This is a genomic window from Tardiphaga sp. 866_E4_N1_4, from assembly GCF_052076075.1.
Taxonomy (GTDB): domain Bacteria; phylum Pseudomonadota; class Alphaproteobacteria; order Rhizobiales; family Xanthobacteraceae; genus Tardiphaga; species Tardiphaga robiniae.
Genome location: NZ_CP197242.1, coordinates 4,199,819 through 4,311,457, shown reverse-complemented (window position 1 = coordinate 4,311,457; position 111,639 = coordinate 4,199,819). Strand labels below are relative to the sequence as shown.

Sequence of the window (111,639 nt, the reverse complement as noted above, 5' to 3'; positions counted from 1 at the left end):
GCTTGATGGGCTTCGGCTTGGCGACCTTCTTCGCAGGCGCCTTTACCGCTTTCGCTACAACCTTCTTTGCAGGACTGGACTTTGCGCTGGCGGCGAGCTTGCGGGTGATTTTCGGCATCAAAGGGATATACTGAGGGACCATGACATCAGGCAACGACTTTGACGTCCCGCAGGAACCGATGCTGTTCAGCGCGCTGCTGCGTCCGCATCACGCGCTGGGTCGCAAGGGCTTCCTCGTGCTCATGGGTTTCATCAGCATGGTCTCGTTCGGCGCGGGGATGGCCTTCCTGCTGATGGGCGCCTGGCCGGTGCTCGGCTTTTTCGGCCTCGACCTGCTGGCGATCTATATCGCCTTCAAGGTCTACGACAGACGCGCCAGGGCCACCGAAGAGATCACGGTCACGCCGTCGGAAATCCGTGTGCGCCGGGTCAGCCCATCAGGCGACGTCGTGGAATGGGCATTCAATCCACTCTGGGTGCAGATCGATCAGGTGTGCCACGCCGAATTCGGCATCGAGCAGCTTTTTCTGGTGTCGCGCGGCCGTCGGGTGTCGATCGCACGGTTCCTCGGCGCGGAGGAAAAGGCGAGCTTCATCAAAGCCTTGATGGAAGCGCTCCAGGCCGCCAAACGCGGCCCGACCTATAATCCGGTGAACTGATGATCCATCGGGAAACGGGTGGTTTGCGCGTCGGGGCAGGCCTACATCGATATCATGATGAATCTTGCCAGAGACCTAGCGATGACTGAGCATCGCCCGATCAAGCCGGGCCAGCGCGACGCGGCCCTGCGCGATTACGATTCCGTACGCCGTGCCATCGGCTTCATGCACTCGCAGTGGCGGGACCAGCCGAACATCGAGGCCGTGGCGGATGCCGCGAGCGTGACGCCGGACGAGTTGCATCACCTGTTCCGCCGCTGGGCGGGACTGACACCGAAAGCGTTCATGCAGGCGCTGACGCTCGACCACGCCAAGCACCTGCTGCGCGATTCCGCCAGCGTCCTCGACGCCGCGCTCGACTCAGGCCTTTCCGGCCCGGGCCGGCTGCACGATCTCTTCGTAACCCATGAAGCGATGTCACCCGGAGAATGGAAAACCGGCGGCGCCGGCATGGAGCTGCGTTATGGCTTCCATTCCTCGCCGTTCGGCACTGCCATCGTGATCGCCAGCGACCGCGGCCTTGCGGGTCTCGCTTTCTCCGATCCCGGCGACGAACAGCGCGCTTTCGCCGACATGAGTCGGCGCTGGCCGGCGGCCACATTGATTGAGGACACTCCTGGCACGGCCGGACTGGCGCAGCGAATTTTCGACAGCAAGCTGTGGCGCCCGGACCAGCCGTTGCGGGTGGTGCTGATCGGCACCGACTTCGAAGTCCGTGTCTGGGAAACGCTGCTGAAAATCCCGATGGGCCGCGCCGTCAGCTATTCGGATATCGCCTGTAAGATCGACAACCCGAAGGCCGCACGCGCCGTCGGCGCCGCCGTCGGCAGGAATCCGATTTCCTTCGTGGTGCCCTGCCACCGTGCGATCGGTAAATCCGGCGCGCTGACGGGTTATCATTGGGGCATTACACGGAAGCAGGCCATGATCGGCTGGGAAGCCGGACAGGTGGGAGCGAATTAGCAGCAATGGGCCGCAGTTTCCTGCGGCCCATTGGACTGAATGACTAGGACGCTTCCTTCAGCACGGGCGCTGAGGATTCGTCGGTCTTCATTTCTTCAAGGCTGCGGTTCCGTGGCTCAATGCCGAACGCCCACACCGTGATGATCTGCAGCACCAGCAATCCGATCATCAGCGCCATTACGCCCGCAACGCCGCGCGCCTCGAACAGGGTCACCACCAAGAACGGCGTCACAATGGTTGCGCCGCGCCCCAGCGTGTTGACGATCCCCGACGCCCGCAAGCGCACTTCGGTGGGGAACAGTTCGGGGATATAGATGCCGAACAGCAACGCAACCAGCACATAGATCGGGATCGTGAGCGCGAAACCGACCGCTGGCAGCAGAAGCGGATCGGAAATCATCGGATAGATGATGCCCAACACCACCGCGATCAGCGACGAACCGATGATGGTCGGCTTGCGGCCCCAACGGTCGGCCGTCAGCGCGCCAATAGCCGAGCCGACCGGAGCGCCCAACGCCATCAGCAGCGAGTAACTGAACGACGTCGCGACGCTCAATCCCTGCTTGATGAAGAACACCGGCAGCCAGGTCACGAAGCCATACAGCAATGTGTTGATGGTGATCAGGCAGATCGAACCGACGATCATGCGCGACAGCAGTGGCGGCGCGAATAGCGACGACAGTTGGCCGGACGCCTGCACGGTCGGGACCGTGGTCACCGGCGGCAGCGGCTTGCCTTGGGCGGCCTCACTCTCGATCTTCTGCATGAGCGCCTCTGCCTCCTCGCGGCGGCCGACGGCCTCGAGCCAGCGCGGCGACTCCGGCAGGTTCTTGCGCATGTACCAGACCACCAGCGCACCGATGCCGCCGAGCACGAACATGGCGCGCCATCCGAACATCGGCACCACGAACGAGGCCACCAGCAGCGCCACCGGCAGGCCACTGACGACGCAGACGGCCATCAGCCCCAGATACTTGCCCCGCGAACGCGCGGGAACGAACTCGGTCATCGTCGAGTAGCCGACCACGTTTTCGGCACCGAGTCCGAGGCCCATCACGAAGCGGCACAGGATCAGGATGGTCATGTTTGGTGCGAATGCCGCCGCGAGCGATGCCACGCCGAACAGCAGCAGATTGAACTGATAGGAGAACCGACGGCCGTAGCGATCACCGAGAAAGCCGGTGCCGAACGAGCCGAGCATCATTCCGAAGAACGTCGCCGAAATGAACAGCGCATTCTCGGCGAGCGTCGAGAAGCCGCTCTTGAGCGTCACGCCCAGCACTGTTCCTGCGATATAGATGTCAAAGCCGTCGAAGAACATTCCAATCCCGATCAACGTCATGATGCGGTAGTGGAACGGTCCGATCGGCAGCCGGTCCAACCGGCCGCCCGCATTTACTGATGTCGGCATCGTCGTCTCTCCCTGTTTGTTTCCATATCGATTAGCGCCGTCCCTCTGTGGGGGATCTGTTGGCGATCGCTTTGCTCTAGTTCAGTCGCTTCTGCCCCGCCGTGTCGCGATACCAGTCGAACGGGCCATCGCCCGTCGCCACCATCACGCTCTTGGTGTTGAAGTGATCATCGAAGCTTTCGGTGCCGCATTCACGGCCGATGCCACTGTCGTCCACGCCGCCCCAGGGCGATGCGGGATCGAGGCGATGATGATCGTTGATCCAGACGATACCCGCCTTGACGCGGCCGGCCACGCGATGTGCGCGCGCGACGTCACGGGTGCGGATCGCCGCTGCAAGTCCGAACGGGGAATCATTGGCCAGACGCAACGCATCGGCCTCGTCCTTGAACGGCGTGACAGAGGTGAACGGGCCGAACACCTCTTCCTGGAAGATGCGCATGTCCGACCGAACATCGGCGAACACCGTGGGCTCCACGAAGAACCCGTTTTCGTGACCGGCAACCTTTGCCGCAACGCCACCAGCAACCAGCCGGGCACCGTCTTCGTGACCGAAACGCGCATAGGAAAGCACGCGGTCACGCTGGCGCGCCGAGATCACCGGGCCGAGCTGCGTGTTGGGATCGAACGGATCGCCGATACGGATAGACTTCGTCTTGGCCTGCAACTTCGCGACGAACTCGTCGTAGATCGAGGCCTGCACGATATGCCTGGAAGCGCAGACGCAAGTCTGGCCGGCACCGATGAAGGCACCGAAGGCAGCGTAGTTCACTGCCTGATCGACATCGAAATCGTCGAACACCATGACAGGCGTCTTGCCGCCGAGCTCCATGGTCTGATGCGCGAACACTTTCGCCGCGGATGATCCGGCGATGCGCCCGGCTTCGGTGCCGCCGGTCAGCACCAGCTTGTTGATGTCAGGGTGTTCGGACAACATCTTGCCGGCACTTGGGCCGTAGCCCAGCACGATATTGAACACACCCGGCGGCAGGCCGGCTTCGGTGAAGATCTGCGCGAGCTTCAGCGTGGTCAGGGGTGTGTATTCCGAGGGCTTCACGACCGTCACGCAGCCGGTGGCCAGAACGGCAGCCAGCGACTTGCACAGGATCATCAGCGGATGATTGAACGGCGTACAGTTCGCCACGATCCCGATCGGCGTGCGCAATGTGTAGTTGAGATACGCGCCTTCGACCGGGATGACCGAATCACGCCGCGCCAGGGCAACGCCGGCGAAATAGCGGAAGAAATCAGGAAGACGCGCAAGCTGCGCACGGGTCTCGTTGACAGGACGGCCGTTGTTCAACGTCTCCAGCCGGTATAGCGTGTCGAGATTGGCCTCGAAGGCATCGGCAAGCTTGTTGATGAGGCGGGCGCGGGCGCGCGTATCCATGCCGCCCCATGCGCGTCCTTCGAACGCCGCACGCGCGCTCTTCATCGCATGATCGATATCGGCCGTGGTCGAATTGGGGATTCGCGCGATGACGTCGCCCGTAGCCGGGTTCCGCACATCAATCATCTCGCCGTTGCCGGCTTCGATTTCGCGGCCATCGACGAAATTGCCGTGGATCTCGACATCGATGGAGCCTGTTTTTGTTGGAATGTTCATAGATCTCTCGCTTCGACGATGATCGCGTTACGCGCCAAGGCAGGCAGCACGCGCTTTTCTGTTTTCTCGATGTGAGCCTTGATGATGCGCGCGGCGCCGCGCTGGTCGCGGCGCTGCATCGCGTCGATCAGGCTGACGTGCTCGCCCACGAGCTGCATGTGATCGCGGCCCTTGACGTTGGCGATGCTGATACGCACCAGCCGGTCGGCCTGTTCGATCAGATCGCGCGCGGCCGACGCCATGCGCCGGTTGCCGGACGCCTGTGCCAGCGCGATGTGGAAGGCGCGGTTGTAATCGATGAAATCTTCCGCCGAGCCGTCGAACGACCTGTATTGGTCCAATCCGCGCAGGATGTTGTCCGAGGCGTGCTCGATCGCTTCCGACACACAGGCCGGCTCGACCGCATAGCGAAACCGCAACAGGTCCCGGGCGTCCGAGATCGAGATCGGATTGACCCGATAACCCTGGCGCGGCTGCACCGTCACGAGATGCTCGCGCTCGAGCCGCAGCAAAGCCTCACGTACGGGCTGGCGGCTGACCGCATAGCGCTCCGCCAGCTCCTGCTCCCGCATATCATCGCCTGGCAAAAAGCGACACATCAGGATATCAGACCTGAGGCTGTTGTAGACATTATCTCGAAGAAGCACGGATATTTCCTCTGATTCTCCGACAAAGATGCATCTCGTGAAATATCACGTCAAGTCAGATTTGCGCGATCGAGGACTTGCTTTTAGGCTCCGGTCCGGGACACAACAGGACAGGCGGATGCGACAGCCGACCAGGCTGCGGGCTGCAAGCTTTTGACGAGAGAGGCAAAAATGGCAGATCGGCGCTTGGCAAACGGCACCGTCAATGCAGCGCAATTCGGCGAAGGACCGGCCATCGTGCTGCTTCACTCGCTGCTGTCTGACCGGGCAAGCTTCGACAGCATCGTGCCGTCGCTGGCCAAGACCCACCGTGTCATCGTTCCCGAATTGCCGGGTTTTGGGGGATCAGACGCCGTAAGCGGCGGACTGGCGGCCGTAGCGGACCGCGTGGCGGAGGCCGTCAGGGACTGCGGCGACGGCGCGGACGCGATCGTGCTCGGTAACGGCTATGGCGGTTTCGTTGCCTTGCAGATGGCGATCCGCCATCCGGGCATTGCAGGCCGTCTGGTTCTCGCCGATTGCGGCGCAGCGTTTTCCGAACCTGGCCGCGAGGCGTTCCGCAACATGGCGACGGCAGCATCGACCAAGGGATTGCCGGCGGTTACCGATGTCGCGATGCGACGCTTGTTCGCCGCTGAATTTCAGGAGCAGAACCCGGAGCTGATGCGCGATCGCCGCGAGGCCTTTTTGCGCACGGATCCCGGCGTGTTTCAGAGTGCCTGCGAGTCCCTGGCGACGCTGGACCTGCGCCCCGAGATCGGGACCGTCAAAGTGCCGGTGCTGGTGCTGGTCGGCGAGCACGATGAAGCGACGCCACCACCGATGTCCAGAGAGCTTGCTGCCGGACTACCTGATGCACGGCTGATCGTGCTTCCGGGCTGCGCGCATGTCCCGCAATTGCAAAAGCCCGACGTCTTTCTCGATGCGATCTCGGATTTCGTGTCGGCTGCGATGGCGCGCTAGCCGCGCCACGCAACCGAGCGCGTCGATCAACCCGCCAGATCGAGTTTCGACGCCACCGTCGCATCGGCATTGAGCCGATAGATCACCGGCACGCCGGTCGCGAGCTCCCGCGCCAGAATGCCTTCCGGCGTCAGCTTCTCCAGCACCATGATCAGGGCACGCAGCGAATTGCCGTGCGCGGCGACCAGCGTGCGTTCGCCGCGCAGCACGCAAGGCAGGATTTCCTGCACGAAATACGGCAGCGTACGCGCCAGCGTATCCTTCAGGCTTTCGCCGCCGGGCGGCGGCACGTCATAGGAACGGCGCCAGACATGGACCTGCTCCTCGCCCCATTTAGCGCGGGCGTCGTCCTTATTGAGGCCGGAGAGATCACCGTAATCGCGCTCGTTCAGCGCCAGATGTTTCGTGATCGGCAGGCCGGTCTGGCCCATCTCTTCCAGTGCGAGATTGAGCGTGTGCTGCGCGCGGGTCAGCGCCGAGGTGAACGCGACATCGAAGGTCAGACCCTGCGCCTTCAGCTTGCGGCCGGCTTCCTTGGCTTCTGCGACGCCCTTCTCGGTGAGATCAGGATCTTTCCAGCCGGTGAAAAGGTTCTTCAGATTCCATTCGCTCTGTCCATGACGGACGAGGACGAGAAGACGTTCGTTCATCGAGAATTCCGTTTCGTTCTTCTTACATTTCACCAAGGCCGAGCACGTCAGCCATCGAGTACAAACCTGGCTTTTTTCCATGCGCCCACATCGCCGCCTTCAGCGCACCATGGGCGAAGATCATGCGATCCTCGGCCTTGTGCGACAGCTCGATGCGTTCATGGGGACCAGCGAAGATCACCGTATGATCGCCAGCGACAGTACCGCCGCGCAACGAGGCAAAGCCGATATCGCCGGTTTTGCGCGTGCCGGTGAGCCCGTCGCGGCCACGCGCCGAATGTTGCTCGAGCGGAATCTTGCGACCCTCGGCAGCAGCCTGACCCAGCATGAAAGCCGTGCCCGAGGGCGCGTCGATCTTGGCCTTGTGATGCATCTCCAGCACTTCGATGTCGAAGCCGTCATCGAGCGACTGCGCAACGCGCTTCACCAGCGCGGCGAGCAGATTGACGCCGAGGCTCATATTGCCCGACTGCACGACGATGGCCTGACCGGTCACGCTCTTGATCACCGCGTTGTCCGACGACGACAGGCCGGTGGTGCCGATCACGTGAACGAGGCCGCGCTGGGCTGCGATCGCAACATTGGCGATGGTCGCCGCAGGCACCGTGAAATCAAGGATACCATCGGCATCCTTCGACAACGTCCAGAGGTCGGCCGAGAGTTTGACGCCGTTCTCGGGCAGGCCGGCGAGCACGCCGGCATCCTGTCCGAGCAGCTCCGAGCCGGGCGCCTCGAGCGCACCGGAAACGACAGCGCCGGGGGTTTCGGAGATGGTGCGGATCAGCGCGCGGCCCATTCGGCCGCCGGCGCCAGCAACGATCAGTCTCATATCGGACATTGAACGATCCTCAGTATCTCAAGGCGGTATAGCGGCGCGTTGCCACGGCGGCAACACGCCCACGGTACCTAAAGTCCTTAGATACCAATCAGATCAAACACATGCTTAAGGCCCTGCCGCTCAAGGCTGCGGACCGTCATACCCCTCGATGATCACGAGATCGCTCTCGCCGTGCGGGCTGCGCATCGCGACCAACCGCTGGTATTCCGGCGAATTGTAACAGGCTAGCGCGGTCGCGTAGTCCTTGAATTCGAGCACAACATTGCGCGAGCGCGACGTGCCTTCCTTGGCCTCGAACTGACCACCGCGCACCAGGAATTTGGCCCCGAATTTATTGAAGACCGGGCCGTTCTCGGCCACGTATTGCTTGTAGCCGTCCATATTGTGCACGTCGACGCGTGCAATCCAGTAAGCCTTGGCCATCTGTCTCTCTCCCTGTCCCGTTCTTACTTGTTCGCCAGTGCCTGCGTAATTTCGGCGACGATCGCCTCGGCCGCAGCCTTCGGATCGGCAGCTTCCATTACCGGACGGCCGACCACCAGATAGTCCGAACCTTCGGCAATCGCGCGTGCCGGGGTCATGATCCGCTTCTGATCGCCCACGTCACTGCCCGCAGGGCGCACACCGGGCGTGACCAGACACATCTCAGGCTTGATATGCTTGCGCAGGTTCGCCGCCTCTTCCGGCGAGCAGACGAGGCCATCGATACCGAGCGCCTGCGCCTGCTGCGCGCGCGCGGCGACGAGATCGCTGACACCGAGTTGATAGCCCGCGGCCTTCAGATCCTCGTTGTCGTACGAGGTCAGTACTGTCACCGCGAGGATCTTCAGGCCGGAGCCCTTGCTGGCATTGGCCGCCGCCTGCATGGTCTGCGGATAGCCATGCACGGTGAGGAAGGTCGCGCCGAGCTTCGCCACGCTTTCCACACCGCGCGCGACGGTGTTGCCGATGTCGTGCATCTTCAGATCGGCGAACACCTTCTTTCCGGTATCGGCGAGCTTGCGCACCAGCGGCAGACCACCAGCATAGCCGAGCTGATAGCCGATCTTGTAGAAAGTTACGCTGTCGCCGAGCCGGGCGATCATCGCTTCGGCAGCGTCAACATCCGGCAAATCGAGCGCGACGATCAGGCGGTCGCGGGGATCAATGGTCTGCAACGTCATCTCGTCTCACTTCATCTGCTGCGCGACATCGATAAGCTGGCGCACCATCGCCGTCATCGCATCCTTGTCGGCGGCGTGTTTCAGCCGGTCCATATCGTCATAGGCCTCACCGGCGAACGCCAGCGTGAGCTGATTCGGGATCACCATCGCGCGACACGCCGACAGCACCAGCCGCAAGGCCTGCAAACAGCGCGCACCGCCAAGCCGCCCATTCGAAGCCGCCGCAATCGCAAACGGCCGCTCGCGAAACACCTGGCCCTTGCTCTCATGCGTGTCTTCCACGCGCGAGATCCAGTCGATCGTATTCTTCACCAGCGGCGGCAGCGACGCGTTGTATTCAGGCGTCACGATCAGCACACCATGATGCGCCGATATCATACGCTTCAGATCGAGCGCATGTTTCGGTACGCCGGAATTGCTCTCGAGGTCGCCGTCATAGATCGGCAGCGGAAAGTCGCCGAGCGAAATCCTGGTGGCATCGACATCGGCGCGAACCAGCGCGTCAATGGCGACAGCCGCGAGTTTCGCATTCAGCGACCCTGTACGCAGCGAGCCTGGAATAACGAGGATCTTGATCGCAGCCATGATTCCGATCGTCGGGGCGAAGCCACCGCGCGATCGCGGCCGGCACTAGCGTTTGCGATACACCCAGACGCGCGCCGGCGGAAGGTTCATCCAGATCCGCTCGGAGGCCTCTGTGGACACGCCGGGCAGCGATTTGGGGATCGGCGGCGCCACCGAATAGGTGAACTGCACGAAGGGCGCGTTCGGCGACATCGCCGCGAAGGCATCGCGGATCAGCTTGAGGCGCGTCAGCATCGGCTTGGTGACCAGCGGCAGGCCGGAGACGACGGCGGAGGCGGGCTCTTTCAGCACATCCCACAGGGTATCGCGCAATGTGTAGGCGTCGCCCTGAACGATCGTCGCCTGCGGGTAGCGCTCACGCAGCAGTGCGCAAAAGGTGGGATTGAATTCGACGAGCACCAGACGCTTCTGGTCCACCCCATGCGCGACGAGCGCAGAGGTGATCGCGCCGGTGCCTGGTCCAAGTTCGATGACCGGACCGGTCGCGTCATTGTCGACATATTGCGCCATCGTGCGGGCAAGAGCTTTGCCCGACGGCATCACGGCACCCATATGCAGCGGCTTATCGATCCATGAACGGAGGAAGCGAACCTCGTCGTCGAGACGGAGCGGCTTCTTCAACGTACGCGCGGACGAGTGCAGAGGCATGTCGCTTCCAGGCAGACCGCGGAACGTGCGGAACGTCAGAATTTCGTCATAAAGAGGTATAGGCAACAATAGAAACGGTCAAGCTTCCAACGTCAGGAGCCTGTCCGCGTTCCGAAGAAGTCCTTGACCTTAGTGAAGAAACCCGCGGCTTCAGGTTGCGTTGCACCCGAAGATAGTTTCTCGAATTCGGCCAGCAGCTCCTGCTGCTTTTTCGTCAGGTTCTGCGGCGTTTCCACGACGACCTGGACATACATGTCGCCGGTCTGGCGCGAGCGCAGCACCGGCATGCCCTTCGACGAAACGCGGAAGCGGCGCCCGGACTGGGTGCCCGAGGGAACCTTGACCTTGTTGCGTCCGCCTTCGATGGTCGGCACTTCGAATTCACCGCCCAGCGCCGCGGTCACCATCGAGATCGGCACGCGGCAATGCAGGTCCGCGCCATCGCGCTGGAAGAAGTCGTGCGAGGCCAGCGACAGGAAAATATAGAGATCGCCCGACGGACCACCGCGCGCGCCGGCTTCGCCTTCATTGGCAAGACGAATGCGGGTGCCGTCCTCGACGCCCGCCGGAATGTTGACCGAGAGCGTGCGCTCACGCTCGACGCGGCCGGCGCCGGAGCAGCTCGGGCACGGATCCTCGATCATCTGACCCCGGCCCTGACAGCTCGGGCAGGTCCTTTCCAGCGTGAAGAAGCCCTGGGCCTGACGGACGCGGCCAGCACCGCCGCAGGTCGAACAGGCCTTCGGCTTGGTTCCTGCCTTGGCGCCGGTGCCGGAGCAGGCTTCGCAGGTCACCGCGACCGGAATCTCGATCTGTGCGGTTTTGCCGGAGTAAGCCTCCTCCAGCGTGATTTCCATGTTGTAGCGAAGATCTGCCCCGCGCTCGCGGCCGCCGCTGCGGCCACCGCCGCGCTGTCCGGCCATGCCGAACAGGTCTTCGAAAATGTCGGAGAAGGAGGAGGCGAAGCCGGATCCGAAGCCCGGACCACCGCCGCCACCATTGCCCTGTTCGAAGGCCGCATGGCCATAACGGTCATAGGCCGCGCGCTTGTCGCCGTCCTTGAGGACGTCGTAGGCCTCGGCAATTTCCTTGAACTTCACTTCAGCGGCGGCATCGCCTGGATTCTTGTCCGGATGCCATTTCATCGCAAGCTTGCGAAACGACGTCTTCAGGGTCGCATCATTCGCGCCGCGCTCGACTTCCAACGTCTCGTAATAACATTGCTTGGTGGACATCAGTCAGATCCGCCCGAAATTGGTCCTCATCCCGAGGAGCATCCCAGAAGAACGCATCGATGAAGATGCTACTCCCGCACTAACAAAACTTGCCTAACAAGGCCCGCCTGACAAAAAACAACCCTCATCCTTCGAGACGCGCACCGCGCTACTCAGGATGAGGGTCATTGTTCCGCTCGCCTATCAGGCCGACTTCTTCGGCTTGTCGTCATCGACTTCCGTGAATTCGGCGTCGACCACGTCATCCTTCTCGGCATCGCGCTTGGCGTCAGCTTCGGCCTGCTGGGTGTACATCGCTTCGCCGAGCTTCATCGAAGCCTGCGCCAGCGTGTTGGTCTTGGCCTTGATCGCCTCGGCATCATCACCCTTCAGAGCTTCCTTCAGGTCGCTCATGGCCTCCTCGATGGCGCGGCGCTCGGTCTCACCGACCTTGTCACCATGCTCGCTGAGAGCCTTCTCAGTCGAATGCACGAGGGCATCGCCGTGGTTCTTGGCATCGACAGCTTCACGACGCTTCTTGTCCTCGGCAGCGTTGGCCTCGGCGTCCTTGACCATCTTCTGGATGTCGGACTCGGACAGACCGCCGGATGCCTGGATCCGGATCTGCTGTTCCTTGTTGGTCGCCTTGTCCTTCGCGGACACATTGACGATGCCGTTGGCGTCGATGTCGAAGGTCACCTCGACCTGCGGCATGCCGCGCGGAGCCGGCGGAATGCCCATCAGGTCGAACTGGCCGAGCGGCTTGTTGTCGGCCGCCATTTCGCGCTCACCCTGGAAGACCCGGATGGTGACGGCGTTCTGGTTGTCCTCGGCCGTCGAGAACACCTGGCTCTTCTTGGTCGGGATCGTGGTGTTGCGCTCGATGATGCGGGTGAACACGCCACCCAGCGTCTCGATGCCCAGCGATAGCGGGGTCACGTCGAGCAGCAGTACGTCTTTGACGTCGCCCTGCAGCACGCCGGCCTGAATGGCGGCGCCGATGGCCACGACTTCATCCGGGTTGACGCCCTTGTGGGGCTCCTTGCCGAAGAACTGCTTCACGACTTCCTGGATCTTCGGCATGCGGATCATGCCGCCGACCAGAACCACCTCGCCGATTTCACCGGCGGTGAGGCCGGCATCCTTGAGCGCCTTGCGGCAAGGCTCGATGGTCTTCTGCACGAGATCGTCGACCAGCGCCTCGAACTTGGCGCGGGTCAGCTTCAGCGTCAGATGCTTCGGACCTGAGGCATCCGCCGTGATGAACGGCAGGTTGATTTCGGTCTGGGTCGTCGACGACAGCTCGATCTTCGCCTTTTCAGCAGCTTCCTTCAGACGCTGCAGGGCCAGCTTGTCGTTGCGCAGGTCGATGCCCTGCTCTTTCTTGAACTCGTCGGCGAGGTAACCGACCAGACGCATGTCGAAGTCTTCACCGCCGAGGAACGTATCGCCGTTGGTGGACTTCACTTCGAACACGCCGTCGCCGATCTCGAGGATCGAGACGTCGAAGGTGCCGCCGCCGAGGTCGTACACCGCGATGGTGCCGGACTTCGACTTGTCGAGGCCGTAAGCGAGCGCAGCTGCCGTCGGCTCGTTGATGATGCGCAGCACTTCGAGGCCGGCGATCTTGCCGGCATCCTTGGTGGCCTGACGCTGGGCGTCGTTGAAGTAAGCGGGCACGGTGATGACGGCCTGCTCGACCTTCTGGCCGAGATGAGCCTCCGCGGTCTCCTTCATCTTCTGCAGCGTGAAGGCGGAGATCTGCGAGGGCGAATAGGTTTTACCGTCGACTTCGACCCAGGCGTCGCCATTGCCACCCTTGGCAATCTTGTAGGGGACGAGCTTCTTGTCCTTCTCGACGGTCGGATCGTCATAGCGGCGGCCGATCAGACGCTTCACCGCGAAAATGGTGCGCTCGGGATTGGTAACTGCCTGGCGCTTGGCCGGCTGGCCGACGAGGCGCTCGCCATCATCGGTAAAAGCCACGATGGACGGCGTGGTCCGCATGCCTTCTGCGTTCTCGATGACCTTCGGCGTTTTGCCATCCATGACGGCGACGCAGGAATTCGTCGTACCGAGGTCGATACCGATGACCTTTCCCATGCTCTCATATCCTTTTTCTGCGGCAGGTTGGCTGGGCCCTGACGGCACCCCGCTCCCAACCCCCAAACATCAACTATTCGCGATATTGCGACGGTAGGCCTCATATAGGAGGGGGGGTGGTGGCCGCAAGGCATCCGGCACGCTCCAGACCCATGAAAACACGACCAGTGCGCGAAATTAATATTTGGTGAAACAGACCCTTGGCGGTTGTTTCGCCAATACGCGACGGATGGGCGCGGACGGCGCCGGGAACGGATTTATGGCTTGATCTGTTGGCGGAACAGGGCAACCGTGAACGCCCTTTCCGGCCGGTCGCGTGACGGCCAAGGCCGGAGCCCCGCACCATCGAACAGCCTCAATACAAACCCAGTAGATTTTTCATGAAACATGCTGCGCCCCTGTTCGCCTTGACCATGCTGACGGCCATTTCGGTCGCCCACCGCCCCGCTTTGGCGGCCGATCCGATTTTCCCGCCGGGGGTCCGCGTGGGCCTGGCCCCGCTGGTCGGCCTCGCCCCGGCAAAGACCTTTGTCGGCTTCGAGACCTCCGATCAGGGCGTCAAGGTGCTCGTGACCGAGCTGCCAGCCGCCGCCTTCAACGAGGTCGAGACTGCGTTCAAGGCCAATCCGGCGGGCATGGTCGCGAAGCCGGAAAGCATAGAGACCACAGCCGGAAAGGCCTTCTACACGATCGAGAATGCCAAGGACGCGACCGGCAATGTCAGGCGCTATTCGATGATCGTCGGCGGCGGGACCTTCTCCGGCTATGTCGCCGTGCAAGTCCCTGAAAACGCCCAGAAAATCTACACCGACGACGCGGTGCGCCAGATGCTCTCATCCGCCGTGGTCCGCAAGGAAGTCCCGCTGGCCGAGCAGCTCGGCCTGATGCCGTTCAAGGTCGCCGAAATGAGCGACTTTAAGACCGTCCGCACGCTGGCGCCGGGCGCCGCGCTATTGCTGGCCGACTCGAGCGACGAGAACAGCATCGAAACAAGTCCTTTTATGGTGATCGGCAGCCTGGCCTCCGCGCCGGAAAAGGCTGAAGATCGCGGCCGCTTTGCCCAGCAGGCCGCAGGCACGATTCCCGGCCTGCGCGAAGGCCGCATCACCATGTCGGAGCCGCAGCGGATCGACGGCATGGCAGGCTGGGAGACCCGTATCGACGCCGTCAGCGGCAAGAACAACACGCCGGTCAGCGTTGTGCAGTGGCTGCGCTTCGGCGGAGGCAAGGTCACCATGCGCATTATCGCAAGCGCCCCACGTGACGATTGGGCCAAGGCGTTTCCGCGCTTCCGCGCCGTGCGCGACGGTATCGAGCCGCGCTAACGCAGCGCGTAACACAACATCGGCTTCAGGGCTCACGGCTTCGCGTAAGAAACGTCACCTTGTTGATGGCGGCCACGACGTGAAAATCCTTTAACAGATCAGCGACGTCGGGATGCGCTTTTAGCCATTCCGAGCCGCTGCCGGTGAGATCATCCACCAGCACCAGGGTCGGTGGTCTTTTCTTGATATCCTCGATCAGCATCGTGCGCTCACGCGCGGCATAGGCCTCGAGCAGTCGATCTTGTGCAGGACTGACTCCGCCCCTGCTGCGCAGGACCGCGTGATAGGCGGCGACCCACAGGCCTTGCTGTCGCGAAACCCATGTGCCGCCGACCGCGCGCACAAGAGGATGCCCAATACCCGGCTCGGCGGAGATAGCAAGAATGACAGGACGCGGTCCCAGTTGCGCGATTTTCTCCTGCAGTGGGCGCGCATCAAAGGCGGTGTCGAACCATAACATGGAGCGCATGAACAGCAGCGCCAGCAGGACGACCGCGCCGACGCCGAACAGACGATCCGTCCCGGTGACCGGCAGATAGGTCATACGCGCATAGCCAAAAGCAAGCAGTGCGAGCGCAATCATTGGGTATGAATGGTAAGGCCAGCCTTTGCCCTGCAAAACAAAACCAGCGGCAAAGCCGGCCGAGGTCACCAGTAGCAAAACGAACGGACCATCGACGCCGACGCGCCGTTTGAGCACCACAGCCGCGAGCAGCGCGGTGGCCCACAGTGCCACTGCCGGCTTTTCCAGCAGCATCATGACCGGCTGCTGCACCTGAAGATAGACATCGCGGACCATCGGCCCGATTACCGTTAGGAATTCCGGAAACAGCACAATGACGACGGCGGCGTAGAGCGCCAGCGCGACGGCGAGCGCCAGATATTCCGGCCGCAGCAGGACGCGCCACGATAACCGCGTGGAGACAGCCTCCGCGACCAGCGCGCCGAGCAGGGCGATCGCGAAATAGGGCTTGAACGACAGCGCAATCGCCGCGCCGATGCCGGCTGCGATGGCCGTGGGCCATAATGGTGCGCTGTGCTTCATGCGGCCCGCCAATACAGCCAGCATCGGCAGCATGGCGATCAGCGCAATATGTTCGCGCTGACCGAACGTCTGCGTCGGCAGCACGGCCAGCAGTGCAACTGCCAGCAGCGCCAGCGGCCAGCCTTGCGCGACACCGAGAACCGACGCGCGCGACAGAATGCGGGCGCAGAGCAGCAGCGACACGGCGACGCCGATGAAGACCAACGCATCGGTCACGTGCTCCGCAGCCAGCCCGAGTGCGCGGGCGATGGCGATCCCCGGCAGATAGGCCAGGACGGCCATCGGCGGATTGGTCTCGATGATATCGATATAGAGGCGCTGACCGTCGAGTACGCGCTCGCCGACAGTCAGAAGCCAGCTTACATCCGTATTGGCCGCGAGAATGTGACGCAGTACAATCGCCACGATCAGCAGTGCGACGACGGCGAGCCACGGAAGGATACGGCTTCGCTGCAGCGTCCGCCCGGGCAGAACAGTATTTGCGGTTTCGCCCGGCGTGGTGGCGCGCATCACGGCATCCTCTTCAGGATGTCGATGCCGTCGATGGTCTGCACCAGGGCATAGGACTTCAGGAGCTGCGCCAGCTCCGGATCAGCTTGCGCCCAAGCGCTCCAGTCGGCTTCGCGATCGTCAATCAGCACCACATCCGGCGGCAGCTTGCGAATATCATCGACCAACCCATTTCGCTCAGCCGCCAGATACTCATCGAAACGTGCTGATGTTGCAGCGTCGATCGTCCGCTCCAGACGAGCGCGGCGGACGATCTCCCGGATCGACAGCGCCTCCTGACGTGACACCCAGACACCGCCAACATTGCGCACGAGCGGATGTGCAATCGTCGCCGCCCCACCCAACATGATGATCTTCGGACGCTGCAGTCCAAGCTTTACCACAGCATCTTGAAGTGCACGCACATCGACGCTGGCCTTGAACCAGAAGCAGGCACTCACGAGGAGCGCCACAGCGGCGACCGACGAACCGACCTGCAAGCGTGGCCCATGCTGTCGTGCGCGATCGATCGTTGCGACGGCATAACCAAACGCCATCAGCGCCAGCGCCACCATCGGATAGGCGTGATAGTTATAACCCCTGCTTTGAACGAAATAGGACATCGCAAAGCCAAGCGAGCTAGCCAGGAGCACGACAAGAGCCGGGTCTGCTGAACGCCGACTCTGTAACAGCAGTGTGGCGAATACGGCGACCAGCCATAACGTCGTCGCACCGCCCAGCGCGAGCGCCAGCCACGACAACGTCAGCAGCCGATACACGTCGCTGGCAACAGGATAGATCACGGTGAAATAGGCGGGGAAGGCCACGTAGACCCACAGTGCATAGGCCACCACCAGTGCGCTGGCGATCCAGTTCTCCGGCGCGAAAACAATCCTCCACTGCCGTGCATTGGTCGCCGCCGCGATAACGGCTGTACCGACGCCGAACGCGAAATACGGTTTGAAGCACATAGTGATAGCAGCACTGATGCCGGCGATGACGACCACGCCAGGCGGGATTATCTCGCCATCGGCGCGGCGGATCAGGACCGCCAGCGCGGGCAACAAAAACAGCAAGGCGAGATGTTCGCGCTGGCCGAAGTCGTACATTGGCAGGATGCCGAGCAACGCGATCGCACAAACCGCCAGCGGAGCAGCGGCGGCGCGCCCGGGGATGCGCGAGTTGCGCAGCAGCCGCCATGTCACCACCATCGACCCTGCGATGAGGCCGAATACCAGCACGAGCGTCATGAGCTCGGCGCGCAATCCCAGAAGCCGTCCCAGTACCACGGCGATAATATTGACCGCCCCGGCCATCGGGGGGTTGATCTCAAGAATATCGAGATAAAGACGCTGACCATCGAGCACGCGTTCGCAGACGATCAACAACCAGCTGACATCGACATTAAACGGCAGCACCGCGCGCAGCCCGACGGCCACCGCGCAGACGAGAGCGCCGGCGATCAGCCAGATGGCCGCAAGCCGCGTCCGAGGCGTGGTCGCGCCGCCGAGTTGCAAACCGGCATCGATCATCATGCACTTACTCTTTCGAGCCAATACCATCGCTACGCTAGGAGAGCCGCGTTAAAAAGCCATTGCGCTGGTCTGCGAGACACCGCCGCACCATCCATATCGAGCCGCCTTTACGGAAGCGCCTGGACCTGATTTGCTGCAGAAATTCTGACAGGAGATGTTGCGATGTTCGATAGACGTCAGCTTCTTGTGGGACTTGGTGCGCTAACAGCGGCCGGCATGGCGCCCAAGGCGCTCGAAGCGGCAGGCAAGGTCAGCCTCGATCGCACATCCGTCCTGCTGGTGATCGACGTGCAGAATTGCTTCCTGCCCGGTGGCAGCCTTGCGGTGAAGGACGGCGACAAGGTCGTCCCGGTCATCAACGCCATCGCGAAGAAATTCGCCGATGTGGTGATGACGCAGGACTGGCACACGCCGGGCCATATCTCCTTCGCATCCAGCCACAGCGGCAAGAAGCCGTTTGAGACCCTTGAGGTGAAATACGGCAAGCAGGTGCTGTGGCCGGATCACTGCGTGCAGGGCACTGAAGGGGCTGCGCTCTCGAAGGATCTCGCCATCCCGCATACCGAGCTGATCCTGCGCAAGGGCTTCAACAACGACGTCGACAGCTATTCGGCATTTACCGAGGCTGACGGAAAGACCACCACCGGTCTTGCCTCCTATCTGAAAGCCCGCAAATTGCAGCGCGTATTTATCGCCGGCCTCGCCACCGACTTCTGTGTCGCGTGGTCCGCGCTCGATGCGCGAAAAGCAGGTTTCGATGTCTATGTAGTCGAAGACGCCTGCCGCGGCATCGACACGCAGGGCTCGCTGGCCAAAGCCTGGGCCGACATGAACAAGGCCGGCGTGAAACGGATTCAGTCAGGCGATCTGGCGACTTGACCCATACTCTCATTGTCATCGCCCGACCTGGCACGCAATTGCGCGCTGGGATCGGGCGGCCCAGTAATCACCGGCGCTTGTGATCACTCACTAAGACCGGCGTGTACTGGATCACCCGCTTTCGCTGGTGATGACAGCCAGAGGCTCTGTTACTCCGAAACAGGTGCAGCCTTGGCGCCGCCCTTCGAGACACCGACCAGCGCCGGGCGCAGCACGCGCTCGCCAATGGTGTAGCCGGCCTGCACAACCTGAACAACGGTGCCCGCAGGCACGGAAGCATCGGGCACTTCGTACATCGCCTGCTGGAAATTCGGATCGAACTTCTCGCCCGACGGGTCGAACTTCTTCACGCCGTTCTTTTCCAGCGTGTTGAGCAGCGAACGCTCGGTGAGCTCGACGCCTTCGAGGAGCGCCTTCAGGCCCGGATCGGCCGCGGCCTTGGTGTCGGCAGGCACGGCATCCAGCGCACGCTGCAGGCTGTCGGCGATATCGAGCACTTCGCGCGCGAAATTGGCGATCGCATAGGTGCGGCCGTCCGCGACTTCCTTCTGGGTCCGCTTCCGCAGGTTTTCCATCTCCGCCAGCGTGCGCAGCATCCTGTCGCGCGATTCCGCTGCTTCCTTGGTCAGGGCCTCGACCGAATTCGGTTCCGGATCGTCCGGCATGATGTAGGGCTTGGAGACCACCGGATCGGCGGCCTGCGCCGTCTTGTCCTGATTGTCGTTCTGCCCATTGGAATCAGTCATCACGCTGCCTTCTCAAAAACACGCCAAAATGGTGGGATTGCTGAGCGGGATATCGGGGTTTGAGCGCCGAAAATCAAGCGCAACCGGCCGGATTCGGCCGATCTGTCAGCCCCCGAGCATGCGGCTGACGATACGCGCCGCGTAATCTACCATCGGGATCACCCGCGCATAGTTCAGCCGGGTCGGCCCGATGACACCGAGAACGCCGACAATATGGCCGGCGCCATCGCTGTAGGGCGCAATGATCGTGGACGAGCCGGACAGCGAGAAGAGTTTATTTTCCGAGCCGATGAAGATGCGGACACCTTCGGCCGTCTCCGCCCGACCGAGAAGGTCGATCACCTCGCGCTTGGCTTCGAGATCGTCGAACAGGAGGCGAACGCGTTCAAGATCCTCCAGCGCATGAAGATCCTCAAGCAGATTGGCCTGGCCGCGCACGATCAGCTGCCGATCGTCCTTCTCGCCACCCGACCAGCTGGCAATGCCGGCGGCAATGACCTTCTGGGTCAGCTGATCGAGCTCGATCTGGTTCTGGGTCAGTGCCGTTTCCAGTTCCAACCGGGCCTCAGCCAGCGTACGGCCGCGAATCCGGGCATTGAGGAAGTTAGACGCCTCGTTCAGCGCCGACGACGGCACGCCCGGCGGCAGGGTCAGCACGCGGTTTTCGACCTGGCCATCCTCGGCGACCAGCACGACCAGCGCCTTTTCGGGCTCCAGACGGACGAATTCGATGTGTTTCAGCCGCACATTGGACTTGGCGGTCAAAACCACCGCCGCCGCGCGGGTCAGCCCGGACAGCTGCGTCAGCGCCTCGCCGAGCGCCGCTTCCACCGTCTGCGAGCGTCCCACCGAAGACAGTTGCTGCTGGATCGACTGCCGCTCCGGCTCGGTGAGGTCACCGACCTGCATCAAGGCATCGACGAAGAACCGCAGCCCGAGTTCGGTTGGCAGCCGGCCGGCAGACGTGTGTGGCGCATAGATCAGGCCGAGCTGCTCAAGGTCCGACATCACGTTACGGACCGACGCTGGCGACAGCGGAACCGTAATCAGGCGTGAAATATTGCGCGAACCGACAGGTTCGCCGGTGGCGAGATAGCTCTCGACGATCTGCCGGAAGATCTCACGCGATCGCTCATTGAGCTGGGCGAGCCCGGCATGCGGCGAAATCAGGCCGATCGGATCGTGGTGGGCCACAGGGTACTCCTTGAGGACCTAATCTGTCGCCCCGAGCCCCCGGATACAAGCACCATTGCGGTTGTGGAACCTGCCCCGCCCTTGCCGCTGCGGTCTGTGGCCCCTAAAAGCACCGCGAACAGGCTTCTCTGGACATTTGGAAGGATTTTCTCATGCGGCCAAGCCGTCGTGCGCCCGATGAACTGCGCGCCGTGTCGCTGGAACGCGGCGTGGTCAAATATGCCGAAGGTTCCTGCATGGTGAAGTTCGGCGACACTCATGTGCTGGTGACCGCCACGCTGGAAGAGCGCCTGCCGCCATGGCTCAAGGGCCAAGGCCGCGGCTGGGTCACCGCCGAATACGGCATGCTGCCACGCGCCACGCTGGAACGTACCCGCCGCGAAGCCGCATCCGGCAAGCAGGGCGGCCGCACCGTCGAGATCCAGCGCCTGATCGGCCGCTCGCTGCGCGCTGCCGTCGACCTCGAAGCGCTCGGCGAACGCCAGATCACCATCGACTGCGACGTGATCCAGGCCGATGGCGGCACCCGCACGGCGTCGATCACCGGCGCATGGGTTGCGCTGGCCGACTGCATCTCGTGGATGAAGAACCGCAACATGTTCAAGAACGGCGGCGGCAACGTGCTGCGCGACAATATCGCGGCGATTTCCTGCGGCATCTATCAGGGCACCCCGGTGCTCGATCTCGATTATGCCGAAGATTCCGAAGCCGATACCGACGCCAATTTCGTGATGACCGGCGACGGGCGCATCATCGAGGTGCAGGGCACCGCCGAGAAGACGCCGTTCACGCAGGACGAGTTCCTGAAGCTGATGGCCCTGGCGCAAAAGGGCGTCGGACGACTCGTCGAGCTGCAGAAAATGGCCATCGCGTGATTCCGCAAGTCATCAAGCAGGCGTAGACTCCCACCATGCATCGTCGAATCACCGGGAAGCTCGTCATCGCCACCCACAATCCCGGCAAGCTTGCCGAGATGCGCGATCTCCTGGCCCCCTACGGCATCGAAGCAGTGTCGGCCGGCGAGCTCGGTCTCGCCGAACCCGACGAGACCGGCGACACCTTCAAGGCCAATGCCGCCATCAAGGCGATTGCCGCGGCCAATGTCGCGCAATTGCCGGCCTTCGCGGATGATTCAGGCCTCGTCGTCGATGCCCTCGACGGCGCACCCGGCATCTTCTCAGCACGCTGGGCCGGCGAGTCCAAGGACTTCACCGGCGCGATGACGCGGATCGAACGCCTGTTGCAGGAGCGCGGCGCGACCACACCCGACAAGCGAACCGCGCATTTCGTCTCGGCGCTGTGCGTGGCCTGGCCCGACGGTCATCTCGAGGAAGTCGAAGCGCACGCCCATGGCACGCTGGTCTGGCCGCCGCGCGGCACTGCCGGCTTCGGCTACGATCCGACATTCCTGCCCGATGGTCACACCCGCACCTATGGCGAAATGACCGCGGTCGAGAAGCACGGGTTGCCGCCACTCGGCGAGGGCTTGTCGCATCGCGCCAGGGCGTTCGTGAAACTCGCGGAGATCTGCCTTGAATCCCGCTGACGCACAGCAAGACGCTTTCGGCGTCTATGTGCACTGGCCGTTCTGCCTGTCGAAGTGCCCGTATTGCGACTTCAACAGCCACGTCCGTCATCACGCCATCGACGAAGTACGTTTCGCGCGGGCCTTCGCACGGGAGATCGAAACCACGGCTGCCCGCACGCCAGGCCGCACCGTGACGTCGATCTTTCTCGGCGGCGGCACGCCGTCGCTGATGCAGCCGCAGACCGTCGGCGCAATTCTGGATTCGATCGGCAAGTACTGGAATGTCGCCTCCAACGTCGAAGTCTCCCTCGAAGCCAATCCGACCTCCGTCGAAGCGACGCGCTTTCGCGGCTATCGCGAGGCGGGCGTCAACCGCGTGTCACTTGGCGTACAGGCACTCGACGATGCGTCGCTGAAGTCGCTCGGACGTTTGCATACGGCGCGCGAGGCACTCGATGCCGTGGCCATCGCGCGCAGCGCGTTCGATCGATATTCGTTCGATCTGATCTATGCACGTCCAGATCAGACCCCGCAGATGTGGACCGACGAACTCAAGCTCGCCATCTCGGAAGCCGCCGAACATCTCTCGCTGTATCAGCTGACCATCGAGGAAGGCACGCCGTTTTTTGGGCTGCACGCTGCCGGGAAACTCAAGACGCCGGACGAAGGCCTCGCGCGCACGCTTTATGACGTGACGCAGGAGGTTTGCGCACAGCAGGGCCTGCCATTTTACGAGATTTCCAACCACGCTCGCCCCGGTGCGGAGTGCAAGCACAACCTCGTCTACTGGCGCGGTCAGGAATATGCCGGCATCGGGCCTGGCGCCCATGGCCGCCTCGACATCGACGGTGTCAGACATGCCATTGCCACCGAGAAGCGTCCGGAAGCCTGGGTGATGCGTGTGGAAGACAACGGCCACGGCGTCACTTCGGATGAATTGCTCAACAGCGAGGAACGCGCCGACGAATATCTGCTGATGGGCCTGCGCCTCGCCGAAGGCATCGATCCCGCGCGCTATCAGATGCTGTCCGGCCGCGCGCTGGATGAGAAGCGCATCGCCATCCTGCGCGAGGAAGGCGCCATCGTCGTCGAGCAGAACGGCCGCCTGCGCGTGACGCAGGAGGGATTCCCTGTGCTTGATGCTGTCGTGGCAGATCTGGCGGCGTAGGCGCTACGCCCCGAAACTCTTCGGCGAGCCCGCCACGGCCTGACCACCACCCGACGCAACTTTCATCACGGCGAGGCCGCGATCGTTGCCGCCATCGCTGCGGAAACGAAACAGACCATCGATGCCGGCAAAGCCGGATGGATTGGTGAGCGTTTCAGGTGCGAAGCGCTGTCCGCCTTGGGTGCGCGCCAAAGCGGCGACCAGCGCCACCGCATCGTAAGCTAGCGTCGCGGTACGCACGGGATCGCCGCCATATTTCGCGCGATAACGGCCCGCAAAGGCACGAAACCCTGCAGGATCTGGCGCGGCATAGAGCCCGCCCTGCAAAGCCGCGCTGTTGAAGACGCGCGGGTTGTCCCACAGGCCCGTGCCGAGCAATTGCACATTGCGCAGATTGGCACCCGCCGCAGTCAAGGCATCAGCCGTTGCGACAACCGCGTCGCCATCGTCAGCAATGAACAACGCGTCGGCGCCGGTGAGCGATGCCGCGATGTTGCGTGCTGCGCTGGAGCGGTCCGCGCCATAGCGCTCAAAAGCGACGACGCGGCCACCCTTGCGCGCGACGGCTTGCTTGAAAGCGACTTCGACGACATTGCCATAGGCATTCTCGGGCAGCATCGCCGCAAAGGAACGTTTACCCGTGCCCGCGGCATAATCGACGATGCGATTGACGTCGGACTCGGGAAGGAAACTGAGCAAATAGACACCACGGCCGGCGACGCTGGAATCAGTCGAGAACGCGATCACTGGCACGTTGCGCGCGCGCGTGAGCTGCGCGGTGGCTGGGACCGACAGGGCGAAGAGCGGCCCGAGAATGATTTCGGACCCTTCATCGAGCGCCTGTTGGGCGGCCTGCTGCGCGCCCTGCGCGCTCCCATTGTCGTCCTTGATCAGGAGTTGAATGCTGGGGTTCTGGAATTCGGCGAGTGCCATCTCAGCGGCATTCTTCATCGACTGCGCGGCGACGCCGGCATTGCCCGAAGCCGACAGCGGCAGGATCAGTCCGACTTTTGTGCCCCCGGTGCCGATGGCTTGCGACTGCTGCGCCGGTCCGGCGGGGGGTCCCGATGGCGCACTGGGTCCGGTGCCAAAGGCATTGGTCAGCGTCGATTGCACACCCGCGCAAGCTCCGAGCAACGGCGCACCCAGCAGCAGGCCGACAGCCGTCCGCCGCGTTGCGCCCGAAGTCGCTCCCTTGCTCCCGGATTTGGGGTCGAACGGATCCGCCATCACTTCTCTTCTTTCGGCCGTATCAGATCGGCCCGCCTCGTCACTCACTATATAGTGTGAGGCGCGGATTCAGACATATTGTCGGCGATAAGTTAACCAAAACAAAAGCTTTATGTCCGGCATACCCCGTCACCGCGGCTGGATTAGCACGACCGGAATGAACCACGGCCAAACGCCCAAAAAACGGCTATCCCCCTTTGGCGCAATTCGCTCTACATTGTCGCCATGCGCGCAACACCCCTCTCCTCATCGCCTGCGGACGCCGCGGCGCCATCGGCCCGGACCTTCACGGTCTCCGGCCATCTGCTCATGGCACCGAAAGCTGTTCCGGGGCTGCATCTTGTGGCCACGCCGATCGGCAATCTTGGCGACATCACGCTGCGCGCGCTGGAGACCCTGGCGGGGGTCGATATTATCGCCTGCGAAGACACCCGCATCACCCGCCGCCTGACCGAGCGCTACGGGATCACCGGCACACTCAAGCAATATCATGAGCACAATGCCGAACAGGCACGGCCAAAAATTCTTGAAAAGCTGGCGCAGGGCGCGTCGATCGCGCTGGTGTCGGATGCCGGCACGCCACTGATTTCCGACCCCGGCTTCAAGCTGGTGCGGGAAGTGACCGCAGCAGGCTTCAATGTGATTTCGCTGCCGGGGCCGTCCTCGGTGCTGGCGGCGCTGGCCGTGTCGGCGCTGCCGACCGATCGCTTCTTCTTCGAGGGCTTTCTGCCATCGCGGCAGATGGCACGCCGCTCACGCCTCACGGAGCTGGCTGCCATCGACGCCACGCTGGTGATGTTCGACTCCGGCAACCGCGTGCAGGACACGCTGGCCGATCTCGCGGACATCATGGGCAACCGCGATGCGGCGATCTGCCGCGAACTCACGAAGATGCATGAAGAGATCAATCGTGGACCCATTGCCGATCTGGCCAAGGACGCCGATGGGCTGGAGACCCGCGGTGAATTCGTACTCGTCATCGGGCCACCGGCTGCGGATGCGCAGGCCATGACCGAGGACGATCTCGATGCCCTGCTGCGCAGCTCGTTGCAGCGCGACAGCGTCAAGGATGCCGTGGCGCATGCGGTCGAACTGTCCGGCCGGCCGCGCCGCGCCGTCTATGCCCGCGCGCTGGAGCTGGCCAAGGAGATTCACAGGGACTCAGGCGATGGCGAAGACTGACAAAGTCTCCGCCCCGAAGCCCGCAGCCAGACCGGCTGCGCCGGAGCGCGTCGCCGCGTTCAATACCGGCCTCTCCGCCGAAAGCCGTGCCGCTGCTTTGCTGCTGGCCAAGGGCTACCGCATCCTGGCCCGCCGCTTTCGTACCCCCCATGGCGAGATCGACATCGTCGCCAGAAAACGCAGCCTGATTGCCTTTGTCGAGGTAAAGGCCCGCGCCAGCCTGGACGAGGCCGCCTATGCGGTGACGCCACGTCAGCAGGCCCGGATCATGGATGCCGCCCAGGGCTGGCTGATGGCGCATCCCGAACATGCGGAATTCGACCTGCGTTTCGACGTCGTGCTGATTGCGCCAAGACATTTGCCACGCCATCTGTTAGCGGCATTCGACGCCTCAACCTGAGCTTTCGCCTCCCCTACCACAATTCCGGACCTTGCAGCATGACCTTGAACGTCGCCGTCCAGATGGACCCCATCGCGCGCATCAATCACAAGGGCGATTCGACCTTCGCAATGCTGCTGGAAGCCCAGAAGCGTGGCCACAAACTGTCCTATTACACGCCAGACAAGCTCTCGCTGCGCGGCAATGATGTGGTGGCGCCGGTGCAATCGCTGTCGGTGCGCGACGTCGAAGGCGATTATTTCACGCTCGGTGAACCCACCCGCACCAACATGGAATCCTTCGACGTGGTGTTGCTGCGCCAGGACCCGCCATTCGATCTCGCTTACATCACCTCGACGCATCTGCTCGAGCGCATTCATCCGAAGACGCTGGTGATCAATGATCCGGCCTCGGTGCGCAACGCGCCGGAGAAGATTTTCGTGATGGGCTTCTCGGACCTGATGCCGCCGACGCTAATCTCGCGCGACAAGGACGAGATCAATGCATTTCGCGCCGAGCATGGCGCTGTGGTGATGAAGCCGCTGCATGGCCATGGCGGCGCAGCGGTGTTTCGCGTGCTGCCGCAGGACATGAATTTCGGTTCGCTCTACGATCTGTTCTCCGTGACCTTCAAGGAGCAGTGGGTCATCCAGCGCTTCCTCCCCGAAGTGAAGCATGGTGACAAGCGCATCATCCTGATCGACGGCGAATTCGCGGGTGCCGTGAACCGCGTGCCGGCTGAAGACGATTTGCGCTCCAACATGGTGCGTGGCGGCGCCGCCAAGGCCACCGAACTCTCGCCGCGTGAGCGCGAAATCTGCGAACGTGTCGGACCGGCACTGCGTGATCTCGGTCTGCTGTTCGTCGGCATCGACGTGATCGATGGCAATCTCACCGAGATCAACGTGACGTCGCCCACGGGCATTCGCGCCATCGCCAAGCTTGGCGGACCGGATGTCGCGGCGCGGGTCTGGGACGTGATCGAAGCGAAGCGGAAGTAAACTCCGCTCGCGTCACTCGCTGCGCTGCGTCAATACTTGACGCAGCAGTTTGAATTCCATTTGTCGCAATTCTCCGCCTGCTGCTTTTGCTTGCCAGTCATGGACGGCAAGCGCAGCATGCCGATGCACGCTCGACCAATCGAGCGGCCCGCTACATGTGGCGGCAAGCAAAAGCATATCAGTGGAGAAACGCATGACTTCAGAAGTTTCGCGAAGGTCCCTGCTCTCGCTCGGCGCTGGTTTGGGCGCAAATCTTCTCGCTCCCGGCCTCATCGGCAGCGCATCGGCCAAGGCACCAAAGCTCGGCACACAGGCGCCCTACTTCCACCGTTTCATGTTAGGCAGCGCGGAAGTCACCGTTGTCTCCGACGGACCTTTGCCGCTCGGCGATCCCTCCGGCACATTCGTCGGCGTACCCAAGGAAGACGTGCAGAAGATGCTGACGGATAATTTCCTCAGCAGCAGCAATGTCGTGCTCGAACAGAACGCGCCGATCGTCAACATGGGCGACAGACTGATCCTGTTCGACACCGGCATGGGCACGTCGCAACTGTTCGGCAACACCACGGGTCGCCTGCAGAAAAGTATGGCCGAAGCCGGTATCAAGCCCGGCGATATCGATGCCGTCGTGTGCTCGCACGCCCATATCGATCATATCGGCGGCATCGTCGATGCCAATGACAAGCCACTATTTCCCAATGCGCAGGTCTATCTCAGCGAGGAAGACTTCAAGTTCTGGACCGACGAAGGCAAGCTCGGTTCGCCGCTCAAGGACTTCATCGTCCATGCGCGCAAGAACCTGCTGCCCGTGAAGGATCGCCTGGTGTTCTTCAAGGACGGCCAGGAGTTCCTGCCGGGCGTCACCGCCATGCATGCACCTGGCCATACGTTCGGCCACCACATGTTCATGATCCAGTCGGACGGGAAATCTTTCGCCTTCCTCGGCGACCTCACCCATCATCAGGTGCTGCTGCTGGAGAAGCCGCGGATGGAGTTCGCCTATGACTCCGATCCGAAGATGGCGGCAGCGACGCGGGTGAAGATGCTCGACATGCTCGCAGCCAACAAGACCGCCGTGATGTCCTATCACTTCGCGTGGCCGGGCTATGGTCATGTGGTGAAATCAGGCGACGGCTTCCGCTATATCGCCGAGCCGATGGTGATGAATCTCTAGCGGAAATCCTGCGACTTTCCTGCGGCGATCTTGAGACAGTGACCGCCGCAGGAATTCCGCCGCAATTTATCCTCACGCCGCGGATGAGGTGTCCCTCGGACGTCTCTCCGCTCCGCGTTTGTAGATCCGGAACGTGCCACGTCCGGCATCCTTCGCCGCATAGAGCGCCGAATCGGCCATGGCTGCCAATTGCGATGACGTGCAGCTATCGGCCAGCGCGATGCCGACCGATGCGCCAACCCGCAACTGTTGTCCGCGATGATCAATCGGCAGTCCCAACTGCGTGACAATCGCACGCGCCGTCTCCGAGGCTTCCTCGAATTCCGCGTGAGGCCCCAGCAGAACCGCGAATTCGTCACCGCCGAGTCGTGCGACCAGTTCCGCACCGGCACAGATGTTGCGAATTCGATTTGCAACGACGGTCAGGCAGGCATCGCCCGCTGCGTGGCCGAAACAGTCATTGACCGGCTTGAATTCATCGAGATCGATCAACAGCAGCGCGCCGAACGGCTTCACCTTGATGGCCGACGCCGCATCGAACAGCGACAGCTTGGTTTGAAACTGGCTGCGATTGGCAAGGCCGGTCAGCGTATCGAATTCGGCGAGATAGCGATTGCGATCCGCCAGAATTTTCTCTTCGGTGATGTCTTGCTTCATGCCGAAGATGCGGACGGCAACGCCATCGACCGACTCGACAGTGGCCGTGATCCTGATCCAGCGCCGGTTGCCCTTGAAGGTGATGATCTCCGCATCGAGACTGAAGCCCGTGCGATCCTCGATGGCCTTGCTGCGCCGCTTCGTCAGTTCCCTGACGGATTCTTCGGGATAACAGGCGAGCGCCTCCTCGCGAATCGGCGTCGAGCCACGCGGTAGATCGAAGATGTCATAGACAACATCGGTCCAGACCAGCGATTCATCGGAGAGGTCGCATTCCCAGACGCCGATTCGCGCTGCCGCCGAGGAGCGATCGAATATCTTCCGGCTATGCGCCAGCGAAGCAGCCTGTTGATCGATGATGGCCTGCTGAGCTTCGATCTGCGCCTTCAGCGCAGCGATCAGGTCGGCGTCATCCGGAGCGTCTGGCGGCATCGACAAGCGATCTGACATCTGCGGGCACCCGGTCTTCGTCTCGAAGCTCATAGGATGCTTTGCATGACGTGTTTAAGATTTTCTACGCCAATGGCCGACTTCAGCCAAAACCAGCATACTTTACCGCTACATTTCGTTCACTGATTGTTCTTGATGTAGAAGCAACCTTAGGTTACGCTCTCACCTCGAATGGGGGCGGCATGGTTCAACGGGTTTCCACCGTAGCCTTTGAGGGGATCGAGGCCCGCGCGGTCGACGTGCAGGTTCAGGTCGTGCCCGGTCTGCCGAATTTTTTGATCGTCGGCCTGCCCGACAAGGCAGTATCCGAAGCGCGCGAACGGGTCCGTGCCGCGCTGGTCGCCTCGGGTCTGGCGCTGCCGGCACGGCGGATCATCGTCAATCTCGCGCCCGCTGACTTACCCAAGGAAGGCAGCCATTACGATCTGCCGATCGCGCTGGGATTGATGGCCGCGATCGGCGCGATTCCGCCGGATGCATTGACGGGCTTCACCGTGCTCGGCGAACTCGGTCTCGATGGCTCGCTCGCTCCGGTCGCCGGCGTGCTGCCGGCTGCCATCGGCGCCAATGCGCGCGACGAGGGATTGATCTGCCCAGAAGCCTGCGGCGCGGAAGCCGCCTGGGCCAGTCCCGATATCCAGATCATCGCCGCGACGTCGCTGATCCAGATCGCCAATCACTTTAAGGGCACGCAGGTTCTGTCGCGGCCGCAGCCGAAGATACATGCGCGTGAGGAAACGCTGCTGGATCTGCGCGACATCAAGGGACAGGAAAGCGCCAAACGCGCGCTGGAGATCGCTGCCGCCGGCGGCCACCATCTATTGATGGCGGGATCGCCAGGTTCCGGCAAATCCATGCTGGCGGCACGGCTGCCATCGATCCTGCCGCCGCTATCGCCGGCGGAACTCCTCGAAGTCTCAATGATCGCGTCGGTGGCCGGCGAGATCAAGGACGGTGCGCTCACCTCACGCCGGCCGTTCCGCGCACCGCATCATTCCGCCAGCATGGCCGCACTCACCGGCGGCGGGTTGCGCGCGCGGCCGGGCGAGATTTCGCTGGCGCATCAAGGCGTGCTGTTTCTCGACGAACTGCCGGAGTTCGATCCGCGCGTGCTGGATTCGCTGCGCGCGCCGCTTGAGAATGGCGAGGTGGCGGTCTCGCGCGCCAATCACCGCGTCACCTATCCCGCGCGCTTCATGCTTGTTGCTGCGATGAATCCATGCCGCTGCGGTCACGCTTTCGAGCCGGGCTTCTCCTGCAAACGTGGCCGCATCGATCGCTGCACCTCGGATTATCAGGCGCGCATCTCGGGCCCCCTGATGGATCGCATCGATCTGCGCATCGAAGTCCCGGCGGTGACCGCAGCGGATCTCATTCTGCCGCCACCTTCCGAAGGCTCTGCCGAGGTCGCGGCGCGTGTCGCCGCCGCGCGCGATCTGCAGACCATGCGCTATGCGGCGGCGGGATTGCCGGGCGCACATACCAATGCCTCCGCGCCGGCCTCTGTGCTGGAAACGGTTGCGCAGCCGGATGCGCAGGGGCTGATATTGTTGCGCGATGCCGCCGAAACGATGCGACTGACCGCGCGCGGTTATCACCGCGTACTGCGCGTGGCGCGGACGCTGGCGGATCTCGACGGCGCCGAGAAAATCGGGCGGCTGCATCTGGCCGAAGCGTTGTCTTACCGCGCGCTGGCGGAGGACATTCGCCGAGCTGCTTGACGTCTCCTCCTCGCCACTGATGTGGACGTCAACGCGATAGTAACGAGTTTTGTTTACGCTCTGCTCACCATAACCCCGCATTGCGGGGCCAGGGCGAGTACCGTGTCATGCTGCGTTTCAAGATTTTAGCCTCGACGATTCCCCTGGCGCTGGCAGCCTTTCTCGCCCGCGGCGATCTCGCGAGCGGAACGCATCCCTGCATCTCCACCGGTGAGACCACCATCCAGATCGCCACCATGCCCTGGCAGGCGCAATCGCATGTCAGCTTCACCAACGATCCCCTGCAGGCGACCGTCCGTGTGCAGATCGTCGATAGCGCCGAAACCGCCGACTTTGTCGTGCTCGATGATGCCGATGCAGCGGAACCCGATGCCTGTCCCGTCACCGCTGCGACGCGTTTCATCGGTATTGCCGAGACATCGGCAACGTCAGAGCCCATCATCTACCTGTCGGAGCAGGGTGACGCCGACTACCGCATCTTTGTGAAGTCACGCAGCTTCACGGCGCGTGATGCCGCTGCGCTGATCGTCGGTGCCCACAGCCGCAGCCCGGCGCGGATGGCAGCGGCCAGCCTCTAGGCCGCGCATTAACGCTTCATCAACCATGTCTGCGCGGGCAAATTCAAAACTGCCACCGTGCAAGCACTTGGCAACAACATACCCGCATTGTTTCTGAGATCTGCGATCGCCTGATCGCGGCCTGTAGTCGCGTGCAATCGCGAGCCATGATGTGACCAAGCCGGAGTGCTGATCTGTGGCGAAAGGTGTCTTCCGGATCAAGGTCTACTTCCGCCGCTTCGCGCGCCGTTTTCCGTGGCTTGCTTTTGTCATCCGCTCCTTCGTGATGTTCTCGGCTGCCTTCGGTGGCGCCTATGGCTTCATCTCCGGTTCGACCTCCAAAGACTCAGGTTACGACCCGCACGCTTTTGCGATCGGTGCCAGCTTCCTGTTCGCGCTGGCCTGCGTCGCCCTGGCCACCATGAGCATCCGTATGCGCTTCATAGGCAAGCGGATGCGCAAATTGGCTGCGCATAACGAAGCCCTGGTCGACCGGAATTGGGAATTGAAAGAAGCCGAAGAGCGCGCGCGCAGCCTGTTCGAGGCACAGGGCGACCTCATTGTGATCCGCAACAGCGAAGGCTGCATCACCTTCGTCAACGATGCCTATTGTGCGCTGGCGGAACAATCGCGCGAAGCATTGATCGGCAGCCACTTCGAACTCACGCTGCTGGAGCAGGGCGATATCGCCAACGAGCCCAACGGCACCAGCATGCACGATCAGAAGATCGCCACGGCGACCGGTCCGCGCTGGATCGCCTGGCGCGAAGGTCTGGTGCGGATCGATGCGGGCCAGCCCGCCGAATTGCAATGCGTCGGCCGCGATGTCACTGACCGTACCCAGACCGAACGCGCCCTCGGTGAGGCACGCGACCATGCCAATGCCGCCAACCGAGCCAAGTCGCGGTTCCTCGCGATGGCGTCCCATGAAATCCGCACGCCGCTGAACGGCATTCTCGGCATGAGCGGCTTGCTGCTCGATACGCCGCTGACACCCGAACAGACCACTTACGCCAAGGCCGTGAAGACCTCCGGCGATGCGCTGCTGTCGCTGATCGAGGAGCTGCTGGATTACTCCAAGATCGAGGCCGGCAAGATCGATCTGGAACATCGCCCCTTTGCACTAGCCGGATTGATCGAGGACATCACCGAATTGCTGGCGCCGCGTGCGCAGGCCCGCAATCTCGAAATCGCGGCCTATGTCGACGAGCGACTGCCGCTGACAGTGATGGGCGATGCGGCGCGCCTGCGCCAGGTGCTGCTCAATCTCGCGGGCAATGCCATCAAGTTCACGGCGACCGGTGGCGTGGCGCTGATCGTGGAGCCCGGCATCTGGCCGAACGAAGTCTCTTTCCTGGTGCGCGACACCGGCATCGGCATCGCGCCGGATGCGCAGCAGCGCATCTTCCGCGAATTCGAACAGGCAGACGAGGGCACCGCGCGGCACTATGGCGGAACGGGTCTTGGCCTCAGCATCAGCGAGCGCATCGTCAAGCGCATGAACGGCCGCATCACGCTGCAGAGCACGCTCGGTGCCGGCTCGACATTCGAAGTGTCTATCCCGCTCACCGCTTCCGACAGCGGCACCGCGACCTTCGTGCCGCCGGATCTCACGGGCCTTTCGGTGATGCTGGTGGCGCCACAAACCATCGAAGCTTCGCTCACAGCCCTGCGACTCGGGCGATGGGGCGCGCAGACCTGCACTGTGTCCGATCTCGCCGTCGCGCAAGCGCTGCTACCCGAACGTTCATGGCACGCCGTCATGATCGATCGCGCTCTTGGTGCTGACGCTGCCGAGCAGCTTGCGAACGCTGCAATTCCGCACGCGCTGCGACGGATCGTGCTGTTCACGCCAGCGATGCGTCATGAGCTACAGCCTACAACGCCGAGTGCGTTCACCGGCTATCTGGTGAAGCCACTGCGTGCGACCTCGCTCGCCGCGCGCCTCACATTGCAGACGGACTCACCGACAATCGCTGCCGATGATCCGTTGGATCGTGATCCGGCCACACCGGAACCAACGGCGGCGATGGCACCCAGCCTCTCGATCCTGGTCGCCGAAGACAACGAGATCAACGCGCTACTGATGCGCTCGTTGCTGACGCGGCTTGGCCACAAGCCCGTCGTGACCACCAATGGCGAAGAGGCACTGGAATCCTGGCTCGCCTCCGACTCCGCAGGCACGCCCTATGACCTCGTCCTGATGGATATCCAGATGCCGAAGCTTGACGGCATCGAGACCACCAAACGCATTCGCGCGCGCGAGGCCGGTCAACGCGTCAGGCGTACCCCGATCCTGGCCCTCACAGCGAACGCACTGGTCGAAGATCGCTATGCCTGTTTCGAGGCCGGCATGGACGGCTTCCTGATGAAGCCGCTGGACCGCGACAAGCTCGCCGAAGCCCTCAAGGGACTCGCCAAGACGCGGCACGTCGCCGCCTAGCAGCTCCACATTCGCTGTCACACCCCCGCAACACGCCCGTCACACGGCTGTTGAGCGCCCGTGATGTCTGGTGCGGATAAGCCGCATCGATGATTCGCGTGATGCCTGCGGCACAAGGCGATTGAGTTGGGGATGGCCATGCACGGCAACGAACTGGTGCGACCAAAGCAGGGTTTCATGCAGATGTTGCGGCCCCAGAACATGAGCGCCGCCGCGCAGACTGCGATCACCTGGTTCAAGCCGCCGCTGCATCTCGATCCGGCCAACGGTATTCCCATCGCCACGAATTCGTTAGGCCGGATGGGTCCGCTCGAAGTTCGCCTCGCGCAGGACAAGCGCGATGTGAAGCGCGCGCAGCGTCTGCGCTACAAGGTATTCTACAAGAACGGCACCGCGATCGCCGACGCCGCCACTATGCTGGCACGCCGCGACAAGGATGCATTCGACAAGATCTGCGATCACCTTCTCGTCGTCGATCACGATGCAAAGCCCACACTGTCCGGCAAGCAGCCGGTGGTCGGTACCTATCGTCTGCTACGCCATGAGGCGGCCATGCAGAACGGGGGTTTCTATACCGACAGCGAATTCGATTTGTCGGGGATGATCGAGCGCCATGCCGGTCTGCGCTTTCTTGAACTCGGCCGCTCCTGCGTGCTGCCGCGCTACCGCAACAAGCGTACCGTCGAATTGCTGTGGCAGGGCATCTGGAGCTATGTGCGGCAGAACAAGTTCGACGTCATGATCGGCTGCGCCAGCTTTGAAGGCACCGATCCGGATCGCCTCGCGCTGCCGCTGTCGTTCCTGCACCACAATGCGCGTGCCCCCGAGGCCTGGCGCTCCCGCGCGCATCCGTCGCGCTATGTCGAGATGAACCGGATGGCCGCGGATGCCATCGACACCAAGGCGGCGCTTCGTGCGCTACCGCCACTGATCAAAGGCTATCTACGGATCGGCGCCATGATCGGCGACGGCGCCGTGATCGATCATCAGTTCGGCACCACCGACGTTCTGATCGTGATGCCGGTGACGTCGATCGGCGCACGCTATATCGAGCATTTCAGCACGGACACCTCACGCCACGCGGCTTAATCGCTTAGAGGCGACGCAGCGCGACGTTTTCCACCACGTGATCCGCGCCCTTTTTGAGGATCAGCGTCGCACGCGGCCGCGTCGGCAGGATGTTGTCTTCGAGATTGGCGAGGTTGGTGCGCTCCCAGATCGCCAGCGCCGTCGCGGTGGCTTCTTCATCCGACAGCAATGCGTAGCGATTGAAATAGGATCGCGGATCGTGGAATGCGGTGTCGCGCAGCGCCAGAAACCGTCTCACATACCAGTCGCGCAGTACCGGCTCATCGGCGTCGATATAGACGGAGAAGTCAAAGAAGTCGGAGACCACAGGCACCGCCTTGCCGTCGCGCGGCAGGCGGCCGGTCTGTAGCACATTGACGCCTTCGACGATCAGAATGTCGGGCTGATCGACCTCGACCCACTTGTTTGGGACCACGTCGTAAGTGAGATGCGAATACACAGGCGCGCGGACGGCATTGCGGCCGGCTTTGATGTCACTGAGAAACTGCAGCAGCGTCGGCAGATCGTAGCTTTCGGGAAAACCCTTCTTCTGCATGATGCCTTCGCGCTCGAGCACCGCATTCGGATAGAGAAAGCCGTCGGTGGTGACGAGATCGACCTTGGGCCGCGGCGACCATCTTGCGAGCAGTGCCTGCAGCACGCGGGCGGTGGTCGACTTGCCGACCGCCACCGACCCGGCGACGCCGATGATATAGGGCATCTTGCGATCCTCGATGCCGAGGAACTTGCGCTGCGCGTAATACAGACGTTGCGTCGCCGTGACATAGATCGAAAGCAGGCGGGACAGCGGCAGGTAAATCTCTTCGACCTCGCGCAGATCGAGGCGATCATACATCGAACGCAGGGCGGCGATCTCGCCGGCCTCCAGCGTCATCGGCGTATCGTCGCGCAGCTTGGCCCACTGCTCCCGCGAGAAATTCCGATAGGGATTGTATTGTTGGTCTGCCCGCATATCCATGAAGCGGTCCCCGTTGTGATCGACGCTGTTACTCGCTCTTGCGCGACGCTTTCTCTTGCAGTCCGGATTGGGACGTGCGCTGACCGAGCGCCGCCTCGACCTCCTGAATCGTTACGCCGCGCGCTTTCAGCAGCACCAGCAGATGAAACAGCAGGTCGGCACTTTCATTGATCAGATTGGTGCGATCGTTCTCGACCGCCGCGATCACGGTTTCGACCGCTTCCTCGCCGAATTTCTTGGCGCAATGCTCCGCGCCCTTGTCGAGCAGCTTGCGGGTATAGGACGCGTCGCCACCCGCCGCCGCGCGGGCGTCGATGGTGTCGGCGAGATCGTGAAGCGTAAAAGCCATTTCGGCGCCTTGTTAGCTGGGCAGCGCAGACTCCTGCCAGAGATTGACCTAAGGGTCGAGCCGCATCGGCAGTCCGGCCCGGACCATATGCTCCTTGGCCTCGCGAATGGTAAATTCCCCGAAGTGAAAAATCGAGGCTGCCAGCACCGCCGTGGCGTGGCCGCTCCTGATACCTTCGACCAGATGATCGAGATTGCCGACGCCGCCCGAAGCGATCACCGGTACGCCGACGCTGTCGGCGATGGCCCGGGTCAGTTCGATATCGAAGCCGGAACGGGTGCCGTCGCGATCCATCGAGGTGAGCAGGATTTCACCGGCCCCCAATGAAACGACTTCCTGGGCAAACTCGATCGCATCGATGCCAGTCGACTTGCGGCCGCCATGGGTAAAGATCTCCCAGCGCGAGCCGGACCGTTTGGCGTCGATCGCCACCACGATGCACTGATCGCCGAACTTCTCGGCGGCTTCCTTGACGAACTGGCGATTGGCCACCGCGGCCGAATTGATCGAGACCTTGTCGGCACCGGCGCGCAGCAGCGTCTTGATGTCGTCCACCGTACGCACGCCGCCGCCGACCGTCAGCGGCATGAAACAGGCTTCTGCCGTGCGACGGACCACGTCCATCATGGTACCGCGGTTTTCGTGGGTGGCGTTAATGTCGAGGAAAGTGAGTTCATCGGCGCCAGCCGCATCATAAGCGATCGCAGCCTCGACGGGATCGCCGGCATCGCGCAGGTCGACGAAGTTGACGCCCTTCACCACGCGTCCATCCTTGACGTCGAGGCAGGGGATGACGCGGACTTTGAACATGGCTCGGTCCTTATGCCGCCTGCTTGATGAGTTTCAGCGCCTCGGCCGGATCAATCCGCCCGTCATACAGCGCACGGCCGGAGATCGCGCCTTCGAGCTTCGCAGCACGTGGCTCAAGCATGGCCTTGATATCATCGATGGAGGCGAGGCCGCCCGAGGCGATCACCGGAATTGAAATCGAATCGGCCAGCGCAATCGTCGCATCCCAATTGATACCCTTGAGCAAACCGTCGCGCGCGATATCGGTGAAGATGATGGCGGCGACGCCAGCATCTTCAAAACGCTGCGCGATTTCCAGCGCAGTGACGGTCGAGGTCTCAGCCCAGCCCTCAACGGCAACCTTGCCGTCGCGGGCATCCAGACCGACGGCGACCTTGCCCGGGAATTTCTTCGCGGCTTCCTTCACGAGCGCGGGATCGCGCACCGCAGCCGTGCCGATGATGACGCGGGTGATACCTTTGGAAAGCCAGGCTTCCACCGTCTTGAGATCGCGAATGCCGCCGCCGAGCTGCACTGGCATCTTGATGACCTTCAGCATCGACTCTACGGCCTGCGCATTCACCGGTTTGCCGGCAAAGGCGCCATCGAGATCGACGACATGAAGATATTCGAAGCCTTGAGTCTCGAAGTCGCGCGCCTGTGCTGCGGGATCAAGGTTGAACACAGTGGCGCGCGCCATGTCGCCCTGCTCAAGGCGAACGCACTGGCCGTTTTTCAGATCGATGGCGGGAAAGAGAATCACGGCTTCCACTTCAGAAAGTTCGAAATCAGAGCCAGCCCGAAACGCTGGCTCTTTTCGGGATGAAATTGCGTACCGATCGCGGTGTCCTTGCCGACGATGGCAGTGATAGGACCGCCGTAATCGGCGCGCGCCAGTACATCGGCCTCGTTGACCGCATTCAGGTGATAGGAGTGCACGAAATAGGCGTGGCGACCCTTCGGCCCAAGCGGCAGGCGCTCCAACACCGCGTGCTCACGCACCATGTCGAGCGTGTTCCAGCCCATATGGGGGATCTTCAGATTCTCTTCGCGCGGCTGGATCTTCTCGACATCGCCGGCGATCCAGCCCAGCCCGTCGGTCGTGACGTGTTCCTTGCCCTTGGTCGCCATCAGCTGCATGCCGACGCAGATGCCGAAGAAGGGGCGCGCCTTGTCGCGCACCGCTTCGGTCATCGCCTCGACCATGCCGTCCAGTGAATCCAGTCCCTTGCGGCAATCCGCGAAAGCGCCGACGCCGGGCAGCACGATGCGATCGGCGCGAAATACCGTTTCGGGATCGCGCGTGACGATGATTTTCTCCGGCACATCCATGCTGCGCGCGGCGCGCTCGAACGCTTTCGCTGCGGAGTGCAGGTTGCCCGAGCCGTAATCGATAATGGCAACGCTCACCGTGTCACTCCCGGTTGCGGGAATAACCCGATGATGTCGTTTTGCGCCGGAGACGGCGGACGTGAGAAAGACTGGCTGGGAACGTGACGGGTCGGCGGCGGACCGCCGCGATCGCTCGCCCACTGATCGTTGACTGCGTTGTGCTGCGCGGTCCAGCGATCGAAGAAGCGACGCTCGGCGGCATCCTTGTTATCTGCAACGACCACATCGAGCTGACGCCACTTGCCGCGCGACAGAGTCCAGCGTCGCAGGCTGGCCGCCTCGAAGCCCATCAGCAGCGCGAACAGCAGCATCACGACGAAACGGGCGCCGAGATCGACCTTCAACATCGACAGCGCGACTTCGCCGGCGATCGACAGCACGACATAGCCGAGCAATGCCCACCACAGCCGATGATAGATCAGCCAGATCAGGCCGGCGACGAACGCCCAGAAATGGAATCCATCGCGCACGAACTCGAACTTGTCCGTTGCCGCAAACGGCTCAGGGCCGGCACCGCGAGGTGCGTGAACTGTGTAGACCGGCATGGCAAACTCCGCCCGAAACCGTAGAGGCCGATCAGCCGCCGAGCTGACCCTTGGTGGATGGCACTTCGCCGGCATTGCGCGGATCGATCGCAACACCCGCCCGCAGCGCCCGCGCCAGACCCTTGAAGCAGGATTCGGCAATGTGATGGCTGTTCTCGCCATATAGGGTTTCGACGTGCAAAGTCACGCCCGCATTGCCGGCAAAGGCGTTGAACCACTCGCGCACCAGCTCGGTGTCGAATTCGCCGATCTTGTGGGTCGGGAAGGTGGACTTGAACACCAGCACCGGCCGGCCGGAAATATCCAGCGCCACCCGGGTCAGGGTCTCGTCCATCGGCATATAGACCGAGGCATAGCGGGTGATCCCGGCCATGTCGCCAAGTGCCTGCTTGACCGCCTGGCCAAGCGCGATGCCGACATCCTCCACCGTATGATGGAAATCGACATGGAGGTCGCCGACCGCCTTCACGGTGACGTCGATGCGGGAATGGCGGGCGAGCAGATCGAGCATATGGTCGAAGAAGCCGATTCCGGTGGTCGATTTGGATACGCCGGTACCGTCGAGGTTCACGGAGACCTCGATATCGGTTTCCTTGGTCTTGCGCTTGATCGTCGCCGTGCGCATGAAAACGCCTCTCCGCCTGCTGAAAACGCGCCCTTTTAACAGGGAGATGACACCTTCGCTACCGCGGGAGAGCCGATTCCGGACCGATCTTTGCCCCTATGGTGACCGGAATCCGCGCGCATCGGCCGCTGGCCTATGCTTCCTCACCGGATTTGCAACGGCCGGTATCCGTGCCTAGATCAGGCCCTCAAGAGGGTTTCCATGAACGCATCTTATTCGGCTTCCCACGACGGATCGTCTCCGGTCTGGCACGGCACCACCATCCTGACCGTCCGCAAGGGCGGTAAAGTCGTGATCGGCGGCGACGGCCAGGTCTCGATCGGCCAAACGGTCATCAAATCCAACGCCAAAAAGGTCCGTAAGCTGGGCAAGGGCGACGTAATCGGCGGCTTTGCCGGCGCCACGGCGGACGCCTTCACGCTGTTCGAGCGTCTCGAAGCCAAACTGGAGCAGTACCCCGGCCAATTGACCCGGGCGGCCGTCGAACTCGCCAAGGACTGGCGCACCGACCGGTATCTGCGCCGGCTGGAAGCCATGATGATCGTCGCCGACAAGGACGTCTCGCTGGTGCTGACCGGCACCGGCGACGTGCTGGAGCCGGAAGCCGGCGTGATGGCCATCGGCTCGGGCGGCAATTACGCGCTGGCAGCAGCGAGGGCCTTGGTCGATACCGATCAGGATGCCGAGACCATCGTGCGCAAGTCGCTGGATATCGCGGCCGATATCTGCGTCTACACCAACCGCAACGTAACGCTGGAAATGCTGGAGGCATGACCGCCGCGGGTCACAATACCCGCGCGTCGTCCGGCAGCGACCTCTCGGTCAAGCAGGGCGTAGTCATCGCGCTCGGCCTGCTCGCCCTGCAGGCGACTCTTCTTTATGCGATGGGGCGATTGCCGATCTGCGCCTGTGGCTACGTGAAGCTGTGGCATGGCGTGGTGCTGAGTTCGGAGAATTCACAGCACCTCACCGACTGGTACACATTCTCTCACATCATCCACGGCTTCCTGTTTTACGCCGCCACCTGGCTCCTGTTTCCACAACTGTCCTGGATCGCGCGCCTGATCGTCGCCATGCTCATCGAAGGCGGCTGGGAGCTGCTGGAAAATTCGAGCTGGATTATCGAACGCTATCGCGCCGGAACGATGTCGCTGGATTATTTCGGCGACAGCATTGTCAATTCGCTGGCTGACACACTGTCGATGATCACGGGCTTCATCCTGGCGCGGAAGCTGCCGATCGCCGCTACCGTCGCGATCGCGCTTCTGTTCGAGATTCTGGTCGGCCTGCACATTCGCGACAATCTCACTTTGAACGTGATCATGCTGATTCATCCATTCGAAGCGATCCGAACCTGGCAGGCCGGGCCACCCATTATCTGATCCGCTTGTCCCCACGCCCTTCTCAACTTACGTAGAGTGACATGACCGACTTTTCTCCCCGCGAAATCGTAAGCGAACTCGACCGGTTCATCGTCGGCCAGCACGACGCCAAGCGCGCGGTATCGATCGCGCTGCGCAATCGTTGGCGGCGCCTGCAACTGACCGGATCGCTCCGCGAGGAAGTGCTGCCAAAGAACATCCTGATGATCGGCCCCACCGGCGTCGGCAAGACCGAGATCGCACGGCGGCTGGCGAAGCTCGCTGGCGCGCCGTTCATCAAGGTCGAAGCGACCAAGTTCACCGAAGTCGGTTACGTCGGCCGCGACGTCGAGCAGATCATCAGGGACCTCGTCGAGGTCGCGATCTCGCTAACCCGCGAGCGCAAGCGCAAGGACGTCCAGGCACGCGCTCAGCTCGCCGCCGAGGATCGCGTGGTCGACGCGCTGGTCGGCGCCACGGCGAGTGCGGCGACAAAAGAATCCTTCCGCAAGAAGCTCCGCACCGGCGAGCTCAACGACAAGGAGATCGAGATCGAGGTTCAGTCCTCCGGCGGCCCCTCGATGTTCGAAATCCCGGGAATGCCCGGCGCGCAGATGGGCGCGATCTCGATTGGCGATATCTTCGGCAAGATGGGCAAGGGCACCAAGACGCGCCGTCTGCGCGTGGAAGACGCACATGAGCCGCTGGTGAATGAGGAAGCCGACAAGCTGCTCGACAGCGACGCACTCGTGCAGGAAGCGATTTCAGTGGTCGAGAACAACGGCATCGTGTTTCTCGACGAGATCGACAAGATCTGCGTGCGCGACGGCCGCAGCGGCGGCGAAGTCTCGCGCGAAGGTGTTCAGCGCGACCTGCTGCCGCTGATCGAAGGCACCACCGTCTCCACCAAGCACGGCGCGGTGAAGACCGACCACATCCTGTTCATCGCATCCGGCGCATTCCATATCGCCAAGCCGAGCGATCTCTTGCCGGAATTGCAGGGCCGCCTGCCGATCCGCGTCGAGCTCAATGCGCTGACCCGCGATGACATGCGCCGCATTCTCACCGAGCCAGAGGCTTCGCTGATCAAGCAGTATGTGGCGCTATTGCAGACCGAAGGCGTGACGCTCGAATTCGCCGACGATGCCATCGATGCACTGGCCGATGTCGCCGTTGCCGTGAATTCAACCGTCGAGAATATCGGCGCACGACGTTTGCAGACGGTGATGGAGAGGGTGCTCGACGAGATTTCCTTCGCTGCGCCCGATCGCAACGGCGAGACCATCAGAATAGATGCCGCCTATGTGCAGAAGCATGTGGGGGATCTGGCGAAGAATTCGGATCTGAGCCGGTTTATTTTGTGAGACGAAGCACTGACCTCTCGCTCCCTCGCCCCGCTCTTGCGGGGAGAGATTAAGAACGCGCCCGCCTGATCCGCACATACAGCGCACCGGCGCCGCCGTGCCCGATATGCGCTTCCTCGAATCCCACCACCAGCGACCGAAACTCCGGCAGTCCCAGCCAGAGCGGCACCTGGCGGCGCAGGACGCCGCGCTCGGATTCCGGGCCGGTCGTGCGGCCCTTGCCGGTGATAACCAGCACGAAAGTCATGCCGTCATGGCTGGCGCGATGCAGGAATGCCGACAGCGCGTGATGCGCGCGCGTCTGTGTCATTCCGTGCAGATCGATCCGCGCGTCGATGTCCTTGCGACCGCGCGAGAGCTGTGAACGCTCGCGACGGCCGAGCGGCGCCAGAGGCGGCACCGGCGGCGGCGCAGGCTTTGCGGTTTTGAGGACTGCCGGCGGTGCCGAGGTCATCTTCTTGGGCGCCGCGACTTTCACAAGCGTTGGCGCGTCTTCCGCAGGCTCCGGCTTCACTACCCGCTTCTTGCGCAGCGGCTTGACCTGTTTGGCGACCAGTTCCCACAGCGCGCGCTCCTCTTCGCTCAGCACGCGGCGACGGCGCGGCGCCACGGGATCGATGAGTTGCGGTGGACGTGAACGCTTCATTGCCAGGGAAAACGGAAGAGGGACTGCGGCTGCTTCGCTGCGCGACGATACACGCGGTGCCTGGCTTTGGCACGTTTCGGTTTCACTTCCCGCTTCACTTCAGGTTTTACTTCGGGTTTTTTCTGCGACTTCGCCTCGGCTGCGACTTGAGGCGCGACCGCAGGCCGAGCCTCCGGCAATGGCACTGTCGTAGCCACGGATGGAGACGATGTCGGGGTGGGCGCGACCGTAGCCACAGCCGGTTTTGCAACCGGCAATGGCGGCGGCGCTGTCACTGTTGGCGCTACGGGTTTCGACGCGACCGATGTATCAGACCTAGACGTATCGGGCTTTGCTGCGGCCTTGTTGTCGATCGCGGGATTTTCGACCTTCGATACTTCCGGGGGCTTTAGCTCGGTCTGTGGAAACAGCTTTGCGATTGTCTCCGACGGCCGCGCATCGGGCAGCGGCATGTGATGGCCGCGCACAGAGGGATCGAGACTCTTCGGTACCAGCATAACAAAGCGCGCAGGATGGCGCATCCGGCCGGCGACTCGGCCAGCTTCTGCGCCGGCCCCAAAATACAGATCGGCACGGGCCGGACCGACAATGGCCGAGCCGGTGTCCTGCGCTACCATCAGGCGACGGAACGGCGTCTTTGCCGTATCCGAGTCGACCGGCAGATCGCCTTCGATGAAGAACGGTGTGCCATAGACATGCAGCGACTTGTCGACGGCGATGGATCGGCCCGGCGTCAGCGGCACGCCTTGCGCACCGACGGCTTCGTCCTTGTCGGAGAGCTGCACTTCGCGAAAGAAGACATAAGAGCGATTCTGCCGACGTAGTTCGCTCGCGGCATCCGGGTTCTCTTCCATATATTGCCGGATACGCTGCATCGACATCTGCTCGCGCGGGATGATGCCGCGATCGATCAGCACGCGACCGACCGGCGTATAGCGATAGCCATTATGCGCATCGTAATTGATCCTCACCGTGCCGCCGTCTTCGAGGCGGACGCGCGCCGAGCCCTGGATCTGCGTGAACAGCAAATCGGTCTGGCTCTTCAGCCAGACGATTTCGAGCCCGCGCCCGGCGATGGCGCCGTCTTCGATCTCACCACGATCATAATAAGGCACGAGTTTGCGACGGCCAATCTTGCGGAACACATCGCCGCCATTTGGCATGCTTGCGGATGACTGGCGATAGCCGCGCACAAACAGATTCGACGGGCGGCGATAGACCGGCACGGTGTAAACGTCAGTCTTCGTGCGCGAACCGTCGATCACCGGCTCATAGTAGCCGGTGACGAAACCTTCAGGCTCGCCGAGCCGTGAGATACGCAGCGGCAGAAAATGGTCTTCGAAGAAGGCGCGCGCCTTGGCGCCATCGGAAATCTCGGCAGTTCTCGCAGCCCGGCAGGGATCGCGGAGCGTGGTGCCAAGCGCCTTCGAATCCGTTGGTGAGTTGCGTTGAGCAACGATCGGCTTGCAACTGGTGCGAAACGCCTGGAAGGCGAGGAGGTGATCGTCCTCGCTCCAGCCGGCGATATCGGTCCAATTCACCGGCGCATATTGGCTGCCTGTGAATTCGAACGGCCATTCCCGCGGCGGATTGTGCCGGGGCACATACACAAATTGTGCAGGATCATTCTTGACGTGCTTGGCGTGACGCCGGACCCGTGCGTCCGCAGAGACAGGGACCAACGCAGCAGCAATCACGCACAGCGCGGCAAGCCGGCCGAGCCTGGCAGCGTTATTGCACGCTGCCGGTGCCAACCAGCTTCCAATTCGGATCGCGCGAAGTGATGTCGCGGGCAAAAGTCCAGACGTCGGTGATGTCGCTGACCTTGTCGGCATTGCCGTCGACCACAGCGCCGGTCTTGTCGCGCGTCACCGAAATCATCTGCGACACGAAACGTACGGTGAGCTGTGCCGCGCGATCGCGCACTTCGGCGCTGACGAGTTCGGCCTTGTCGATGGAGACGAAACGGGTCTCGGTCTTCTGCTCGTTCTTCTCGCGGTCCTTGATGACGGCGTCGAACGAGTCGAACACTTCCGATGACAGCAGATCCTTCAGCGACCGACGATCGCCGTTGGCAAAGGCCAACACGATCATCTCATAGGCGCCCTTGGCGCCGGTGATGAAATGGCGCGGATCGAACGACGAATCCTGGTCGACGATGGCATCGAGACCGGCGGCGAGCGGCGTGCCCGGTTCGGTGATGCCCTTCCAGCGCTCGGCGGGAGAGACGTCGGCGGCCGGTGCCGGCGCAGCCTGATCGATCGGACCGCCGGGCATCGGCACGACATTGCCTTCGGGCGGCAGAGCATCACGCGCGGCGCGGTCGAAGGGCGGACGCTCCTCGCCGGTGCGCTGTCCGAGCACGTTGCGCAGGCGGATGAAAATGAAGACCGCCAGTGCCAGGAAGATGATGGTGTAAATGTCCACGTCTTATTGCTTTCTGATCGGTGCCGGGCATGCCCGGCGGAAGACTATGCCGCCCATCGCGGTGCTGAAATCGGCTCCCACAGGGTCGGGAGATCGCGTCATGGGCGAACCTGCTCCATGTAGACATGAAACTAAGCCCAGCCAATGGCGCGCCATCGTGTCCGGCTGCGGCAAAGCGGCCTTCGCACCGGCAGCCTCGACCGCAACCGTTTCGATAAATTCTAGCGCGTTTGTCTGTCAGAGGAAATCGGATCGAACGAGGAAAACCCGCACTTTCAGTCATTTAACGTGAATTCGGAGCGAATATGACCGGTTTTGCACCTGGATGCCCAAGCGGTGGGTCAAACCAGCGATTTTCTAGCGTCCAGGTTGTGGCGTGGCATCCTTGTCGAGTGCCGCAGGCCTATGATAGCCACTCGCCGCGATCACCTCATTCGACCGTTCGTGCGGACGCCCGCGACGAACCGGTTCCACCCGCCCGGCAGCGCTTCAGGAGAATTTTCGATGGCAAACGGCAACGGCACCCCTCCGGAGCAGTCCCCCCCCCAGCTTAATGTACTGGCGCAGTACACCAAGGACCTGTCGTTCGAAAACCCGAACGCCCCAGCCTCGCTGGCACCGCAGGCCCAGCAGCCGAACATCAATATCCAGATCAATGTCGGCGCCAACAATCTCTCCGAGAGCGAATATGAAGTGACGCTGTCGGTCGAGGGCAAGGCCGAGAACGCCGGCTCGGTGCTGTTCTCGTTCGAGCTGGCCTATGCCGGCGTATTCCGCATCGTCAACGTGCCGCAGGAAAACCTGCACCCGCTGGTTATGATCGAATGCCCGCGCCTGCTGTTCCCGTTCGCGCGCGAAATCATCGCCACCGCCGTACGTGATGGCGGCTTCCCGCCGCTGATGCTCGATCCCGTGGATTTCGTCGGTCTGTACCGGCAGAACCTGGAACGTCAGGCTCAAGCCGACGCTGGTCCGGCAAACTAAGTTCGGGTGCTCCAGTAATAAGCTTACGTCATGGCCGGGCTTGTCCCGGCCATTGTCGTTTTACGACGGCGTTCCCAGAAATTCGTTCCAGATTGCCTTCTCGCCCATCGTTGCGACAAAGGCGCGGTGCTCGGCGCGATCGGCTTCGGTCACGCGCGGCGCAAGTGCGATCTCGCGCTGGCGGCGCGGTGCGTCATTGATGCTGCCGGTGCGCTGCGCAGGCGCTTCGTCCGCCAGGATCAGTTGCGACTGCCGGGCCCCAATGAGGTCGATATAGACTTCCGCCAGCAATTCGGAGTCGAGCAGCGCGCCGTGCTTGGTGCGGCGGGAATTGTCGATCGCATAGCGGGCGCAGAGATCGTCGAGCTTGTTCGACACACCGGGATGCTTGCGGCGCGCCAGCAACAGCGTGTCAACGAGACGCTCGCGCGGCACCGGCGGGCGCTTGATGCGATCGAGTTCGGCATTGATGAAGCCGAGGTCGAACATGCCGTTATGAATCACCAGCGGCGAATCGCCGATGAAGGCCATGAAGTCGTCGACCACTTCGTGAAACAGCGGCTTGGTCGACAGGAACTCGGCCGACAGCCCGTGCACGTTGAATGCTTCCTGAGGCATGTCACGCTCGGGATTGACGTAGACATGAAAGGTCTGGCCGGTCGGCATCCGGTTGAAAATTTCGAGGCAACCGATTTCCACCAGCCGATCGCCCCGGAGGGGATCGAGGCCGGTGGTTTCGGTATCCATGACGATTTCGCGCATCGCAGTAAGCCGGTTGTCGAATCAGGGGGCGGTCAGGGCCGCCGTTGTGGCATCTTAACAGCCTCGGCGAGAATTTCACGGATCTGCTCCCGCACGGGGTCCAATCCGTTCGACGTATCCACCACGAAGTCGGCGCGCTTGCGCTTTTCGGCGTCAGGCAGCTGCCGCGCCAGAATGGCGTCGAGTTTCTCGGCCGTCATACCCTCGCGCGCCAGGATGCGCTCACGCTGCTGTTCGGGATTGGTGGACACGACGACTACCGCATCGACCCGCTTTTCTCCGCCGGTTTCATAGAGCAGGGGCACATCGACCACTGCCACTGGCGCACCCGACTTCTCTGCATCTTCCAGGAATTTTCTGTGATAGGCGCCGAGCAGCGGATGCACGATCTGCTCGAGCCTCTTCATCGCGGCGGCATCGTGCACCACCAGCGGCGATAGCTTCGCGCGATCGACCTTGCCATTCACGGTGGTTCCGGGAAACGCCGCCTCGATCAGCGGTACAGCTTCGCCCTCATAGATCATGTGCACGGTGGCGTCGGCGTCATAGACCGGCACGCCGGCTTCCATGAACAACTTCGCCGTGGTGGATTTCCCCATTCCGATCGAACCGGTCAGCCCCAATACGCGCATCAATTCCTCATAAAAATCAGATCGCGATCATCTCTTCGCCCCGCAGGAAACTCAACAGCGGCAACAGCGGTAGGCCGAGAATGGTAAAGTGATCGCCTTCAATCAGCTCGAACAGATGCACACCCAAACCTTCGAGCTGATAGGCGCCGACACTCGTCGTCACCTTGTCGCCCGCAGCGTCCAGATAGGCATTGATCGCCGCATCATCCAGCTTGCGCATGGTCATATGCGCCACGGAGACATTGGAGAACAACGTCGCACCATCGCAAACGACGGCAAGCGCTGAATGCAATTCGTGGGTCCGACCGGCGAGGATCGCAAGTTGTTCGGCCGCCTGTTCGCGTCCGGCGGGTTTGCTGAACATCCGATCCCCGAGCGCCAGGATTTGATCGGCGCCAAGAACATAGCGACCGGGATGACGCAGCGAGATAAAGGCCGCCTTCCGCTCGGCGAGCAAAGCCGCGATCTCACCAGGCGCCGTCAACCCGGATTTCTGCTGGATGCCGCGCTCGTCGATATCCGCCGGCATCGCATCAAACGTAATGCCAGCATTCGCCAGCAACTCACGACGCGCCAAACTCTGCGACGCCAGGATCAGTGGTTGCACGCCACGCCAAATGGTCATTCGGACATCCTCTGACGCTGGCGATCGGCCAGCAGTTTCATGATGGCTGCCGCGGTTTCCTCGATGGAGCGACGTGTCACTTCCAACAAAGCCCAGCCGTATTTGGCGCTAAGCTTGCGCGCATAGGTGACTTCGTCCGTGACCGACTGGCGATCGATATAATCGTCATTGGCCGTATCGCTGCCAATGCTGAGAAGCCGGTTCTGGCGAATCTGAATCAAGCGCTCCGGCGTCGCGTGCAGGCTGACCACCAGCGGATTTTTCAACGTCTCAAGCTGATGGGGAATGGGGATGCCGGGGACGAGCGGCACATTGGCCGTGCGCACACCACGATTGGCAAGATAGATCGATGTTGGTGTCTTCGACGTGCGCGAGACGCCGACGAGAACCACATCCGCTTCTTCGAGGCCTTCCACATGCTGGCCATCGTCATGCATCATCGAATAATTCAGCGCGTCGATACGCTTGAAATATTCGGCGTTGAGCGTGTGCTGCGCACCGACGCGGCCGGTTGTCGACGCACCAAGATAAGCCTGAAACAGCTGCATCACTGGCCCGATGATCGACAGGCTCGGGCTGTTGATCTCCTGGCACTTGGCTTCCAACCGGCCAACCAGATCTTTTTCCAGCAGCGTAAAGAGAACAATGCCGGGGGCTTCCTCGATTTCGGAAAGCACGCGATCAAGCTGCTTCTGACTCCGCACGAGCGGGTAGACATGTTCGACTGGCGTGACATTCGCGTATTGCGCCGCGACGGCGCGAGCCACGGTGATCAATGTCTCACCGGTCGAATCGGAGACCAGATGAAGATGAAAATAGCTGCCGGTGGTGGGCACCATGATCGTGTATGTCCTGTGAATCTCTGTGGAGCTTTTCCGGGAAATCGACCATCGCCTCGGCGGGCCCGGGATAACTCGGTTTTTTCTTCACAGGGCTCATGAAGAGGAAAAGCTCTGAGGCTGCTCTGAATGATAATGGGGTTATCCGGGTTTGTCTTGGGATAATCCAGTGCACGGCGACGGTAAGCCTTTGCGCTGCATATCGAACTTGCATACAGGCCGCTTTGGAGAAATCACGTGGCCATGTGCATAAGCGTGGGACAGTTCCGGGATTGTTTTGGGCGGCTGAAATCCACTGTCACTTAGACTCAAACCTAAGATTCTATAAATATTATTTAAGAGAAGGATGGCTTGCGGATAGTGCGGTGATCCGCTCTGTATCGGCGCGTCCTGCAACGCGGCTTTCCGGTGAAGTGTTCCGGTGTCTGCACGTGCGGTGTGACGCAGTGATGCTGGAAAGAACTTTCGAATGTATGAATGGGCCAAGGCGCTGCATGTGATCGCCGTCATCTCCTGGATGGCGGGCATGCTCTATCTGCCACGACTGTTCGTCTATCACTGCGATGCGGAGATCGGCTCGAAGCAATCCGAAACCTTCAAGGTGATGGAGCGTCGCCTGCTCAAGGCGATCATCAATCCGGCGATGATCGTCACCTGGATCCTCGGCCTGTATCTCGCCTGGGCCGGTCACTGGTTCAGCTCGGGCTGGTTTCACGCCAAACTGACGTTGGTGCTGCTGATGTCTGGCGTTCATGGCTTTCTGAGTGCCCGGGTGCGTGATTTTGCTCAGGACAAAAATACGCGGACTTCGAAATTCTATCGAATTATCAACGAGGTACCCACAATTTTGATGATCCTGATCGTGATTTTGGTGATCGTAAAGCCGTTCTAGGCCAAATTTGTCATCACAACCGCCGTTTCGGCTCCTTGCGCGACACCCTGCGATTTTCTATATTCGCGTTATCCCACCCCACGCAGGCGGATGTGGTTTGTACCGGTTTCGCTTTTTGAACCGGCCACCGCATCAGGTTTGAAGCTCCTTCAGCACCTTCCTCGCTCAAGACTTCCTGGCCAGAGACCTGCGGACTTTCCTGATCTTTTCCAGCGTCCGCATCCGTCTTGGCTACCTCGCGCTCCCTCCCCGACTTTCCACAGGATCCCTCCCAATGCGGGAAATGAAACTCCAGGACCTCAAGGCCAAGACGCCAGCCGAGCTTGTCTCGTTTGCGGAAGAGCTCGGGGTCGAAAATGCCAGCACCATGCGCAAGCAGGAGCTGATGTTCGCGAGCTTGAAGCAGCTAGCGATCAAGGAAACCGACATCATCGGTGAAGGCGTCGTCGAGGTTCTCTCCGACGGCTTCGGCTTCTTGCGGTCGCCCGATGCGAACTACCTGCCAGGTCCGGACGATATCTATGTCTCGCCCTCGCAGATCCGCCGCTTCGGCTTGCGCACTGGCGATACGGTCGAAGGCCATATCCGCAGCCCGAAGGAAGGCGAACGTTATTTCGCTTTGCTCAAGGTCAATACGCTCAACTTCGAAGATCCCGAGAAGTCGAAGCACAAGGTCAATTTCGACAACCTCACCCCGCTGTTTCCGGACCAGCGCTTCCGCCTCGAGCTGGAAGATTCGACCCGCCGCGATCTCTCGGCGCGTGTCATCGACATCGTCGCGCCGATCGGTAAGGGTCAACGCGCACTGATCGTCGCGCCGCCGCGTACGGGTAAGACCGTGCTGATGCAGAACATCGCGCATTCGATCACCGCCAACCACCCGGAATGCTATCTGATCGTTCTTCTGATCGACGAACGTCCGGAAGAAGTCACCGACATGCAGCGTTCGGTGAAGGGCGAAGTCGTTTCGTCGACCTTCGACGAACCGGCCGTTCGTCACGTGCAGGTCGCCGAAATGGTGATCGAGAAGGCCAAGCGCCTGGTCGAACATGGCCGCGACGTGGTCATCCTGCTGGATTCGATCACCCGTCTCGGCCGCGCCTACAACACCGTGGTCCCGTCGTCCGGCAAGGTGCTCACCGGCGGTGTCGACGCCAATGCTCTGCAGCGTCCGAAGCGCTTCTTCGGTGCGGCCCGTAATGTGGAAGAAGGTGGTTCGCTGACCATCATCGCTACCGCGCTGGTCGATACTGGCAGCCGTATGGACGAAGTCATTTTCGAAGAATTCAAGGGCACCGGTAACTCGGAACTCATCCTGGACCGCAAGGTCTCGGACAAGCGGACTTTCCCGGCGATCGATATCTCGCGCTCGGGCACCCGCAAGGAAGAGCTCATCACCGATCCGCAGCTGCTCAAGAAGATGTATGTGCTCCGCCGCATTCTCAATCCGATGGGCACGATGGACGCTATCGACTTCCTGCTCGACAAGCTCCGCAACACGAAGAACAACTCGGAATTCTTCGATTCGATGAATACGTAAGTTTCGGGGCTGTTCGGGCGAACAGTTTCAGGATTGCAAAAAGCGCCGTTGCGAAAGCAACGGCGCTTTTCTGTTTTGTGCACCATTACTCGCTGTCATTCCGGGATGTACGGAAGTCGGCTATGCCGGCTGAAGTACAGACCCGGAATCCCGGATTGTTTTGAACATCTCGGGATTCCCCGCCACTCTAATTGGAGTGGCTGAGGTTCGCTCGCAGCTAACGCTGCGCTCGCCACGGAACGATGGCATGGGTGGGATTTCAGAGTCAGAATCCCCATTGCATCCGGTCACCCGCATCGGCAAATAGGCGATGCATCCACGCGACCAGACGATCTACGCATTGTCCTCCGGACGGCCGCCGACGGCGATCGCTATCGTGCGCGTGTCGGGTCCACTGGCGGGGCAGGTCTTGGAGCGTCTGGCGAAGAAGCTGCCGGCGCCACGGCTGGCGGCTCATGTTCTGCTGTCAGACGAAAAGCTTGGTCCGATCGACGATGCAGTGGTGCTGTGGTTTCCGGAACCGGCCAGTGCGACCGGGGAAGATGTTGCCGAATTTCATATCCACGGCGGACGCGCAGTGCTGGCTTCCTTGTTTGAAGCGCTGGCGGCTATCGATGGCTTACGGCCGGCGGAGCCCGGCGAATTTACGCGCCGTGCGTTCGAGAACGGCAAGCTCGATCTGACTGAGGCGGAAGGCCTTGATGATCTGATCCATGCCGATACCGACCGGCAGCGGCGTCAGGCGCTGCGGCAGCTCAAGGGACTGCTCGGCGACAAGGCGCGCAACTGGCGACAGCAGATCATCGAGGCGCTGGCCCTGGTCGAAGTCGGCATCGATTTTTCCGACGAGGGCGACGTATCTGCCGAATTGCTGGCGCCGGCTTTGGCGAAAGCATCGGCGCTGCATCGGGAGATCGAGGAGGTGCTGGCGGCACAGGGTCGAAGCGAGCGCTTGCGCGACGGTCTGGTGGTGGCGATCGCTGGCCAGCCCAATGTCGGTAAATCGACGCTGATGAACCAGCTCGCCCGGCGCGACGTGGCGATCGTATCACCGTATGCGGGCACCACCCGGGACGTCATCGAGGTGCAGCTCGATCTCGACGGTTATCCGGTGACGATCATCGACACCGCCGGCATTCGTGAGACGGCCGATCCGGTGGAGGAGGAGGGCGTGCGCCGGGCGCGGGCTCGGGCGGCCGAAGCGGATCTGGTGCTCTGGCTGGTGGACTCCAGCGCAGGGGCATCTCATCCAGAGCAATGGCTGGCGGAATCTGAGACGCCGGTCTGGGTGGTCCGGAACAAGGTCGATCTGGTCCAGGCTGCCTCAGCCGGGCCAGACTTGTTGATCGCAATTTCTGCAGAGCGCGGCGATGGCCTCGCACAACTGTTGGCCCTGCTGGTCGACTTCGCCGGTCGGTACTTTGGGAGCGGTGAGGCTGGGCTGATTACCCGGGAGCGGCAGCGTCTTTTGCTGCGCAGCACTTCGAGTTTGCTGCAGCATGCTGCAGCATCGGCCGGGCATGGTGAAGAATTCGTTGCGGAAGATATGCGTGCTGCGGCGCAGCAATTGGGACTGCTGCTGGGACGTGTCGATGTGGAAGATATCCTCGATAGCATCTTCCGGGATTTTTGTATAGGTAAGTAATATTACTTTATTCACTTTTTATTGAAATGAATATTGAATCAACTCAGGCGTGGAACTCTCGGTAAAAGCATAGAGATTTCAGCCATCATTGCGAGCGGAGCGAAGCAATCCAGAAGGGATAGCTGACTTGCAAAAGACAGGACTGCTTCGTTGCAGGCGTGCGCTATGCAATGACGGCTAAAGCAGATTGTGTTTCACGTGAAACAGTCCTGCCTCTTAGATCCTCTTCAGAGGACATCCGTTGTTTCACGTGAAACAGTGCCTGTGGATTTCTCTTCAATCCCGGCGGCGCCCGCGCTAGAAGCTGCGGCCATGCAGGACAAGTTTGACGTCATCGTAATCGGGGGAGGCCATGCCGGCTGCGAGGCCGCGGCTGGTGCTGCGCGCATGGGCGCGCGGACTGCATTGGTCACGCACCAGTTTGCGACCATTGGCGCGATGTCCTGCAACCCCGCCATCGGCGGTCTGGGCAAGGGTCATTTGGTTCGCGAAGTCGATGCGCTGGACGGGTTGATGGGACGCATCGCCGATGCCGGCGGCATCCAGTTCCGCATGCTCAATCGCAAGAAGGGCCCGGCCGTCCGCGGCCCGCGCACCCAGGCGGACCGCAAGCTTTACGCTGCAGCGATGCAGGCGGCGATCGTGGCGACCGAGAATCTGAGTGTGGTTGAAGGCGAGGCCGACGACCTGCTGATGTCAAATGGCCGGGTCACCGGCGTCCGTCTGGCCGATGGCCGCGAACTCGCTGCCGGATCGGTGGTCATCACCACTGGGACCTTTCTGCGCGGCCTGATCCATCTCGGCGAGAAGAACTGGCCCGCTGGCCGGATCGATGAAGCTCCCGCACTGGGCCTGTCCAAGGCGTTCGAGCGCGTCGGTTTTACCCTCGGACGGCTCAAGACCGGCACGCCACCAAGGCTCGATGGGACCACCATCGACTGGGCCGGGGTTGAGATGCAGTCCGCCGACGATCCGCCGGAGCCGTTCTCGGTCATGACCGAGCGGATCACCAATCCGCAGATCCAGTGCGGCATTACGCGCACCACACCGGCCACCCATGAGGTGATCCGCGCCAATGTGCATCGTTCGCCGATGTATTCCGGCCAGATCAAGAGCTCAGGGCCGCGCTACTGCCCGTCCATCGAGGACAAGATCGTCCGCTTTGGCGATCGCGATGGTCACCAAATCTTCCTGGAGCCGGAAGGCCTCGATGACTCCACGGTCTATCCCAACGGCATCTCTACCTCACTGCCCGAGGAGGTTCAGGCTGCGATCCTGGCCTCGATCCCCGGTCTCGAGCGGGTCCGAATGGTCCGCCCCGGTTATGCGATCGAATATGACCACGTCGATCCCCGCGAACTCGATCCGACGCTGCAGACCAAGCGCGTCTCCGGCCTGTTTCTGGCCGGGCAGATCAATGGCACCACAGGATACGAAGAGGCCGCCGCCCAGGGTCTGGTCGCCGGTCTGAATGCGGCCCTGTCTGCGAGTGGGAGCCAGTTGACCGTGTTCGACCGGGCTGACGGTTATCTCGGCGTGATGATTGACGATCTGGTCACCCGCGGAATTACCGAGCCCTATCGGATGTTTACTTCGCGGGCCGAATATCGTCTCACGCTGCGTGCCGACAACGCCGATCAGCGTCTGACTGACAAGGGTATCAGCCTGGGATGTGTCGGCAGCGCTCGTTCGGCCCGGCATGGCGCCAAGATGGAAGCCCTCGCCGCTGGTAAGGCCCTGACCCAGGCGCTCTCGATCACTCCTAACGGGGCCGCTAAGCACGGTCTGGCGCTCAATCATGACGGTCAGCGCCGCTCTGCCTTCGATCTCCTCTCCTACCCAGAGACCGAATGGGCCACCGTGACCCGGATCTGGCCAGAATTATCGGCCATTGACCCAGCGATCGGTACCCATATCGAGATCGATGCCAAATATGGTGTCTATCTGAAGCGTCAGACCGCGGATGTGGAGGCTTTTCGCCGTGACGAGGGTCTCTCGCTGGTGGACGTCGACTATGATGCGGTCCCCGGACTGTCCAATGAGGCCCGGGCGAAGCTCAAGGCCGCGCTTCCTCACACTGTGGGGCAGGCGGGACGTCTGGATGGTATGACCCCGGCGGCGCTGGCCATTCTCGCGGCCTATCTCCGCCGCGAAGCACGCAAGCCGAAGGCTGCTTTGGCCTAGTTGGTTGTTTCACGTGAAACAGGAAGCCGAAATCAACGCGGCTCCGTTGAAGGTGGCTTCGCTGGCCGGCGGGGCCAGAAGGCAATAGCTGCGACGGCCACTGTAAAGAGAACCACGGCGACGATCGTCTGGACCACGTCGAAATTGAGTGCGTCACGCGAGACGAACAACGCAGTGATGGGTGCTGCCAGCATCAGGAAAAGCCGTACGATCACACTCATGGTCATCTGCCTCCAACGATGATTCATTGGAGCCCGGACTCGTCCTGCTCGCATTGATCCTGGTCAACTCACTGTCCTGAATCCTCTATACTGCAAACCCTTGCGCCCTCAGGACGGCATTCAGCTGGTTATCAGAGGTGCTGAACAGGTCGTACAGGACGGCGTAAGGATCGCCTTCAAGCTTGAGCGCACGCGCAAAGGCAGGCTCTGTCTTTACTCCTCCGGCCCGTAACGCGCAGATGGCGGTGTGGAAGGCGGGTCCGCCCAGGGTCAGCAGTCGCTTCTCGACCTCGAAGTGCCGCCAGCCAGCTTGATCCTGTACGGGAGTCGAGCTGACGAAGATTTCGAATGGCCATCCATACGCTTCGAATGTCGCGATCACCGGTCGGCCTTTGGCCGACCATTGATAGATGGCAAAGCTTTCGGACTCGCCGAAGTGCTTCCAGACAAGTTCAACAGCCGCGGACAGGTCGGCGGCGCAACAGATGATATCGATGTCACTGTTGGGCCGGGCGACACCGAGCGGCAGCGTGCCGATCACATGCGGGTCGAATGGTTCGAGGATGCGGAGCAGGCCGGTGCGTCGAAGGGCATCCTGATAGGTCGGTCGCTCATTCATCGGCAATTCCCGCCCGGATTCGTCGCCTCAATCCGGCAATTTGATAGCGGCTGTAATGGACTCAGAGTATGGATGGGTCCCAACAGCTTTTCAGACAATCCAATGGCGCAACGATCCCAGCAAGCGGCTCCCGCACCCCGGCTCGATGCCGATAAGGCTGCGGCCTTGCGGCTGACACCTGTTTCACGTGAAACGGAAGACAGGCTCGATCGCTATGTCGACCTGTTGCTGCAGTGGCAGGCCAAGACAAATCTGATTTCGCCGGCCACGCTTCCAAATCTCTGGACGCGCCATATCTCGGATTCGCTGCAGCTTCTGAGCCTCGCGCCGGATGCAAGGACCTGGCTGGACTTCGGCAGCGGTGGAGGTTTCCCAGGCGTGGTTCTGGCCTGTGCCATGGGTGACGTCTCAGGTGGGCATGTCCATCTCGTCGAGCGAAACGCCAAGAAGGCGGCGTTCCTGCGCGAAGCGTTACGTGTGACGCAAGCCCCAGGCACAATTCATCTGGCTGACATCGGGGATAATGTGGATAGATTTCCCGAGCATGTCGATTGCATCACCGCGCGTGCCGTTGCCTCGTTACATATCGTTATCGGTTTCGCCGAGCCCCTGATGAAGCCGGGCACAAAAGCCTTATTTCTCAAGGGTCAAGATGTAGAATCGGAATTGACCGAAGCTACTAGATATTGGAATATAAGCCCGCGCCTGCATGCCAGCCTGACCGGCGGACAAGGCTGGATCGTCGAACTCGACCGGATCGAGCGACTGACCCCGTCCGCAAACCAAAATGGCCACACCAATGACCGTAATTGATCAGCAATATCAAGAGCATACGTCAAATACGGTGCCTGGCCATCCCCGCATCCTGGCGCTGGCGAATCAGAAGGGCGGCGTTGGCAAGACCACCACCGCGATTAATCTCGGCACCGCACTCGCCGCGATCGGCGAGCGGGTGTTGATCGTCGATCTCGATCCGCAGGGCAATGCATCCACCGGTCTCGGCATCGATCGCCGCAATCGCAACTGCTCGACCTACGACGTCCTGATCGGCGAAGCGCCGCTGCGCGATGCGGTCGTCGTCACCGCCGTGCCGCGTCTGCACATAGCCGCCTCGACCATGGATCTGTCGGGCCTCGAGCTTGAACTCGGTTCGGCCCGCGACCGCGCCTTCAGGCTGCGCGATGCGATCGGCGAGTTGAACAACAATGTCTCGCCAGGCTCCGACTATACTTACGTGCTGATCGATTGCCCGCCATCGCTCAACCTTCTCACCGTCAATGCCATGGCCGCGTCGGATGCGATTCTCGTTCCGCTGCAGTGTGAGTTCTTCGCGCTCGAAGGTCTGTCGCAATTGTTGCAGACCGTGGAGCAGGTGCGCTCGACGCTGAATCCGAACCTGTCGATCCATGGCATCGTGCTGACCATGTTCGACTCGCGCAACAACCTGTCAAACCAGGTCGTTGCCGACGTACGCGAATTCATGGGCAGCAAGGTCTATGAGACCATGATTCCGCGCAACGTCCGCATTTCGGAAGCGCCGTCCTACGGCAAGCCGGTACTGGTCTATGACCTGAAGTGCTCGGGCTCTGAAGCCTATCTGCGGCTCGCGACCGAAGTGATCCAGCGCGAGCGCGACCTGCGCACCGCTCACTGAGCAAGTAGGGTGGGCAAAGCACAGCGTGCCCACAACAGCGGATCGCAAACGATAATGGCAGGCACGGCGCAAGTACGCCTTTGCCCAGCCTGCAACCGAATTTCAAGTTTGAGTACGGAGTGGCGCGATGAGTTCGAAGGGATTGGCGATGGCTGATGAAGCGCGTTCGCGGCTGGGCCGCGGTCTTGCAAGTCTGATCGGCGATGTCGGCGGCGAAGCCGCGCATGTCGAGCGTCCTTCGCGCAACCAGCGCAAGGTGCCTATTGAATTTCTCAAGGCCAATCCGCGCAACCCGCGTCGGGCTTTTGCCGATGCGGAACTCAGCGAACTCGCGGCCTCGATCAAGCAGCATGGCGTGATCCAGCCGATCGTGGTGCGGCCGGTGAAGGGTAGCAACGATCGCTTCGAGATCATCGCCGGCGAGCGCCGTTGGCGTGCGTCGCAGATCGCCGGTCTGCATGAAGTGCCGATCGTGCCGCTCGACGTGACGGATTCGGCCGCGATGGAAATCGCGATCATCGAGAACGTCCAGCGCGAGGATCTCAATGCGATGGAAGAGGCGCAGGGCTATCATTCGCTCGCTGAGACCTACAAACACAGCCAGGACGAGATCGCGAAAATCGTCGGCAAGAGCCGTAGCCATGTCGCCAACATGATGCGCCTCACCAAGCTGCCGGAAGACGTGCAGGGCCTGATCGCATCGGGGCAGCTCTCCAACGGTCACGCCCGCGCGCTAATCAACCTGCCGGACGCATCGAGCGCCGCGAAACGGATCATCGCCGAGGGACTGAACGTTCGTCAGACCGAAGCACTCGCGCATGAAGAGGGCGTGCCGGAGCGCGCGCCGCAGAAGCCGCGCACGTCGTCTCCCAAGGCGGCGAAGGATGCCGACACGATCGCGCTGGAGAAACGGGTCAGCGATGTGCTCGGGCTGAAAGTGTCGGTGGATCACCGTGATCCCGGCGGCACCGTGATCATCAAGTATCGTGATCTCGATCAGCTCGACGAAATTCTGAAGCGGCTGGATTCGGAAGGCTGATTTCGACGGTGCTGCTTCCTAACCTCTCCCCGCTCTGCGCGGGGAGAGGTCGTCGCGTCTTCGCGGCGGGTGAGGGGCAGCGCACAGAGTTCGCCGCAGAGATATGCTCTCGGGTCGGATCATTTCACTGACGTTTTTGAAGACGAATTGGTGCGATCCGAAAGATCGTGTGTTGGGCTGACTTTGTCCCATGCCCCTCACCCGACCGGCTTCGCCGGTCGACCTCTCCCCGCAAATGCGGGGCGAGGTTAAGGGAGCGCCATCGCTACTTAACCGCGCCGCCTTGCATTCACGGCAATCGACATCAACGCCCTCTGTGCGATCACCGCGCCGAGGGCGTTTTGCTTGCGCACATCGAGGGCGGCAACGGCGAGCTGGTCGATGATGTTGACCAGCCGCTGCGCCGAGAAATTTCGCAGCGCTGCTTCCACCGTTCCCTTGCGGGAAAAATGCAGCCGCGGAAATCCGCTTTCCACGGCTGCTGATGCCGAACTACCAGCCTCCACCAGCAGGCTGGCTTTGTGCAGCAATGCGGCCTGGCGCTGCGCGGCCATCATGATCATGCCTGGATAAGTTCCGGCGATCATCGCCTTGTTGAACTCGACTTCCACCGCGGCGGGATTCCCGGCAAAGGCGCCGTCGACAATTGGATCGATCTTCAGCTCGGACGCGTCGGCGACGACGGCCATCACGTCGTCGAGCGTGACTTCGCCGGTACCATGCGCATAGAGCGTGAGCTTGCGGAGCTCGTTACGCGATGCCTGCCGATCGCCGCCGAGCAGCGACATTAGTGTGGCGCGTGCATCCGGCGCCATGCGGAGATTGGAGACGCGGAGCTCTTCATCGATAAGCTTTGCGAGATCGCGCTCGGTGTCGGGGTAACAGGCGATGGCCACCGCGGTCCTGGCCTTCTCGCAGACTTTCCGCAATGGCGATTCCGGCCGAAGCTCACCAGCCTCGATGACGATGCGGCAATCCTTGATATCGGAGTCAGCGAGCGTGTCGACGCCGCTGGAAAAATTCTTTGAGCCTGCGCGCACACGGATCGCTCGCCGCCCACCGAACAGCGGCACCGTCATGGCTTCTTCGACGAGACGCGACGGCTCGGCGGCCAAATCATCGCCGTCCATGCGAACCAGCGAAAATGGATCATTGGGATCGTCGACCGCGGATTTCATCAGCGCGTCGGCGCGTTCGCGGACGAGTCCAGCGTCAGCTCCGTAGAGCAGAATGATCGGCCGGCCGGCATCCGGCCGCGCGAGAAACGTGTCGATGTCTTTTCCGCGAAGCGCGACCACGCGACGGGCTTAGGTGCCGGCGTAGAAGAACGACGCCAGACGGGTATTGATGTTGTCGGCGATCTCACCCGCCGCGCGGTCCTCGGCGTCGCGATAGGCGCGAGCGCGGGCGAAGCGCTGCAGCTGGCCGGGGATGTCATAGGTGACGCGGGAGAAGGTGCTGCCGGTCAGGACCTGCTTTCCGGTGGCGATCTCGATCAGGCCGTAGGTCGCGTCGATGCCGTAATTTTCGCTGGTCGGCAGCGCGGTATTCGGGTCGACGATCAGCGAGGTCCGGCTTGGGTTGAAACGGATCTTCAGCTGATAGGTCGGCGGCAGGCCGGTGGCACTGCCATACATCTTGAACATCAACGCATTGCGGATGTTCACGCCGACGCGGGCCTGCGGCGACGCATTGGGATATTCCAATGGTGGAACTTCGACGCCCTGCAGCTTCTCGCGCAGGCCGGGTTTGCCGTCGCCACGCTCGGCATACATCGGCTGGAAGCAGCCGGCCGTCAGCGCCGCCAGGGTGGCGACGACCATAAGCCGGGCGGCAATGCGGGATTTAGCCGACAACATTCACGATCCTCTGGGCGACGACGATGACCTTCTTGACGGGTTTGCCGTCGAGAGCCTGTTTTACAGCATCGAGCGCCAGAGCGGCAGCCTCAATTTCCGGGGGCGTCGCTTCCCGTGCCACTGTGACTTCTCCGCGCTTCTTGCCGTTGACCTGTACCGGCAGGGTCATGGTGTCTTCAACCAGCAGATTGGGCTCGATTTGCGGCCAACGGGCTTCCGAGATCATGCCCGGTTGCCCCAGCACACCCCAGCATTCCTCGGCCAGATGCGGCATCATCGGCGCAAACAGTTGAACAAGGATGACCGAGGCCTCGTGGAGCGCCCAGCAGACATCCGGGGTCGGGGTTCCCGAACGTGCCAAAGCTTCGCCCAGCAGGTTGGAAAATTCGCGGATATGGGCGAGGCAGACATTGAAATGCAGCTTTTCGATCTCGGTCGAGACCTTGCTGAGCGCGCCATGCGCGGCCTTGCGGATCGCCATCGCATCCGGACCGAATTCGGTGGGACGGGCTGCCGGCGCCGATTTGCCGTGCGCGGCTGATTCGTTGATCTGCCGCCACAGACGCTGCACGAAACGTGAGGCGCCCTTGACGCCTTCCTCGCTCCAGATGACGTCGCGGTCCGGCGGCGAATCCGACAGCATGAACCAGCGGGCGGTATCGGCGCCGTAGGTGCCCATGATGTCGTCGGGGTCGACTGTGTTGCGCTTCGACTTCGACATCTTCTCGATCGAGCCGATCTCCACTGGCGATCCGTCGGTCAGCATGGTTGCGCGGCGGCCGTCACCGTCGCCGGTGATATTGATCTCGGCCGGTGAGGCGAAGGTGCCGTCCTGTTTCTTGTAGGTCTCGTGCACCACCATGCCTTGCGTGAACATGCCGGCAAACGGCTCGTCGAAATTGACGTGGCCGGTGGCCTTCATGGCGCGGGTGAAGAAGCGGCTGTACAGCAGATGCAGGATCGCGTGCTCGACGCCGCCGATATACTGATCGACAGGCATCATTCGATTGGCAACGGCGATCGTCGTGGGTGCCGACGTGTTCCATGGATCCGTGAAGCGCGTGAAGTACCAGGACGAATCCACGAAGGTGTCCATGGTATCGGTTTCGCGCCGCGCATCCGCGCCGCAGTTCGGGCACTTCACATGCTTCCACGTCGGATGATGATCGAGCGCGTTGCCCGGCTTGTCGAAGGAAACGTCCTCCGGCAGCACGACCGGCAGATCCTTGTCCGGCACCGGCACGATATCGCAGCTCGGGCAGTGGATGATCGGGATCGGGCAACCCCAATAGCGCTGACGTGAGATGCCCCAGTCGCGCAGGCGGAAATTGATCTCGCGCTTGCCCCAGCCGTCCTTCTCGAAAATCTCGAGCGACTTCTTCATCGCTTCTTCGCAGGTCATCGCGCCAGGTTCACCCACCCAACGGACATACTGCACAGTCTCACTTTTCGCCGGAGCGAAAGCGATGTTACCAACGCGCTCATCGCTACCGACGGGCACGAACACGTCGAGCACCGGCAGATCGTACTTGCGCGCAAAATCCAGGTCGCGCTGATCGTGTGCCGGGCAACCGATGATGGCGCCGGTGCCGTAATCCATCAGCACGAAGTTTGCGATATAGAGTGGCAGTGTCCATGACACGTCGGCGGGATGCGTGACCTTGATGCCGGTGTCAAAGCCGAGCTTCTCGGCTGTGTCGATCTCGGCCTGCGAGGTGCCCATGCGATGGCATTCCTCGATGAAGGCGACAACCTTGGAGTCTTTTTCTGCGAGCGCTTTCGCCAGCGGATGATCCGGCGAGATCGCAGCGAAAGTCGGGCCATACATGGTGTCCGGGCGTGTCGTGAACACCGGCAGTTTGTCGAATCCCGCGGGTGCGCCGATCAGTCCGAACTGGAAATGCAGACCTTCCGACTTGCCGATCCAGTTGCGCTGCATCAGGCGCACCTTGTCGGGCCAGCGATCCAGCGTATCCAGCGCAGACAGCAGCTCGTCGGAATATTTACTGATCTTGAAGAACCACTGGGTCAGCTCGCGCTGCTCCACCAGCGCCCCTGAGCGCCAGCCGCGGCCGTCGATCACCTGCTCATTGGCCAGCACAGTGTGATCGACCGGATCCCAGTTCACCTTGGACTTCTTGCGCTCGGCCAAACCTGCCCGCATGAAATCGAGAAACATCTTCTGCTGATGCTTGTAGTAGGTAGGGTCGCAGGTTGCGAATTCGCGCGACCAGTCCAGCGACAGACCCATGGTCTGCAGCTGCTTTTTCATCGACGCGATGTTCTCATAGGTCCACGCTTTCGGAGCGACCTTGCGTTCGATCGCGGCGTTCTCGGCGGGCAGGCCGAACGCATCCCAGCCCATCGGATGCAGAACGTTCTTGCCTTGCGCGCGCTGGAAGCGCGCAACCACGTCGCCCATCGTATAGTTGCGGACATGGCCCATATGGATGCGCCCCGACGGATAGGGGAACATCTCGAGCACGTAATACTTCTCGCGCGGATCGTCGTTTTTGGTGGCGAAGATCGCCTTGTCGTCCCAGACGCGCTGCCAGCGCGGTTCGGTCTCGCGGGCGTTGTAACGTTCGTTGCTCATGGTGTTTTTGAAATCCGCCGGCCGGTTCGAGCGCTTCTCAGATCATGGACGCGCGAACGAGGTCGCAAACCGGTGCTTGCTCGGGCTGAATTCGCGCTTGAGGCCGGGGACTAGGCCATAAAAGGCTGCGTTAGGTCAATGGTTTAAGACAAGAAACGGGACCAGGGGCGGGCCCGTAGTCTCACCCCGCCAGCGACACGGCCGTGCCATATGCCCGCACAAAGCCGTGCTCCACCACGGTGTTGCGGCCACGCCGTTTGGCGGCGTAGAGCGAGGCATCGGCTGCCTCGATCAAATCGTTCGCCGTCTCCAGCGTAGCTGGCATCGTCGAGGCCACGCCGACACTGACCGTGACCCGCTGATGTGCGCTGGTGGCATGGGAGACCGCCAGGTTCCAGATTGCCGCGCGTACTATTTCGCCGATCTGGATGCCGCGGGCGACCTCGGTGCCCGGCAGCAGCAGGCAGAATTCCTCGCCGCCATAGCGTCCGGCAAAGCCCGAGCAGCGATCGGCCAGGCTGGAGAGAGCTTCGCCGACGCGCGCCAGGCAAGCATCGCCTTCGGGATGGCCATAGGTGTCGTTGAAGAGTTTGAAGTGATCGACGTCGATCATCAGCAGCGTCAGATGGTCGCCGGATTGCTGGGCCTTCAGCCATTCGAAATCGAGGCGGCTCTGGAAGCCGCGCCGATTGGCAAGGCCAGACAGCATGTCGATGGAGGCAAGCACCGTGAGCTGCTCGTTGCTGGCGCGCAATTCGCGTTCGCGACCACGCAACTGCGCCGCCATGCCGTAAAATGCGCGTGCCAGCGGTACGAACTCGGCCGGCAGCTTGTTCCGCGCTACGCGGGCCGACCAGTCGCCGCGACCGAAGCGCTGCGCCATGGTCTCCATCATCTGGATCGGCTTGATGATCAGTCGCTCCGCAACCACCAGCGCGCCAAGCAGAACGAACAGGCAAACGAAGGCGAGCTGCAAATAGGCGGTGCGGATCTCGCGATCGGCAACCGCCGAGACTCGGGCCTCGTCGATGCTGACGATCAATTGCGCGCCGGTACCGGGGATTGTCGCGAATGATACGGTGCGCTGTGAACCGTCACTGGCGCTGAATGACAGCGAACCGGTCTGCTTATCCGTATTGCGCAGATGCGCTTCGATCATCGGCAATAGAGCAAGGTCTTCCATCGGCCGACCAATCGCGCTGGCGTTTGTCGGCGGCGCTGCAAGCACGGTGCCGGCATGATCGACCAGCAGTGTCGTGACACCGGGCCGGTCGCCGAGATTGCCCATGATCTTCGACATCCAGTCGAGATTCACCGCCGCCAGTACCACGGCATCGTCGTCCTTAGTCAGGCCCGGTGCGAGATAGGCCGCCATCACGGTCGGCTGGTTCGTCAAGCGGCTGAACAGATAATCGCTGACGACAAACTCACCGGTCGCAATCGCTTTCTTGAAATAGGGGCGATCGCTGAAATCGAATCTCTGCTCGATGACTTCCGGCCAGGTCGAGCACATGGCGATGCCATCCGCACCGGCCACTGTCAGGCTGCGCAGCCACGGCATATCGCCGCGGAGGCTCGCCCGCATAATGGCGCAGCTCCGATTCACCTGAGCGGCCGACGTATAGATGTAGGCGGATGATTTCAGCACGGCCTCGATCGAGGCGAAGACTTCGCGCTGTGCATCGGCGCTGTGCTGGGCGACGCCAGCAAAATCACGCGCGGCCGTCGCGATCTGGTGGGTACGCGTCGCATCGAGTGAGCGAATTCGCTCCGCCATTAATGGCCCGACCAGAATGAGGGCCAACAGGACCAGTCGAGCGCGAATGCCGAGAGCTCCCCTGAGCCTCGCTTTATTGCGGTTAATACCGATGCGTGACATCTTCGATCCCTAAGCCCCGCGGACATAGGTACTCCAAAGCCTTCAAAAAGCCTTTCCCGGATTCGTTAAACTGCAATGGATCTCAAGAAAGTTCGCGCCTTGGTTGAAAATAAATCCGTGCAAGAGTCGTCAGGCGTAACGTCTTCTTTACCAACCGACGGACTCGCTTCGGTCGAGTACGATATCTTCCGCGCATGTAACGAAGCGCGGCGGGACCGCAGTTCTGTGACGTTGATCGCGGTGTCGAAGACGTTCGAGGCCGACGCGATCAGGCCGGTGATCGAGTCCGGCCAGCGCGTGTTCGGCGAAAATCGTGTCCAGGAGGCAAAATCCAAATGGCCGGCGCTGATCGCCACTCAACCCGCGATTGCGTTGCATCTGATCGGGCCTTTGCAGTCCAACAAGGCCAAGGAAGCGGTCGCCTTGTTCGATGCGATTCACTCGGTCGATCGACCGAGCATTTGCGAAGCGTTAAGCAAGGAGATGAAGGCGCAGCAGCGGACGCCGCAGCTCTTCGTACAGCTCAACACTGGTGAGGAGCCGCAAAAGGCCGGCATCGCGCCGGGCGAGGCCGATGATTTCCTGGCCCGCTGTCGCGATACCTATGGGCTGACGATTTCCGGACTGATGTGCATTCCGCCGGTTGAGGATGCGCCAGCGCCGCATTTCGCGCTGACGGCGAAGATCGCTGCACGTAACGGATTGACCGGGTTGTCGATGGGCATGAGTGCCGACTTCGCCATCGCCATCCAGTTTGGCGCGACTCATGTGCGCGTCGGCTCGGCGATCTTCGGGAAACGGTAGTTCTTCTCTCACTTCCGTTAATGGGTCGTTGGCGCTTTGCCTGAACTGAAAAGTTCCCGACCGCACGCCTGAAGGTGCGCCATAATGTCGCACCATTCCGTCTCGACTGTGTCCGGACGCGGGACACCCGCCCCGCGAGAGGGACAGACATGCGACACTTTCGCTCCGCCACCTGGCTTCTGGCCGCGCTGGTCGTGTTCACCATGCCGGTCGTTGCCATGGCGCAGATCATCAGCATCACGATTGCTCCACCGGAACTGCCGGTCTACGAGCAGCCCGCCGTTCCCGCGCCCGGCTATATCTGGACGCCCGGCTTCTGGGCTTATGGTCCGGACGGTTACTACTGGGTGCCCGGCACCTGGGTCGAGCCGCCTCAGGTCGGCCTGTTGTGGACGCCGGGCTATTGGGGCTGGCACGATGGCTATTACGGTTGGAACGCTGGCTATTGGGGAACCCATGTCGGCTTCTATGGCGGCGTCGATTACGGCTACGGCTATAGCGGCGTCGGTTATGGTGGCGGTCGCTGGAATAACGGCGTGTTCGCCTACAATCGGACCGTCAACAATTTCGGCGGCGTCGCGATGACGAATGTCTACAACCAGACCATCGTCAACAATACGACCAACATCACACGGGTTAGTTTTAACGGCGGCGCTGGCGGCACAACCGCGCAGCCGACGCCGCAAGAGCAGGCCGTCGCGCACCAACCGCACATCGCGGCGACTACCGTGCAAACCCAGCACGAACATATCGCGAGCACCAACAGAGCGCTGCTGGCGTCGGAAAATCATGGGCATCCGGCGATTGCAGCGACTGCCAAACCGGGTGAATTCACCGGCAAAGGGGTGGTGGCAGCGCGGGAAGTCGGGTCGGCGGCCGCACGGCCGGCGGCGACGCCCGTGCCCGCGGCACTTCCTGCGACCGGCGCCAAACCGCCAGCAAACAGGCCGGTTGCGAACGCAACACCTGAGAACAAGGGGCCACCGACGGCCGTCGCACATGCGACGACCAATGGTGCAGTCCCGCCGAAACCGCTGAACGCGGTAGCCAAGCCACCTGCTATCAGGCCGCCTGTCGCCTCGCACCCGGCGGCGCCCAGGATGGCCGCTATCGCGAAACCGCCGGCCCCGCCGCATGTTGCCGCCGCGCGGCCAGCATCGCATCCCGTTGCAACTCATCCGGCTCCTCATCCGCCGGCGAGACCGAAGGCCCCGCCGCATAACGATTCGCATAAGAAGCCGGAGTAACCGATCGGTCTGGCCGGGGCGTTCTCATCCCCGGTCAGATCTTCACGCCTCGCCTGAAAAATTTGAAGACGGAGTCTGCACCAGATCTACCCAATGACGATGCGTGTCTTCGGTCCGATCCGGGCCAGCAGCCGCAGCATGGCTGGCTTGGTCATGGCCACGCAGCCCGCGGTCGGCGCGAATTTCGGGCGGGCCAGATGCAGGAACACTGCACTGCCTCGCCCTGCGATCCGTGGTCGGGTGTTCTGGTCGATCTCGATGATGAAATCATAGAGATGATCCTCGCGGGCCAGTCGGTCGCCGTCACTTCCACGATCGAGCCGGATCGGTCGATTGTAGTGCCGATCAGACGGATCCTCGCACCAGCCATCCATCGGCGTGATGGGGCGGATCGGCAGAAAGCTACGCGGACGTGGATTGCGGTCGGCCCGCCACCACAGCCGGATGGGGCGAAACGTCCCACGCGGCGTTCCGCCATCGCCTTCGCGTTTGTTCGCCTTGATTCCGCCGCGGCCGAGCGCGACGGGTATGGTTGTGTGATCGGTCGTCAGCCATCCACGGAGTCTGTCTCCGGCTGACGCGCGAATGTGAACCATAGTCAGCGGTCGATCACGCAAGCTTGTTCGATAAGTGTCTGAAATAACGAGACTTCCCATCCGAATCGCGAACTCCGCCTTGCTATTTACCGCAAATGTTCTATTTCGCGCTGCAGCAGTACATTCGCCGGGAATGTCGCTGATTTTGCGCTAGAATATGCGTTAACGGCGAAGCCTGTCACGATTTCTGGCCCACTGTTTCAGCGCGGCGAACAACGCTCCGCCGCAGCCGTTCAAAGGATTGTCGCAATGCCCAATGCCCGCAAGATCTTGATCGTGGATGACGATACTGATTTGCGCGAGGCGCTGGTCGAGCAGCTGTCGCTGCACGAAGAGTTCGAGGCCTCCGCTGTCGACACCGGCGCCAAGGGCGCTACTGCAGCCAAGGCCAATTCCCCCGATCTGGTGCTGATGGATGTTGGCCTGCCCGACACGGATGGTCGCGAAGTCGTGCGCAGCTTGCGCAAGGGTGGCTTCAAGGCGCCGATCATCATGCTGACCGGCCACGACACCGATTCCGACACCATTCTCGGTCTGGAATCCGGCGCCAATGATTATGTCGCCAAGCCGTTCCGCTTCGCCGTGCTGCTGGCGCGTATTCGCGCGCAGCTCCGTCAGCACGAAGCCAGCGAAGACGCTGTCTTCACCGTCGGTCCCTATAGTTTCCGGCCCGGCTCCAAGATGCTCACCGGCGCCAATGCCAAGAAGGTCCGCCTGACCGAGAAGGAAACCGCGATTCTGCGCTTCCTGTACCGCGCCGGCCAGTTGCCGGTGTCGCGCGAAACGCTGCTGCAGGAAGTCTGGGGCTACAATTCCGGCGTCACCACGCACACGCTGGAAACGCATATCTATCGGCTGCGCCAGAAGATCGAGAAGGACGCCGCCAATCCTGAAATCCTGGTGACGGAAGCCGGTGGCTACAAGTTGGTGCCGTGATACGATTGGGGAGCCGATTCGCCATTAGCTGTTCGGTGCCCTCCTTCGCGCGTCCCGATCACACGGTTCTACATGTCGATCGATGATGATGTAGCCCTGCTTGAGCGCGTCCCGACATTGCGCCTGTTGGGTATCGCCGCTTTGCGCGTGATCGCGATCGGCTCCGAACAGCAGGAATTTGCGCGGGGCTCCGTGTTGTTCCGGCAGGGCGACGATGCCGATTGCGGCTATGTCGTCCAGAACGGCGCATTCCGCATCAGCCTCGACGATGGCAGCGATCATGAGGTGATCGCGGGGCCCGGCACATTGATAGGCGAACTTGCACTGCTGGTAGCGATGCAGCGGCCATCGACGGCGGTCGCCACGGAATATTCCAGCACGATCCGGATCACACGCAGCCTGTTTCAGCGCGTGCTCGACAGCGATCCCGCGGCCGCGCGCCGTCTGCGTGACGACATGGCGACTCGCGTCAGCCAACTCGCCAGCGATGTGACGCTGATCGGCGCCAAGCTCAGCCAGTAACTGATATCAAAGCTCCAGCACCGTCGTGACCGGTACGTGGTCCGACGGCCGCTCCCAGCCGCGTGCATCTGACGTGACGGTGAAGTCGCGGATCGAATCTTTCAGCGCGGACGACACCCAGATGTGATCGAGACGGCGGCCCCGATTCGACGCCGCCCAGTCGGCGGCGCGGTAGCTCCACCACGTGTAGATCTTTTCCGACAGTGGAATGCGTTCGCGCGCGACGTCGATCCAGTTGCCCTCGCTTTGCACGGCGAGCAGCTTTTCGCACTCGATCGGCGTATGCGACACGATTTTCAGCATCTGCTTGTGCGACCACACGTCATTCTCATGCGGTGCCACATTGAGATCGCCGACCAGGATGTGACGCGCATCGCCGCGCGGATGCAGCGGCTCGCAGGTCTTCATCTCGTCGAGGAACGAGAGCTTGTGCGCAAACTTCGCATTCACGTCCGGATCCGGAACGTCGCCGCCGGCAGGCACATAGAAATCATGCACGATCAGCGGCACGGCCATGCCGGCCTTTTCGCCGAACGATACCGAGATGTGGCGTGAGTCCAGATTGTTGCAGAACACGCGGATGTCGCTGCTCTCGAATGGAAGTTTCGAGACGATGGCGACGCCGTGATAGCCCTTCTGCCCGTTCAGCACGACATGGTCATAGCCGAGCTGTTTGAAGCGCTTGAGCGGAAAGGCATCGTCCGGGCACTTGGTTTCCTGCAGACACAGCACATCCGGCTGCATCTCTTCGAGAAACTTGGCGACAAGGTCGATGCGCAATCGCACCGAATTGATATTCCAGGTGGTCAAGGAAAAACGCATGGAAATCCGATGGTGAGACGGCGCAAGCGCGCCTGCTCATCATGAGGGCATCACCTGCAGCGAAAACTAATTCGCGCCGCTGGTGGGATACTTGGTGAAGTCGATCTTGAACAGCCCCGGGTCGGGCTTTTTCGCGGTATCGAGATTGTAGATCGCGACCGTGGTGTCATAGCCCTGCGGGTCGGTGACGGTCCACTGCTTGAGCTGGCCATCCTTGGTGCCGACCATCAGCATCAGGCGCGAGGTGCCGACCAGCGCGTTCTTTTCCTCAATGGTCACCGACGTATAGAGGTCGTCAGCGCTGACGGCGACCACATTGGTGTCCTTCATCAGATCGATGCGATCGGACAGCAGATAGCGCAACGGTGTCTGCGACAGCGGGTAGATGTCCTGGGTTGCCAGCTTGGAATCGCGGACGGCGAGCGACTGGCCGTCGGACACCATGGCGATGGTCGTCGGCGCATCATATTCGAAACGGACCTTGCCGGGCTTCTGGATGAAGAAGTCGCCGGTGGTGCGGCTGCCGTCTGGCCCCACCTGAACAAAGTTACCGCTCAGATTGCTGAGCGATGACAGATAGCTGCTGACTTTGCTCGCCTGCGCCTTTTGATTGGCGTCGAAGCTCATGAAAATGCTGGCCGGAACGTTGCGGCGCGGATCCGGAATGATCGGATTCGGCGGCGTGGATGTCGTCGTCGATGTCTTGGGTGCGATTGCAACTGGCGGCCGAACGGTCTGGGGCTCGGAGGCCGACATCTGGAAACTGCCATTGCTGCGCGCCTGCGGTGCAGGTCGCGGCAAGGGGATTGACTGGGCATAGGCCGAGGGCGCCACAATGGCGGCGACAAACGTCGCGACGAGGCCGGCTGCGCCGATGCGCAGGAAAGACCGGTCTGCGGCGTGATGGGTCGGGCGTCTCATCAAGGCGTCGTCCTGCTCGGCGGGTTCGGCGCATTTTACCGCGCTTTGCGTCAGAATGGGTACCGGTTTTGCGGTCCGGCCGGTGGTCTCTTGCGCCCCCGCCGCGGCTGGCGCCGCCAGCGCAGGCGCTAACCCGGAGCTGTGGCGATTTCGCGACTCGAAAGCGGGATTGTCCATTGGCAGGGTCAAACTCTCAGAACCCGCTTTCCTCTTCTTCGATGAGAATCTCGCGTTTACCGGCATGGTTGGGTTGACCGACGATGCCTTCATTTTCCATGCGCTCTATCAACGACGCTGCGCGATTGTAACCGATCTGCAGCCGGCGCTGGATGTAGCTGGTCGACGCCTTCCGGTCGCGCTTCACGATGGCAACGGCTTGCTGGAACAGATCGCCACCACCGCCATCGGCACCCATGCCGGTCGAATCGAATACCGCTCCGTCCTCGCCCTCTTCCGGTTCTTCGGCGGTGACCGCCTCGAGATATTCCGGCTCGCCCTGCGTCTTCAGGTGGCGCACCACCTTCTCGACTTCCTCGTCCGACACGAAAGGACCGTGTACGCGCGAGATGCGGCCGCCGCCAGCCATATAGAGCATGTCGCCACGGCCGAGCAGTTGCTCGGCGCCCATCTCGCCCAGGATGGTGCGGCTGTCGATCTTCGACGTGACCTGGAAGGAAATGCGCGTCGGGAAGTTGGCCTTGATCGTGCCGGTGATGACGTCCACCGACGGACGCTGCGTCGCGAGGACGACGTGGAGACCGGCGGCACGTGCCATCTGCGCGAGGCGCTGCACCAGGCCTTCGATGTCCTTGCCGGCGACCATCATCAGGTCGGCCATTTCGTCGACAATGATGACGATATAGGGCAACGGCGCGAGATCGAGTTTCTCTTCCTCGTAGATCGCCTTGCCGGTTTCCTTGTCGAAGCCGGTGTGAACGGTGCGCGAGAGCTCCTCGCCCTTGGCCTTGGCTTCCACGAGGCGCGCATTATAGCCGTCGATATTGCGCACGCCGAGCTTGGCCATGCGCTTGTAGCGCTCTTCCATCTCGCGCACAGCCCATTTCAGTGCGACCACGGCCTTCTTCGGATCGGTCACGACGGGCGTCAGCAGATGCGGGATGCCGTCATAGACCGACAGTTCGAGCATCTTCGGGTCGACCATGATCAGGCGGCACTGATCCGGCCGCAGCCGGTAGACCAGGCTGAGAATCATGGTGTTGATAGCGACCGACTTGCCCGATCCGGTGGTACCGGCGATCAGCATATGCGGGGTGCGCGCAAGATCGATGATGATGGACTCGCCGCCGATATTCTTGCCGAGGCAGAGCGGGAGCTTGATGCTGCCGTCATTGGTGTCCTGCACGGTCAGCAGTTCGCGCAAGTAGACGTTTTCGCGATGGGCGTTCGGCAGCTCGATGCCGATGGCGTTGCGACCGGGGACGACGGCGACGCGGGCGGACAGCGCGCTCATGGAGCGTGCGATGTCGTCGGCAAGGCCGATCACGCGCGACGACTTGATGCCGGGTGCGGGTTCGAGTTCGTACAGCGTGACGACGGGGCCGGGATTGGCTTTGACGATTTCACCGCGCACGCCGAAGTCCTGCAGCACGCCTTCCAGCGCCCGCGAATTGGCTTCAAGTTCGGCCTTGCTGAGCGGCTTGCGATCCGCGGCCTTCGGCGCGGTGAGCATGCCGACGGAGGGCAGTTCGAACTTGCCGTTGGATTTGCGCACCGGCTCCTTGGCCGAGGATTTCTTGCGCGCCTTCGGGGCGGGCTCCTCTTCCTCTTCTTCTTCCTCGTAGTCGTGCTCTTCGTCCTCGTCGTGATCGCTCTCGTCTTCGTCGCGCGGCGCAATTGACGGGCTGTTACGACGACCGCCGAGGTTCGGTTCCTGACGTTCGAAGGATGCCGCGCGCACCTTGGGCTCGCTTGCAACCATCTTGCCATAGACCAGCGAGAGAAACCGGCCGAGACGCGCCTTCGCGCTCATCACGGCATGCGCGGCCCAGCCAAGCGAGACCGAGATCGAGCTGCGATCGCGGGTTTCGTCTTCCTCGAATGGCTCGTCGTCTTCCTCGATGTCGATCTCGGCAAACTCTTCCTTCGCCTGCGCGCCATAACCGCAGGCGATGAAGAAGGTCACGATCATCGCCGCGCAGAGAATAAAGCCGAGGACGAATCGATAGATGAAGCCGACAGGGCCAAATACGACCGCGGGCGCGCGAAACAGCGCGTCGCCGACCACGCCACCGACGCCGGTCGGCAGGGGCCACGACCCGCCATGCTGCCAGCAGCTGGCAAAGCCTGATGCGATGATGGTGCAAAGGACCCAGCAACCGATGCGCAGCGCTTCGCGATCGAAATGCCGATGCGTCATCATCCGCCAGCCCCAGACAGCGATGGTGAGAATCATCATGATCGCGCCGAGGCCGAGGATCTGCATCAACAGATCGGCACCGATCGCGCCGGGATAACCGGCGACATTGCGGATCGCACGCGAGGTGGCATGGCTCAGGCTCGGGTCCTGCACGGACCAGGTCATCATCGCTGCGGCCGCGACACCTGCGGCGCAGACCAGGCCAAAGCCCGCCAGTTCACGCAGCCGTCGTCCCAGCATCTCGCGAATCGACGCGGGCAGATGGCCGACCAGAGGAATGACGCGTTCGATCGTGGTGCTCATACCGGAGTGCTCATGCGCCCTGCATCAATCCAGGATCTTCAATTCAAAATCTTCACCAGCCGATGCAAAGCCTCGGCTGTCGTTTCACTGTCCTGCACCATGGCCAAACGAATATAGCCGGCGCCGGGATTGCTGCCGTCGGCCTGCGGGCGCGCCAGATAACTTCCGGGCACTACGCGCACGCCGCCGTCGCGATACAGTCTCACGGTTGCCTCTTCGTCGCCGCCATATGCGGAGACATCGAGCCACAGACAGAAGCCTCCGGCCGGTCGCTTGTAGCCGTAGCGATTGCCGAGGATCTGATCCGCAAGATCGAACTTCAAGCGGTAGAGCCTGCGATTCTCTTCCACATGTGCTTCGTCGCTATAGGCGGCAACCGCGACCTGCTGCAGCGGTACCGGCACTTGCGGCGCGGCCACATTGCGCAATTCGTGAAACGCGCTCAGGAATTTCTTGTCGCCGGCGACGAAGCCGACGCGCATGCCGGGCAGGTTCGAGCGCTTAGACAGCGACTGAAACGCAACGACATTGGCATAGTCGGGTCCGGCTGACGCCAGCATGCTGCCGGGCGCGGCCTGCGTGTAGATTTCCGAATAGCATTCGTCTGATAGCACGATGAAACCGTAGCGCAGCGCGAGGTCGTGCAGCTTCTTGAAGTAAGCGGGCGTCGCGACGGCGCCTTGCGGGTTGGCCGGGGATGCGACGTACATCGCCACCGTGCGCGCCAGCGTGGCCTCATCGAGTGCGTCGAGATCGGGAAGGAAGCCGTTGGCCACTGTGGTCGGCATGAAGATCGGCTCGCAACCCGCGGCGCGCGCACCGGCGCCGTAGGCTGGATAGAACGGATTTGGCAGCAGGATCGCCGGCGTGCCTTTGCGCGGGCCGACAAAGCGCGCGGCCGTGATCGCGGCGAAGAACAGGCCTTCACGGCTGCCGTTCAGCACCAGCACTTCGGTTTCCGGATCGAGGTCGCGCGGGAGATTGAAGCGCGTACCCATCCACGTCGCGGCGGCGCGACGGAACGGCTCAATGCCCTTGGCGATCGGATAGCGGCCGAAATCGGCGGTGTGTTTGGCGAGGACCGGTCCGACGAAATCCGGCACCGGGTGCTGCGGTTCGCCCAACGACAGAGTGATCAGCGGTTGGCCGGGCTGATACGGCGCCAGCAATTCCGTCAGCCGCGCAAACGGCGAACGCTCGCCATCGGGCCCAGCCGAGGTCCGGCTGCCAGCGCCTTGCGCCGCGGAAGGAGGAGCGGTGAGTGCCATCAGGAAAACGCCAGTACTTTCAAGGCAGCCGATCGCCCCATGAGATCGGCCGAAATGGGATCAAACCACCATAGATACGGCGAGGTTAAGACGCGATTAACCATCGAGGGGCCGGCCTTGCTATCACGCGTTCAGCGGCCGTCCAGGCCTACGCCGGGATCAGAATGGCACCCCAAAAAGTGAAAGGCCCCAGCTTGCGCTGGAGCCCTTCGACGGTTGGGACATTGCCGGGTAGTGCCCCAACCGATCCCTTTGTGAGCCATCCCGGATCGATGATCCGGGATGGCTCGTGACGCTTACATGTTGTAGGCGCGTTCGGTGTGCTCGGTGACGTCGAGGCCTTCGCGCTCGACTTCAACATTGACGCGGAGACCGACGATCACGTCGACGACCTTGAACAGGATCGCCGAACCGACGCCCGACCACACCAGCGTGGTCGCGACAGCCTTACACTGCGCGATCATCTGGGTGACCATGTCGTAGTCGCCGATCTTGCCGGCGACGTAGTCCATGACGCCCGTTCCGCCGAGGGCCGGGTTGACCAGGATGCCGGTGCCGAGCGCGCCGATGATGCCGCCGACGCAATGGACGCCGAACACATCGAGCGAGTCGTCATAGCCGAGCGAGTTCTTCACGACGGTGCAGAAGAACAGGCAGACGACGCCTGCGACCAGACCGAGAACCATCGCGCCCATCGGGCCCGAGAAGCCGCAAGCCGGGGTGACGGCGACGAGGCCGGCAACCGCGCCCGATGCTGCGCCGAGCAGCGACGGGTGACCCTTGGTCATCCACTCCGCGAACATCCAGGCCATCGCCGCAACCGCAGTTGCGAGGAAGGTGTTGGTCATCGCGAGAGCGGCAGTGCCCGAGGCTTCGAGGTTCGAACCGACGTTGAAGCCGAACCAGCCAACCCACAGCAGGGACGCGCCGATCATGGTCATGGTCAGCGAATGCGGAGCCATCAGCTCCTTGCCGTAGCCGGTGCGCTTGCCGATGATCAGGCAGCCCACGAGGCCGGCAATGCCGGCGTTGATGTGAACGACGGTGCCGCCAGCGAAGTCGAGAGCGCCCCACAGGAACACCTGGCCGGCATCGGCCATGACTTCGTCAAGCTTGGCCTGAGCCGCAGCCTTCGCATCGGGAGCCGCGGCCGCAACAGCCTTGGCGGCTGCAACGATGGCGTCCGGACCAGCCCAGTACCAGACCATGTGCGCGATCGGGAAGTAGATCAACGTCACCCAGAGCGGGATGAACAGTGCAATCGCGGCGAACTTGGTGCGTTCTGCGAAGGCGCCGACGATCAGGCCGGGGGTAATGGCGGCAAAGGTCATCTGGAAGCAGAAGTAGACGAGTTCCGAGATGTTGGCGTCTGCGGTGAACGAAGCAGCCATCGAGTCAGGCGTCACGCCGGCGAGGAACGCCTTCGAGAAACCACCGATATAGGCCGAACCGCCAGTGAACGTGATGCTGTAGCCGTAGAGAGCCCAGATCACCATCACGATGCAAGCGGTGTAGAGGACCTGCATCAACACAGAGAGCATGTTCTTGGAGCGAACGAGGCCGCCGTAGAACAGGGCGAGGCCCGGGACGGTCATCAACAGAACCAGCACCGTCGAGGTCATCATCCAGGCGTTATCGCCCTTGTTGACCGTCGGATCGGCGTAAGCCGCAGTTGCGGCGAACAGGCCAACGGCGAGTGCCGCCAATCCCGCGCCAGAGGGACGCTTAAACGTCATTGTGTTTGACTCCTGATTGAAGAATGGGTGAGCGCGAAATCCGAGGAATTCGACTTAGAGGGCTGCAGCATCGGCCTCGCCGGTGCGGATGCGAACCGCGTGGTCGAGGTTGATGACGAAGATCTTGCCGTCGCCGATCTGGCCGGTCTTGGCGGCCGTGGTGATGGCTTCGATGGTCTTGTCGACCTGATCGGAAGCGACAGCCACCTCGATCTTGATCTTGGGCAGGAAGCTCACCGCATATTCAGCGCCGCGATAAATTTCCGTATGGCCCTTCTGCCGGCCATATCCTTTGACTTCCGTCACCGTCAAACCATGAACGCCAATGGCGGTCAGGGCATCACGGACTTCCTCAAGCTTGAATGGCTTGATGATCGCCATAACAATTTTCATGGGTCCTATCCCCGCTTGGGCCCGACCGAAAACCGACCGGGCGATCTCGACTGAGGTTCACCACGCGGAGAAGTTCACTACGCGGGCACAGCCAGACCAGATAGAATCAAATGCCGTGCCAGATCGGCGGAATTCTCTAACGGTTTATGAATCCCCAGCTTTTCGCGTTTCTCACGTGATGAGACAGAGTGCGCTATTCGGTCGCGCCCAAACTCTAGCCAATCCTGCCCAAAATGGAAGCATGACAGGCTCTCGACATATTCCTGCTTAGGCGGCGGGCAGCCCAGAGGTGCCCAAATACGTCAATCCGAGGCAAAAAACTCGAAATTGTCTAATCTGCAGGCCTTCCAACTGGCGCGCGTGGAATTGACATGGTTCAACCGGGCAAGACCGTAGAGCCCTTCGGGCGTATTCGAGCGGACTGTGAGAGCAGTTCTGGCTGAAAGCCCAGTGGGCGCTGGCTTATTGCCTAAAGCGCGTCGCTGTCGGTCTCGCCGGTGCGGATACGCAGGGCGTGGTCGATCGGGGTTACGAAGATCTTGCCGTCGCCGATCTGGCCGGTCCGGGCTCCGGTGGAGATGACCTCGACCGCCTTGGCCGCGAGGTCGGACGCCACAGCGATTTCGAGGCGCAGTTTGGGCAGGAAGTTCACAATATACTCGGCGCCGCGATACATCTCGGTATGGCCCTTCTGCCGGCCATAGCCCTTCACTTCGGTCACCGTCATGCCGTGGACGCCGATGGCCGTCAGAGCCTGACGCACTTCATCGAGCTTGAAGGGTTTGATGATCGCGACCACGAGCTTCATGCAGGCTTCCTCTTCGGGGGCGGTGTACGACCCTGCTTACGCAATCAGACAGCTTTATGCCATCCCCGTTGGCATGGCGCGTGGAAATTGGGCGGCGACCCTGCCTTCGGGGCGGGCCGTTTGCACGCCAAGACGGCGAAGCGGGATTCACGGCTGGAAGCGGAGCAACTTACGTCGCTGGCTTCTCGCGGCGCTCGCGCACTGAGCCTTCCTGCGCCACGGTCGCCACCAGCGTGCCGTCGGGCTTGAAGATCAGGCCGCGCGCGAGGCCGCGACCGTTCTGGGCGCTCGGCGAATCCTGACTGTAGAGCAGCCATTCGTCGGCGCGAAACGGGCGGTGAAACCACATGGCGTGATCGAGACTGGCCGCCATCGCCTGACCGTCGAACAAAGTGCGGCCATAGCGGGCCATGATGGAATCGAGCAGCGAAAAGTCCGACGCATAGGCCAGCGCGCACATATGGAGCGCCGGATCGTCCGGCAGCTTCGCGGCGGTACGAATCCAGAAATTAATCCGCCCCTCCGGAATCTTCTCGCCAGCATAACGCTGGAATTCCACCGGACGCAGCTCGATCGGGCGATCGGACTCGTAATAGCGGCGGATGAAATCGGGCATCTTCTCGATGATCGGATGTTTCGACAGCTCTTCCGCAGTGAGCTTGTCCGGCGGCGGCACGTCCGGCATCGGATCCTGGTGGTTGAAGGAGTCCTCCTCCTCGGCGTGGAACGACACCATCATCGAGAAGATCGCGTGGCCATGCTGGATCGCGGTGACACGCCGGGTCGAATAGCTCTTGCCATCGCGCAGGCGCTCGACCTCGTAGACGATCGGAATCTGCGGGTCGCCGGGCAGAATGAAATAACAATGCAGCGAATGCGGCATGCGGCCTTCGACGGTGCGGCACGAAGCCACCATGGCCTGGCCGATCACCTGGCCGCCGAACACCCGCTGCCAGCGCGTTTTCGGGCTGCGCCCGCGGAACATGTTCACCTCGATGGTCTCGAGATCGAGGATATCGATCAGATCGATCAGGCTCTTGGACATGTCGGCATCTTTCGCTCAGCGGCAATATTAAGGGAGGTTTACCAAGACCTTGGCCGTGCAGGCCCCGGTCCCATTGCCGCCCTTGTTTCGCGATCCTGTTTCGCCCAGCTATAAGCGCGTGGCAACAGCGAGAACGGATATCATGGCGGCACAACGAGGCATTGTCATCGGCGGCGGAGCCTTCGCCGGACTGGCGCTGGCTTTGGCGTTGCGCCAGGGGCTTGGCCCCGATCTGCCGATCATTGTCGCCGATCCCGCGCTGGCGAACCGGCCGAGCCGCGATCCGCGCGCCACGGCCATCGTCGCTGCCTGTCGGCGGCTGTTTGATGCTCTCGGTGTCTGGGATGCTGTGGCTGCCGAAAGCCAGCCGATTCTCGACATGGTCGTCACCGATTCCAAGCTGGAAGACGCCACCCGTCCGACCTTCCTGACCTTCGGCGGCCATGTGGAGCCGGGCGAGCCGTTCGCACATATGGTCGAAAATCGCCGGCTGATCGACGAACTGGTGATTCGCTCCGAAGCGGCGGGCGTCGACCTGCGTGCGACCGCGGTGACGACATTCGATTCACGGGCCGACGGTGTCAGCGTCACGCTTGGGGATGGCAGTGTGATCGAGGCGGCTCTTCTTGTCGCCGCCGATGGCGCGCGCTCGAAGCTGCGCGAGCGTGCGGGCATCGCGACCCACGGTTGGGATTATGACCAGTCCGGTATCGTCATCACCGTCGGCCATGAGCGCGATCATGACGGACGTGCCGAAGAACACTTCCTGCCCGCCGGACCGTTCGCAATTCTGCCTTTGACCGGCAAGCGTTCGTCGCTGGTGTGGACCGAGAAGCGCGCGGAAGCCGCGCGCATCGTCGCTTTGCCGGACGATGAATTCCATGCCGAGCTCGAGCAGCGGTTCGGCCTGCACCTCGGCGAGGTCAAAGCGCTCGACAAGCCGCGGGCCTTTCCGCTCGGCTACTTCGTCGCGCGCTCCTTCATCGGCGAACGGCTGGCGCTGATCGGCGACGCCGCGCATGTGATCCATCCGATCGCGGGGCAGGGACTCAATATGGGTCTGAAGGATGTCGCGGCATTGGCAGAGACCATCGTCGATGCTGCACGTCTTGGGATGGATTTCGGTCAGAGCGATGTGCTGGAGCGCTACCAGCGCTGGCGCCGCTTCGACACTATGACAATGGGTGTCGCCACCAATGTGCTGAACGTCCTGTTCTCGAACGATCTGCCATTCGTGCGCAGCATCCGCGACATCGGTCTCGGCATCGTCGATCGCTTGCCGCCGCTGAAGGGCGCGTTCATCAAGCAGGCGGCGGGATTGTCGGGCGAAGTGCCGCGGCTATTGAAGGGCGAGGCACTGTAGGCAGCACGTCATGCGGTTATGCCGCTCAACGTGGTGAAGGTGCCTGATTCCTCTCGCCTTCGAACAGCGGGCGCTCGCGGATCAATCCTTCGCCGACGAGATCGAAGAAGGCCCTGACGCGCGCCGTATTCTTCAAATCCGCATGAGTCACGATCCAGAGTTCACCCTCAAGTTCCTTGAGGGGCTCAGATAGTGCTCTTGCCACCCCGGTGTCCTGATCTGCGAGATAGCACGGCATTAGCGCGAGCCCGATGCCGGCCTTCGCTGCGACGAGCTGGTTGACCAGACTGTTTGTCCGATAGACGAAGGCCTTCGATGGCGCGGCGCGCGACAGCCAGTCGGCGGCCCCGATGCCTGATGTTGTTTCCTCCCAGCCGATCAAGGAATGGCGATCGATCTCGGATGGATTCGATAACGGGCCGCCAGTTGCCTCGAGATAGGCAGGGGCCGCATAGAGCCCCCATGCGATGGCCGACAGTCTGCGTCCCCAAAGATCGCCTTCCTTCGGACGGATAGGGCGCAATGCGATGTCGGCTTCGCGGCGCGACAGGCTCAGTACGCGGTTGTCGATCACCAACTCCACGACAATGCCGGGGTGAGTCTGCTGGAAGGCGGCGAGAAGCGGCGTCAGCCGACTATAGGCCAGCGTTTCGGACGACGTGACCGTCAGGCGGCCGGACAGACGATGATCGCGACCGGATATGTCGCGATCAAGCGCCAGTGCCTCGTCCTCCATGCGCTCTGCGCCGGCAGCCATCCGCGCACCGGCCTCCGTCGCTTGATAGACGCCGCCTGGAAGTCGTTCGAATAGGCGCACGCCAACCTTGTCCTCCAACGCTTTCAGGCGGCGGAAGGCCGTGGAGTGATCCACGCCGAGTGCTATCGCCGCCGCTGTCAGACCGCCCGCGCGTTGGATGGCGAGCGCCAGCCGAAGTTCGTTCCAATCATCCATGCCGACGAAGATAGCAGTGTGGCTGCTTGCAGTCACGCAAGCGTCGCTGGCGAAATGCCAATGGGACTTGCGTTTTCGCGGGCGCTACCTTGCTGGTGCGATAGCGACCCCACGACGGATGCAACGAAAGATCCAACCATGAAACTCTATTACGCCACCGGTACCTGTTCGCTCTCGCCGCACATTGTTGCGAACGAGGCGGGTATCCCGCTTGAAATCGTGCGGGTGGATATCCGGAAGTCGCCCCACGTCACCGAGGCGGGCAGCGACTATTCGGCGGTGAACCCGAATGGCTATGTGCCAGCGCTGGCGCTCGATGACGGCACAGTGCTGACCGAGGGCACCGCGATCGTTCAATACCTTGCGGACCTCAAACCCGAGAGCAGGTTGGCGCCGCCTGCCGGCACACCGCAGCGTGTCGAGCTGCAATCCTGGCTCAATTTCATTGCCACCGAACTCCACAAGATGTTCAGCCCGTGGCTGTTTCACCCCGAATATGGCGCACAGGCGGCAGATGTTGCACGCGTAAAGATCGCAGAGCGGCTGGCGTCGGTCGAGCGCCATCTGGCAGCGGGCAGGCCGTTCCTGCTCGGAGAAGGCTTCACGGTGGCCGACGCCTATCTGTTCACGATCGTTGGGTGGTCCAACTTCGCAAAGGTGGATCTGTCCAACTTTCCGTGTCTGCGCGACTTCATGGCTCGCGTCGAAGCGCGACCCGCCGTGCAGCAGACCATGCGCGCCGAGAGAATAAAGGTGAGCGCATGACCGTGGATCAACCAGACGCGCCAGCACTGACGCTCGTCAGCCATCATCTCTGCCCTTACGTGCAGCGAGCGGCCATCGTGCTTGCCGAAAAGGGTGTCCGTTTCGAGCGGTGCTATATCGATCTCGCGCACAAGCCGGACTGGTTTTACGCGATCTCGCCGCTGGGCAAGGTTCCGCTTCTGCTTGTCCGACGCGACGGCAATGACACCGCCGCACTCTTCGAGAGCGCGGTGATCTGCGAATATCTCGAAGAGACGCAGATGGGCGTGCGGCTTCACCCATCCGATCCGCTCGAACGAGCCGGGCACCGTGGCTGGATCGAGTTCGGCTCGTCGATCCTCGCGGATCTGTGGGGATTTGAGACGGCCACCGACGCGAACAGCTATGAAGCGAAGCGGAAGATGTTGGCCGGCAAATTCGGTCGCATCGAGAACGTGCTAACCGCAGCGCCGTTTTTCGCCGGGCAGCACTTCAGTATGGTCGATGCGGTTTACGCGCCAATCTTCCGCTACTTCGATGTGTTCGATACCATCGCTGACACGGAAGTCTTCGCCCAAACACCCAAGGTTCGGGCATGGCGCGCAGCGTTACGCGGGCGTCCGAGCGTAGCGAACACCGTCACGGCCGACTACGCCGACCGGCTGCGCGCATTTCTCGCTGAGCGCGACGCACATCTTCTCAAGATCGCAGCATGAGGCAGCCATGAGCCAGGGTGTCGCATGGCTGCTACTGATCGTGGCCGGGCTTCTGGATGTAGGGTGGGCGATTTCGATGAAATATGCCACGGGTTACACCCGACCGGGCTGGACCATGCTGTCGCTGATTTTCCTCGCCGCTTTCGTCTACCTGCTCGGCCGGGTTCTGGAGGTTTTGCCGGTCGGGTCCGCCTACGCGGTATGGGTCGGGATCGGCGCAGCCGGGACGGTCCTGTTCGGAAGCGTGCTGTTTGGCGAGTCGATGAGTCTGCTGCGCGGCGGCGGGGTCGCCCTCATCGTCGCGGGAATCGTCGCCTTGAGATTTGCGCCGGCATGAGCCGCCACATCAGAAATTCAGTCGATCTTCCGCGCTTCTTCCGGGAGCATGATCGGAATGCCATCGCGGATCGGATAAGCAAGCTTGGCCTGGCGCGAGATCAGCTCCTGGCGGGCGGCATCGAATTCGAGTTGGCCCTTGGTCAGCGGGCACACCAGAATCTCGAGCAGCTTGGCGTCGACGGTGCTTTCGGCGCGCTCGATTGGCGGTGTGGTCATGGGTGCGCTCCGGTGATGCGGTCGTTGATCATGGTTATTTATCAGAATTACTGCAGCGGTGGGTCGCCGCTGGTGCGCTTCTTGGCCAGATCCATTTCAGTGACAGCGATCAGGATCTCGGCGCGGGTCTTGAGATCGGGCGCTTCGAGCATCGCCTGCTTCTCTGGCGGACCATAGGGCGACATCATCGCCAGCGCGTTCACCAGGGCCTCGTTGGGCGCCTTGTCGATACCTTCCCAATCCACTTTCAGGTTGTTGGCCTTGAGGAAGTCGGTGAGCACCGCGAGCAGCGCGGCCCGGTCGACATCATCTTCGCCCTTGCGTGCGGTGAAATCGTCGATGAAGGGGAAGTAGTCGACCTTGCACTGCCGGTACGCCGTCAGCACCGAGAGTTCCCGCACCACTTCGAAACGGGAAACGCCGGTCAGTTCGAGGATGTAGCGGCCGTCACCGGATTCGGCGAGCTGGGTGATGCGCCCGACACAGCCGACTTTGAACAGTGCCGGCTTGGCCTCATCCGGCGAATGCGCCGCATCGGGCTGGATCATGCCAATCAGCCGGTGCCCGTCGCGAAGCGAATCGTCGATCATCGCCAGATAACGCTGTTCGAAAATGTTCAGCGGCATCTGGCCACGCGGCAGGAGCAGTGCGCCCGGCAACGGAAAGACCGGGATCACCTCAGGAAGTTCGGCAGGCCCGCGATAGTCGGCATTGATGGGCATGTCCGGTTCCGATTCGTCACACGAGAAGAATTACGAGAACAGGATAGTCGATAACCGCCTGCGGCCGTCAACGGTGGCCTCATCCGTCGGTCCCCAAGCGTCGAAGAACTGGATCAATTGCTTGCGGGCGCCGTCGTCATCCCATTTGCGGTCGCGCTTGACGATCTCAAGCAGATGACCCGTGGCCTCGCTACGCTGGTTAGCGGCATTGAGTGCGATCGCAAGGTCGAAGCGGGCCTGATGGTCGAGCGGATTCGCGGCGACCTTCTGTTCCAGTTCGGTGACCGGACCGAGCGCACTGGCCTGTTCGACCAGATCGATCTTGGCCTGCACGGCCTTGACCGCGGCGTCCTCACGCTTCGCGACCGGGACGAGCTCAAGGGTCTGCTTGGCTTGCTCGATGGCGCCGGTCTCGACGTAACAGCGGGCAAGGCCAGCAATGGCGGCGATATTGCCGGCATCGGCGGCAATCACCTCGCCATAGATCGAAGCGGCGGTGGCCGGATCGCCCTCAGCCAGAATCGCTTCGGCTTCCTGAAGCAATTCGGCAGCCGTCGGCTCGGCGCCGGGCATGCCGGCTGTCAGCTTGTCGATGAACGCATTGACCTGGCTCTCCGGAACCGCACCCATGAAGCCATCGGCTGGCTGGCCGTTGACGAAGGCGATCACGGCGGGGATCGACTGGATGCCCATCTGGCCGGGAATCTCCGGATTCTCGTCGATGTTCATCTTGACCAGCTTCACCTTGCCCTTGGCGGCGGTCACGGCTTTCTCGATGACAGGAGTCAGCTGGCGGCACGGACCACACCAAGGCGCCCAGAAGTCGATCAGGACCGGCTGGCGTTTGGATTCCTCGATGACGTCCTGCACGAAGGTGCGGGTGGTCGTGTCCTTGATGAGAGCGGTTGCTGCCTGCGGCGCCTGTGCGCCGCCCTGATCCATGATGGTCACGTGAACCTCGCTCGATGTCTGAAAAATTTGGCTGCTTCTAGCATGGCCTGAGCGATTAAATGGCGTCCGTGACAGTAATTTGCAATCCGGTGAAATAGGTCCGGCAGGGACCGATTCGACCCGAGAGGCGACATTTCGCTGTTTTGACCCGTTTTCCGGGCCGAATCGGGCTCAAAGGGCCATAAATCGCGATTAACTCGCCGCGATCCGAGATGCAGTCTAACTGTTGCATTCGCCACCGGCATTTGGCATAGGTCTGCGCGTCGGCGGCGAGCAATCGCCGCCTGTCTTCTCGGATGCGGGTGTAGCTCAGTGGTAGAGCACGACCTTGCCAAGGTCGGGGTCGAGGGTTCGAATCCCTTCGCCCGCTCCAGAATTTTCCTGGTTTTTTGGCATCAGTTTTATCGATCACAGGCCGCCGTCCGGCGGCCTTGTCGTTTGTGATCCGCAGGCACGTAGATCCGCCCCGCATCGCTTGAAATCATCGGGCGTTGGGCAGACAATCCACGGGCGAAGCGGGTACGAGACTGACGATGCCGTCGACCACTGATTCCAACCTGGAAATTGCCAAGCGTGCCAATGACGAGGCGCGGGCGGATTTTGCGACCTGGGTGATGATGGCGAAGCTGAAAAGCCTCGACGCGCTGCCGCAGGAAGCCCAGACATTCTATGCGGGCTATCTCGCGCTGCTGGCGCGTGGCAAACAATCCGAGCCAGCCGCGGCCGAAGCCACCATCCAGACTGTCTACCGCAGCTATTATTCCCGCATGGGCGGCACCGGCATCGCGCCCATCATCAAGACGGCTTCGAGATCAAGACCAATGCCCGACGACAACAATAACAACGTCACGCCTTTTCGCCGGATCAAGCCCAACACGCCACCGCCCCCGCGCGAAAAGAAGAAGCTGCCGGTCGCGTTGATCTTCATCGGGTTGATCTTGCTGGCCGTGGCCTGGCGCTATCTCACCAAGGGCAGCCTTTAAAAAACGTAGCAGTGATCGCGCGATGATGCGGTGCGATGCGCCAATTGCATCAGGCTACTGGAACTAACTTTCAAAATTTTTTTCAAGATGTCGTCGTGATGGCGACGTCTTTCATTTGCGCGAGCGTTAGTTGCGCTTTTCACCTGCGACATTTGTGCTAGCATCTCACTGTCTGAGAAAATCACAGACCAATAAAGTTCGTCTCGAACGTTCAATAAGACATAGCAGCCGCAACAAGCTGCACAGGGAGTGACGCGATGAAATCGATGACTGGTCGATCCGTTGTTGCGTGCGCCGCCATCCTCGCTACGGCGATCGGCATGGCCTCGCTCAATCAAGCGAGCGCACAGCAAAAGCTCAAGAGCTACAAATCCGATACCAAGGAATTCTGGACCAATCCGCCGGACGACTGGTTCCTCGGCGACGAGACCGAGGCACAGAAGGGGCTGGCGCCGCCGTCGGGTCCGCCAACCGGTGCGTCCGATGCCGAACTCGCAGCCATGATGAAGAAGATCAAGCTGCCGCCGGGATTCAAGATCGAGGTCTATGCGTCCGGCGTGCTGGCGGCGCGGCAGATGGCCTGGGGCGATAAAGGCACGCTCTTTGTCGGATCGTTCGGCCTCGGCAACGTCTATGCGATCACCGACAAGGGCGGCAAGAAAGAGGTCAAGACCGTCATCAAGGGCATGAAGATGCCGACGGGCATCGCCTTCCAGGACGGTGCGCTCTATGTGATCGATATCAACAAGCTGATCAAATACGAGAATGCCGAGGCAAATATCGACAAGCTCGGTGACGGCAAGGTTGTCTATGACGACATGCCGTCATTCGCGGCGCATGGCTGGAAGTATCTCGCGCCGGACAAGGACGGTTGGTTCTACGTTCCGTTTGGACCTCCCTTCAACATCGGCATTCCGCCGACCAGCCTCTCGCAGATTCGCCGTGTCGATCCCAAGACCGGCAATGCCGAAATCGTGGCGCTCGGCGTTCGCAATTCGGTGGGCGGCGACGTCGATCCCCGCACCGGCAAATACTGGTTCACCGAAAATGCGCGCGACTGGATCAGCGACGATATGCCGAGCGACAAGCTCAACATGATCTCGAAGCTTGGTGAGCATTTCGGCTATCCGCATTGCCATCAAGGCAACATGCCGGATCCGAAATTCGCCATGGGTCACAAGTGCTCGGAATTCACGCCGCCGGTGTTGAATCTCGGCGCCCATGTCGCACCCCTGGGGATGAAGTTCTATACCGGCAACATGTTTCCTGCCGAATACAAGAACAACATCTTCATTGCGGAGCATGGCTCGTGGAACCGGCACAAGTATCAGGGCGCACGTATCAAGCGTGTGATCGCCGGGCCGGATGGGAAGAACGCCAAGCAGGAGATCTTTGCCTCCGGCTGGATCGAGGGTGACCAGGGTTATCTCGGCCGCCCTGCCGATATCGTTCTGGCCAAGGATGGATCGCTGCTGATTGCCGACGATTGGGCAGGCGCAATCTATCGCATCAGCTACGCGAAGTAAGTCGCGAATTGCGTGAGGCTGGAGTTGCGTCATCCGCAGCTCTAGCCTCATGTATTCTGGAATGGGAATGTGGCTCATGCATCGTTCTGCAATCGCGGCTGTTCTTGTCTTTCTAGTTCTTGGTTCTGGGTCCAGTCCGGCTGATGCCGCCGATATCGCCGCGGGTAAGGAGAAAGCCGAGCTCTGCAGCGGCTGTCACGGCGAGAATGGCATCTCGCAAATGGAGAATATCCCTTCGCTCGCCGCACAGCCGGATCTGTTTATCCAGTGGCAGCTGGTGTTCTTTCGTTCAGGTACGCGCAAGAACGAACAGATGCAGCCGATCTTGGAGCAGATCGACAACAACGACATCCGCAATCTCGGCGCCTATTTCGCCTCGCTGAAACCGCCGGAGGGTAAGAAGCCCGATGACAATCCGGATTTGTCGGCCAAGGGCGCGCAAGCGGCGGTCGGCCGTCGCTGTGCATCGTGTCACACGGAAAGTTATGGCGGCACGAAGGCGGTGTCGCGTATCGCCGGACAGCGCGAGGACTATCTCGTCAAGGCGCTGCGCGACTACAAGTCCGGCGTCCGCGCCGGTGGCGGCATGGCAGCGATGGCTGAGGTTGCCTATTCGCTAAGTGAAGAAGAGATCACTGCGCTGGCGCATTATCTGGCGCATCTATGAAGGGAAATCCGTAGCCCGGATTGCGATTGGCCTGATCCGGGCTACGTTGCGATGCTTACGCTACCCGCTGATACTCATACGCCTTGAGATGCGTATAGATCATCCGCAGTCGCGGCACGGCAACCTTGGCGGCATCGGCGCGGGCGATGACATCGCCGACGATCTGGTCGGCCTCGATCTGCGCCTTGTTGAGGATGTCGCGATACATCGAGGCGGTCATCTTCGAACCCTCTGCTGTTAGCATGCCCTCGGTGCGTTCGAGGAAGGCTGCCCGCGGTGCGAAGCCGTTGGCCTTGGCGACGCCGCTCATCTCATCGCGCACGCCGAGGATGAAGTCTCGGCCGCCCGGTGCCGCGACGATGTCGCCGACAGCGCCGCGCATGGCGCTGGTGGAGCCGGCGATCGTCGCCAGGAACACCCACTTCTCCCACATATCCTGCATGATATTCTCGGAGGCCGCGCCTCCAAAGTTGCCGGTCGCCATGATCGCAGCGATCGCCTTCACGCGATCTGAACTGCCGCCCTTGCGTTCGCCGAAGCTGAGCACCTGCATCGGCGCCATCTGGACGACCTCGCGCGCCTCGTTGAGCGTCGCTGCAATCTGGCATTGGCCGCCCATGACATTCTCGGCGCCGAACTTCTTCTCCAGTACGTCGAGATGCTTCATGCCGTTGAGCAGCGGAATGATCGCCGTGTTTGGCCCAACCGCGGGTGCAAAGGACGCGATGGCGTCGTCGAGGTCGAAGGCCTTGCAGCTCAGCAGCACGACATCGAATTTCTCCTTGATCGCATCTGCCTGCACCGTCGGCGGATTCTTCAGGGTCACGTCGCCGTGCGGGCTCTTGATGACAAGGCCGGCGCTTGCCAGCTCACCGGCGCGCTTCGGGCGAACCAGGAAAGTGATGTCATTGCCGGCCTGCAACAGCCTGCCGCCAAAATAACCGCCGATGGCACCGGCGCCGACCACGAGAATACGCATTGGGATGAGTCCATGTTGGATTGGAACGTGAAGCTGTCAAACAGTAGCCCGTCATTGCGAGCTCTGGGAAAGTTAGCTTGCCAACTTTCCCTTGAGCGAAGCAATCCAGTTCCTTGTCGATGCAGGGCTGGATTGCTTCGTCGCAAGGGCTCCTCGCAATGACGGCTGTGGTGTGAGCGGACTACCACTTCTCTCCGAACGGGCGGATCTCCAGCTCGAACGTCCAGGCGCTACGCGGCTGCTGATAGAGCTGCCAGTATGACTGGGCGACCGACGCAGGCGGCATCAACAAATCGGGATTGTTGAGCGCCTCCTTGCCCCACATCTGCTCGCGGCGTTCGCGCACCCAGGCGGTGTCGACGCCGCTGTCGATAATCAGATGGGCAACATGGATGTTCTTCGGGCCGAGCTCGCGGGCCATCGCCTGAGCTACTGCACGCAACCCGAATTTGGCCGATGCAAAAGCGGCAAAACCACTGCCGCCACGCAAGCTCGCGGTGGCGCCTGTGAAGAAGATGTTGCCCTGGCCACGCGGCATCATCAGCCGTGCAGCTTCGCGCCCGGCCAGGAAGCCGGAATAGCAGGCCATCTCCCAGACTTTGCGAAATACCCGCTCGGTCGTTTCCAGGATCGGGAAATTCACATTGGCGCCGACATTGAAGATGCAGACCTCCAATGGCGCATGCGCATCGGCGTCATTGAGGAAGGCGGCGATCTCGTCTTCCTTGCGGGCATCGAGCGAGCGCGCCACGATCGTGCCACCCATGGCCTCGATCTCTGCCACCAAAGGCGCCAGCTTGTCGCCGTTGCGGCGCCCGGCGAACACTGTGAAACCTTCTGAGGCAAACTTCTTGGCGATCTCGGCGCCGATATAGTCTCCAGCTCCGATGACCGCGACAGTCGCGTTGCGCTTCTGCATGAAACTCTCCCGTTACTTGCTGGCGCCGGTGATCAGTTCCTCGACTTCGCGCAGTTGCTCCTTGCCGAAGAACATCTCGTTACCCACGAAGAAGGTCGGCGAGCCGAAGGCGCCGCGCTCGACGGCGGTCTGTGTGTTCGCCACCAGTACTGCCTTCACCTCGGGCTCCTGTCCGCGTGCGAACAGTCTTGCGCCATCGAGACCCGACTCGGTCAGCGCTTTGATGGCCACGTCGGGGTCATCCATCTTCTTTGGCTCACCCCACATATGATGGAATGCCGCCTCGACGTATTTCTCGAACACGCCGTCAAGCTGTGCCGCGATGGCGACGCGCATCAGGTTCAGCGTGTTGACCGGGAAGAACGGATTCATCGTGTAGGGCTTGACGCTGAAGCGCTTCACGAACCGCTCGGTCTCGAGCTCATGAAATTCACGTTTGTTCTTGACGCCGGCATAGGTCTCCGCCGGCGAGCGATTATTGGTCGCCTTGAAGATGCCCCCCAGCAGGACCGGGACGTATTCGAATGTCACGCCGGTGCGCGCTTCGATCGCCGGGATCGCCAGATGGCTGAGATAGGCGTTGGGGCTGCCGAAATCGAACAGAAATTGTGGCGACGTCTTGGTCAAGGCGGTCTCCCGATTTTTTATTGGGTGCAGTGTGGCGCAGCACGTGCGATGCGTCCACATCTTTTATGATGACCGTAATGCTATGGCTTGACGACGCACAGCGTCAGATCAGACGCTGTACGGTCCGTTTGCGCCACACCAGCATGTAATAGCTCATCTGCAGAACAAACATGGCGCAAAAGGTGATGGGGTAGGCGGCCCAGACGCCATCGAGACCGATAGTGCGGCTGAGGATGACGGCCGAGGGCACCTCGATGGCAACGATGGCGAAAACCAGAAGCGCCAATGGTGCGAATACCGTTCCGCTGGCACGCATCATTCCGGAGAAGGTTGTGGCCATGCCGAACAGGACCGAACTCCACAGTACAATGTGAAGCGATCGCTGTGCGAGTTCGAGGACCACGGGATCGACAATGAAAAAGCTCATGAGGGTGCGGGAGAACAGGTAGGCGATCGCCACCAGTCCGCCGGTCAGGACGAGGTTCATCAGCAATCCGGTGCGGACGATGGCGCCGAGCCGGTCGGCTTGGCCGCGGCCGATGGCCTGCGCGCCGAAGATTGAGACCGTAATCGAGATCGAAATGGCCGGAAACTGCACATAGCTCAAAATCTGGTTGACCGCGCCATAAGCGGCGGTCGCGTTAGAGCCGAAGCCGTTGACGAGGCCGAGCAGCACAAGTTCGGCCACCGACATTACGGCCATGCCGATCGCGGAAGGGATACCGATCCGCAACACCTTGCGCAGCAGCGCGGGGTCAAGCCGTATTCTGCGCAGGAGCTCCGCGTCGGGCGCGAGCGCGTGTTTCTTGCGGCGCAGGTACATGGCGAGCCAGAGCAGCGTGAACGCGCTCGACGCGGCCGCGGCGCAGGCAGCGCTGGCCACGCCAAGTCGCGGCAGGCCAAACCAGCCCTGGATCAGCGCCGGTGTGACGGTGAGGCCTATGAATGTGGATAGTGCCAGCGCCCATAGCGGCGTCACGGTGTCGCCGACGCCGCGCATCATCGATGTCATCAGAATGAAGATGAAGGTCGCCGGCATCGCCAGCATCATGATCCGGGCATAGGCGCTGGCCTGGTCGAGAACATCTGCCGGTGTCGCAAGCGCAACCATTATTGGTCGGCTCAACAGGGCGCCGAACACCGCGATGATGACCGCTAGCAGAAGGGCGACAGCGAGGGTCGTGCCGGCCACCGCCTTTACCTTGTGGCGCTCGCCCGCGCCCCAGGCCTGGCCAATCAGCACCGACGCGCCCGCTCCCAATCCCACGACGAAGGAGATGAAGAAAAACATTATCGGAAAGAACACCGATGCCGCCGCGAGTGCATCGACGCCGATCATCTGGCCGACATAGATGCTGTTGATGGTGCCGAACAGCGATTGCAGAATATTGCTCAGCATCATCGGTGCAAGGAAGGTGAGAAACGTCCTCCACAGAGGACGCGGTGTCATCGGCAAAGGCTCAGACATAGCGGGTTCTCGGTTGGCACGAAGACATAACGGTCCGTTAGCGCGCGTTGATGCGCACGGTGTTGTGGTGGTCGATGAGGCCGGGTGATCAGGCCGGTGGGGCGGCGGCCTGATCACGAAATGCGAGTATTACGATGTGATCGCGGATATCGACTGGCCAGTTCGCGATGAGTTCGGTGAAGCGCCGTTGATCGCCGGCAAATAGCGCGCGCGACGCTTCCTCAAAGCCCGGCCGATCCCCGGCCATGGTCGACATGAAGTGATAGGCCGCATCGCGCGCGGCGCGTTGACGATCCCTGTCGCCACTCGCGCGGCGGGCATTTTCTACCAGCTTGCGTAGCGCGACTGAGGCACCGCCCGGCTGTGCGCCGAGCCAATCCCAGTGTCGCGGCAATAGCGTTATCTCGCGGGCGACGACGCCGAGCCTCGGCCGGCCACGGCCACGGGGTTCAGCGGGCGCGTCGGTTTCCGGCTCGATGGTTGTTGGCTGGGGCAGGCGAGCGACGATCTCGCGATGACTGCCGCGCAGATCGATATCGAGGGACTTGCCGGTGGCGTTGTCGAAAATGATGATCGGGTCGGCGATTGCGCCGGTCGCGATCTTGATTGCGATCGCCACCTCGGCCAATGGCCCAGAAGCCAGCAGCTTCGGACCGGCAAAGGCGCTAAACGGAGGAATACTCATTTCAGTCATGGGATAAGCCCGTCTCATCATCAAGATCGATGCTAATTATACCCGGATAATATATCTGTCAATATTACCCGGGCAATAATTGAGCGCGCCCGCTCGCAAAGGATCGCCATGCTCACCGTTCATCACCTGAATAACTCGCGCTCCCAGCGCGTCCTGTGGCTGCTCGAGGAGCTCGGCACTCCCTATGAGATCATCAGGTACAACCGGCAGCCCAACATGCTGGCGCCGCCGGAGCTGCGGGCGATCCATCCGCTCGGCAAGTCGCCTGTCATCACCGACAACGGCAACACGATCGCCGAGTCCGGTGCGATCGTCGAATATCTCGTCAAAACCTACGGCGACGGCCGGCTGATTCCGCCTGACAACACACCGGAGCGCCTGCGCTTCACCTATTGGCTGCACTACGCCGAGGGGTCGGCGATGCCGCCGCTACTGTTGAAGCTGATCTTCCTGATGCTGCCGAAGCGCGCGCCGTTGCTGATGCGCCCGGTGGTCAATGCCATCGCGGCGAAAGCGCTGAACACGTTGGTCGATCCGCAGCTCAAACAGCATATGGCGTTCTGGGAAGGCGAACTGTCGAAGAGCGAGTGGTTCGCCGGCCACGAATTCACCGCCGCCGATATCCAGATGAGCTTCCCGCTCGAAGCCGCCTCTGCGCGTGCTGGGCTGGAGCAAGGACATCCCAAGGCGATGGCGTGGCTCGCGAAGATCCATGCGCGGCCCGCCTATCAGCGTGCGCTGGAGAAGGGCGGGCCGTATTCGGTGGGGCGCTAGACCGCGGGGAAGCCGAACAACAGCTTCTGCGGATTGTTCGTGAGGATACGATTGCGCGTCGTCTCATCCGGCACCCACTCTGCAAGCAGGTCGAGCAGATCACTTACGCCCATCATCACATCCCAGTTCGCCACATGCGGCCAGTCGGAGCCCCAGACGCAACGGTCGGGATTGGCGGCGACCAGCTTCTGGGCGAAGGGAATCGTATCGCTATAGGGCGGCCCACCTTGAACGCTGGTGCGATACGCGCCGGACAGCCGCACCCATGCGCCGTCACGAACGAGTCCGACCAGAGCGTCGAAGCCCGGATCGTTGATGCCGCGTGAGGTCGGGAAGTGTCCCATGTGGTCAACGAGGAATGGCACCGGCAGTTTCGCAAAGCGTGAGGCGAGAGCCGGAATATCCTTGGCATCGATCAGGAATTGCAGATGCCAGCCCATCTCGCGGCAGAGCGACGCGTAGTCCTCAAGCTGCGCGAAACCCATCCCGCCGCCATAAAGCACGTTGAGCCGAAGGCCGACGACGCCCGCTTCTTTCAGCGCCACCTTCTCCTTCTCGGGGCAATCCAGCCCGATCACCGCGATGCCACGCAACCGCTGGCGGTTGGCGGTGAGCGCGTTCACCAGCAGGCGGTTGTCGGTGCCATGCACGCTGACTTGCGTCAGCACGCCGTAAGTCATGCCGGTCGCATCGAGCATCGATAGATAAGATGCCGCCGTGGCCTCCGGCGGCGTGTAGCTCCGCCCGGCGACGAACGGATAGTCCGGCGGCAGACCGATCACATGGGCATGCGTATCAACGGCACCACGCGGCACGGTGAACCGTGTCGCGCTGCGCTGGGTCGGTTGCGGCCCCGGGCAAGCCCGGGGTTCGCTGGGGGATGAATCAGGCGTCTGCATAGAGAATACGTCCGCGGGTTTCAGGCAACGCATAGGCTGCGAGGAAGAACAGGCCGTAAGCCAGCACTGCGAAGATCGCGATGGCATTGCCGAGGCTGGTGGTGTTGGACAGAGCGCCGACCAGGAACGGGAACAGAGCGCCGATACCACGGCCGAAATTGTAGCAGAAGCCCTGACCAGATCCGCGCAGACGTGTTGGATAGAGCTCCGTGAGGAACGCGCCCATGCCGGAGAAGTAGCCCGACGCAAAGAAGCCGAGCGGAAAGCCGAGGATCCACAGCACTTCGTTGGTGAGCGTCACCTGTGTGTAGATCAGGATGACTGCGATGGCGCCGAGCGAGAAGGTCAGGAACAGGTTGCGCCGACCGATGCGGTCGGCGAGCCATGCACCGACGAGATAGCCGATGAAGGAGCCGACGATCAGCGCCGAAAGATATCCGGTCGATGAGACGATCGACAGCTTGCGCTCGGTGGTGAGGAAGCGCGGCACCCAGAAGGTGATGGCGTAATAGCCACCCTGGCAACCGGTCGCAGCAAGCGACGCAAGGATCGTGGTCTTCAGCATCGGGCCGGCAAAGATTTCGCTGAGCTTGGGCCGATCGCCGCTGGCGTTCTGCTTGGCGCGGGTCTCCGCGGCGATGACCGGTTCTTCGACGTAGCGGCGCAGATACAGCACCAGCAAAGCCGGCAGCGCGCCGATGGCGAACATCCAGCGCCATGCCGTTTCTGGTGGAAGCCATGAGAACAAAACCGCTTGGGAGAGCACGGCGAGGCCCCAGCCGATCGCCCAGCCGGACTGTACAGAACCGACTGCGCGGCCGCGATATTGCGGGCGGATGGCCTCGCCCATCAGCACAGCGCCTGCAGCCCATTCACCGCCAAAGCCGATGCCGAGCAGCGCACGCGCCACCAGCAGCTGATCGAAATTCTGCACGAAGGCACAGATCAGCGAGAAGAACGAGAACCACAGGATCGTTAGCTGCAGCGTGCGGACGCGGCCGATACGGTCGGCAAGATAACCGCCGAGCCAGCCGCCGATGGCGGATGCGAGCAGTGTCACCGTGCCGGCGAGGCCGGCGGTGCCGGGATCGACCTTCCACATCACGATGATGGTGCCGATCACCAGCGGATAGATCATGAAATCCATGCCATCGAGTGCCCAGCCTGTGGCGCAGGCCCAGAATGTGCGGCGCTCCGGCGGATTCATGTCGCGATAGAAGGCCAGAAGGCTGGTGTCTTCGATTTCCGCGCGCTCAATAGTGCCGGGATCGGTTGGTCGGTTACCGCTCATGATTGTTTCCCCCGTTTGTCATCTGGTTCGGGGGGCGCTCACCCGCGCGCCCCTGAGGGCACCGGATATGTCATTGGACGTCAGTACCCAGATGCCTCAGCGCCACGCGTACGCGGATCAGGGGCACCAAGCAAGCCGTCTGGCGTCACCAGAATAGAATTGGCCGAAGTCTGGCCCATCGGCTCGATCACCCTGTGGCCCATGGCACGCAGTGCGTTGAGAGTCTCTTCGCTAAAGCCGCGTTCGATGCGCACTTCATCAGGCAGCCACTGGTGATGCAGGCGAGAGGTCGCGACTGCCGACATCACATCCATTCTGTAGTCGATCACATTGACGATCACCTGCAGCACTGTCGAGATGATGCGGCTGCCGCCGGGCGAACCGGTGACGAGTACCGGCTTGCCGTCCTTCAGGACAATGGTCGGCGACATCGATGACAACGGTCGCTTGCCAGGACCCGGCAGGTTGGCTTCGAAGCCGACGAGACCATAGGCATTGGATGCGCCGGGTGCGGCCGTGAAATCGTCAAGCTCGTTGTTGAGCAATACGCCGGTGCCATCGGCGATCAGGCCGACGCCATAGCTGAAGTTCAGCGTATAAGTGTTGCTCACTGCATTGCCGGCGCTGTCGACCACCGAATAGTGCGTCGTATTCTGTCCTTCGCGCGGCGGTACGGCCGAGAGGGCATCGGTCCACGGCGTTGCCTTGTTGGGATCGATCGAGGCGCGCTGCCCGGTAGCGTAGTCCTTCGACGTCAGCGTCGTGATCGGCGCGTTGACAAAAGCGGGATCGCCCAGATAGCGCGCGCGGTCCGCATAAGCACGCTTCATGGCTTCGACCAGCAGATGCAGCGACGGTGCGGAGGCCTGCCGCATCTCGCCCAGCGGAAAGCCTTCGAGAATATTCAGTGTCTCCAGCAGCACCGTTCCGCCGGATGACGGCAGCGGCATTGAGATGATGTCGTAGCCGCGATAGCTGCCGCGGACTGGCGTGCGAACGACGGGCTGATAGGTCCTGAGGTCGTCTGCCGTGAAAATGCCGCCTGCCGCATTGATGCCGCTGACCAACTTCTCGGCGATGGGCCCCTCATAGAAGCCGCGCGGTCCCTGTGCGGCAATCGCCGTGAGCGTTGTTGCGAGGTCTGTCTGGATCAACCGGTCGCCCTCGCGCAGCGACGTGCCATCGTCACGCGAAAAGATCTTCTTCGTCGCGGGCCAGCGCGCCAGGCGTCTGTGCCAATCCGGCAGCGTATCTGCGCCATCGTCAGTCAGGATGAAGCCGTCGCGCGCCAGCGCAATCGCGGGCTGTAACAGATCCGACAATGTGAACTTGCCCGAGCCGTATTTCTCCAGCGCCAGCGCAAGTCCCGCCACCGTGCCGGGGATGCCGATGCCCAAAGCGGAATCGCGGGATTTCGCGGTGTCCGGTTTGCCGTCGCTGCCGAGAAACATGGTGCGGGTGGCAGCGGCCGGTGCGGTCTCGCGATAGTCGATGGTGACGTCTTCGCCGGAGGCTGTGTGGATCACCATGAAACCGCCGCCGCCGATATTACCGGCGCGCGGATAGGTGACAGCCATGGCGAAACCGCTCGCAACAGCCGCATCGATCGCATTGCCACCGCGCGCCATGACATCCGCACCCACCTTGGCGGAGATCTGCTCCTGGGCGACGACCATGCCATGCTTGGCCGCGATGGGTTTGAGCGTGCCTGGCGGTGCGGGGGTATAGATGTCACGCGCCTGCTGCGCGTTTGTCGATGCCGGGACGACGAGTATAAATGCGAGTGCTGCGACGCACGTACAACGCAGGAAAGCAAACGGTGCCATCGATCACTCCGGCTGACAGCGGACATGATCGCATCGCCGTCTCGAATGCTATATGGCTTGTGAAACGTACGAGACAACACTCTGTGATTCGCGGGGGATACCACGCATGGCGGTCGCCGCCGCTTCATCAGCCTCTGTGACAGCGGCGCCAAAGACCTATCCACCGCGCTCTGCGGTGATCAGCTGGATGTTTTTCGACTGGGCGGCCCAGCCTTACTTCAGTCTCATCACCACCTTTGTCTTCGCGCCCTATTTCGCCACGCGCGTGGCATCCGATGCCGCCACGGGACAATCGCTGTGGGGTTTCGCTACTGCTGCGGCCGGGTTGATCATCGCGCTGGCATCGCCGATGCTTGGCGCGATTGCCGATGCGAGCGGCCGCCGCAAGCCGTGGATCGCAAGCTTCGGTGCGATCTTCGTGATCGGCGCCTGCATCATGTGGATCGGCAAGCCCGGCGATCCCGCTATCATCCTGCCGCTGCTGATTGCCTATGGCTTGGCGACCATCGGCGTGGAATTTGCCACCGTGTTCAACAATGCGATGATGCCGACGTTGGTGCCGCCGGATAAAATCGGCCGCCTGTCCGGTTCGGGCTGGGCGCTCGGCTATGTCGGCGGCATTCTCAGCCTGATCATCGTGCTCGGCTTCATGGCTGCGAACCCGACCACGGGGCGCACATTGTTCGGTCTGGTCCCGATCCTCGGTCTCGACCCCGCGACGTTCCAGGGCGATCGCATTTCGGCGCCGCTGTCGGGCCTGTGGTTCGTCGTCTTCGTGCTGCCGATGTTTCTGCTGACGCCGGATTTTCCTGCAAAGGTTTCGCCCGGTCACGCCGTGCGCGCAGGTCTGACCGATCTCAGGCACACGCTAAGCGATCTGCCGAAGCATCGCTCGATGATGGCATTCCTGATTGCCAACATGATCTACACGGACGGGCTGGTGTCGCTGTTTGCTTTCGGTGGCATCTATGCGGCCGGCACGTTCGGTTGGAATACGATTCAGATCGGCACGTTCGGTATCATCCTGGCCATTGCCGGAACGTTCGGCGCCTTCGTCGGCGGCAAGCTCGACGATGCGTTCGGACCGAAGCGTGTGATCACTGGCAGCATCCTGCTGCTGCTGACCTCGATCATTGCGATCCTGCTGATTGATCGCGAAACCATCTTCTTCATCAAGGTCACGCCGCCAGTGCCTGGTGGCGGCCTGTTCGCGGCGCCTGCGGAGAAGGCCTATCTCGCGCTGGGTTGCCTGATCGGCATGGCGGGCGGTCCGCTGCAGGCGGCATCGCGCACGCTGTTGATCCGGTTGGCACCGCAGGATCGCATCGCGCAGTTCTTCGGTCTGTTCGCGTTGACAGGGAAAGTAACGTCCTTCATGGGGCCGCTATTGATCGGCCTCGTCACCGCAGTCACCGCCAGCCAGAAGGCTGGCATGGCGGTGCTGGTGCTGTTCTTTGTCGGTGGCCTTGGCCTGCTCGCACGGGTGCGAGAGGCCTGAGACTGAGAAGCCTTAGTGCTTGAAGTGGCGGACGCCGGTGAACACCATTGCGATTCCGGCGTCATCTGCCGCCTTGATCACTTCATCGTCGCGCACCGAACCACCGGGCTGGATCACCGCAGTGGCTCCGGCCTCGATGGCAACGAGCAAGCCGTCCGCGAACGGGAAGAATGCGTCTGACGCGACCACCGATCCCTTGGTCATCGGCTGTGCGAGCTTCATCTCAGCGGCCGCATCTTGCGCCTTACGGGCGGCGATGCGTGCGGAATCGATGCGGCTCATCTGGCCGGCGCCGATACCGACAGTGGCGAGGTCCTTGGCATAGACGATGGTATTCGACTTGATGTGCTTGGCTACGCGAAACGCGAATTTGAGATCGCGCAGTTCGGCGTCGGTCGGCTGACGCTTGGTCACGGCCTTCAGCACCAGGTCGTCGACAACAGCATTGTCGCGGCTCTGGATCAGCATGCCGCCAGCCACGGTCTTGGCCGTGAAGCCCGGCGCGCGCGGATCCGGCAATCCGCCGGCCAAGAGCAGACGCAAGGTCTTCTTCGCGGCGACGATGGCGATGGCTTCCTCGGTGGCGTCAGGTGCCACGATGACCTCGGTGAAGATCTCGGTGATGACGCGCGCGGTGTCTGCATCGAGCGTCTTGTTCAGCGCAACGATGCCGCCGAACGCCGAGGTGGAATCGCAGGCCAGTGCCTTGCGATAGGCCTCAACCAGGCTGCTGCCTTCGGCGACGCCGCAGGGATTGGCGTGCTTGACGATGACACAGGCCGCGGTGCGCTTCGGATCGAACTCGGCGATGCATTCATAGGCCGCATCGGTGTCGTTGATATTGTTATAGGACAGTTGCTTGCCCTGTACCTGCCGCGCCGAGGATACGCCGGGGCGGAGTTCGGGTGTGCGATAGAATGCAGCGGTCTGGTGCGGGTTCTCGCCGTAACGCAGCGCTTCGACCAGTTTGCCACCGACGGCACGGAAATCCGGTGCGGTGATCTTCAACTGATCCGCGAACCAGTTCGAGATCGCAGCGTCATAAGCTGCGGTGCGCGCATAGGCCTTGGCTGCCAGACGACGGCGCAGCGTCAGCGTGGTCGCGCCCTTGTTGGTCGCGAGTTCATCGAGCACCGACTGATAATCGGAGGGCTCGACGACGACAGTGACGTCGTCATGGTTCTTGGAGGCTGCGCGGATCATTGCCGGACCGCCGATATCGATATTCTCGATACAATCCTCATAGGAGGCGTTCTTCGCGACGGTCTCCTCGAACGGGTAGAGGTTCACGACGAGCAGATCGATCTGCGAAATTCCGTGATCCTTCATTGCCTTGGCGTGGTCGGCATTGTCGCGGATCGCGAGCAGGCCGCCATGGACCTTGGGATGCAGCGTCTTGACCCGGCCATCCATCATTTCCGGGAAGCCGGTGAGATCGGACACATCGGAGACCTTCAAGCCCGCCGCAGCGATCGCCTTGGCGGTACCGCCGGTGGAGACGAGGTCGATGCCGTGAGCGGACAGCGCCCGTACGAATTCGATCAGCCCGGACTTATCGGAAACGGACAATAGAGCGCGAGTAACCTTGCGCGGATGGTCGGTCATGATGCGTATCCCGTGGGAGAAGGACGCCGCGTAGCATGGTTTCGCGGTGCAAGAAACTGCAAGGGCTTGCATGCCAGCAATTTCGTCGTGAAGGCCTGATTTACAACGGCAATTCCGGCTCGCGGCGGGCGTTGCGGCGGGCCGTGGTCTGCGACGGCGAGGAGGCCGAGCGGGCAAAACTCCAGCGAATGCTGGAGGTCTGCTGCGCGTTCTGGTGGATCACGATCTGGGCGGTTCGGCGCGGTCCGTCATTGCCGGCCAGGAACACGCTGTCCTCCAGTTCGACCTTGTCGTCGAGCGCCTCGAAGGTCCAGACGTCGCGGTTCGGCAATACCAGCATGACGCCGCGGGCGTCGCTGAGCCGGCTGGCCTTTACCGACGGGTGCAGATGGAAGCGCAAGGCGTAGTCCGTGTTGCTGCCCTTGAGCCGTGCGCCGTGCGCCGCCGCGACGATGTCCTCGCCCTCGAGTTTCGAACCGTCCTCGGAGATCATCAGCACGCGCCGATGGGTGACGCCAAAACGCGGGTGGTAGCCGTCATGCGCCGTGGTCAGGATGGTGCCGTTCGAGGTGATCTCGCGATAGCTCTCCACCACATGCGGGCCGTTGACGATCGGCGCACCCTGCAGAAACTTCTTCATCGCGCTGCGTTCGACGAACTGGCACGACGAGGTGTTGTGATAGGTCATCGTCGAATGCGCGGGCGTGCCGCGCGCGAAAGCGCGCCAGTTGTCGCGCCCGGTCGACGGCATGCCGCAATTGATGACGATGCGGCTCGGGCCGGACGACAGTTCGAACGACAACGTACCGGCATGGGCGTCGTGGCTCACACTGGACGGTGGTGGCGGGCCGGTGTCGATGATCACGGTCATCTGACCGGCCTCGAGACGCTGGAAGCCGGTATGCGGCATATGCGCCATCGGCACGCCGTGCGTGTCGTCATAGGCCAGCAGCGTCGCCAGCAGATGCGATGGCGCATTGCTCATACCGTTGAACAGTGCGAACGAGCCGTCGCCATGACGGAAGAATCGCAGCATCGGCATCATGCGATCGATCGCATTCAGTAGCGCCGGCGGTGGCGCGATGTTGCGGGCGGCAAAAGTCTGCCGCAGTGGCAGCAGATCGATCAGCAATTCGATCAGCGCGCCGGGGTTGCGCGAGATATGTCCGCCATCGGGCAGGATCTGGCGCTGCAATTCGTCGGAGAGTTTGCGTGTGGCGGTACGGATGTGGCGCGCTTGATTGGCGAGGCACAGCGATGCGTAGCACAGAGCAATGAGCACCTGCAGCTTTGGCACGCCGTCGGGAGCGTGAGACAGCGCATAGCGCAGCGAGCGGATCTCACGGCTGAGTGAGCGCAGATAGCGGCGATAGAATTTTCCGTCGGTATCGCCGAGTACCAGCGGCGCCTGCGATAGCAGCGAGATCACGCGGCGGGCGATGACGTCGGCACGGCGTCCGACCGGGCGCTTGCGCGACGTATTCGACATCCAGTCGTCGATCAGCGAGCGCGCATTGGCGCGGGTGATGGCAGTGTCGGCGGCGCGCAGATGCCTCAGCCAGCCAAAGCCGAGCAGTGAAACTTCCCAGTCCTCCGATGGCGGTTCCAGATCGAAGATCGAGCGACCGTGGCAGGTGACGATCTTGCCGGCGAAGACGAAGCGCCCGGCATAGATTTCGGCGGCGCGGGTGGCGTCGGTGGTGCGCAGATCATGCGGCGCGATGATCAGGCGATCAGTGCGTCCGGGCCACAGCCGGGCCAGCGCCGCCGATCCACCGGACGCGCGCGACATCGCGCTCCGCGCGAAGCGGCCGAGGATCAGCCCCGAGATACGTCTGCGATGTGCGACCACGCGCGCCTTGAACTGGAAGAGAAAGGGTTGTTGCGAATCCTTTTAGCCGGAAACGCGATCCGCACACAGTACAAGGAAGCTCCCTGTGGAAGCCTCGCGAATCGGGAGATTACTCTGTGAATATCAGGATTTAATGAGTCGCGCCGCATAGAAGCCGTCGAGCCCGCCGAGCCGAGGATCGGCATGGGGCAGATGGCTCGGCAAAGTGCGCAGATCGCCCTCGGGGGTGACGATCTCGGCCAGGCTGGCAACTTCACTGGCGTCGGCGGGGGCGCGGCGCATGCTGGAATCCTTGGCCAGCAGGTCGGCGATGGCTTGTTCGCCTTCTTCAGGCTCCAGCGAACAGGTGCAATAGACCAGGGTTCCGCCGGGCTTCAGGATGGAAGCCGCCTTCTGCAGCAGGCGCCGTTGCAGCGCCGTCAGCATGACGATGTCGGAGTCCTGTTTCAGCCAGGCGACGTCGGGGTGCCGCCGGATCGTGCCGGTGGAGGAGCAGGGCGCATCCAGCAACACGCCGTCAAAACCCTCGCCGGGATATTCGGTGCCGTCGACGACGACGGTTTCGGCCTCGAGCGACAGCCGCGCCAGATTTTCGCGCAGCCGCGCCACACGATTCGGCGAGCGGTCGATAGCAGTGACCTGTGCGCCGCCCTGGACCAATTGCGCAGTCTTGCCGCCCGGCGCGGCGCAGAGATCGACGATGCGTTTGCCCTTGAGGTCGCCGAACAGTCGTGCCGGCAGTGCCGCCGCGGCGTCCTGCACCCACCACTGGCCGTCATCGAAACCGGGCAACATGGTCACCGAGCCCTGCAGCAAGGTTCGGACGGAACCGGTTGGAAGCACTTCGCCGTGCAGGCGTGTGGCCCAGGCATCGGCTTCGGATTTGACGGTGAGATCGAGCGACGGCTCATGGCTCAGCGCCACGGCCATTTCCTTGGCTGCCGTCCCGCCGTAATGGGCCGTCCAGCGCGCCATCAGCCAGGGCGGGATGTCGAGAGTCTGGGCGGCAACTTCGTCGATCAGCGGCTGGCCTTCACGGGCGCAGCGTCGCAACACGGCATTGACCAGTCCGGCATATTTCGCGGCGCGGCGGTCGGATTGCACCATGCGGACCGAGAGGTCGACGGCGGCGTGATCCGGCACATCCATCCAGAGGATCTGGGCAGCACCAATCAGGAGCGCGCTCTGCGCACGCGGGGCATCGGTGGGGACACCGCGGTCGAGCAGGCGGGAGAGAATATGCCCGAGCGTACCGAGCCGGCGTAGGATCGTCGCAACCAGACGTCGCATCAGCGCGCGGTCGCGGTCGGATAGCGTTTTCAGGCCGGGATGGGCCGCGGCGCCTTCGAGCTGGTCGTCGAGGGTCCGATGCTTGTGCAATACGCCGTCGAGAATATCCGCCGCAATCCGTCGCGCGGCGAGGCCGGGGACCTCGGTTGGCGGTGCGTATCTTACTTGCGACATGCGAAAACATCACGACGGAGGGCGGGCAATGGCGCGGGCAGGCTCAGCATGCGGCCACTGGATGGGAGCGATTCTGTCGCATGCGAATATGCCAAATGTAAGAATCGCCCTTATATGCTCACAGTCGAACGGCAACTGTTCGACATTGATTTATGTAACGCGTGCCGCCCTTGCCGGTTCAGCAGGAAACCTGAGATGAACGACATTCCTTCCGAGTCCGCAACGTCTTTGCCGGAGCCTGAGCCGGCACCGAAGAAAGTTTTGACGCCCGCCGCGCAGCGCGCGCTGGCCGAGGCAGAAGAACGTCGGGCTGCAGCTGCAGCAGCACATACTGCGGCGAAAGCGAAAGAGTTCCAGGGACCTGAAGGCCCGGAGCCCACGCGCTTTGGCGACTGGGAGCGTAAGGGCATTGCGTCCGACTTCTAACTCTTCGGATCACTGAGCCAGATTCTTCTGGCTGGTTGTTTCGACTCACATTATCGCAGGACGATGACCCCAGCATCGCGCATTCACCGTGCGTCGCCGTGGCGATCCCGCATGTCCGCGGCGATGCCGTGGGTATTCGTGCTTGGCCTGGCCGCCGGCACCATGCTGCCGGTGAAGCGTTGGCTGCCGTTCCTGCCCGGCGCGGATCAGACCGAGGCGGCCCGCGATTCCGAGGCGATCGTCAGGCGCGCCGGCAATGCTGAGGCGCGCTACCCGATCGAGATGCGCTACGCCATCGACGGCGATACTTTTGGCGCGCGCGTGCATCTTGGGTCGGGTGAAGACGTCAGCGTGCGCATTCGTTTGCGTGGCATCGATGCGCCAGAGCTGAAGGGGCAATGCGCGCGTGAGATTCAGAAAGCAGAAACCGCGACGGCTGCACTGACCAAGTTGCTCCGCGAGGGAAGTCTCACGATCTACAATATCGGGCCTGACAAATATCCCGGCCGCGTGGTCGCCGATGTCGCGACCAGGCAAACGCCCAACGTGTCTGCAGCAATGCTCAACGCAGGGCACGCGCGCCCGTATGGTGGCGGTCATCGCAACGGCTGGTGCGATAGCCGATGAGATCAGCAAAACAAAAAGCCGCGCATCATGCGCGGCTTTTCAGAATAGCGAAGCTGCCAGCGATCAGCGCTGGGTGACGATCACCGGCGTGCCGACCGAGACGCGCGAATAGAGGTCGGTGATGTCTTCGTTGTACATGCGGACGCAACCGTAAGAGACATAGCCGCCGATCGAATTGGGGCGGTTGGTGCCGTGGATGGCATATTCGCCGCCGGCGAGGGTCATCGCAGCAACGCCCATCGGATTAGCTGGCGAACCGCCCGCAATCACATCGGGGATATTCGGATTGTCACGCTTGACGTCGGCGGGCGGAGCCCAGGCCGGCTGGCGATACTTGCCGTCGATCTTGGTGGCGCCGGCCCACTGTTTGCCGGGCTTGCCGACACCGACGGGGTAGCGCACGGCCTGACCCTGTTCGAGCACGAGATACAGCTTACGCTCATTGGTCTTCACGACGATGGTGCCGGGGGCATAGTCGCCGTGGAAGCCGACCACATTGGGCGCTGCCTGCGCGGTGGGGGACATCAGGGCGCCAACGACAACGGTGGCTGCCAGCGCACTAGCAATCTTCAAGGACATCGATCTCTCCAGTTCGGCCCGGCCGGTAGCGGCCGACGAGGTCGTGCCGCCTCTCAAGGCGACGAAAACAATTGCACACGGGAAATTCTCAACCAGTCGCGTAAACAACCGGTCTCTGCCAGCGCGGGGGAGTGCGCCAACGAGCGCCTAAAGAGGAAATCCGCTGAACAAAGTAAATGCCCGGAAAACAACACTCGCTCTAAATTGGCCGGGGGTGGCCATCCGGCCCTGACAATCGCGTGAGGGCAGCCAGATGCAATGCGTTGGAGGTCACTAGGCCAGCGTAAAGGCCTCATGGACGGCGGATTGTACCGCGCCGCCGAGGACAGCGCCGCCACCGGCCACATAGATCCAGTCGCCAATAACTGTGGCGCCGACCGCATGGCGCGGGGTCAGCATCGGCGCGTGGCTCTGCCAGGTGTCGGAGGCCGGATCGTAGCTTTCCATCTGTCCGTACACCTTGCCCTGGGTGAGCTGGCCGTTCTGCACCACGCCGGATTCTCCGCCCATGGCAAACAGCCGGTCGCGATACACGACAAGGCCATGGCCCGAACGGGTCGTCGGCAGTGCGGCGCGCAGCTCCCATGTGTCGCGCTCGGGCAGATACACATGGTGCAGATCGGTATTGTACTCGAACGTATTGAAACGTCCGCCGATCACATGGATCACGCCGCGCGTGGCCACGCAGCCGACATGGTCGCGCGCACCGGGCAGTGCCTTGCGGGTCTCCCATTTGTCGGTCTTGGGATCATAGACTTCGTGCCAACTGACACTGGCGCGCTCAGCCGCCGGTTCCGACGCGCCGCCGATCAGATGGATTTTGCCGTTCAGCGCAACGGCAGCGCCGGCACCGCGTGGTCGCGGCAAGGGCGCGATCGTATCCCAGCGATTGGCAGCGACATCATAGGCATAGGCGTTCTGGTCCGAGCCGCGGTTCTGCTGCATGAAACCGCCGAGCGCATAGACCCGTCCGGCATCGGCAGCGACCGAGACATGGTTGGCCCCGCGCGGCAGCGGCGCTGCGTCGAGCCACTGATCTGAAGCGGGATCGTAGACATGGTGATAGGGGCGGTCGACACGGCCTTCGCCGTAGCCACCGACGATATGCATACGATCGGCCCATGATGTCGCCCAGGCCATCTCACTGCGCGGCAATGGCAGCGCAGCGCGCGATATCCACTTGCCTTGCAGCCCTTTCGGCGCCGGACTCTCTGTGACGCGCTGCGCCTCCTGCTCGGGCGTCATGTGATGCGGTACGCCACCTTGCAATTTGGCGTAGGGCTCTTTCGACGATGGTGCCGCAGGCAATGCGGGATGACCGGCATGTTGCGCACGGGCGGAGGCTCCGCCCGCAACAACTGCAGCACTTCCCAACACGAATGACCGACGATCCACCACATCACTCCGTGTTTGCCGACAGATTGGGCGAGCGGTTACGCCCCCGGCTTCTTGTTCTGCCGGTGCTCGACGAGGTCGGTGACCACGGCGGGATCGGCCAGTGTCGATGTATCACCCAGAGATGACGGCTCGTCTTCGGCGATCTTGCGCAGGATGCGGCGCATGATCTTGCCGGAACGGGTCTTTGGTAGACCCGGGGCGAACTGGATCAGGTCAGGCGAGGCGATCGGGCCGATGTCCTTGCGGACCCAGGCCACCAGCTCCTTGCGGAGCTCTTCAGTCGGCTCGACGCCGTTCATCAGCGTGACGTAAGCGTAGATGCCCTGGCCCTTGATGTCGTGCGGATAGCCGACCACGGCGGCTTCCGACACTTTCTCATGTGCGACCAGCGACGATTCCACTTCCGCGGTGCCCATGCGGTGGCCGGAGACATTGATGACGTCGTCGACGCGGCCGGTGATCCAGTAATAGCCGTCGGCATCGCGGCGGCAGCCGTCGCCGGTGAAATACTTGTTCTTGTAGGTCGAGAAATAGGTCTGTTCGAAACGGGCGTGATCGCCATAGACCGTCCGCATCTGGCCCGGCCACGACTTGGCAATGCAGAGATTGCCCGAGGTCTCGCCGTCGAGCACCTTGCCATCGGCATCGACGATCTCGGGGACGACACCAAAGAACGGCCGCGTCGCCGAACCCGGCTTCAGTTTCGTGGCGCCGGGCAGAGGCGTGATGAGAATGCCGCCGGTCTCGGTCTGCCACCAGGTGTCGACGATCGGCGCACGCGCCTCGCCGACCACGTGATAGTACCACTCCCAGGCTTCCGGATTGATCGGCTCGCCGACCGATCCCAGCAATCGCAGGCTCTTGCGCGAGGTTTTCTTCACCGGCTCGTCGCCGGCCTGCATCAGCGCGCGGATCGCGGTTGGCGCGGTGTAGAAGATGTTGACCTGATGCTTGTCGATGACTTCCCAGAAGCGCGACATCGACGGATAGTTCGGCACGCCTTCGAACATCAGCGTGGTCGCGCCGTTGGCCAGCGGCCCATAGAGAATGTAGCTGTGACCGGTCACCCAGCCGACGTCGGCGGTGCACCAGTAGACATCACCCTCGTGATAGTCGAACACATATTGATGCGTCATCGATGCGAACAGCAGATAGCCGCCGGTGGTGTGCAGCACGCCCTTGGGCTGGCCGGTGGAGCCCGACGTATAAAGGATGAACAGCGGATCTTCCGCATTCATCGGCTCGCACGGGCATTCGGTGGTGACGACTTCGGCGGCTTCGCGGTACCAGAAGTCACGGGCCGGATCCATGTTCACCGGTATGCCGGTGTGCTTGACCACGACGACCCAGTCGACGCCGCCGGCTTTCGCGGCGGCCGCATCGACATTGTTCTTTAGCGGCACTTTCTTGCCGCCGCGCAGGCCTTCATCGGCGGTGATGATGATCTTCGACTGGCAGTCGGTGATGCGCTGCGCCAGCGAGTCCGGCGAGAAGCCGGCGAAGACCACTGAATGGACCGCGCCGATGCGCGCGCAGGCCAGCATCGCGTAAGCGGCTTCCGGAATCATCGGCAGATAGATGGTGACGCGGTCGCCTTTGCCGACATTGCGGTTGCGCAACACGTTGGCCATCTTACAGACTTCGTCGTGCAATTCCTGATAGCTGATGTGCTTCGACTGCGAGGGGTCGTCGCCTTCCCAGATGATCGCGGTCTGGTTGGCGCGCTTCGGTAGATGGCGGTCGATGCAGTTATAGGCGGCGTTCAATACGCCATCCTCAAACCACTTGATCGAAATCTTGCCTGGGGCAAAGGACGTGTTTTCGATCTTGGTGGGGGCGTGGCTCCAGTTGAGGCGCTTGGCCTGCTCGGCCCAGAAGCCGTTGGAATCGCTGATCGAGCGCGCATACATTTCGTTGTATTTTGCGTCATCGACGAAGGCGCGCGTCGTCCACTCAGCCGGTACGTCGTAAATCTTGTCGGACATCGTCCCCTCCACCACCGTGCGACCGCTGCGCGAATTCGCCGCCAGCCGGTTCTCGTTGCGCGCAATATGCGCCGGCGCGAGATAGCTGGACAAGCGGGGCCGGACTAGGCCTTTGGTCGGTCCGCAAGGTCGCAGCCCCGATCACGTTCGCGTTTTGACGGCTCGGAAACTTCATCATAAAGCCAATTCAGGCGCTAAACGGTAACCAGTAACCGAAATTGCGTACCTGTGGACTCGCAATAGTTGCGGGAAGCCCCTAAATCGCCCTCGCAGGGACGGCCAAGCGGCCCGGAACCAAAAATCAATAAACGGCATTAGCAGAGACACAGGGCCGACGAGGCAGATAACACTATGATGGAACAGCAGAATTTCGCGCCTTCCCGGGCCGTTTCCGCCCGTTCCGTCGCGCGGCCAGCCCGTATGGCCAAGCCAAGCCCCGCGAGTGTGGAGGTTTTGGCCCGTGAAATGGGCCTGAAGCTTGGAGATCAGTCTGAGCTGACGATCCGCCGGCTCAAGCGCGGAAAATCTTATTCCTTCGTCAGGGCCAACGGCACCCCGATCAAGCATATCGGGACGATCAAGCGGCTGAACTCCATGGCAGTGCCCCCGGCCTATGCCGAGGTCCGCTATGCCGCTGATCCTACGTCGCATTTGCAGGCCGTAGGCCGCGACGCGGCCGGCCGCCTGCAATACCGCTATCACTCGGATTGGGAGAAGGTCCGCGAGCAACGCAAGGCGCATCGGCTGGCGAAGCTTGTGGCGGCACTGCCGAAGATCCGCCGCAACGTCTCGGCGCTTCTGGCAGGCGACGAGCCGACGCGTGAGTTCGCGCTCGCCGCTGTCATCGAACTCGTCACGCGCACCGCGATCCGTGCCGGCAATGAGAGCTATATGAAGCTGTCGGGCACCCGCGGCGCTACAACGCTGATGAAGTCGAACGTGCAGCTCGAAGACGATTGCATCGTGCTCACCTTCAAGGCCAAGGGCGGCAAGGCAGTGCGCAAGGAGTCCAATGCGTCGAAGCTCGTCCGCGCGATTGGTATCCTGCACGACGTGCCGGGCAAACGCCTGTTCCAGTATCGCGATAATGCTGGCCGCATTCACAAGGTCAACACGGCAGCAGTGAACGCCTTCCTGCGCGATATCGCCGGCATCAAGATTTCACTGAAGGATTTCCGCACTCTGATGGCGTCGGCGACGGTGGCTGAAACCTTGTCACGGATAGAGCCGGCAGCCAGTGAGCGCGGACGCAGGAAGCAGGTGCTCGAAGCCGTGCGGTCGGCGGCGGACGAATTGCAGAACACGGCGGCGATCTGCCGCAAGAGCTATGTGCACGATACCATCGTCACCGCCTTCGAGGACGGCGTCCTCGCGCGCATCGCCGCGACGCAAACGGGCTATCGCTCGCAATCGAAGCGCGAGCAGCTTCTGGCGCAGGTGGTGGCTGAGGCGGGGTAGTTAGGCCAGCGTCCACACCGCCGTGTTCTTGATCTCTGCATCTTCAAGATCGCACGTCACGGGCACTCTGTATTCCGCGAGCTTGCGCAACTTGTCTTTCGGCAGATAGCTGCGGCCGGGGTCGCCGATCAGGACCGTTGCACCGCGCGCCGCTTGCTCTGAAAGAAATGCAAAGGCGCGCTCTGCGGTGTCGCGTTCGTAGAAAATATCGCCTGCCAGAATCGTTTGTGCGGTCGGGACAGATGAGCCGCCGAGCAGATCGTCACCGCGAGCATTGATCGTAACGCCATTTTCAGCCGCGTTCAGTGCGATGGCCGTGCGCGCAAAGGCGTCGATGTCATAGGCGAAGACGCTGCTTGCCCCGGCTTTCATCGCGGCGATAGCCACCAGCCCCGATCCTGTTGCGAAATCGATGATGGTCTTTTCAGCAACATGCCCGGGATGATCGATAACAAAGCGCGCCAGTGCCTGTCCGCCGGCCCAGGCGAAGGCCCAGAACGGTGGCGGCAGTCCGGCTTCGCCGAGTTCTTCCTCAGTCTTGCTCCACAGCGGTACGGCCTCGTCGGCTGTGTGCAGCACAATGTTCGGCACCAGTGGCACCGGTCGCAGGCGCGTATTGGCGCGGATGAAAGCTACGGGATCAGT

Annotated in this window: 110 protein-coding genes and 1 tRNA gene (2 of these 111 only partly in view); 44 read left to right on the top strand and 67 right to left on the bottom strand. The window is 61.9% G+C overall.

Annotation, left to right across the window (positions count from 1 at the left end; all coding sequences use genetic code 11):
- Positions 1 to 118, bottom strand: the start of a protein-coding gene (gene nth, locus AB8B20_RS20875; protein WP_439074117.1) for an endonuclease III. It extends 659 nt beyond the left edge of the window; only the first 118 of its 777 coding nucleotides appear in the window; the start codon lies at positions 116 to 118; the stop codon falls past the left edge of the window.
- Positions 119 to 140: 22 nt separating this feature from the next.
- Between nth and AB8B20_RS20870 the strand changes: the two genes are divergently transcribed.
- Together AB8B20_RS20870 and AB8B20_RS20865 are read left to right on the top strand one after the other, a co-directional pair.
- Positions 141 to 659 (top strand): DUF2244 domain-containing protein, encoded by a 519-nt coding sequence (locus AB8B20_RS20870; RefSeq protein ID WP_439074118.1) that lies wholly within the window; start codon positions 141 to 143, stop codon positions 657 to 659.
- An 81-nt stretch (positions 660 to 740) separates the two neighbouring features.
- Complete coding sequence (locus tag AB8B20_RS20865; RefSeq protein ID WP_439074119.1) at positions 741 to 1,622, top strand: methylated-DNA--[protein]-cysteine S-methyltransferase; 882 nt, start codon at positions 741 to 743, stop codon at positions 1,620 to 1,622.
- A 43-nt stretch (positions 1,623 to 1,665) separates the two neighbouring features.
- Here the strand turns inward: AB8B20_RS20865 and AB8B20_RS20860 are convergent, their stop codons facing one another.
- The 3 genes from AB8B20_RS20860 to AB8B20_RS20850 all read right to left on the bottom strand — a co-directional run bounded on the left by AB8B20_RS20860 (position 1,666) and on the right by AB8B20_RS20850 (position 5,286).
- Positions 1,666 to 3,033: an MFS transporter gene (locus AB8B20_RS20860; protein ID WP_089263047.1), complete on the bottom strand. Its 1,368-nt coding sequence runs from the start codon at positions 3,031 to 3,033 to the stop codon at positions 1,666 to 1,668.
- Positions 3,034 to 3,109: 76 nt separating this feature from the next.
- Positions 3,110 to 4,639 (bottom strand): aldehyde dehydrogenase, encoded by a 1,530-nt coding sequence (locus AB8B20_RS20855; protein WP_439074120.1) that lies wholly within the window; start codon positions 4,637 to 4,639, stop codon positions 3,110 to 3,112.
- On the bottom strand, positions 4,636 to 5,286 hold the full coding sequence (locus AB8B20_RS20850; RefSeq protein ID WP_439074121.1) for a GntR family transcriptional regulator: 651 nt from the start codon (positions 5,284 to 5,286) through the stop codon (positions 4,636 to 4,638). Before AB8B20_RS20850 ends, AB8B20_RS20855 begins: the two co-directional genes overlap by 4 nt.
- A 171-nt stretch (positions 5,287 to 5,457) precedes the next feature.
- On the opposite strand from AB8B20_RS20850, the gene AB8B20_RS20845 reads away from it, so the two are divergent.
- The gene (locus AB8B20_RS20845) at positions 5,458 to 6,249 is read left to right on the top strand and encodes an alpha/beta fold hydrolase (protein ID WP_439074122.1); all 792 of its coding nucleotides are present in this window, start codon (positions 5,458 to 5,460) and stop codon (positions 6,247 to 6,249) included.
- Between the two features lie 26 nt (positions 6,250 to 6,275).
- On the opposite strand, the gene AB8B20_RS20840 is transcribed toward AB8B20_RS20845, so the two are convergent.
- The 8 genes from AB8B20_RS20840 to dnaK all read right to left on the bottom strand — a co-directional run bounded on the left by AB8B20_RS20840 (position 6,276) and on the right by dnaK (position 13,450).
- Positions 6,276 to 6,899: a 2,3-bisphosphoglycerate-dependent phosphoglycerate mutase gene (locus AB8B20_RS20840; protein ID WP_089263055.1), complete on the bottom strand. Its 624-nt coding sequence runs from the start codon at positions 6,897 to 6,899 to the stop codon at positions 6,276 to 6,278.
- A gap of 22 nt (positions 6,900 to 6,921) precedes the next feature.
- Positions 6,922 to 7,737 carry a 4-hydroxy-tetrahydrodipicolinate reductase gene (gene dapB, locus AB8B20_RS20835; protein ID WP_439074123.1) on the bottom strand — a complete coding sequence of 272 codons (816 nt, stop codon included), beginning with the start codon at positions 7,735 to 7,737 and terminating at the stop codon, positions 6,922 to 6,924.
- 120 nt (positions 7,738 to 7,857) lie between these two features.
- The gene (locus tag AB8B20_RS20830) at positions 7,858 to 8,160 is read right to left on the bottom strand and encodes a DUF1330 domain-containing protein (RefSeq protein ID WP_068730266.1); all 303 of its coding nucleotides are present in this window, start codon (positions 8,158 to 8,160) and stop codon (positions 7,858 to 7,860) included.
- Positions 8,161 to 8,183: 23 nt separating this feature from the next.
- Positions 8,184 to 8,900, bottom strand: a complete 717-nt coding sequence (gene pyrF, locus AB8B20_RS20825) for an orotidine-5'-phosphate decarboxylase (RefSeq protein WP_089263059.1) — start codon at positions 8,898 to 8,900, stop codon at positions 8,184 to 8,186.
- Between the two features lie 6 nt (positions 8,901 to 8,906).
- A complete protein-coding gene (locus AB8B20_RS20820) occupies positions 8,907 to 9,485 on the bottom strand; it encodes an NADPH-dependent FMN reductase (protein ID WP_093757831.1) in 579 nt (192 codons plus the stop codon).
- A gap of 45 nt (positions 9,486 to 9,530) precedes the next feature.
- The gene (locus AB8B20_RS20815) at positions 9,531 to 10,133 is read right to left on the bottom strand and encodes a class I SAM-dependent methyltransferase (RefSeq protein ID WP_093757830.1); all 603 of its coding nucleotides are present in this window, start codon (positions 10,131 to 10,133) and stop codon (positions 9,531 to 9,533) included.
- A 92-nt stretch (positions 10,134 to 10,225) separates the two neighbouring features.
- A complete protein-coding gene (gene dnaJ, locus AB8B20_RS20810; RefSeq protein ID WP_092140889.1) occupies positions 10,226 to 11,368 on the bottom strand; it encodes a molecular chaperone DnaJ in 1,143 nt (380 codons plus the stop codon).
- Between the two features lie 183 nt (positions 11,369 to 11,551).
- Positions 11,552 to 13,450: a molecular chaperone DnaK gene (gene dnaK / locus AB8B20_RS20805; RefSeq protein WP_439074124.1), complete on the bottom strand. Its 1,899-nt coding sequence runs from the start codon at positions 13,448 to 13,450 to the stop codon at positions 11,552 to 11,554.
- Positions 13,451 to 13,830: 380 nt separating this feature from the next.
- On the opposite strand from dnaK, the gene AB8B20_RS20800 reads away from it, so the two are divergent.
- Positions 13,831 to 14,775 (top strand): hypothetical protein, encoded by a 945-nt coding sequence (locus AB8B20_RS20800; RefSeq protein ID WP_439074125.1) that lies wholly within the window; start codon positions 13,831 to 13,833, stop codon positions 14,773 to 14,775.
- Positions 14,776 to 14,800: 25 nt separating this feature from the next.
- On the opposite strand, the gene AB8B20_RS20795 is transcribed toward AB8B20_RS20800, so the two are convergent.
- On the bottom strand, positions 14,801 to 16,330 hold the full coding sequence (locus AB8B20_RS20795; protein ID WP_439074126.1) for a hypothetical protein: 1,530 nt from the start codon (positions 16,328 to 16,330) through the stop codon (positions 14,801 to 14,803).
- The gene (locus tag AB8B20_RS20790; RefSeq protein ID WP_439074127.1) at positions 16,330 to 17,844 is read right to left on the bottom strand and encodes a hypothetical protein; all 1,515 of its coding nucleotides are present in this window, start codon (positions 17,842 to 17,844) and stop codon (positions 16,330 to 16,332) included. The genes AB8B20_RS20795 and AB8B20_RS20790 overlap by 1 nt, the downstream gene beginning before the upstream one ends.
- 162 nt (positions 17,845 to 18,006) lie before the next feature.
- Between AB8B20_RS20790 and pncA the strand changes: the two genes are divergently transcribed.
- A complete protein-coding gene (gene pncA / locus AB8B20_RS20785; protein ID WP_439074128.1) occupies positions 18,007 to 18,723 on the top strand; it encodes a bifunctional nicotinamidase/pyrazinamidase in 717 nt (238 codons plus the stop codon).
- Positions 18,724 to 18,872: 149 nt separating this feature from the next.
- On the opposite strand, the gene grpE is transcribed toward pncA, so the two are convergent.
- Both grpE and hrcA read right to left on the bottom strand, forming a co-directional pair.
- Positions 18,873 to 19,469 (bottom strand): nucleotide exchange factor GrpE, encoded by a 597-nt coding sequence (gene grpE, locus AB8B20_RS20780; RefSeq protein WP_439074129.1) that lies wholly within the window; start codon positions 19,467 to 19,469, stop codon positions 18,873 to 18,875.
- 105 nt (positions 19,470 to 19,574) lie between these two features.
- Entirely contained in the window at positions 19,575 to 20,663 is a 1,089-nt protein-coding gene (gene hrcA / locus AB8B20_RS20775) for a heat-inducible transcriptional repressor HrcA (protein ID WP_068730256.1), read from the bottom strand.
- Between the two features lie 152 nt (positions 20,664 to 20,815).
- Here hrcA and rph point away from each other — a divergent pair, with 152 nt between their 5' ends.
- Genes rph through hemW form a run of 3 tightly spaced genes read left to right on the top strand, consistent with a single transcriptional unit; the run spans position 20,816 to position 23,359 of the window.
- Positions 20,816 to 21,538, top strand: a complete 723-nt coding sequence (gene rph / locus AB8B20_RS20770; protein ID WP_093757824.1) for a ribonuclease PH — start codon at positions 20,816 to 20,818, stop codon at positions 21,536 to 21,538.
- Between the two features lie 35 nt (positions 21,539 to 21,573).
- Positions 21,574 to 22,209 (top strand): RdgB/HAM1 family non-canonical purine NTP pyrophosphatase, encoded by a 636-nt coding sequence (rdgB, locus tag AB8B20_RS20765; protein WP_439074130.1) that lies wholly within the window; start codon positions 21,574 to 21,576, stop codon positions 22,207 to 22,209.
- Positions 22,196 to 23,359, top strand: coding sequence for a radical SAM family heme chaperone HemW (gene hemW / locus AB8B20_RS20760; RefSeq protein WP_439074131.1), 1,164 nt, complete (start codon positions 22,196 to 22,198; stop codon positions 23,357 to 23,359). Before rdgB ends, hemW begins: the two co-directional genes overlap by 14 nt.
- Positions 23,360 to 23,362: 3 nt before the next feature.
- Here hemW and AB8B20_RS20755 read toward each other — a convergent pair whose 3' ends face one another.
- Positions 23,363 to 24,589 (bottom strand): penicillin-binding protein activator, encoded by a 1,227-nt coding sequence (locus AB8B20_RS20755; protein ID WP_439074132.1) that lies wholly within the window; start codon positions 24,587 to 24,589, stop codon positions 23,363 to 23,365.
- 225 nt (positions 24,590 to 24,814) lie between these two features.
- Here AB8B20_RS20755 and rsmI point away from each other — a divergent pair, with 225 nt between their 5' ends.
- From rsmI to gshB, 3 genes are read left to right on the top strand one after another with little or no spacing between them, the layout of a single operon-like run.
- Positions 24,815 to 25,771, top strand: coding sequence for a 16S rRNA (cytidine(1402)-2'-O)-methyltransferase (rsmI, locus tag AB8B20_RS20750; protein ID WP_439074133.1), 957 nt, complete (start codon positions 24,815 to 24,817; stop codon positions 25,769 to 25,771).
- A complete protein-coding gene (locus AB8B20_RS20745) occupies positions 25,758 to 26,171 on the top strand; it encodes a YraN family protein (RefSeq protein ID WP_439074134.1) in 414 nt (137 codons plus the stop codon). The genes rsmI and AB8B20_RS20745 overlap by 14 nt, the downstream gene beginning before the upstream one ends.
- A gap of 38 nt (positions 26,172 to 26,209) precedes the next feature.
- Positions 26,210 to 27,151: a glutathione synthase gene (gene gshB / locus AB8B20_RS20740; protein ID WP_439074135.1), complete on the top strand. Its 942-nt coding sequence runs from the start codon at positions 26,210 to 26,212 to the stop codon at positions 27,149 to 27,151.
- Positions 27,152 to 27,163: 12 nt separating this feature from the next.
- Here gshB and AB8B20_RS20735 read toward each other — a convergent pair whose 3' ends face one another.
- Entirely contained in the window at positions 27,164 to 27,346 is a 183-nt protein-coding gene (locus AB8B20_RS20735) for a hypothetical protein (protein WP_141137046.1), read from the bottom strand.
- On the opposite strand from AB8B20_RS20735, the gene AB8B20_RS20730 reads away from it, so the two are divergent.
- A complete protein-coding gene (locus AB8B20_RS20730; protein WP_309941490.1) occupies positions 27,345 to 28,325 on the top strand; it encodes an MBL fold metallo-hydrolase in 981 nt (326 codons plus the stop codon). The genes AB8B20_RS20735 and AB8B20_RS20730 overlap by 2 nt on opposite strands.
- Before the next feature lie 72 nt (positions 28,326 to 28,397).
- Here the strand turns inward: AB8B20_RS20730 and AB8B20_RS20725 are convergent, their stop codons facing one another.
- The gene (locus AB8B20_RS20725; protein WP_439074136.1) at positions 28,398 to 29,432 is read right to left on the bottom strand and encodes a diguanylate cyclase domain-containing protein; all 1,035 of its coding nucleotides are present in this window, start codon (positions 29,430 to 29,432) and stop codon (positions 28,398 to 28,400) included.
- A 182-nt stretch (positions 29,433 to 29,614) separates the two neighbouring features.
- On the opposite strand from AB8B20_RS20725, the gene AB8B20_RS20720 reads away from it, so the two are divergent.
- The 4 genes from AB8B20_RS20720 (at position 29,615) to AB8B20_RS20705 (ending at position 35,242) form a co-directional block, all read left to right on the top strand.
- Entirely contained in the window at positions 29,615 to 31,153 is a 1,539-nt protein-coding gene (locus AB8B20_RS20720; protein WP_439074137.1) for a YifB family Mg chelatase-like AAA ATPase, read from the top strand.
- Between the two features lie 107 nt (positions 31,154 to 31,260).
- Positions 31,261 to 31,731, top strand: a complete 471-nt coding sequence (locus AB8B20_RS20715; RefSeq protein WP_184512515.1) for a hypothetical protein — start codon at positions 31,261 to 31,263, stop codon at positions 31,729 to 31,731.
- 175 nt (positions 31,732 to 31,906) lie between these two features.
- The gene (locus AB8B20_RS20710; RefSeq protein WP_439074138.1) at positions 31,907 to 34,153 is read left to right on the top strand and encodes an ATP-binding protein; all 2,247 of its coding nucleotides are present in this window, start codon (positions 31,907 to 31,909) and stop codon (positions 34,151 to 34,153) included.
- Positions 34,154 to 34,291: 138 nt separating this feature from the next.
- Complete coding sequence (locus AB8B20_RS20705) at positions 34,292 to 35,242, top strand: GNAT family N-acetyltransferase (protein ID WP_439074974.1); 951 nt, start codon at positions 34,292 to 34,294, stop codon at positions 35,240 to 35,242.
- Positions 35,243 to 35,246: 4 nt separating this feature from the next.
- Here AB8B20_RS20705 and coaA read toward each other — a convergent pair whose 3' ends face one another.
- Genes coaA through hisB form a run of 7 tightly spaced genes read right to left on the bottom strand, consistent with a single transcriptional unit; the run spans position 35,247 to position 39,900 of the window.
- Positions 35,247 to 36,200 carry a type I pantothenate kinase gene (gene coaA, locus AB8B20_RS20700; RefSeq protein ID WP_089263094.1) on the bottom strand — a complete coding sequence of 318 codons (954 nt, stop codon included), beginning with the start codon at positions 36,198 to 36,200 and terminating at the stop codon, positions 35,247 to 35,249.
- Positions 36,201 to 36,228: 28 nt separating this feature from the next.
- Complete coding sequence (locus AB8B20_RS20695) at positions 36,229 to 36,549, bottom strand: phosphoribosyl-ATP diphosphatase (protein WP_089263096.1); 321 nt, start codon at positions 36,547 to 36,549, stop codon at positions 36,229 to 36,231.
- A 48-nt stretch (positions 36,550 to 36,597) separates the two neighbouring features.
- On the bottom strand, positions 36,598 to 37,359 hold the full coding sequence (gene hisF, locus AB8B20_RS20690) for an imidazole glycerol phosphate synthase subunit HisF (RefSeq protein WP_068730242.1): 762 nt from the start codon (positions 37,357 to 37,359) through the stop codon (positions 36,598 to 36,600).
- Between the two features lie 10 nt (positions 37,360 to 37,369).
- Positions 37,370 to 38,101, bottom strand: a complete 732-nt coding sequence (gene hisA, locus AB8B20_RS20685; protein ID WP_120288087.1) for a 1-(5-phosphoribosyl)-5-[(5-phosphoribosylamino)methylideneamino]imidazole-4-carboxamide isomerase — start codon at positions 38,099 to 38,101, stop codon at positions 37,370 to 37,372.
- On the bottom strand, positions 38,098 to 38,748 hold the full coding sequence (hisH, locus tag AB8B20_RS20680; RefSeq protein WP_439074139.1) for an imidazole glycerol phosphate synthase subunit HisH: 651 nt from the start codon (positions 38,746 to 38,748) through the stop codon (positions 38,098 to 38,100). Before hisH ends, hisA begins: the two co-directional genes overlap by 4 nt.
- Positions 38,745 to 39,275, bottom strand: a complete 531-nt coding sequence (locus tag AB8B20_RS20675; protein WP_089263100.1) for a DUF2628 domain-containing protein — start codon at positions 39,273 to 39,275, stop codon at positions 38,745 to 38,747. The genes hisH and AB8B20_RS20675 overlap by 4 nt, the downstream gene beginning before the upstream one ends.
- Positions 39,276 to 39,306: 31 nt before the next feature.
- The gene (hisB, locus tag AB8B20_RS20670) at positions 39,307 to 39,900 is read right to left on the bottom strand and encodes an imidazoleglycerol-phosphate dehydratase HisB (RefSeq protein WP_089263102.1); all 594 of its coding nucleotides are present in this window, start codon (positions 39,898 to 39,900) and stop codon (positions 39,307 to 39,309) included.
- 201 nt (positions 39,901 to 40,101) lie between these two features.
- Between hisB and hslV the strand changes: the two genes are divergently transcribed.
- From hslV to hslU, 3 genes are read left to right on the top strand one after another with little or no spacing between them, the layout of a single operon-like run.
- Positions 40,102 to 40,674, top strand: a complete 573-nt coding sequence (gene hslV / locus AB8B20_RS20665) for an ATP-dependent protease subunit HslV (RefSeq protein WP_068730238.1) — start codon at positions 40,102 to 40,104, stop codon at positions 40,672 to 40,674.
- Positions 40,671 to 41,282 (top strand): DUF2585 domain-containing protein, encoded by a 612-nt coding sequence (locus AB8B20_RS20660; protein WP_439074140.1) that lies wholly within the window; start codon positions 40,671 to 40,673, stop codon positions 41,280 to 41,282. The genes hslV and AB8B20_RS20660 overlap by 4 nt, the downstream gene beginning before the upstream one ends.
- A 41-nt stretch (positions 41,283 to 41,323) precedes the next feature.
- Complete coding sequence (gene hslU / locus AB8B20_RS20655) at positions 41,324 to 42,625, top strand: ATP-dependent protease ATPase subunit HslU (protein ID WP_068730236.1); 1,302 nt, start codon at positions 41,324 to 41,326, stop codon at positions 42,623 to 42,625.
- Positions 42,626 to 42,674: 49 nt separating this feature from the next.
- Here the strand turns inward: hslU and AB8B20_RS20650 are convergent, their stop codons facing one another.
- The 3 genes from AB8B20_RS20650 to AB8B20_RS20640 are packed head-to-tail and all read right to left on the bottom strand — an operon-like array spanning position 42,675 to position 45,698.
- A complete protein-coding gene (locus AB8B20_RS20650) occupies positions 42,675 to 43,271 on the bottom strand; it encodes a Smr/MutS family protein (RefSeq protein WP_439074141.1) in 597 nt (198 codons plus the stop codon).
- Entirely contained in the window at positions 43,268 to 45,106 is a 1,839-nt protein-coding gene (locus tag AB8B20_RS20645) for an MltA domain-containing protein (protein ID WP_439074142.1), read from the bottom strand. Before AB8B20_RS20645 ends, AB8B20_RS20650 begins: the two co-directional genes overlap by 4 nt.
- Positions 45,003 to 45,698, bottom strand: a complete 696-nt coding sequence (locus AB8B20_RS20640) for a Tim44/TimA family putative adaptor protein (protein WP_439074143.1) — start codon at positions 45,696 to 45,698, stop codon at positions 45,003 to 45,005. Before AB8B20_RS20640 ends, AB8B20_RS20645 begins: the two co-directional genes overlap by 104 nt.
- A gap of 504 nt (positions 45,699 to 46,202) precedes the next feature.
- Between AB8B20_RS20640 and secB the strand changes: the two genes are divergently transcribed.
- Positions 46,203 to 46,682 carry a protein-export chaperone SecB gene (gene secB, locus AB8B20_RS20635; protein ID WP_068730233.1) on the top strand — a complete coding sequence of 160 codons (480 nt, stop codon included), beginning with the start codon at positions 46,203 to 46,205 and terminating at the stop codon, positions 46,680 to 46,682.
- A 60-nt stretch (positions 46,683 to 46,742) separates the two neighbouring features.
- Here secB and dnaQ read toward each other — a convergent pair whose 3' ends face one another.
- Genes dnaQ through AB8B20_RS20615 form a run of 4 tightly spaced genes read right to left on the bottom strand, consistent with a single transcriptional unit; the run spans position 46,743 to position 49,537 of the window.
- Positions 46,743 to 47,444: a DNA polymerase III subunit epsilon gene (dnaQ, locus tag AB8B20_RS20630; RefSeq protein ID WP_089263111.1), complete on the bottom strand. Its 702-nt coding sequence runs from the start codon at positions 47,442 to 47,444 to the stop codon at positions 46,743 to 46,745.
- A 32-nt stretch (positions 47,445 to 47,476) separates the two neighbouring features.
- Positions 47,477 to 48,076 (bottom strand): dephospho-CoA kinase, encoded by a 600-nt coding sequence (gene coaE / locus AB8B20_RS20625; protein ID WP_439074144.1) that lies wholly within the window; start codon positions 48,074 to 48,076, stop codon positions 47,477 to 47,479.
- 16 nt (positions 48,077 to 48,092) lie between these two features.
- On the bottom strand, positions 48,093 to 48,701 hold the full coding sequence (locus AB8B20_RS20620) for a Maf family protein (protein ID WP_439074145.1): 609 nt from the start codon (positions 48,699 to 48,701) through the stop codon (positions 48,093 to 48,095).
- On the bottom strand, positions 48,698 to 49,537 hold the full coding sequence (locus tag AB8B20_RS20615) for a pyruvate, water dikinase regulatory protein (RefSeq protein WP_089263669.1): 840 nt from the start codon (positions 49,535 to 49,537) through the stop codon (positions 48,698 to 48,700). The genes AB8B20_RS20620 and AB8B20_RS20615 overlap by 4 nt, the downstream gene beginning before the upstream one ends.
- A 472-nt stretch (positions 49,538 to 50,009) precedes the next feature.
- Here AB8B20_RS20615 and hemJ point away from each other — a divergent pair, with 472 nt between their 5' ends.
- From hemJ to mnmG, 4 genes are all read left to right on the top strand, one after another.
- On the top strand, positions 50,010 to 50,432 hold the full coding sequence (hemJ, locus tag AB8B20_RS20610; protein ID WP_093757804.1) for a protoporphyrinogen oxidase HemJ: 423 nt from the start codon (positions 50,010 to 50,012) through the stop codon (positions 50,430 to 50,432).
- A gap of 274 nt (positions 50,433 to 50,706) precedes the next feature.
- Positions 50,707 to 51,972, top strand: coding sequence for a transcription termination factor Rho (gene rho, locus AB8B20_RS20605; protein ID WP_068730228.1), 1,266 nt, complete (start codon positions 50,707 to 50,709; stop codon positions 51,970 to 51,972).
- Between the two features lie 310 nt (positions 51,973 to 52,282).
- Positions 52,283 to 53,617, top strand: coding sequence for a tRNA uridine-5-carboxymethylaminomethyl(34) synthesis GTPase MnmE (gene mnmE, locus AB8B20_RS20600; protein WP_439074146.1), 1,335 nt, complete (start codon positions 52,283 to 52,285; stop codon positions 53,615 to 53,617).
- Positions 53,618 to 53,929: 312 nt separating this feature from the next.
- Positions 53,930 to 55,801, top strand: a complete 1,872-nt coding sequence (gene mnmG, locus AB8B20_RS20595) for a tRNA uridine-5-carboxymethylaminomethyl(34) synthesis enzyme MnmG (protein WP_439074147.1) — start codon at positions 53,930 to 53,932, stop codon at positions 55,799 to 55,801.
- A 32-nt stretch (positions 55,802 to 55,833) separates the two neighbouring features.
- On the opposite strand, the gene AB8B20_RS20590 is transcribed toward mnmG, so the two are convergent.
- Positions 55,834 to 56,022, bottom strand: coding sequence for a hypothetical protein (locus tag AB8B20_RS20590; RefSeq protein ID WP_439074148.1), 189 nt, complete (start codon positions 56,020 to 56,022; stop codon positions 55,834 to 55,836).
- Positions 56,023 to 56,107: 85 nt separating this feature from the next.
- On the bottom strand, positions 56,108 to 56,641 hold the full coding sequence (locus tag AB8B20_RS20585; RefSeq protein ID WP_439074149.1) for a DUF4269 domain-containing protein: 534 nt from the start codon (positions 56,639 to 56,641) through the stop codon (positions 56,108 to 56,110).
- 102 nt (positions 56,642 to 56,743) lie between these two features.
- Here AB8B20_RS20585 and rsmG point away from each other — a divergent pair, with 102 nt between their 5' ends.
- The 3 genes from rsmG to AB8B20_RS20570 all read left to right on the top strand — a co-directional run bounded on the left by rsmG (position 56,744) and on the right by AB8B20_RS20570 (position 59,334).
- Entirely contained in the window at positions 56,744 to 57,454 is a 711-nt protein-coding gene (gene rsmG / locus AB8B20_RS20580) for a 16S rRNA (guanine(527)-N(7))-methyltransferase RsmG (protein WP_439074976.1), read from the top strand.
- Entirely contained in the window at positions 57,441 to 58,295 is an 855-nt protein-coding gene (locus tag AB8B20_RS20575) for a ParA family protein (RefSeq protein WP_068730223.1), read from the top strand. Before rsmG ends, AB8B20_RS20575 begins: the two co-directional genes overlap by 14 nt.
- A 148-nt stretch (positions 58,296 to 58,443) precedes the next feature.
- A complete protein-coding gene (locus AB8B20_RS20570) occupies positions 58,444 to 59,334 on the top strand; it encodes a ParB/RepB/Spo0J family partition protein (RefSeq protein WP_439074978.1) in 891 nt (296 codons plus the stop codon).
- Between the two features lie 269 nt (positions 59,335 to 59,603).
- Here the strand turns inward: AB8B20_RS20570 and holA are convergent, their stop codons facing one another.
- The 4 genes from holA to AB8B20_RS20550 form a co-directional block, all read right to left on the bottom strand.
- Positions 59,604 to 60,632, bottom strand: coding sequence for a DNA polymerase III subunit delta (holA, locus tag AB8B20_RS20565; RefSeq protein WP_439062036.1), 1,029 nt, complete (start codon positions 60,630 to 60,632; stop codon positions 59,604 to 59,606).
- 9 nt (positions 60,633 to 60,641) lie between these two features.
- Positions 60,642 to 61,193: an LPS assembly lipoprotein LptE gene (locus AB8B20_RS20560; protein WP_068730220.1), complete on the bottom strand. Its 552-nt coding sequence runs from the start codon at positions 61,191 to 61,193 to the stop codon at positions 60,642 to 60,644.
- On the bottom strand, positions 61,180 to 63,789 hold the full coding sequence (gene leuS / locus AB8B20_RS20555) for a leucine--tRNA ligase (protein WP_439074150.1): 2,610 nt from the start codon (positions 63,787 to 63,789) through the stop codon (positions 61,180 to 61,182). Before leuS ends, AB8B20_RS20560 begins: the two co-directional genes overlap by 14 nt.
- Before the next feature lie 181 nt (positions 63,790 to 63,970).
- Positions 63,971 to 65,668, bottom strand: a complete 1,698-nt coding sequence (locus AB8B20_RS20550; RefSeq protein WP_175369338.1) for a diguanylate cyclase domain-containing protein — start codon at positions 65,666 to 65,668, stop codon at positions 63,971 to 63,973.
- 75 nt (positions 65,669 to 65,743) lie between these two features.
- Here AB8B20_RS20550 and AB8B20_RS20545 point away from each other — a divergent pair, with 75 nt between their 5' ends.
- Both AB8B20_RS20545 and AB8B20_RS20540 read left to right on the top strand, forming a co-directional pair.
- The gene (locus AB8B20_RS20545) at positions 65,744 to 66,472 is read left to right on the top strand and encodes a YggS family pyridoxal phosphate-dependent enzyme (protein WP_439074151.1); all 729 of its coding nucleotides are present in this window, start codon (positions 65,744 to 65,746) and stop codon (positions 66,470 to 66,472) included.
- Between the two features lie 149 nt (positions 66,473 to 66,621).
- Positions 66,622 to 67,719 (top strand): hypothetical protein, encoded by a 1,098-nt coding sequence (locus AB8B20_RS20540; protein ID WP_439074152.1) that lies wholly within the window; start codon positions 66,622 to 66,624, stop codon positions 67,717 to 67,719.
- An 86-nt stretch (positions 67,720 to 67,805) separates the two neighbouring features.
- Here the strand turns inward: AB8B20_RS20540 and AB8B20_RS20535 are convergent, their stop codons facing one another.
- Positions 67,806 to 68,315, bottom strand: coding sequence for a L,D-transpeptidase family protein (locus tag AB8B20_RS20535; protein WP_439074153.1), 510 nt, complete (start codon positions 68,313 to 68,315; stop codon positions 67,806 to 67,808).
- A gap of 249 nt (positions 68,316 to 68,564) precedes the next feature.
- Between AB8B20_RS20535 and AB8B20_RS20530 the strand changes: the two genes are divergently transcribed.
- Positions 68,565 to 69,251, top strand: coding sequence for a response regulator transcription factor (locus tag AB8B20_RS20530; protein WP_068730214.1), 687 nt, complete (start codon positions 68,565 to 68,567; stop codon positions 69,249 to 69,251).
- A 72-nt stretch (positions 69,252 to 69,323) separates the two neighbouring features.
- Positions 69,324 to 69,773, top strand: coding sequence for a cyclic nucleotide-binding domain-containing protein (locus AB8B20_RS20525; protein WP_093757793.1), 450 nt, complete (start codon positions 69,324 to 69,326; stop codon positions 69,771 to 69,773).
- 6 nt (positions 69,774 to 69,779) lie between these two features.
- Here the strand turns inward: AB8B20_RS20525 and AB8B20_RS20520 are convergent, their stop codons facing one another.
- The 8 genes from AB8B20_RS20520 to tesB all read right to left on the bottom strand — a co-directional run bounded on the left by AB8B20_RS20520 (position 69,780) and on the right by tesB (position 79,446).
- Positions 69,780 to 70,595 carry an exodeoxyribonuclease III gene (locus AB8B20_RS20520; RefSeq protein ID WP_068730212.1) on the bottom strand — a complete coding sequence of 272 codons (816 nt, stop codon included), beginning with the start codon at positions 70,593 to 70,595 and terminating at the stop codon, positions 69,780 to 69,782.
- 66 nt (positions 70,596 to 70,661) lie between these two features.
- Complete coding sequence (locus tag AB8B20_RS20515) at positions 70,662 to 71,516, bottom strand: outer membrane lipoprotein carrier protein LolA (RefSeq protein WP_320446095.1); 855 nt, start codon at positions 71,514 to 71,516, stop codon at positions 70,662 to 70,664.
- A 193-nt stretch (positions 71,517 to 71,709) separates the two neighbouring features.
- The gene (locus AB8B20_RS20510; protein WP_439074154.1) at positions 71,710 to 74,196 is read right to left on the bottom strand and encodes a DNA translocase FtsK; all 2,487 of its coding nucleotides are present in this window, start codon (positions 74,194 to 74,196) and stop codon (positions 71,710 to 71,712) included.
- Between the two features lie 38 nt (positions 74,197 to 74,234).
- Entirely contained in the window at positions 74,235 to 75,464 is a 1,230-nt protein-coding gene (locus AB8B20_RS20505) for an aminotransferase class I/II-fold pyridoxal phosphate-dependent enzyme (protein ID WP_439074155.1), read from the bottom strand.
- A gap of 296 nt (positions 75,465 to 75,760) precedes the next feature.
- Positions 75,761 to 77,200, bottom strand: a complete 1,440-nt coding sequence (locus AB8B20_RS20500) for an ammonium transporter (RefSeq protein WP_089263149.1) — start codon at positions 77,198 to 77,200, stop codon at positions 75,761 to 75,763.
- A 54-nt stretch (positions 77,201 to 77,254) separates the two neighbouring features.
- The gene (locus tag AB8B20_RS20495) at positions 77,255 to 77,593 is read right to left on the bottom strand and encodes a P-II family nitrogen regulator (protein ID WP_068730208.1); all 339 of its coding nucleotides are present in this window, start codon (positions 77,591 to 77,593) and stop codon (positions 77,255 to 77,257) included.
- A 469-nt stretch (positions 77,594 to 78,062) separates the two neighbouring features.
- Positions 78,063 to 78,401 (bottom strand): P-II family nitrogen regulator, encoded by a 339-nt coding sequence (locus tag AB8B20_RS20490; protein ID WP_089263151.1) that lies wholly within the window; start codon positions 78,399 to 78,401, stop codon positions 78,063 to 78,065.
- Between the two features lie 169 nt (positions 78,402 to 78,570).
- Positions 78,571 to 79,446 carry an acyl-CoA thioesterase II gene (gene tesB, locus AB8B20_RS20485; protein ID WP_089263153.1) on the bottom strand — a complete coding sequence of 292 codons (876 nt, stop codon included), beginning with the start codon at positions 79,444 to 79,446 and terminating at the stop codon, positions 78,571 to 78,573.
- Between the two features lie 142 nt (positions 79,447 to 79,588).
- Between tesB and AB8B20_RS20480 the strand changes: the two genes are divergently transcribed.
- A complete protein-coding gene (locus AB8B20_RS20480) occupies positions 79,589 to 80,809 on the top strand; it encodes a ubiquinone biosynthesis hydroxylase (RefSeq protein ID WP_439074156.1) in 1,221 nt (406 codons plus the stop codon).
- A gap of 25 nt (positions 80,810 to 80,834) precedes the next feature.
- Here AB8B20_RS20480 and AB8B20_RS20475 read toward each other — a convergent pair whose 3' ends face one another.
- The gene (locus AB8B20_RS20475; protein ID WP_439074157.1) at positions 80,835 to 81,797 is read right to left on the bottom strand and encodes a LysR family transcriptional regulator; all 963 of its coding nucleotides are present in this window, start codon (positions 81,795 to 81,797) and stop codon (positions 80,835 to 80,837) included.
- A 102-nt stretch (positions 81,798 to 81,899) separates the two neighbouring features.
- Here AB8B20_RS20475 and gstA point away from each other — a divergent pair, with 102 nt between their 5' ends.
- Genes gstA through AB8B20_RS20460 form a run of 3 tightly spaced genes read left to right on the top strand, consistent with a single transcriptional unit; the run spans position 81,900 to position 83,558 of the window.
- The gene (gstA, locus tag AB8B20_RS20470; RefSeq protein WP_184512492.1) at positions 81,900 to 82,526 is read left to right on the top strand and encodes a glutathione transferase GstA; all 627 of its coding nucleotides are present in this window, start codon (positions 81,900 to 81,902) and stop codon (positions 82,524 to 82,526) included.
- Positions 82,523 to 83,221 carry a glutathione S-transferase family protein gene (locus tag AB8B20_RS20465; RefSeq protein ID WP_439074158.1) on the top strand — a complete coding sequence of 233 codons (699 nt, stop codon included), beginning with the start codon at positions 82,523 to 82,525 and terminating at the stop codon, positions 83,219 to 83,221. Before gstA ends, AB8B20_RS20465 begins: the two co-directional genes overlap by 4 nt.
- Before the next feature lie 7 nt (positions 83,222 to 83,228).
- Positions 83,229 to 83,558, top strand: a complete 330-nt coding sequence (locus AB8B20_RS20460) for a DMT family transporter (protein ID WP_439074159.1) — start codon at positions 83,229 to 83,231, stop codon at positions 83,556 to 83,558.
- A gap of 17 nt (positions 83,559 to 83,575) precedes the next feature.
- On the opposite strand, the gene AB8B20_RS20455 is transcribed toward AB8B20_RS20460, so the two are convergent.
- Genes AB8B20_RS20455 through trxA form a run of 3 tightly spaced genes read right to left on the bottom strand, consistent with a single transcriptional unit; the run spans position 83,576 to position 85,449 of the window.
- Positions 83,576 to 83,776, bottom strand: coding sequence for a Trm112 family protein (locus tag AB8B20_RS20455; protein ID WP_068730204.1), 201 nt, complete (start codon positions 83,774 to 83,776; stop codon positions 83,576 to 83,578).
- A 47-nt stretch (positions 83,777 to 83,823) separates the two neighbouring features.
- Positions 83,824 to 84,498, bottom strand: coding sequence for an LON peptidase substrate-binding domain-containing protein (locus tag AB8B20_RS20450; protein WP_089263165.1), 675 nt, complete (start codon positions 84,496 to 84,498; stop codon positions 83,824 to 83,826).
- Between the two features lie 30 nt (positions 84,499 to 84,528).
- Positions 84,529 to 85,449: a thioredoxin gene (trxA, locus tag AB8B20_RS20445; protein WP_439074160.1), complete on the bottom strand. Its 921-nt coding sequence runs from the start codon at positions 85,447 to 85,449 to the stop codon at positions 84,529 to 84,531.
- A gap of 298 nt (positions 85,450 to 85,747) precedes the next feature.
- Here trxA and AB8B20_RS20440 point away from each other — a divergent pair.
- The 4 genes from AB8B20_RS20440 (at position 85,748) to AB8B20_RS20425 (ending at position 88,625) form a co-directional block, all read left to right on the top strand.
- Positions 85,748 to 85,822 (top strand) — tRNA-Gly (locus AB8B20_RS20440).
- Between the two features lie 160 nt (positions 85,823 to 85,982).
- Positions 85,983 to 86,432, top strand: coding sequence for a hypothetical protein (locus AB8B20_RS20435; protein ID WP_170849625.1), 450 nt, complete (start codon positions 85,983 to 85,985; stop codon positions 86,430 to 86,432).
- A 257-nt stretch (positions 86,433 to 86,689) separates the two neighbouring features.
- Entirely contained in the window at positions 86,690 to 87,958 is a 1,269-nt protein-coding gene (locus tag AB8B20_RS20430) for a PQQ-dependent sugar dehydrogenase (RefSeq protein ID WP_089263169.1), read from the top strand.
- 76 nt (positions 87,959 to 88,034) lie between these two features.
- A complete protein-coding gene (locus AB8B20_RS20425; protein ID WP_175369328.1) occupies positions 88,035 to 88,625 on the top strand; it encodes a c-type cytochrome in 591 nt (196 codons plus the stop codon).
- A gap of 55 nt (positions 88,626 to 88,680) precedes the next feature.
- Here the strand turns inward: AB8B20_RS20425 and panE are convergent, their stop codons facing one another.
- From panE to AB8B20_RS20400, 5 genes are all read right to left on the bottom strand, one after another.
- Positions 88,681 to 89,604, bottom strand: coding sequence for a 2-dehydropantoate 2-reductase (gene panE, locus AB8B20_RS20420; protein WP_439074161.1), 924 nt, complete (start codon positions 89,602 to 89,604; stop codon positions 88,681 to 88,683).
- A 181-nt stretch (positions 89,605 to 89,785) separates the two neighbouring features.
- On the bottom strand, positions 89,786 to 90,523 hold the full coding sequence (locus AB8B20_RS20415) for an SDR family oxidoreductase (RefSeq protein ID WP_320446086.1): 738 nt from the start codon (positions 90,521 to 90,523) through the stop codon (positions 89,786 to 89,788).
- A 12-nt stretch (positions 90,524 to 90,535) separates the two neighbouring features.
- Positions 90,536 to 91,150, bottom strand: coding sequence for a 2-hydroxychromene-2-carboxylate isomerase (locus AB8B20_RS20410; protein ID WP_170849624.1), 615 nt, complete (start codon positions 91,148 to 91,150; stop codon positions 90,536 to 90,538).
- 103 nt (positions 91,151 to 91,253) lie between these two features.
- Positions 91,254 to 92,600, bottom strand: a complete 1,347-nt coding sequence (locus AB8B20_RS20405) for an MATE family efflux transporter (RefSeq protein WP_439074162.1) — start codon at positions 92,598 to 92,600, stop codon at positions 91,254 to 91,256.
- Between the two features lie 106 nt (positions 92,601 to 92,706).
- The gene (locus AB8B20_RS20400; protein WP_439074163.1) at positions 92,707 to 93,312 is read right to left on the bottom strand and encodes a DUF2239 family protein; all 606 of its coding nucleotides are present in this window, start codon (positions 93,310 to 93,312) and stop codon (positions 92,707 to 92,709) included.
- A 108-nt stretch (positions 93,313 to 93,420) separates the two neighbouring features.
- Here AB8B20_RS20400 and AB8B20_RS20395 point away from each other — a divergent pair, with 108 nt between their 5' ends.
- Entirely contained in the window at positions 93,421 to 94,086 is a 666-nt protein-coding gene (locus AB8B20_RS20395; protein WP_439074164.1) for a glutathione S-transferase family protein, read from the top strand.
- Here AB8B20_RS20395 and AB8B20_RS20390 read toward each other — a convergent pair.
- The 3 genes from AB8B20_RS20390 to ggt form a co-directional block, all read right to left on the bottom strand.
- On the bottom strand, positions 94,083 to 94,985 hold the full coding sequence (locus AB8B20_RS20390; RefSeq protein WP_439074165.1) for an amidohydrolase family protein: 903 nt from the start codon (positions 94,983 to 94,985) through the stop codon (positions 94,083 to 94,085). The two genes, AB8B20_RS20395 and AB8B20_RS20390, sit on opposite strands and share 4 nt — an antisense overlap.
- Positions 94,972 to 96,276, bottom strand: a complete 1,305-nt coding sequence (locus AB8B20_RS20385) for an MFS transporter (protein WP_439074166.1) — start codon at positions 96,274 to 96,276, stop codon at positions 94,972 to 94,974. The genes AB8B20_RS20390 and AB8B20_RS20385 overlap by 14 nt, the downstream gene beginning before the upstream one ends.
- Positions 96,277 to 96,356: 80 nt before the next feature.
- Complete coding sequence (gene ggt, locus AB8B20_RS20380; RefSeq protein ID WP_439074167.1) at positions 96,357 to 98,102, bottom strand: gamma-glutamyltransferase; 1,746 nt, start codon at positions 98,100 to 98,102, stop codon at positions 96,357 to 96,359.
- Positions 98,103 to 98,208: 106 nt separating this feature from the next.
- Here ggt and AB8B20_RS20375 point away from each other — a divergent pair, with 106 nt between their 5' ends.
- The gene (locus AB8B20_RS20375; protein ID WP_120287649.1) at positions 98,209 to 99,600 is read left to right on the top strand and encodes an MFS transporter; all 1,392 of its coding nucleotides are present in this window, start codon (positions 98,209 to 98,211) and stop codon (positions 99,598 to 99,600) included.
- 12 nt (positions 99,601 to 99,612) lie between these two features.
- Here AB8B20_RS20375 and purH read toward each other — a convergent pair whose 3' ends face one another.
- From purH to AB8B20_RS20360, 3 genes are all read right to left on the bottom strand, one after another.
- On the bottom strand, positions 99,613 to 101,205 hold the full coding sequence (gene purH, locus AB8B20_RS20370; RefSeq protein ID WP_439074168.1) for a bifunctional phosphoribosylaminoimidazolecarboxamide formyltransferase/IMP cyclohydrolase: 1,593 nt from the start codon (positions 101,203 to 101,205) through the stop codon (positions 99,613 to 99,615).
- A gap of 100 nt (positions 101,206 to 101,305) precedes the next feature.
- Positions 101,306 to 102,997, bottom strand: a complete 1,692-nt coding sequence (locus AB8B20_RS20365) for a heparinase II/III family protein (RefSeq protein ID WP_439074980.1) — start codon at positions 102,995 to 102,997, stop codon at positions 101,306 to 101,308.
- A gap of 183 nt (positions 102,998 to 103,180) precedes the next feature.
- Positions 103,181 to 104,521: an RsmB/NOP family class I SAM-dependent RNA methyltransferase gene (locus tag AB8B20_RS20360; protein ID WP_439074169.1), complete on the bottom strand. Its 1,341-nt coding sequence runs from the start codon at positions 104,519 to 104,521 to the stop codon at positions 103,181 to 103,183.
- 195 nt (positions 104,522 to 104,716) lie between these two features.
- On the opposite strand from AB8B20_RS20360, the gene AB8B20_RS20355 reads away from it, so the two are divergent.
- A complete protein-coding gene (locus AB8B20_RS20355; RefSeq protein WP_115033144.1) occupies positions 104,717 to 104,947 on the top strand; it encodes a DUF1674 domain-containing protein in 231 nt (76 codons plus the stop codon).
- A 111-nt stretch (positions 104,948 to 105,058) separates the two neighbouring features.
- Positions 105,059 to 105,574: a thermonuclease family protein gene (locus tag AB8B20_RS20350; RefSeq protein ID WP_244628355.1), complete on the top strand. Its 516-nt coding sequence runs from the start codon at positions 105,059 to 105,061 to the stop codon at positions 105,572 to 105,574.
- A 63-nt stretch (positions 105,575 to 105,637) separates the two neighbouring features.
- Here the strand turns inward: AB8B20_RS20350 and AB8B20_RS20345 are convergent, their stop codons facing one another.
- The 3 genes from AB8B20_RS20345 to acs all read right to left on the bottom strand — a co-directional run bounded on the left by AB8B20_RS20345 (position 105,638) and on the right by acs (position 109,536).
- Positions 105,638 to 106,153 carry a L,D-transpeptidase gene (locus tag AB8B20_RS20345; protein WP_175369311.1) on the bottom strand — a complete coding sequence of 172 codons (516 nt, stop codon included), beginning with the start codon at positions 106,151 to 106,153 and terminating at the stop codon, positions 105,638 to 105,640.
- A gap of 273 nt (positions 106,154 to 106,426) precedes the next feature.
- Positions 106,427 to 107,548 carry a Kelch repeat-containing protein gene (locus AB8B20_RS20340; RefSeq protein ID WP_093757774.1) on the bottom strand — a complete coding sequence of 374 codons (1,122 nt, stop codon included), beginning with the start codon at positions 107,546 to 107,548 and terminating at the stop codon, positions 106,427 to 106,429.
- Between the two features lie 38 nt (positions 107,549 to 107,586).
- A complete protein-coding gene (acs, locus tag AB8B20_RS20335) occupies positions 107,587 to 109,536 on the bottom strand; it encodes an acetate--CoA ligase (RefSeq protein ID WP_439074982.1) in 1,950 nt (649 codons plus the stop codon).
- 351 nt (positions 109,537 to 109,887) lie between these two features.
- Here acs and AB8B20_RS20330 point away from each other — a divergent pair, with 351 nt between their 5' ends.
- Positions 109,888 to 110,994 (top strand): DNA topoisomerase IB, encoded by a 1,107-nt coding sequence (locus AB8B20_RS20330; RefSeq protein WP_089263196.1) that lies wholly within the window; start codon positions 109,888 to 109,890, stop codon positions 110,992 to 110,994.
- Here AB8B20_RS20330 and AB8B20_RS20325 read toward each other — a convergent pair whose 3' ends face one another.
- On the bottom strand, positions 110,995 to 111,639 hold the 3' portion of the coding sequence (locus AB8B20_RS20325) for a class I SAM-dependent methyltransferase (protein WP_439074170.1). 63 nt of this gene lie beyond the right edge of the window; only the last 645 of its 708 coding nucleotides appear in the window; its start codon lies beyond the right edge, outside the window; the stop codon is at positions 110,995 to 110,997.

Bases quoted from the DNA above. Each gene is read 5' to 3' on its own strand.
- AB8B20_RS20870 (WP_439074118.1), top strand. From the start codon at position 141: ATGACATCAGGCAACGACTTTGACGTCCCGCAGGAACCGATGCTGTTC.
- AB8B20_RS20865 (WP_439074119.1), top strand. From the start codon at position 741: ATGACTGAGCATCGCCCGATCAAGCCGGGCCAGCGCGACGCGGCCCTG.
- AB8B20_RS20860 (WP_089263047.1), bottom strand. From the start codon at position 3,033: ATGCCGACATCAGTAAATGCGGGCGGCCGGTTGGACCGGCTGCCGATC.
- AB8B20_RS20855 (WP_439074120.1), bottom strand. From the start codon at position 4,639: ATGAACATTCCAACAAAAACAGGCTCCATCGATGTCGAGATCCACGGC.
- AB8B20_RS20845 (WP_439074122.1), top strand. From the start codon at position 5,458: ATGGCAGATCGGCGCTTGGCAAACGGCACCGTCAATGCAGCGCAATTC.
- AB8B20_RS20840 (WP_089263055.1), bottom strand. From the start codon at position 6,899: ATGAACGAACGTCTTCTCGTCCTCGTCCGTCATGGACAGAGCGAATGG.
- dapB (WP_439074123.1), bottom strand. From the start codon at position 7,737: ATGTCCGATATGAGACTGATCGTTGCTGGCGCCGGCGGCCGAATGGGC.
- AB8B20_RS20830 (WP_068730266.1), bottom strand. From the start codon at position 8,160: ATGGCCAAGGCTTACTGGATTGCACGCGTCGACGTGCACAATATGGAC.
- pyrF (WP_089263059.1), bottom strand. From the start codon at position 8,900: ATGACGTTGCAGACCATTGATCCCCGCGACCGCCTGATCGTCGCGCTC.
- AB8B20_RS20820 (WP_093757831.1), bottom strand. From the start codon at position 9,485: ATGGCTGCGATCAAGATCCTCGTTATTCCAGGCTCGCTGCGTACAGGG.
- AB8B20_RS20815 (WP_093757830.1), bottom strand. From the start codon at position 10,133: ATGCCTCTGCACTCGTCCGCGCGTACGTTGAAGAAGCCGCTCCGTCTC.
- dnaJ (WP_092140889.1), bottom strand. From the start codon at position 11,368: ATGTCCACCAAGCAATGTTATTACGAGACGTTGGAAGTCGAGCGCGGC.
- dnaK (WP_439074124.1), bottom strand. From the start codon at position 13,450: ATGGGAAAGGTCATCGGTATCGACCTCGGTACGACGAATTCCTGCGTC.
- AB8B20_RS20800 (WP_439074125.1), top strand. From the start codon at position 13,831: ATGAAACATGCTGCGCCCCTGTTCGCCTTGACCATGCTGACGGCCATT.
- AB8B20_RS20795 (WP_439074126.1), bottom strand. From the start codon at position 16,330: ATGCGCGCCACCACGCCGGGCGAAACCGCAAATACTGTTCTGCCCGGG.
- AB8B20_RS20790 (WP_439074127.1), bottom strand. From the start codon at position 17,844: ATGATGATCGATGCCGGTTTGCAACTCGGCGGCGCGACCACGCCTCGG.
- pncA (WP_439074128.1), top strand. From the start codon at position 18,007: ATGTTCGATAGACGTCAGCTTCTTGTGGGACTTGGTGCGCTAACAGCG.
- grpE (WP_439074129.1), bottom strand. From the start codon at position 19,469: ATGACTGATTCCAATGGGCAGAACGACAATCAGGACAAGACGGCGCAG.
- rph (WP_093757824.1), top strand. From the start codon at position 20,816: ATGCGGCCAAGCCGTCGTGCGCCCGATGAACTGCGCGCCGTGTCGCTG.
- rdgB (WP_439074130.1), top strand. From the start codon at position 21,574: ATGCATCGTCGAATCACCGGGAAGCTCGTCATCGCCACCCACAATCCC.
- AB8B20_RS20755 (WP_439074132.1), bottom strand. From the start codon at position 24,589: ATGGCGGATCCGTTCGACCCCAAATCCGGGAGCAAGGGAGCGACTTCG.
- rsmI (WP_439074133.1), top strand. From the start codon at position 24,815: ATGCGCGCAACACCCCTCTCCTCATCGCCTGCGGACGCCGCGGCGCCA.
- AB8B20_RS20745 (WP_439074134.1), top strand. From the start codon at position 25,758: ATGGCGAAGACTGACAAAGTCTCCGCCCCGAAGCCCGCAGCCAGACCG.
- gshB (WP_439074135.1), top strand. From the start codon at position 26,210: ATGACCTTGAACGTCGCCGTCCAGATGGACCCCATCGCGCGCATCAAT.
- AB8B20_RS20730 (WP_309941490.1), top strand. From the start codon at position 27,345: ATGACTTCAGAAGTTTCGCGAAGGTCCCTGCTCTCGCTCGGCGCTGGT.
- AB8B20_RS20735 (WP_141137046.1), bottom strand. From the start codon at position 27,346: ATGCGTTTCTCCACTGATATGCTTTTGCTTGCCGCCACATGTAGCGGG.
- AB8B20_RS20725 (WP_439074136.1), bottom strand. From the start codon at position 29,432: ATGTCAGATCGCTTGTCGATGCCGCCAGACGCTCCGGATGACGCCGAC.
- AB8B20_RS20720 (WP_439074137.1), top strand. From the start codon at position 29,615: ATGGTTCAACGGGTTTCCACCGTAGCCTTTGAGGGGATCGAGGCCCGC.
- AB8B20_RS20715 (WP_184512515.1), top strand. From the start codon at position 31,261: ATGCTGCGTTTCAAGATTTTAGCCTCGACGATTCCCCTGGCGCTGGCA.
- AB8B20_RS20705 (WP_439074974.1), top strand. From the start codon at position 34,292: ATGCACGGCAACGAACTGGTGCGACCAAAGCAGGGTTTCATGCAGATG.
- coaA (WP_089263094.1), bottom strand. From the start codon at position 36,200: ATGGATATGCGGGCAGACCAACAATACAATCCCTATCGGAATTTCTCG.
- AB8B20_RS20695 (WP_089263096.1), bottom strand. From the start codon at position 36,549: ATGGCTTTTACGCTTCACGATCTCGCCGACACCATCGACGCCCGCGCG.
- hisF (WP_068730242.1), bottom strand. From the start codon at position 37,359: ATGTTCAAAGTCCGCGTCATCCCCTGCCTCGACGTCAAGGATGGACGC.
- AB8B20_RS20675 (WP_089263100.1), bottom strand. From the start codon at position 39,275: ATGCCGGTCTACACAGTTCACGCACCTCGCGGTGCCGGCCCTGAGCCG.
- hisB (WP_089263102.1), bottom strand. From the start codon at position 39,900: ATGCGCACGGCGACGATCAAGCGCAAGACCAAGGAAACCGATATCGAG.
- hslV (WP_068730238.1), top strand. From the start codon at position 40,102: ATGAACGCATCTTATTCGGCTTCCCACGACGGATCGTCTCCGGTCTGG.
- AB8B20_RS20660 (WP_439074140.1), top strand. From the start codon at position 40,671: ATGACCGCCGCGGGTCACAATACCCGCGCGTCGTCCGGCAGCGACCTC.
- hslU (WP_068730236.1), top strand. From the start codon at position 41,324: ATGACCGACTTTTCTCCCCGCGAAATCGTAAGCGAACTCGACCGGTTC.
- AB8B20_RS20650 (WP_439074141.1), bottom strand. From the start codon at position 43,271: ATGAAGCGTTCACGTCCACCGCAACTCATCGATCCCGTGGCGCCGCGC.
- AB8B20_RS20645 (WP_439074142.1), bottom strand. From the start codon at position 45,106: ATGCCGACAAGGTCAGCGACATCACCGACGTCTGGACTTTTGCCCGCG.
- secB (WP_068730233.1), top strand. From the start codon at position 46,203: ATGGCAAACGGCAACGGCACCCCTCCGGAGCAGTCCCCCCCCCAGCTT.
- dnaQ (WP_089263111.1), bottom strand. From the start codon at position 47,444: ATGCGCGAAATCGTCATGGATACCGAAACCACCGGCCTCGATCCCCTC.
- coaE (WP_439074144.1), bottom strand. From the start codon at position 48,076: ATGCGCGTATTGGGGCTGACCGGTTCGATCGGAATGGGGAAATCCACC.
- AB8B20_RS20620 (WP_439074145.1), bottom strand. From the start codon at position 48,701: ATGACCATTTGGCGTGGCGTGCAACCACTGATCCTGGCGTCGCAGAGT.
- hemJ (WP_093757804.1), top strand. From the start codon at position 50,010: ATGTATGAATGGGCCAAGGCGCTGCATGTGATCGCCGTCATCTCCTGG.
- rho (WP_068730228.1), top strand. From the start codon at position 50,707: ATGCGGGAAATGAAACTCCAGGACCTCAAGGCCAAGACGCCAGCCGAG.
- mnmE (WP_439074146.1), top strand. From the start codon at position 52,283: ATGCATCCACGCGACCAGACGATCTACGCATTGTCCTCCGGACGGCCG.
- mnmG (WP_439074147.1), top strand. From the start codon at position 53,930: ATGCAGGACAAGTTTGACGTCATCGTAATCGGGGGAGGCCATGCCGGC.
- AB8B20_RS20590 (WP_439074148.1), bottom strand. From the start codon at position 56,022: ATGAGTGTGATCGTACGGCTTTTCCTGATGCTGGCAGCACCCATCACT.
- AB8B20_RS20585 (WP_439074149.1), bottom strand. From the start codon at position 56,641: ATGAATGAGCGACCGACCTATCAGGATGCCCTTCGACGCACCGGCCTG.
- rsmG (WP_439074976.1), top strand. From the start codon at position 56,744: ATGGCGCAACGATCCCAGCAAGCGGCTCCCGCACCCCGGCTCGATGCC.
- AB8B20_RS20575 (WP_068730223.1), top strand. From the start codon at position 57,441: ATGACCGTAATTGATCAGCAATATCAAGAGCATACGTCAAATACGGTG.
- AB8B20_RS20570 (WP_439074978.1), top strand. From the start codon at position 58,444: ATGGCTGATGAAGCGCGTTCGCGGCTGGGCCGCGGTCTTGCAAGTCTG.
- AB8B20_RS20560 (WP_068730220.1), bottom strand. From the start codon at position 61,193: ATGTTGTCGGCTAAATCCCGCATTGCCGCCCGGCTTATGGTCGTCGCC.
- leuS (WP_439074150.1), bottom strand. From the start codon at position 63,789: ATGAGCAACGAACGTTACAACGCCCGCGAGACCGAACCGCGCTGGCAG.
- AB8B20_RS20550 (WP_175369338.1), bottom strand. From the start codon at position 65,668: ATGTCACGCATCGGTATTAACCGCAATAAAGCGAGGCTCAGGGGAGCT.
- AB8B20_RS20545 (WP_439074151.1), top strand. From the start codon at position 65,744: ATGGATCTCAAGAAAGTTCGCGCCTTGGTTGAAAATAAATCCGTGCAA.
- AB8B20_RS20540 (WP_439074152.1), top strand. From the start codon at position 66,622: ATGCGACACTTTCGCTCCGCCACCTGGCTTCTGGCCGCGCTGGTCGTG.
- AB8B20_RS20535 (WP_439074153.1), bottom strand. From the start codon at position 68,315: ATGGTTCACATTCGCGCGTCAGCCGGAGACAGACTCCGTGGATGGCTG.
- AB8B20_RS20530 (WP_068730214.1), top strand. From the start codon at position 68,565: ATGCCCAATGCCCGCAAGATCTTGATCGTGGATGACGATACTGATTTG.
- AB8B20_RS20525 (WP_093757793.1), top strand. From the start codon at position 69,324: ATGTCGATCGATGATGATGTAGCCCTGCTTGAGCGCGTCCCGACATTG.
- AB8B20_RS20520 (WP_068730212.1), bottom strand. From the start codon at position 70,595: ATGCGTTTTTCCTTGACCACCTGGAATATCAATTCGGTGCGATTGCGC.
- AB8B20_RS20515 (WP_320446095.1), bottom strand. From the start codon at position 71,516: ATGAGACGCCCGACCCATCACGCCGCAGACCGGTCTTTCCTGCGCATC.
- AB8B20_RS20510 (WP_439074154.1), bottom strand. From the start codon at position 74,196: ATGAGCACCACGATCGAACGCGTCATTCCTCTGGTCGGCCATCTGCCC.
- AB8B20_RS20505 (WP_439074155.1), bottom strand. From the start codon at position 75,464: ATGGCACTCACCGCTCCTCCTTCCGCGGCGCAAGGCGCTGGCAGCCGG.
- AB8B20_RS20500 (WP_089263149.1), bottom strand. From the start codon at position 77,200: ATGACGTTTAAGCGTCCCTCTGGCGCGGGATTGGCGGCACTCGCCGTT.
- AB8B20_RS20495 (WP_068730208.1), bottom strand. From the start codon at position 77,593: ATGAAAATTGTTATGGCGATCATCAAGCCATTCAAGCTTGAGGAAGTC.
- AB8B20_RS20490 (WP_089263151.1), bottom strand. From the start codon at position 78,401: ATGAAGCTCGTGGTCGCGATCATCAAACCCTTCAAGCTCGATGAAGTG.
- tesB (WP_089263153.1), bottom strand. From the start codon at position 79,446: ATGTCCAAGAGCCTGATCGATCTGATCGATATCCTCGATCTCGAGACC.
- AB8B20_RS20480 (WP_439074156.1), top strand. From the start codon at position 79,589: ATGGCGGCACAACGAGGCATTGTCATCGGCGGCGGAGCCTTCGCCGGA.
- gstA (WP_184512492.1), top strand. From the start codon at position 81,900: ATGAAACTCTATTACGCCACCGGTACCTGTTCGCTCTCGCCGCACATT.
- AB8B20_RS20465 (WP_439074158.1), top strand. From the start codon at position 82,523: ATGACCGTGGATCAACCAGACGCGCCAGCACTGACGCTCGTCAGCCAT.
- AB8B20_RS20460 (WP_439074159.1), top strand. From the start codon at position 83,229: ATGAGCCAGGGTGTCGCATGGCTGCTACTGATCGTGGCCGGGCTTCTG.
- AB8B20_RS20455 (WP_068730204.1), bottom strand. From the start codon at position 83,776: ATGACCACACCGCCAATCGAGCGCGCCGAAAGCACCGTCGACGCCAAG.
- AB8B20_RS20450 (WP_089263165.1), bottom strand. From the start codon at position 84,498: ATGCCCATCAATGCCGACTATCGCGGGCCTGCCGAACTTCCTGAGGTG.
- AB8B20_RS20435 (WP_170849625.1), top strand. From the start codon at position 85,983: ATGCCGTCGACCACTGATTCCAACCTGGAAATTGCCAAGCGTGCCAAT.
- AB8B20_RS20430 (WP_089263169.1), top strand. From the start codon at position 86,690: ATGAAATCGATGACTGGTCGATCCGTTGTTGCGTGCGCCGCCATCCTC.
- AB8B20_RS20425 (WP_175369328.1), top strand. From the start codon at position 88,035: ATGCATCGTTCTGCAATCGCGGCTGTTCTTGTCTTTCTAGTTCTTGGT.
- panE (WP_439074161.1), bottom strand. From the start codon at position 89,604: ATGCGTATTCTCGTGGTCGGCGCCGGTGCCATCGGCGGTTATTTTGGC.
- AB8B20_RS20415 (WP_320446086.1), bottom strand. From the start codon at position 90,523: ATGCAGAAGCGCAACGCGACTGTCGCGGTCATCGGAGCTGGAGACTAT.
- AB8B20_RS20405 (WP_439074162.1), bottom strand. From the start codon at position 92,600: ATGACACCGCGTCCTCTGTGGAGGACGTTTCTCACCTTCCTTGCACCG.
- AB8B20_RS20400 (WP_439074163.1), bottom strand. From the start codon at position 93,312: ATGACTGAAATGAGTATTCCTCCGTTTAGCGCCTTTGCCGGTCCGAAG.
- AB8B20_RS20395 (WP_439074164.1), top strand. From the start codon at position 93,421: ATGCTCACCGTTCATCACCTGAATAACTCGCGCTCCCAGCGCGTCCTG.
- AB8B20_RS20390 (WP_439074165.1), bottom strand. From the start codon at position 94,985: ATGCAGACGCCTGATTCATCCCCCAGCGAACCCCGGGCTTGCCCGGGG.
- AB8B20_RS20385 (WP_439074166.1), bottom strand. From the start codon at position 96,276: ATGAGCGGTAACCGACCAACCGATCCCGGCACTATTGAGCGCGCGGAA.
- ggt (WP_439074167.1), bottom strand. From the start codon at position 98,102: ATGGCACCGTTTGCTTTCCTGCGTTGTACGTGCGTCGCAGCACTCGCA.
- AB8B20_RS20375 (WP_120287649.1), top strand. From the start codon at position 98,209: ATGGCGGTCGCCGCCGCTTCATCAGCCTCTGTGACAGCGGCGCCAAAG.
- purH (WP_439074168.1), bottom strand. From the start codon at position 101,205: ATGACCGACCATCCGCGCAAGGTTACTCGCGCTCTATTGTCCGTTTCC.
- AB8B20_RS20365 (WP_439074980.1), bottom strand. From the start codon at position 102,997: ATGTCGCGCGCGTCCGGTGGATCGGCGGCGCTGGCCCGGCTGTGGCCC.
- AB8B20_RS20360 (WP_439074169.1), bottom strand. From the start codon at position 104,521: ATGTCGCAAGTAAGATACGCACCGCCAACCGAGGTCCCCGGCCTCGCC.
- AB8B20_RS20355 (WP_115033144.1), top strand. From the start codon at position 104,717: ATGAACGACATTCCTTCCGAGTCCGCAACGTCTTTGCCGGAGCCTGAG.
- AB8B20_RS20350 (WP_244628355.1), top strand. From the start codon at position 105,059: ATGTCCGCGGCGATGCCGTGGGTATTCGTGCTTGGCCTGGCCGCCGGC.
- AB8B20_RS20345 (WP_175369311.1), bottom strand. From the start codon at position 106,153: ATGTCCTTGAAGATTGCTAGTGCGCTGGCAGCCACCGTTGTCGTTGGC.
- acs (WP_439074982.1), bottom strand. From the start codon at position 109,536: ATGTCCGACAAGATTTACGACGTACCGGCTGAGTGGACGACGCGCGCC.
- AB8B20_RS20330 (WP_089263196.1), top strand. From the start codon at position 109,888: ATGATGGAACAGCAGAATTTCGCGCCTTCCCGGGCCGTTTCCGCCCGT.